The sequence below is a fragment of the Variovorax ginsengisoli genome, assembly GCF_030811835.1.
Classification (GTDB): Bacteria; Pseudomonadota; Gammaproteobacteria; order Burkholderiales; family Burkholderiaceae_C; genus Variovorax; species Variovorax ginsengisoli_C.
The window spans coordinates 223,768-333,979 of the sequence record NZ_JAUSRO010000006.1; the positions used below are offsets into that span (position 1 = coordinate 223,768).

Consider the following 110,212-nt stretch of genomic DNA (forward strand, 5'->3'; position numbering starts at 1 on the left):
CGGCATGGTGCTGGGTGGCTTTCTGGCGGCCGACCCGTCGCGCTGCGAACGCATCGTGGGCGTGGGTTTCGGCATCGGTGCCGCACTCGCATTGACGCTGGCCTTCGCCGACTTCGCGCCGGTGCTGGTGCCGGTGATGTTCGGTGCGATGGGTTTTGCGTCGGGTATTGCGGGGCCGTCGCGCGACCTGCTTGTGAAGCGGTCGACGCCTGCCAACGCTACGGGCCGCGTCTACGGCGTGGTGTATGCGGGTCTCGACATCGGCCAGGCCACGGCACCGCTGGTGTTCGGCGGGCTGATGGACAGCGGTCAGTACCGCAGCGTGATCATCGGCCTGGCGATCGTGCAGAGCGTGCTGATCATCAGTGCGTTCAATGTGCGGCGCGTGCGCCGCGAGTCGCTGATGCCGGCGGCTTCCGTGTCGGCTTGAAGCGCCTGGAGCCGCCCCGCCGAAGGAGCGGCGCTCAACGGGCCGAGAGGAAAGCGGCCATGCGCTGCAGCTCGTCGTCGCGCGCGGCATTGAAGGCAGGGCTGCTCGGTGGGACGTCGGCATAGCCGAAGTGTGGCTGCAGCTGGCCGCCGACCGAGGTCACGTTGGCCCATCCGATCACATGCTCGTGCCACAGCAGGGGCAGCGCGTAGTGCCCGAACTGGCGCTGCGGCGCGGGCGTGTAGGCTTCGAATTTGTAGGTCCACCCCCAGAGCAGCGCAAAGCGTCGGCGGTCCCATACCAGGGGGTCGAAGGGCGCGAGCAGCCGCACCGAGTCGTCGGCCACATGCCGGCGCGACCGCGGGTTCTCGTCGGCGGGCCAGTACCAGGTGGTGCCGTCGATGCGGCAGCTGGCCAGCGCTTGGCCGCGCGCCTGGCGCAAGGCCGCCTGCAGTTGCAACTGCAGGTGCGGCGCGCCGTAGCTCAGCAGCCGCACGAGGTACGTGAGGCTGGCCGCCGGCAGCGGCGCGTACTTGCGTACGACCAGATCGATCAACGCGGCCGCGCGGCGTGCGCGGTCGGCATCGCTGTCTTGCGCGGGCGGATGCGTCACGGCCTCGTAGACGCGCGTGCCGCTGTCGCGCCGCACCACGCGCAGCAGGCCGCGGTAGTGCAGGCCGTCGAGCAGATGGGTGCTGGCGTTGCTGGAGCCACCCCAATAGTTCGTCGTCGTGCCATGCGCGAAATGCAGTTCGACCTGGCGCGGATGCACCGGTCCGCGCGCCTTCACGAAGTCGAGCACGTCCTGTGCCTTGCGCTGCAGCGCGGCGTCCCAGGGCCGGCGTTCGCCACGCGGATGCATGAGTGCCAGGTGCGCACGCGGAAGGAAGCCGTAGTTGACGAGGCAGTCCTCCTCGATGTCCAGCCTGGCATAGCGGCGTTCGAGATCGCCCGCACGGTAGTCCTTGACGCGATGGCGCAGCGTCAGGTCCTGCGCGCGTGCGGGCGCACGGATCGGATCGGCCTGCACGAAGCCCAGGCGCTCGATGGCGCGCTGCAGCGTTGTCGGTTTGAAGAGCGTGCGCGCGATCGCATAGCGTCGCAACTGATCGAGGGTCGGATCGGCCATGCGCCGCATTGCAGCACAGATCGCTGGCCGGGGCTCGTCCTCAGACGCACTGGCGATGTCGTGCGATGCAGGTGTCGAGCACCTCGCCGCCATCGCGCTGCCACCAGTCGAGCACCGAGAAGATCTCGACCTCGCTGAAACCATCGAAGCCTGCCGCCTCGACCCAGCCTCGGATCTTCTTGAGCTCAACGACGCCGTCGCCCATCATCCCGCGGTCTGACAGCAGGTCTCGCGTCGGCGTGAGCCAGTCGCACACGTGGTAGGCCAGCAGGCGCTCCTTCCCGGCGCGTGCGATCTGCTGCTGCAGCTTCGGGTCCCACCACACGTGGTAGATGTCGAGCGCGACGCCGAGCATGCCGGTGTTGCCAGGATCAAGCTCGTCGCAGACGTCGAGTGCATGCTCGAGCGTGTTGATACAGGCGCGGTCGGCCGCCTGCATCGGGTGCAGCGGCTCGATGGCCAGCGGCATGCCGACCTCGCGTGCATAGTCCAGCGACGCCGCGATGCCATCGCGCACCTCGCTGCGAGCGCGGGCGATGTCGGTGTAGACGGCCTTGCCGTCGAGGGCGCCGGGGAGGGCGCCGACCACGAGCACCAGGCAGGGCGCATTCAGGGTCTTGGCCTCGTCGATGGCGCGGCGGTTGTCGTCGAGTGCGGCCTTCAGCCCGACCGCGTCGGGCGCGGGGAAGAAGCCGCCGCGGCAGTAGCCCGACAGGCCGATGCCATGCGCCTTCAGCTGCCTGGCCACCTTGTCGAGCCCGACCGCCGCGACTTGGTCGCGCCAGGGGCTGATCGCGCGGATGCCACGTTCGGCGCACTGATCGATGATGCGGTCGAGCGGCACCTCGGTGCCATGCTGCTTGCGCACGGTCGCGGTGTTGATGGACAGCCAGTCGTGGTTCTGGGAGAAGTCGCGCATCGGAGTCTCAGTGTGTGTCGGTGGGGGTGGGTGGGGTCCGCTCGCGGCGCAGCTGGCGCAGGATGGCGGCGTTGTCGAGTTCGCCATCGCCCGCGGCCACGGCGGCGCGCATCAGCGCGGCATGGGTTTCGGACAGTGGCAGCCGCTGCCCCGTGCGTTGGCCATGGCCGAGCATCAGGTCGACGTCCTTCAGGTGCTGGCGGATGCGCGATTGCGGCGTGAAGTCTTCGTTCACCATCATTGCGCCCTTGGCCAGCGCAGCGTCGGAACGCGCTGGCGTCGCCAACACGAGTTCGAGAAAACGCGCCGGCGCGATGCCCATCGATTCGGCGAACACCATGCCCTCGGCCAGCGCCGCGCGGTTGAGGCCGAGCACCAGGTTGGTCGCAAGCTTCGCGCGCGCACCGGCACCGGCGCCGCCGACGTGGACGCGCTTCGACGAGAGCACCGACAGCCAAGGCGCGAGGGCCTCGATCGCGTCGCCGTTGCCGCCGAGCAGCAGCGTGGCGTCACCTGCTGCGATCTGGCGGCTTGAACCCGACAGCGGCGCTTCGACGAGGTCGATGTGGCGCGCGCCCAGCCGCTGCGCCAGGGCTTCGAGCGCCTCGGGAATGCCGGTCGAGCAATCAATGACCGCGCGTAGCGCGCCGCCCGAGGCCAGGCCGTCCGGACCTTCGATGGCTTCGATGGCGCCCGCTGTGTCGAACACTGCGAGCACGACCACCGGGCAGACCGCGCCGACTTCGCGTGGCGATGCGGCGACGCGCAGGCCTTGCGCGTGCAACGCGTCCCGTGCGTCCGCGCGCATGTCGAAGCCGACGACCTCGAAGCCGGCCTGCGTCAGGCGCTGTGCGAGCGCGGTGCCGACCAGGCCGAGACCGATCAGGCCGACCGGCAGCGAGCGATCGAACGCACGTCGAGAGGGAGAAGACGATGTCACAGCGAGGCTCCGCCGCAGATTTGAATCTCCTGTCCGGTGATCGCCGCCGCGTCGGCCGACAACAGATAGGCCACCAGCGCGGCGATCTCCTGCGGCTGGATCAGGCGTCCCATCGGCGGGACGCGCGGCGCGGCCGTCTTGCGCGCCGGATCATCGAGCATCGCAGTTGCCGTGGCGGCCGGCGAAACGACGTTCACGGTCACGCCATCGGCGACGACCTCGGCCGCCCAACTGCGCGCCAGTGCCACGAGCGCGGCCTTTGTTGCCGCGTACTGGCTGCGCCCGGCCATGCCGCGCGCGACGCGGCTGCCGACCACGACGACACGGCCATGGCTGGCTTTCTGCATGCACGGCATGAGCACATCGGCAATGCGCGTCAGCGCATCGACGTGCAACTGCCACATCCGCTGGCCGGCACCGGCGTCGAGCGCGCCGAGCGTGCCCACGCGCAGCACGCCGGCAGCATGCACCAGCGCGTCGACGGCGCCTCCATCGATGGCGGCGAGGCTGGCTTCGGCCGTGGCCGCGCCGTCGCAAAGATCGACAGCGACGGCCGTGAAGGCGGCGTGCGCGAGCGTCGCCGGCGCCAGGTCGAAGCCTGTGACGTGCCAGCCGTCGTCGAGCAGCCGTCTGGCGATGGCAAGGCCGATGCCCGAGCTGCTTCCGGTGACGACGGCGCGCCGCCGGTCATTCGACACGGATGTTGCCCTCCGTGATGATCTTCTGCGATGCTGCCATGTCGCCATGTTGGAACTTGGCGAAGTCCTCGACCGAACCGGGTGTCAGCAGCAGGCCCTGCGGCGTCAACTTCTCGCGCATGTCCGCGCTGGCCAACGCCTTGTTCACCTCGGCGTTGAGCCGCTGCGTGATGTCCGCCGGTAGCTTGGCCGGGCCCCACAGGCCGTACCAGCTGTAGAACTCGTAGCCCTCAATGGTCTCGCCCACCGTGGGCACGTCGGGTAGGCTGGTCGCACGCGCCTTCGAGGTCACGGCGATCACGCGCAGCATCCCGCTCTTGTGGTACTGAAGCGAGCCGAGGATGGGGTCGATGAAGCCGTCGATCTGCCCGCCGATCAGGTCCTGGAACGCAGGCGCGGTGCCCTTGTACGGAACGATCAGGTAATCGAGATTGCCTGCGCGTTTGAGCAGTTCGGTCGACAGGTGGCCGGCCGAGCCGATCGAGCCGACCGCGAAGGTCATCTTGCCGGGGTTGGAGTTGGCATAGGCGACCAGCGACTTCACATCGGTGATCGGCAGGTTCTTGTTGATCGCCACCGACAGCGGCGCCTTGGCGACCAGCGCCACCGGCGTGAAGTTGGCGACTACGCTGTAGGGCACCGACTTCATCGTCATCGGTGCCGTCACGAAGGTCGATGCGTTGAACAGCAGCGTGTACCCATCGGCCGGTGCCTTGGCCACGTTGTCCGCGCCGATGGTGCCGTTGCCGCCGGGCCGGTTGTCAACGACAAAGGTCTGGCCCGTCTGTTCGCCGAGCTTCTGCGCGAGCAGGCGGCCCACGGTGTCGAGCGTGCCGCCGGGCGGGAAGGGAATGACCACGCGCACCGGCTTGTTGGGCCACGCTTGCGCGCAGGCGCCCGCCGTGGCGAGGCCGAACAGGATCGGCGCGAGCGCCTTCAGAAGGATTCGCTTGTTCATGTGTTGTCTCCGTTGTATTTCTTGAACTCGCTTGATCCGTCAGCTGTCCACGCCGTGCAGGGCCAGCAGCGTCTTCATGCGCTGCACCGCCAGCTCCGGCTTCTCCAGCACGCTGGCCGCATCCGCCAGGCGGAACAGCTCGGCGAAATGCTGCAAAGAGCGCGTGCTCTGCTGGCCGCCGACCATCGTGAAGTGCCGCTGGTGGCCGTTGAGCCATGCCATGAACACGACGCCGGTCTTGTAGAAGCGCGTGGGCGCCGCGAAGATGTGGCGCGACAGCGGCACGGTCGGGCCGAGGATGGCGTGGAACTTGTCGACGTTGCCCTGCGCAAGCTCGCCGAGCGCCGAGCTCGCGGCCGGCGCGATGGCGTCGAAGATGCCGAGCAGCGCATCGCTCTGGCCATGCATCGGCTCGGTGCCGAAGCCGTCGCCCGCGATCAGCTCCGCGTAGTTGAAGTCGTCGCCCGTGTACATCCGCACGCCCGAGGGCAGGCGGCGGCGCATGGCGATCTCCTTGTCCTTGTCGAGGAGGGAGATCTTGATGCCGTCGACCTTGTCCGGATGGGCCGCGATGATGCCGACCGCCGTGTCCATGGACGCGTCGACATCCGACGTTCCCCAATATCCCGCGAGCGCCGGGTCGAACATCTCGCCCAGCCAGTGCAGCACGACCGGCTGCCTGGCCTGCGACAGGATGCGGTCGTATACGCGCTCGTAGTCGGCCGGGCTCTTCGCGACGCGGGCCAGCGCGCGGCTGGCCATCACGATCAGCTTGCCGCCGAGCTTTTCGATGGCGGCCATCTGTTCCTCGTAGCCGCGGATCACATCATCGACGCTCTTCACGTCGTCGAGGTTCAGATGGTCGGTGCCGCAGCCCGAGGCGACCAGCGCGCTCGGTACATCCTTCGCGGCGTCGAGCGATCGGCGGATCAGTTCCAGCGAGGTCGGCCAGTCCAGGCCCATGCCGCGCTGCGCGGTGTCCATCGCCTCCGCGACGCCCAGGCCGAGCGACCAGAGGTGCTGGCGGTAGGCGATGGTGGTGTCCCAGTCGACGGCGGCCTGCAGCCACGGATCGGCCACGGCGACCGGGTCGGCCACGACGTGCGCGGCGGAGTAGGCGATGCGGTTGAACGTGACGCCAGGCGCCGGCTTCGCGGGCACGCTGCCCTTCAACGTGTACGGTGCGAGGGATCGGTTCGCGGTCGGCAGGGTGAGGGTCAGTGCCATGGTGCTTTTCCTCAGACCTTCAGCGCGGGCACGTCGACCCAGCGACGGTCCTTCCACGACGCGAGCGCAGCCTCGACCAGCTGCACGCCCTTGGCGCCTTCGGGCAACGTCCACTTGTACGGCGCGTTTTCGACCACGTGGCGGATGAAGTGCTCCCACTGGATCTTGAAGCCGTTGTCGTAGACCTGCGAGTCGGGGATCTCCTGCCACTGGTCGAAGAAGTTCATCGTCTGCTTCTCGTCAGGGTTCCACACCGGGCGCGGCGTGGCCACGCGCGACTGCGCACGGCAGCTCGACAGGCCCGCCACGGCCGAGCCATCGGTGCCGTCGACATGGAAGGTGACGAGGTCGTCCCGGCGCACGCGCGTGACCCAGCTCATGTTGATCTGCGCGATCACCGGCTCGCCGTTGTGGCCCGTGAGTTCGCAGGTCGCATAGGCGGCGTCGTCGGCGGTCGCTTCGTACGGTTGGTCGTTCTCGTCCCAGCGCTTGGGGATGTGCGTTGCGCCGAGGCAGCTCACCGACTTCACTTCGCCGAACAGGTTGTCCAGCACGTAGCGCCAGTGGCACATCATGTCCAGGATCATCCCGCCCCCGTCTTCCTTGCGGTAGTTCCAGCTCGGGCGCTGGATCGGTTGCAGGTCGCCCTCGAACACCCAGTAGCCGAACTCCAGGCGCACGCTCAGCATGCGGCCGAAGAAGCCGGCGCGGCGCAGCATGTCGAGCTTGCGCAGGCCCGGCAGGAAGAGCTTGTCCTGCACGGCGCCGTGCTTGAGGCCCGAGCCTTCTGCGAGGCGTGCGATCTCGACTGCTTCGTTGAGGTTGGTCGCGATCGGCTTCTCGCAGTACACGTGCTTGCCCGCGCGGATCGCCTTGGCGAGCAGGGTGGGGCGCATCTGGGTGGTGCCGGCGTCGAAGAAGATCGTGTCGTCGGGGTTCTCGAGTGCGGCGTCGAGGTCGGTGCCCCAACGCGCGATGCCGTGCTTCTTGGCCAGCGCTTCCATCTTCTCGGCGTTGCGGCCGATGAGGATCGGGTCGGGCATGACCTTGTCGCCGTTCGACAGCGTCACCCCGCCTTGCGCGCGGATGGCGCAGATGGAGCGGATCAAATGCTGGTTCATGCCCATGCGTCCGGTGACGCCGTGCATGATGAGTCCGAGTCGTTGTGTAGCCATGGTTGTTCGGTGGTGCGGTGGGGTTACTGGGGTTGCAGGCCTGCGGCCTTCACGAGTGCGGCGTTGCTCTTGATCTCGTCCTTGATGTACGTGTCGAACTGCTCGGGCTTGAGCGTCCAGGCATCGGCGCCCAGCTTCAGGAAGCGTTCTTTCACCTCGGGCGAGGCGAGCGCCTTCTCGACTTCGTCGTGCAGCTTGTTGACGATGTCGCGTGGTGTCTTGGCCGGCACCATCATCCCGATCCAGAAGTTGAATTCCGATCCCGGCACACCGGCTTCTGCGGTGGTCGGCACGTTGGGCAAGGCGGCGGCGCGTTTGGGTGAGCCGACGGCCAGCGCCAGCAGCGTGCCTTCCTTGATCTGGCCGATCACCGGGGCGATGGGCGAGAAGTAGTAGTCGACGCGGCCCGACAGCACTTCGGTCACCGCCTCGCCCGATCCTTTGAAGGGAATGTTGGTCGCATCGATCTTCGCGGCCATCTTGAATTTCTCGGCATTCAGGTGCGTGGCGCTACCTTGGCCGGCCGACGCAAAGTTGATGGTGCCCGGCTTGGCACGGGCCAGGTCCACCAGTTCCTGCAGCGTCTTGATGTTCTTCGACGGCGAGATCACCAGCGCGTTCGGCAGCGATGAGATCGGTGTCACGCCCGCGAAGTCGTGGACCGTGTCGAACGGCAACTTCGCGAAGGTCGACGGGCTCACGGTGTGCGACGACGAGTGGATCATGACCGTGTAGCCGTCGGGCGCCGCCGTCGCCACCGCCTGCTGGCCGATGGTGCCGCTGGCGCCGCCGCGGTTGTCGATCACCAACGTCTGTCCCATGCTCTGGCTCATCTTGTCGGCGATGGCGCGCGCAATGATGTCGGTCGTGCTTCCGGCAGCGAAAGGCACCACCACGCGGATCGGCTTGTTGGGATAAGTGCCTTGCGCCATGGCACTAGGGGTGGCCAGGCTGGCGAGCCCGGCGAGGGACGCCGTGAGGGCAAGACGGATGAAGGAAGTCATGAGCGTTGTCTCCTGCGAGTCGGTCATGCCGACGATGTTGTTGCAGATCAATTCACTAATTGGTGAATTAGATGCAATTCTGCGCAACGCCGCGACCGCGGTCAATCGCTCGACCGGTTGGCATGCTTGGTAGTTACCCGAAGAGAGACGCGGCGCGGACGGGGGAGTGCACGCGCAGGGGTGTCAGCGCAGGACGTAGCCCAGCACCAGTTCCGTGATGTGCGAAAGGCGTTGCGCGAGCGCCTTGGGCGCGCGCAGGTCACGGCCGAAGATCACTGACAGCGTCGGGTTGTTCGACAGGTAGAAGTAGCAGATCGATGCAATCGAAATGTAGAGCTGGATCGGATCGATGCCGTCGCGAAACAGTCCCTCGCGGCGACCGCGCTCGAGCACGTCGGCAAGCAACTGCACCAGGGGGGAATTCATCTCCTGGATGCGTGCCGACTGCTTGAGATGCACCGCCTGGTGCAGGTTCTCGCTGTTGAGCAGCGTGATGAATTCCGGGTGGTCGAGGTAGTAATGCCAGGTGAACGACACCAATTGCCGCACGGCTTCGACCGGGTCCATGGCATCGAGATGCAGGGCTTGTTCGGCCGCGCGAATGTCGGCGTAAGTGCGCTCCAGCACGGCCAGGAACAGGTCGTCCTTGTTGCCAAAGTAATAGTAGATCAGGCGCTTGTTGACGCCCGCCTGCTCGGCGATCCGGTCGATGCGCGCACCGGCGTGGCCATGCTGCGCAAACTCCTCCATGGCGGCCTGCAGGATGGCCTGCTGCGACTTGTCGGCGTCGCGGGTGCGCGGGAGGGGGGCGGTCGAAGCAGCCATGGATGTGATTTTGGTAACCAGTTGGAGAATTATGGTGGCGATGTGACGCCACGCGGGCGCGCGCTGCTCATAATCGGCTTTCCATTCTCAGCCCATCATTTTCATGAGCGCACAGCATGCAGGCCGACTGATCGTCGAATGCCTGGTCGAACAAGGCGTCGAATTCGCATTCGGCGTTCCCGGCGAAAGTTTTCTCGCGGTGCTCGACGGCTTTCATGCCTTCAGCGAGCGCATCCGGTTCATTGTCAATCGGCAGGAGGGCGGTGCCGCCTTCATGGCCGAGGCTCATGGCAAGCTCACCGGCCGCCCGGGCATCTGCTTTGTCACGCGGGGGCCGGGCGCCACCAACGCGTCGATCGGTGTGCACAACGCCTTCCAGGATTCGACGCCGATGGTGCTCTTCGTCGGTGACGTGGGCAGCGACTTCCGCGACCGGGAGGCGTTCCAGGAGGTCGACTACGGTGCCTTCTTCGGCCCGAGCACCAAGGGTTTCGCCAAGCGCGTCGAGCGCATCGACGATGCCGACCGCATTCCGGAATACATCTCGCGCGCCTTCGCCACGGCCATGAACGGTCGGCCTGGCCCGGTGGTGCTGGTGTTGCCCGAGGACATGCTGCGCACGATGACGTCGGTGCGCCCCCTGCCGCGCGTGGAAGCCGTGCAACCGTGGAGCGACCCGGGTGCGTTGCGCACGCTGCGGCAATTGCTGATGAAGGCGCAGCGGCCCTTCGTCATCGCGGGTGGCGGTGGCTGGACGCCGCAGGCGGCGCAGGCGTTGCATCGCTTTGCGGAAAACTGGCGCCTTCCGGTGGGCAACGCGTTCCGCTTCCAGGACACCTTCGACAACCACCATCCGCTGTATGCGGGCGACGTAGGCATTGCGATCAATCCCAAGCTGGCAGCACGCGTGAAGGAGGCCGACCTGGTGATCGCCATCGGGCCGCGGCTCGGCGAGATGACCACTGGGGGCTACACGCTGCTGGAGGCACCCAAGGCGCGGCAGACGCTGGTGCACATTCACGCAAGCGCCGAGGAACTCCATCGTGTCTACCAGGCCGACCTCGCCATCAACGCGGGCGCCAGTGCGGCTGCACGCAGCCTGGAGGTGTTGAGCGCCCCACCCGAACTGCCCTGGGAAGCGTGGACGGCGGCCGCCCATGCCGACTACCTCTCGAATCTTGAGCCTCAGGCGCTGACGGGTCTGAGTGATGACGCGCCGCGTGGCGCAGTAGACATGGCAGCGGTCGTGGCGTTGCTGCAGCAGCACTTGCCCGCAGACGCGGCCATCACCAACGGCGCAGGCAACTTTGCGAGCTGGGTGCATCGTTTCTTTCGCTATCACGGCCTGGCCAAAGGCCACAAGACGCAACTCGCCCCCACCAGTGGTGCCATGGGCTACGGCGTGCCTGCGGGCATCGCCGCCAATCTCACGACCGGGCGCGTGGCCTTCACGATCGCGGGCGATGGCGATTTCCTGATGAACGGCCAGGAGCTTGCCACTGCTGTCCAGCATGGTGGCAAAAGCATCATCGTGCTGCTCAACAACGGCATGTTCGGCACCATCCGCATGCATCAGGAGCGCGAGTATCCGCAGAACGTCAGTGGTACCGCGCTGCGCAACCCGGACTTCTGTGCGCTGGCACGCGCCTACGGTTATGCGGCCGAGCAGGTGACGGCCACCGATCAATTCGAAGCAGCGCTGCTTCGCGCGCTGGCGGCCGATACCGGCACGCTCATCGAGATTCCACTCGACCCCGAGGTGATCACCACGCGCACGACGCTGTCGGCGATATCGAAGGCAGCACAGCAAACGCACTGAGCGCAGCGCTTGGGCACAGGCCATCGGCTTGCGCGAAGCAGACGAAAGAAAGCCGGCGTGAGCCGGCTTTCTTTGTGCTTGAAGGCGCACGAGGCGCCGACGGCTTACTTGACGTGCTTGCCGATCAGGGCAGCGAGTTCGAACATCGAGACTTGCGGCTTGCCAAAGATCGCCTTGAGCTTCGCATCGGCATTGATGTTGCGCTTGTTGGCCTTGTCCTGCAGGTCGTTCTTCTTGATGTAGTCCCACAGCTTGCTGACGACGGCGGTGCGCGGCAGGGGCGTGGAACCGACCACGGCAGCCAGCTCGGCGCTCGGTGTCAGGGCCTTCATGAATGCAGCGTTGGGCGTGCGCTTCTTGGCCGGAGCTTCCTTTGCCGCGGGTGCCGCGGCCTTTGCTGGTGCAGCCTTCTTCGCAGGCGCTGCTGCCTTCTTCGCTGGGGCAGCGGCTTTCTTTGCCGGCGCTTTCTTTGCAGTTGCCATGGTTGGATTTCCTTTTTTGGTTGGACATTCACCAATGAAAAGCGATGTCTCCACTGGCTGCCAGCATGCTAAATGAGAAAAAACGCGTTTCCAAGGGGAAAAGAGACTTTTTCCCCTGGGGCTGTTGTTTTTTCAGAGGGAAACGCAAGCTCGCACACGGTCGTGTGTGCAAACCTTTCACACGTTGCCGTGTCGCAGCGCTTTTCGTCGCGAAGGCCATGTCGCGAGCACGACACCCAGCAGGGCCACGGCGAAGGCAATCAACTGCAACGACGACAGGCTTTCGCCCAGGACCGCCACGCCCACGACCGCCGCGCTGACCGGCAGCATGACACTGAAAACACCCGCCTGCGCGGCAGGCACGCGCTTGAGGCCTGTCATCCACAACCACACGGTCCAGATGCTCGCGGCCAAGGCGTACACGCACAGCAACGCCCACATGCCGACCTCCACGCTCGCAAAGTCGAAGCGCAAGGCCCACCAGATCCCGAAGGGCGTCGACAGCACGAAGCCCCACAGGTTGATCAGCGATGAAATGCGCTTGGGGCTGAGCTTACCGGTGAGCGACTTGCCGATGACCGCGTAAGCCGATTCGCAGAGCACCGCGCAGAACACCAGCAGGTTGCCCAGCCAGGGCATGGCCGCGGGCGAGTGGTTGCCCGGCGCACCGCCCTGCGCGGCACCGTGCGTGCCGGCTGTCGGCGCAAGTGCCAGCAGGCCGATGCCCAATGCAGCGCATCCGATGGCCAGCCCGATGCGCAGCGTGATGCGCTCGCGCAGGAACAGCCAGCTCGCAATGGCGACCATGGCGGGGATCGACGCCATGATCACGCCCGCCGACACTGCGCTCGTCATGCTCACGCCAAAGAGCATGCAGATCGAGAACATGAAGTTGCCGAGGAAGGATTCCAGAAAGACCAGGCCGCGCGTGCGACGCGTCATCGGTGCTTCGCCGTCCGGACGGCGCAGCCAGTGCGGCATCGCCAGCGCCGCCACGCCAAAGCGCAGCCACGCCAGCAGCAGCACGGGAAAGATGGCGACGAGCGGCTTGGAAAGCGCGACATAGCTGCCGACCAGGGTCATGCTGAGCGCCAGGCTGCCGTAGGCCAGCAGGCGCCCGGAAGCGCCGTCGGGCGGTAGGAGATCGTTGTTCAATAGACTCACGCAGAACAGGTGTGACAGATGGATTCAATGATGCCCCATTCCAGTTCGGCGCCCGTGGCGCGCCACGTTTTCGTCTACGGCACGCTGCGGCATGGTGGCCGCAACGACATTGCGCGTTACGAGCCCGCGCCGGTCTTCGTTGCACGGGCGACCCTCGCGGGCACGCTGTACGACCTGGGCACCCATCCAGGCGCGGTCCTGGGGGGCGATGGATGCATTCAGGGCGAGGTCTATCGCATCACCGCCGAAGTCGAGCGCGAACTCGACGTGCTGGAAGAGGTGAACGACGACGACACCGGCGAGTATCTGAAGCGCGAACGAACCGTGCGCGGCGAAACCGCAAGCTGGGATTGCCTGGTCTACGAAATCCAGCCCGATCGCGTCGTGGGCATGCCGGTGATTGCGGGAGGCGATTGGCTGCTCAAGGGCGGCAATGAGCCATGAAAAACAACCAGGGCTTCGGCACGCGTGGTGCGCACGGGCATCAGGCGAGGATGCATTTCACACGCGAACATGCGTTATCGCATGATGAAATCCGCAGATGCTGCAGCGCAATAATTTTTCTCAATATAAGAAAATTGATTTCGTATTGAGAAATATATTCGTAAGTTGTTGATTTTGTTGATTGAAAAATATGTCTTCTATAAGACATAAGAGTGAGACTGGTCCCTTAAAGTAGATGCCAAGGCCCCAGCGGCCGAACGCTTCAACCCACCTCCGGAGAGACCATGCCCCAGACCCTGACCGAACAACTCAGCCGTGAACAACAGATTGCTGCCCTGGAAAAAGACTGGGCAACCAACCCGCGCTGGAAGGGCGTGAAGCGCGGCTACAGCGCGGCCGACGTCGTCCGTCTGCGCGGGTCCTTCCCCATCGAGCACACGCTGGCCAAGCGCGGCGCGGAAAAGCTGTGGGACAAGATCAATGGCGGCGCCAAGAAGGGCTACGTCAATGCCTTCGGCGCGATCAGCGCTGGCCAGGCCATGCAACAGGCCAAGGCGGGCCTCGAAGCGGTGTACCTGTCGGGCTGGCAAGTTGCCGCCGACGGCAACACCTCGGAAAACATGTACCCCGACCAGTCGTTGTATGCCTACGACTCGGTGCCCACGATGGTCCGCCGCATCAACAACACCTTCAAGCGCGCCGATGAAATCCAGTGGGGCCGCGGCATCAATCCGGGCGACAAGGAATTCATCGACTACTTCCTGCCGATCGTGGCCGATGCCGAAGCGGGCTTCGGCGGTGTGCTCAATGCCTTCGAACTGATGAAGAACATGATCGCCTCCGGCGCGGCCGGCGTGCATTTCGAAGATCAGTTGGCCGCAGTGAAGAAGTGCGGCCACATGGGCGGCAAGGTGCTCGTGCCGACGCATGAAGCGTGCGAAAAGCTGATCTCGGCACGTTTCGCTGCCGACGTCATGGGTGTGTCGACCATCGTGCTGGCGCGCACCGATGCCGAAGCCGCCAACCTGATCACGTCGGACCACGACGCGAACGACAAGCCCTTCCTCACCGGAGAGCGTACGCAGGAAGGCTTCTACCGCGTGAAGAACGGCCTGGAGCAGGCCATCAGCCGCGGCGTTGCCTATGCGCCCTACGCCGATCTGGTGTGGTGCGAAACCGGTGTGCCGGACATCGGCTTCGCCCGCGAATTCGCGCAGGCGGTGCACGCGGCCTGCCCGGGCAAGATGCTGTCGTACAACTGCTCGCCCTCGTTCAACTGGAAGAAGAACCTCGACGACAAGCAGATCGCCTCGTTCCAGGAAGACCTCAGCGCGCTCGGCTACAAGTACCAGTTCATCACGCTGGCCGGCATCCACATCAACTGGTTCAACACCTTCCAGTTCGCCCACGCATACGCCAACGGCGAAGGCATGAAGCACTACGTGAACATGGTGCAGGAACCCGAGTTCGCCGCACGCGACAAGGGCTACACCTTCGTGTCGCACCAGCAGGAAGTCGGCGCGGGCTACTTCGACGACGTGACCACTGTGATCCAGGGCGGTACGTCCAGCGTCAAGGCGCTGAGCGGTTCCACCGAGGAAGAACAGTTCCACTGAGCTGTCTTGCTGTCACGTTGAGCCCGGCCGCGTGCCGGGCTTTTTTTGGGTATGCACGCAAGGTGAGGGACGAATCCCTGTCTGCTCGGCCTGTCGATTGGAGCGGACCGGCTAGAATCACTGGCATTCCGTCTATCCACAAGAGCGAGAAAGGCACCCTGGTTATGACACCGCGAACTACGACCACCGCTTTGAGCGGCGCTTCCTTCCAAGGATCGCGCCGGTAGTCCGCGCACGCTGGTCTTCCAGCCGTTCAACCAGCAAAGCGCGGTCATCCACCGCGCTTTTTTGTTTTTCCAGCCCAAGGTTTCCATGATCCAGATCACGCTCCCCGACAACTCGCAGCGCGAGTACCCCGGCCCGGTTTCGGTCGCTGATGTCGCCAGGTCCATCGGTCCCGGCCTCGCCAAGATGACGGTCGCCGGCAAGGTCGACGGCAAGCTCGTCGACGCCAGCGACATCATCGACCACGATGCGAAGTTGCAGATCATCACGCCCAAGGACGATGAAGGCCTGGAAATCATCCGCCACTCCACGGCCCACCTGGTCGGCCATGCGGTCAAGCAGCTGTACCCGACGGCCAAGATGGTCATCGGGCCGGTGATCGACGAAGGCTTCTACTACGACATCTCGTACGAGCGCCCCTTCACGCCCGAGGACATGGCGGCGATCGAGGAGCGCATGAAGGCCCTGATCGCGCAGGACTATGACGTCGTCAAGAAAGTGACGCCCCGCGCCGAGGTGATCGAGGTCTTCAAGTCGCGTGGTGAGGACTACAAGTTGCGCCTGGTCGAGGACATGCCCGATGAAACGGCCATGGGCCTGTACTACCACCAGGAATACGTCGACATGTGCCGCGGTCCGCACGTGCCGAACACGCGTTTCCTGAAGGTCTTCAAGCTCACGAAGCTTGCCGGTGCCTACTGGCGCGGCGACGCGAAGAACGAGCAACTGCAGCGCATCTACGGCACGGCCTGGGCCGACAAGAAGCAGCTCGAGCAGTACATCCAGCGCATCGAGGAAGCCGAAAAGCGCGACCACCGCAAGCTGGGTAAGGAACTCGACCTGTTCCACATCGACGAAGTCGCGCCCGGCGTGGTGTTCTGGCATCCAAAGGGCTGGGCCATGTGGCAGCAGGTCGAGCAGTACATGCGCAAGGTGTACCGCGACACCGACTACCAGGAAGTCAAGGGACCGCAGATCCTGGACAAAAGCCTGTGGGAGAAAACGGGCCACTGGCAGAACTACCGTGACAACATGTTCACGACGGAGTCGGAAAAGCGCGAGTACGCCCTCAAGCCGATGAACTGCCCGGGCCACGTGCTCATCTTCAAGAGCGACCTGCGCAGCTATCGCGACCTGCCGATCCGTTATGGCGAGTTCGGCCAGTGCCACCGCAACGAGCCCTCGGGCGCGCTGCACGGCATCATGCGCGTGCGCGGCTTTACGCAGGACGACGGCCATGTGTTCTGCACGGAAGACCACATCCTGGACGAATGCGTGGCCTACACGGCCAAGCTGCAGAAGGTGTACGCCGACTTCGGCTTCACGGACATCCTCTACAAGGTTGCCACGCGGCCGGACAACCGCGTGGGTTCCGATGAGCTCTGGGACAAGGCGGAGTTCGCCTGCATGGAGGCTTTGCGCCGCTCGGGCGTCGAATTCATCGTCTCGCCGGGCGACGGCGCTTTCTACGGTCCGAAAATCGAATACACGTTGCGCGACGCGATCGGGCGCCACTGGCAGTGCGGCACGATGCAGGTCGACTTCAACACGGCCGAGCGCCTGGGCGCCGAGTACGTGACGGAAAGCAGCGGTCGCGCGCACCCCGTGATGCTGCACCGCGCGATCGTCGGCAGCCTGGAGCGTTTCATCGGCATGCTGATCGAACATCACGCCGGCGCGATGCCTGCTTGGCTCGCACCAGTCCAAGTTTCGGTGCTCAATATCAGCGAGGGACAGTCCGACTATGCGGCCTCAGTTGCTAAAACGCTGCAGGATCAAGGGCTTAGGGTTCAGCTCGATCTGCACAACGAGAAGATAACGTATAAAATACGCAAGCATTCGTTGCAAAAGCTTCCTTACATCCTTGTCGTGGGCGACAAGGAAAAGGAAGCAGGTGCCGTCGCAGTGCGCGCCCGGGGCAATGTTGACCTCGGTGCCATGTCTCTTGAAGCGTTCTCCCAAAAGATCGCCGAAGACATCCAACACAAGCGCTGATTGTTTATCCAGAAGCTGCTTGTGGGCGCACGCTCTACGGTGTTAGCTACAATTTTTGTAGCAAATTGATTGAAGGACCCTGACCATCGCTACTGCATTTCGCGACCGCCGCCACCGCGAGGAACGCCAACACCGCCTGAACCGGGAAATCATGGCCCCGGAAGTTCGCCTGATCGGGCCCGAGAACGAGCCATTGGGTGTTGTGAGCATCACCGAGGCTTTGCGCCTGGCCGGTGAGCAGGACGTCGATCTGGTGGAAGTCGTTGCGGCTGCCAATCCACCCGTCTGCCGACTGATCGAGTACGGAAAGTTCAAGTACCACGAGCAGAAGAAGGCCGCCGAGGCGAAGTCCAAGCAGAAGGTCATCGAGGTCAAGGAAATCAAGTTCCGGCCCGGTACCGACGACGGCGACTACAACATCAAGATGCGCAATATCAAGCGTTTTCTTGAAGACGGCGATAAGTGCAAGATCACGCTGCGGTTCCGCGGTCGGGAAATCACGCACCAGGAGTTGGGTTTGGCCTTGCTGCAACGCATTCGCGATGAGCTGGGCGACCTGATCATGGTCGAGCAGTTTCCGAAACTGGAAGGCCGTCAGATGATCATGATGATCGCGCCGGGCCGCAAGAAGGCCGGCGGTGCTGCAAAGCCCGCTGCAGAAGCCGCTTCGGCGCCTGCAACGGCCTGATCCAGCTGGGTTTGTCGAAGGGATTTCGGTGCTGCCGGGGCCGCAAGGCCAGGGCAGCGCTGCGATGAAGAAGTGTCTCGGGGCCAACAAGTCCGTGGAGTATCCGCGGCGCCTCACGAGCACAAATTAAAGGAGCATGAACATGCCCAAAATGAAGACCAAGAGCAGCGCGAAAAAACGTTTCCGCGTTCGTCCAGGTGGCACCGTCAAGCGCGGTCAAGCCTTCAAGCGTCACATCTTGACGAAGAAGACCACCAAGAACAAGCGCCATCTGCGCGGTGCAGTCGCGGTCCACGAAACCAACATGGTTTCGATGGCTGCCATGCTGCCCGGTCGTGGCATTTAATCAAGACGAACAAGGAGTACTCACATGCCTCGCGTCAAACGTGGTGTAACGGCTCGCGCCCGCCACAAGAAAGTTCTCGCCCTTGCAAAGGGTTTCCGCGGTCGTCGCGGCAATGTCTTCCGCGTCGCCAAACAGGCGGTGATGAAGGCGGGCCAATACGCCTACCGTGACCGCCGCACGAAGAAGCGTGTTTTCCGTCAATTGTGGATCGCGCGTATCAACGCCGCCTCGCGTGAACTGGGCATGACCTATAGCCAGTTCGCCAACGGCATCCGCAAGGCCGGTATCGAGATCGACCGCAAGGTCCTGGCCGATATCGCCGTGCACGACAAGGCCGCTTTTGCCGGCATCGTGGAGCAGGTCCGGGCCAAGCTGGCCGCTTGATCCTGCACAGCAGGCCGCTGTCCTCGTGATGGCGGCTTGCGCCCACGGTATGAGGGCTGGCGCTTGAAAGAGCCCAGCCCTTTTTTCATGGCCCGCGCCATTCCCCTTTTTCTCCGAAGCATTTCATGAACGAGTTGGACACCCTGGTCGACAACGCACGCGCCGCATTCGCGCAAGCCAAGGCCCCGGCCGATCTCGAGAACGCGAAGGCGCAGTTCCTCGGGAAATCCGGGCGCATCACCGAACTCATGAAGGGCATGGCGCAGCTCGCGGTCGAGGAAAAGAAATCCCGCGGCGCCGCCATCAACGTGGCCAAGCAGGCCATTGAAGCCGCCTTGACCGACCGCCGCCAGCAGCTCGCCGACGAGGAACTCGCCGTTCAGCTGCGCGCCGAGTCGCTCGACGTCACGCTGCCGGGTCGCAAGCATGTCGGCGGCGGTCTGCACCCGGTCAGCCGAACGCTCGAACGCATCGAAGCGATCTTCTCCAGCATGGGTTTCGATGTGGCCGACGGCCCCGAAATCGAAAGCGACTGGCACAGCTTCACCTCGCTGAACAACCCGCCGAACCATCCGGCGCGTTCGATGCAGGACACCTTCTACGTCGACATCGATGGCGATGACGGCGTGCCCTACAACCTGCGTCCGCACACCAGCCCGATGCAGGTTCGCTATGCGCATCAACACATCAAGAAGCATGCGGCCGCCTTCGAAGCTGCTGCGGCCGACACGACCGGCACGGTCAAGGCGCCCGAGATCCGCGTGATCGCGCCCGGCCGTACCTACCGCGTCGACAGCGATGCCACGCACTCGCCGATGTTCCATCAGTGCGAAGGCCTGTGGCTGGGCGAGAACGTGAGCTTCAAGGACCTGAAGGTCGTGTTCACCGACTTCTGCCGCACCTTCTTCGAGAGCGACGATCTGGTGCTGCGCTTTCGCCCCAGCTTCTTTCCCTTCACCGAACCGAGCGCCGAGATCGACATCCAGTTCCAGAGCGGCCCCTTGGCCGGCCGCTGGCTCGAGGTCGCGGGTTCGGGCCAGGTGCATCCGAACGTGGTGCGCAACATGGGCCTGGACCCCGAGCGCTACATCGGCTTTGCCTTCGGCATGGGCCCCGACCGGCTCACGATGCTGCGCTACGGCGTGAACGACCTGCGCCTGTTCTTCGACGGCGACCTGCGCTTCCTGTCGCAGTTCCAGTGACCCTTCCACAGATCTAACGAGAACAGAAGATGCAATTCCCCGAGTCCTGGTTGCGCGAGTTCTGCAACCCGCCGCTGTCCAGCGCCGAACTGGCCGAAACGCTCACGATGGGTGGTTTTGAAGTCGAAGAGCGCCGTCCGGTGGCTCCGCCCTTCAGCAAGATCGTCGTCGGCGAAATCAAGCAAGCCGAGCAGCACCCGAATGCCGATCGCCTGCGCGTGTGCCAGGTTGACGTGGGGCAGGGCGCACTGCTCAACATCGTGTGCGGCGCACCCAATGCGCGGGTGGGCATCAAGGTGCCCTGTGCGCTGGTCGGCGCCGAACTGCCACCGGGCGATGACGGCAAGCCGTTCCTGATCAAGATCGGCAAACTGCGCGGCGTCGAGAGCCAGGGCATGCTCTGCTCGGCGCGCGAGCTCAAGCTCAACGAAGACCACGCGGGCCTGCTGGAACTCGGCGCCGATGCGCCAGTGGGCGCGAATGTGCGCGACGTGCTCAAGCTCGACGACGCGCTGCTGACGCTCAAGCTGACGCCCAACCTGGCCCACGGCCTGAGCGTCTACGGCATCGCCCGCGAACTGGCTGCACTGACGGGTGCGTCGCTGAAGTCGCCTGCCATCGCCGCGGTGCCAGCGGCGCACACGGACACGCTGGAGGTGAAGGTCGAAGCGCCCGAACTCTGTGGCCGTTTCTCCGGCCGGATCGTCCGCAACGTCGACACGAAGGCGGTCACGCCGGCCTGGATGGTGGAGCGCCTGGCGCGCTGCGGCCAACGCAGCGTGTCGCCGCTGGTGGACATCTCGAATTACGTGATGTTCGAGTACGGCCAGCCGAGCCATATCTTCGACCTGGACAAGATCCACGGCGGTCTCGTCGTGCGCTGGGGGCGTCCGGGCGAGCAGCTCAAGCTGCTCAACGGCAACACGGTGACGGTCGATGAAAAGGTCGGCGTGATCGCGGACGCGCGCGAGGTCGAATCGCTGGCCGGCATCATGGGCGGCGACGCCACGGCCGTGTCCGACGACACGACCCACATCTATGTGGAGGCTGCGTTCTGGTGGCCCGAAGCCATCCAGGGGCGTTCGCGCCGCTTCAACTTCTCGACCGATGCGGGCCATCGGTTCGAACGTGGGGTGGACCCCAGCCGCACGGTGGAGATCATCGAGCGCATCACGCAGCTCGTCATCGACATCTGCGGTGGCGAAGCCGGCCCGATCGATGACAAGACCTTGAGCCTGCCAGAGGCCAAACCGGTGACGCTGCGTGTCGCGCGTGCGGCCCGCGTGATCGGCATGCCGGTCACGCAGGCGCAATGCGTCGACGCGCTGCGACGCCTCGGCCTGCCGATCGAGGAGGGCGAAGGCACCATCGTCGTGACGCCTGCGCCGCATCGCTTCGACCTGTTGATCGAGGAAGACCTGATCGAAGAAGTCGCGCGCCTGATCGGCTACAACAACCTGCCGACCACGCCGCCGCTCGCTCCGATCACAGCGCGCGTGCGTCCGGAGGCGCAGCGCAGCCGCTTCGCAGTGCGTCACCGCGTGGCGTCACTGGGCTATCAGGAAACCATCAACTTCAGCTTCGTCGAGGCGCACTGGGAACAGGACCTCGCGGGCAATGCCAATCCGGTGAAGCTGCTGAACCCGATCGCCAGCCAGATGAGCGTGATGCGCTCGTCGCTGATCGGCTCGCTGCTGCAGGTCCTGAAGTTCAACCTCGACCGCAAGGCGCCGCGCGTGCGCGTGTTCGAACTGGGCCGCGTGTTCCTGCGGGATGACCGCGTCGTCACGACCGACAGCACCGTCAAGGGCATCCACCAGCCGATGCGTGTGGCCGGCCTGGCCTGGGGTGATGCCCAGGATGCACGCTGGGACGGCAAGGCGCAGCGCGTCGATTTCTTCGACGTGAAGGGCGATGTGCAGGCATTGCTCGCACCGCTGGTCGCCACGTTCGAGCCCATCGAGCATCCCGCGCTGCATCCCGGGCGGGCGGCGCGTGTGCGCGTCGATGGCCTCGATGTCGGCGTGATCGGCGAGTTGCATCCGCGCTGGCGCCAGAAGTGGGACTTCGCGCACGCGCCGGTGCTGTTCGAACTTGATCTTGACGCAGTGACAGCCCGCGCAGTGCCAGTGGCACGGCCGGTGCCTCGGCTGCAGGCGGTGGAGCGCGACATTGCGGTGGTCGTGCCCGAAGCCGTGACGCACGCTGCATTGATGCAGGCAATCCAGGGCGCAGCCACGCAGGACCTGTTGCGAGAAGCGGCGCTGTTCGACATCTATCGTCCGCAGGCCGCGCGCGACGGCAGCGCGGCGCCTGCGGGGGGGCTGGCAGCCGGTGAGAAGAGCATGGCCGTGCGCCTGAGCTTCCAGAGTGACAGCGGGCCGCTGACCGACGAACAGATCGACCCGGTCGTGCAGGCCATCATCGACCAACTCGGCGCCCGGCTCGGTGCGCGTCTCCGAGGATGAAAGTCATGGATTTCACGCTCGAAGCCCTGGAAACGCCAGCACTCACCAAGGCGCACCTGGCCGAACTGCTGTTCGAGCAGATCGGCCTGAACAAGCGCGAATCGAAGGACATGGTCGAAGCCTTCTTCGATCTGGTTTCCAGCAGCCTGATCGAAGGCAACGACGTCAAGATCTCCGGCTTCGGGAATTTCCAGATCCGGGTCAAGGCGCCGCGGCCTGGCCGCAATCCGCGCACGGGCGAAGCCATTCCGATCGGCGCGCGTCGGGTTGCAACCTTCCATGCGAGTGCCAAGCTCAAGGACCAGATTCAGGGAAATGTCACGGAAGATGGTGCTGGTGCGGTTGAGTGGACGGTCGGCGCACAGTAACATTTTGTCGAGGGCGCAGGTGTGGGGTAACCTATGAGGTTTCGCTCGCACTGGCCTGATTTCAATGGAGAAAACACTCCCCCCGATTCCCGTTAAACGCTACTTCACCATCGGTGAGGTGGGCGAACTCTGTGGAGTCAAGCCGCACGTGCTTCGCTACTGGGAGCAGGAATTCACGCAGCTGCGCCCGATGAAGCGACGCGGCAATCGCCGCTATTACCAGCACCACGAGGTGCTGATGATCCGCCGAATTCGTGACCTGCTTTACGACCAGGGTTTCACCATCAGCGGTGCACGCAACAAGCTGCAGGAACTGGCTCAAAGCGAGCGCGAGCGACGCAGGCTCGGTGAGCCGGTGTCAGAGGATTCTGCGGTCGAGAACGTCGAATCAGCGGAACTGGCGCCCGAAGACTTCGAGGCCGCAGTCGAGGAAGAGCTCAAGGCCCAGCCCGACGCGCCTCCACCTTTCGAAGCCTCGAACGTCATCCAGATTCGTCGCGAACTGTTAGAAATACGTGAGCTGCTGGAGTCGGGTTACTGAAAGAGTCAGGGTATAATTTGAGGCTTCGGTGTGTGGCGCAGCCTGGTAGCGCACTTGCATGGGGTGCAAGGGGTCGAAGGTTCGAATCCTTTCACACCGACCAATAAAACGTCCAAGGGCGTCCGGAATCATCCACCGGACGCCCTTTTTCATTGGAGCGGCAGGTAGTCAACTACCAAGGTTGTCCAGGGCGGTCCGTTGACTGCCAGCCCCACACCCGGGAATATTCCGGGGAACCAACCTTGGGCAGCTATCCTGAGGTGACGCTCAAGGCCGTCCGGCTGGCCCGCGAGATCGCGCTGACGGTATCCATCTGGCGCAGGCGCGCAAGCTTGCCAAGTTCAAGCGGGCGGTGGCAGAGGGCGATACCTTCAAGGCGACGGCGCTGGAGTGGTACAGCCGTAACGAAGCGCGCTGGAGTAGCCACATAAAAAAGGCCAGCCAGTACGCGAAAGCCGCCTCATCGCGCGCTTGCAACCAGTGGTCGCAACCGTCGCTCCAGCCCACCGAAGATCGAAGCCACAGCAGCCTCCAGCACCGGCAGCATCGGATTCGCATCCACCTTGCGCCGCAGCAGCGCGAGCACTTCGTTCGGCGCAGGACGTTGCAGACCCTTGAGCACGACACCCTCGATCGCGAGCAGTGACGTGGAGGCCGGCACCAGTGCAACGCCCAGCCCGGCACCGACCAGTTCCAGCACACCGTGCACGGTGCTCGCCTCGTAGCGGATGCGCGGGCTGAAGCCGGCCTGGCTGCAGAGATGGATCGACTGGTCGAAGTAGGCCGGACCCCGATGCCGCGTGAAGGCCACGAAGCTGCTCTCGGCGAAGCGCTGGAGATCGACGGCACGCGCAGCGGGCGCGCCTTCCAACGGGAGCGCTAGGCAGAACGGGTCGGGCATCTGGTGCGCCACGACCAGGCGTGGATGCCGCGCTGGAACGCGCGCGATGCCGGCATCGATGTGGCCGGCCACCAGCGCATCGGCCTGTTCGGAACTGATCATCTCCCGGAGTTCGAGCTGCAAGCGAGGGCGCTTCTGGCGCAGCAGCCGCACCAGCGCCGGCAGCACCGTGCTGCTGGCCGAAGGCACGAAGCCGAGGCTGATCCCCCCACCGTCGCCTTCGCCAGCATCGCGCGCCACGTCGCCGAGCCGCGCGAACCGGTCGAGCAGAAAGCGCGCCTCGGGCAACAGCGCCTGGCCGGCGGCAGTGAGCTGCATGCCCTTGGGATGCCGCACGAACAGCGGCACGCCAAGTTCCTCCTCGAGCTGGCGGATCTGCGTCGACAGGGGCGGCTGGGCGATGAAGAGCTTCTCCGCGGCGCGGCTCAGGTTGCCGGTCTCGGCGACCACGCGAAAGTACCTCAGGTGACGCAGCTCCATCGAATCTCCATATCTCGTGAGTATGGGAAATATACAAAATCGATCTTTGAAGTATCCGGGGATCTTTCCAACAATGCGTTCTCCAAATACAAGGAGACAACGATGAAGATCAAGACAGGGGCTGCGCTGCTGGCGGCCTGCGCCATCGGCACGCCCGCACTGGCCGCGACGGACACCTGGCCCGTCAAGCCGGTACGGATCATCGTGCCGGCTCCAGCCGGCAGCTCGCTCGACGTGATCGCACGTGCGCTCAGCGACAAGCTGCGCATCGGCTGGAAGCAGCCTGTCGTCATCGAGAACAAGCCCGGCGCTGGCGGCCTGATCGGCATGGACACGGTCGCCAAAGCCACGCCAGACGGCCACACGCTGGGCATCGGATTCAACGGGCCGATTGCCTTCGGCCCGTTCATGTACAAGAAGATGCCCTATGTGCCATCACGCGATCTGTTGCCGATCGTGATGACGACCTCGCAGCCGAACGTGCTCGCGGTGCCTGCCGCCAACCCGGCGCGCACGCTGCCCGAGTTCGTGGCCTGGGCAAAGAAGCAGGGCGACGGTGTGAACTATGCGTCGGTGGGGGCGGGCAGTTCTTCGCATCTCACGATGGAGCTGTTTCGCAGCACGGCCGGCATCCAGGCCGTGCACGTGCCCTTTGCCGGATCACCGCCGGCCGGTCTCAGCGTGGCCGCCGGCGAGACGCAGGCGCTCTTCACCGTTGCGCCGGCCTTGCTGCCGCTGATCCAGGGCAAGCGCATCCGCCTGCTGGCGGTGACGAGCGCTCAGCGCTCACCGCTCATGCCGGAGCTCCCGACGGTCGCCGAGTCCGGCTATCCGGGCTTCGAGTCGCTCGCGTGGAATGGCCTGTTCACTGCAGCAGGCACGCCCGTCGACCTGATCGGCCGCATCAACACCGACGTCAACGCAGCACTGAAGGACCCGGGCGTGAAGGACCAGCTCGCAGCCCAGGGGCTGGTGGCCATGGGCGGCACGCCCGCGGAATTCAAGCGTTTCATCGAGGCCGAGCGCTCGAAATGGGGCGCCATCATCCAACAGGTCGGCATCAAGCTCGACCAATGAAAGTACCCGCCATGCAAGCCCTGCGCAAGACCACCGCTGCGGCGGGCCTCGAACTCGTCGATGTGCCGCTGCCCGCCGCTTCCCATGCGGACGAAACCTTGGTGCGCGTGCGTGCCACCGGCATCTGCGGCAGCGACCTGCACGTGGACGACTGGACACCCAGCTACGCCTTCATCACACAGAGTCTGCCCGTGACCATCGGCCACGAATTCGTGGGTGTGGCGCAGAGCGGCCCGCTGGCCGGTCGGCGCGTGGTGGTACGACCGTCCGTGACCTGTGGCACCTGCGCCGCCTGCACCGTCGGCAATCACGATGCCTGCGAGCGCCGCACCGGCATCGGCATGACGCGCGACGGGGCCTTCGCACCCTGGGTGCGCGTGCCGCTGCGCAACTGCGTGCCGGTGCCCGACGGCCTGAGCGACGAACTGGCGGCGCTCACCGAGCCGCTGTCGATCTCGATGCAGGCGCTTCGCGTCGCTGGCGACGTGCGTGGCCAGCGCGTGCTGGTGATGGGCCCGGGCACCATCGGCCAGGGCATTGCGGTGCTGGCGCGTCGCGCCGGCGCGGCGCAGGTCGTCGTCAGCGGCTTCGACGATGCACCGCGCCTGGACGCGCTGCGCCGGATGGGCTTCGATGCACTGTGCGACGTCGCCCAGACCTCGCTGGCCGAAGCCACGACATCATTCACCGACGGTCAACCATTCGATATCGTGTTCGAGGCCACCGGCGTCCCCGAAACGATCCAAGACGCGCTGGCGCTGCTGCGCCGCAACGGCATCGTGGTCGTCACCGGCATCCACGCACGGCCGCTCTCGCTCGACCTGACCGCGCTGGTGCGCAAGCAGCAGCAGTTGCGCGGCTCCTTCCGTCCGCCTGAATCCGACTGGCCGGAGGCGCTCGCGCTGATGGCCGAGATCGGCGACCTGATGGCGCCGATGGTGAGCCACGTGCTGCCGCTGTCGCAGGCGCACGAGGGCTTCGCATTGGCGCATGGCAAGGCCGCGAGCAAGGTGCTGCTGTGCCCGGGTGACGGCGATGGCGATGGCGATGACTGAGCGCGCCGGTGCGCTGCTCGCGCTCTGGAACGACGTAACACCTGCGCTCGACGCGACGTACAACGCGTGGCATGCGCAGGAGCACGTGCCCGAGCGCTGCACCGTGCCGGGCATCCTCTGGGGCCGACGCTTCGGCCAGACACAATCGGGCGCGATGCCGCGCTACCTCACGCTCTACGGCCTGCGCGATGCAGCGGTGCTCGACAGCGCGGCCTACCAGCGCCTGCTCAGCGAACCGACGCCGGCCAGCCGCGCGATGCGGCCGGAACTGTGCAACCTGTCGCGCTGGGTCTGCCGCCTGGACGCGGAAGGTGACACCGCGCACGGCAGCCATCTCCTGGTCGCCACCTTCGTCTCGCAGACGGATGCCGACGCTGCCTTGGGCAAGCTTCCGGTCTCGGCGATCAGCTCGGCGTTGCGCGGCTTGCGCCTGCACGATGCGAGCCCACTGCCCTGGCTGCGCAGTGGTCAGGACAAGGCGGTCGAGGGCGAGGTGCTACTCTGCCTGCCGGTCAGCGCGCAGGACTCGGAGGAGGCCGCGCGGCGGCTTGGCGACGTCGTCGTTTACGCGCGCTTGCCCGTCGGTGGCGGCTGATAGCCACCTGAACCGGAGCGGTCGAACGCTCGATGCCAACGGGTCTCAGGGTTCATGCCGGCCTGAGAACCCGCTTCGCGCCGCATCTCCGTTTTGCCCGCCGTGCGGCCATATCGCCGCTCAGGTCGAGGGGGTCCGCTGCCCACCACGGCACCACAAGCGGGCGGACCTCCTGCTTGTCGGCACCCGATCCGGGCAAACCCCGGCTCGCTTTGCACCGAAATTAAGTAACTTCTCCATTTTAATGGAGTGAATACTCCATTTTTCAGTGGCACGAGTCGTGCTGATGCCGGAATGACAAGGAGCAACCACGATGAACCAATATGCACGTGAGGCCTGGTATCCGCTGGCCTGGTCGCGGGATGTGGGCCGAAACCTCATCACTCGCCGCGTCCTGGAAGACGACCTGGTGGTCTACCGTACCGAAGGCGGCGCCGTGGCCGCTCTCGAGGACGCGTGTCCGCACCGCTTGGCACCGCTGTCGATCGGTCGCCTCCTCGGCGACACGGTCGAATGCGGTTACCACGGCCTCACCTTCGACTGCGACGGCCGCTGCACCCATGCCCCGGGCATGCCCCGGCCGCCGGCCTCGGCACGGGTGCGAAGTTTCCCCACGGCGGAAAGCATGGGCATGGTGTGGGTCTGGATGGGTGACCCGCTTGCAGCCGACCGCGCCGCGGTGTTCCATCTACCGGCGTACGACGATCCGGCCTACAGCGTGATCGAGGGCGATGCCCTGCCGGTGCAGGCCAGCTACCTGAGCCTGGCCGACAACCTGTGCGACCCGACCCATGTCGCGTTCGTTCACCCGACGACACTCGCGAGCACAGGCCGCGAGGAAACCCGCGTTCAGCACGAGCGCCAGGGCAACAAGGTGGTCACCTGGCGCTGGGTGATCGACGGACCGCTGATCCCCGTGTTCCAGGGCCTCAAGGACTTCGGCGGCAACGTCGACCGCTGGCACTACTACCACTACCACGCGCCCAGCATCGCGGTCATTGATTTCGGCTCGGCCCGAACGGGCACCGGCGCGCCCGAGGGCAACCGCGAGGACTGCATCCAGATGTATGCCTGCCACTTCATCACGCCGGTGGACGAGCGTACCTGCGTGCAGCACTGGCTGGTGCTGAAGAACTCGCCGGCGGACCCGGCCGTGGACGATCGGTTGCGCGCCGGCTTTCGCCATGCCTTCGACGAGGATAAGCGCGTGCTCGAAGCCATCCAGCGCAACGAGGACAAGCCGCGCGAATGGCAACGCGTGCGCCTCGCGCTCGATGCCTCGTCCATGAAGATGCGCGGCATCGTCGAAGAGATGGCCGCGGGCAGCACGCCGGCGTCCACGCGCTGACCGTTGCGGCCGCCGCCAACCGCCTTTCCTTCCAGAACCTTCCCCGGAGCACCACGATGACACCAGCACGCCGCCTCGGCTTCCACCTGTTCGCCGCCGGCCTGGCCTTCGGCACCGGCGCCGCCATGGCCCAGGGCACCATCAAGATCGGCGAGATCAACAGCTACAAGGCATTGCCGCAGAACCTCGTGCCGTACCGGCAGGGATGGCTCCTCGCCCAGGAAGAGATCAATGCAGCGGGCGGCGTGCTCGGCAAGAAGCTGGAAACGGTCTTCCGCGACGACAACGGCAACCCCGGCGACGCGGTGCGCATGGCCGAGGAATTGGTCGCGCGCGAGAACGTCGACCTGCTTTCCGGCGTGACCTTCTCCCACGTCGGCCTCGCGCTGGCCGACTTCGCAAAGCAGCGGAAGATCTTCTTCCTTGCCTCGGGCCCGCTGAGCGACAAGATCGTGTGGGAGAACGGCAATCGCTACACCTACCGTCTGCGCTCGGGCACCTATGCGCTGTCGGCCTCGGTCGTGAGCGAGGCGGCCAAGCTGGGGAAGAAGCGCTGGGCGCTGATCTACCCTAACTACGAATACGGCCAGGCCGCGGTCGCCGCCTTCAAGGAGAACATGAAGAAGGCGCAACCCGACATCGAGTTCGTGGCGGAGCAGTCGCCCCCGCTCGGCAAGATCGACGCGGGTGCTGTGTCGCAGGCCATCGCCGACGCGAAGCCCGACGCCATCTTCAACGTGATGTTCGGCAGCGACCTCACCAAGCTCGCGCGCGAAGGCAAGACGCGCGGCCTGTTCGCCGGCCGCGAGGTCGTGAGCCTGCTGACCGGCGAGCCGGAATACCTCGACCCCTTGAAGGACGACGCACCCTCGGGCTGGATCGTGACCGGCTATCCCTACACCAACATCGACACGCCCGAACACAAGGCCTTCCTCGCGGCCTACCAGAAGAAATACAGCGACTATCCACGCCTGAACTCGGTCGTGGGCTATGCCACGGTCAAGGCCATCGCGGCGGGCCTGCAGAAGGCCGGCGCCACCGACACCGAGAAACTGATCGTGGCCTTCAAGGGCCTGGAGTTCGGCACGCCTTTCGGCAAGGCCATGTTCAGGCCGGAAGACAACCAGTCGACGCTCGGCATCTTTGTCGGGCGCACGGAAGTGAAAGACGGCCGTGGCGTGATGCCTGCCGGCACCTACATCGACGGCGCCAAGCTGCAGCCGAGCGAAGCTGTCGTGCGCAAGCTGCGCAGCGGGTCGTGAAGGCGCTGCCATCGATCGGCTGCCATGGCCAGAGCGCCGCCATCGCGACCTCCTTGAGCGAAACCTGGGACGGGATCTGCTCCGAACCCGTGGCGGCATCCGCCTGAGCGGTTCAGGCCTTGCGCCGGACCGGTGCGGGGGCTGCCCTGCGTGCACCCGTCGACAGGTGGTCGAGCACGACGTTGCAGATGTGTTCGCGCCACGCACTGCGACGCGGCTTCTTCATCAGGTCGCCGCCGAGCCATGCCGAGCAGGTGTACTGGTTGGAGAGATAGAAGAATCCGAGCGACATGATGGTCATGAGCACATGCTCGGACGTGGCATCGTCGCGGAAGACGCCTTGCGCCTGTCCGGCGCCAAGGATGCTGGAAACCGTCTCGATGAGCGGAAAGGACGTCGGCCCGACCTGCTCGGACTCGCGGATGTGCCGGCCGCGCAGCAGGTTCTCGTTCATCAGCAGGCGCACCAGCTTCGGGTTGGCCACGTAATGGTCCCACGCGTGCTCGATCAGCTGGCGCATGCCGGCCACCGGATCCGCCGACTGCACGAAGTTGCGCTGCGCGCCGATCATGTCGGCGTAGATCTGCTCGAGCACCGCCTGATACAGCCGCTCCTTGTTGCCGTAGTAGTAGTAAAGCATCCGATCGACGGTGCCCGCCTGCCGGCCGATGCGCTCGATCCGCGCTCCGGCGAAGCCGTGCTCGGCGAACTCCTCGATCGCTGCCTGCAGGATCCGATTCTCGAGCTGATCGCTTGGGTCGCGCCGCATCTTGCGCCGCGTCGGACCTCCGGTTGGGGGCGGTGTCTCTGGTTGAGGCGCATCGCGGCGTGCGGTCGAACGCGGTTTCACAGGCACAGAAGATCAGCCGAGGAGTTGGGGAAAGCCCATTGTCCACGAGGGCTGACTTCACCTGCATCTGAATAGATGAAGGATGGCTGTAAGCGGCGACGGTGTCAGACCTCTACGCGTGTCGCATCGCCGGCTGGCCGAGCTTCCTGCATCCAACCCCTATGTCCTAAGACGCAGTTCACCCGTCTGAGTGAAGTTACGGTGTGCGTCCTACAACGGCGCCTTGGCAGATGGCAATAGTGGCAGCAACAGGTCGCCTGATCTGTGTTCACAAGAGCCTGTCCAATGCCTCAATCCAGTCCAACTGTCGTTCGTGGGAGTGCTTCATGATTGGTATCGTGATTCCAGCGCACAACGAAGAAGAGTCCATCGGTGCGTGTGTGTTGGCCGCCATGCGGGCCGGAACGCATACAGCGTTGGCAGGGGAGCATGTCGTTGTTTGCGTGGTGCTCGACCACTGCCGCGATCGGACGGCGTCGATTGCCCAGGCCGCCGGTGCGCTCACGCTGTCGGTGGAACTCTCCAATGTCGGCGCTGCGCGCGCTGCAGGGGCCACGGCGCTTCTGGCCATGAACGCGCGCTGGCTTGCCTTCACCGATGCAGACACCCTGGTGTCGCCGAGCTGGCTGGTCGACCAGCTTTCGCTGCAGGCCGATGCGGTTTGTGGTTCGATCGGCGTGGATGACTGGACGCCGCATGGCATTCACGCGGCTTCGCTGGCCGCACATTTTCGGGACACCTACAGCGACTGCGAAGGTCACCGCCACATCCATGGCGCCAATCTGGGTGTCGCCGCCGACGCCTATCTGCGGGCGGGTGGCTTTGCGCCGTTGGCATGCAGCGAAGACGTGGCGCTGGTGCAGGCACTGGAGCGTAGCGGCGCACGCATCGCTTGGAGCGCGTTGCCCAGAGTCGTGACAAGTGCGCGTGCCGACGCACGTGCGCGTGGCGGTTTTGGCGACACGTTGTTGGCCGTCACCGCGGCGCGGCTTGCTGCGCTGGCCATTCCCATGCCACCGACCGTGCCGGCGTGACCGGCAGAGGCCAGTTGGGCGTGGGTTCGTTCATGTGATGTTTTCGGGCCAAGGGATGGCCGCAACTGCAGGGCAAAAGGGCGTTTGATCGAAGCAATGCGCTGGCGCAGACATCGGAAAGTAGAGCCCTCCACATCCCTACGAGGTCTCATCATGTTTGCAGACAGCGAAATCAGCCCGGTGCTGGCCATCATCATCCGATCATTGCTTGGCGACCCACCCAAACCGTTGCCGTTGCCGTCCAAAGTGGTATCGCGCCACTTCATGTTCGAAGGCCCTGCGGCCGACAAGCAGCAGTAGGAGCCGTCATGCTCTCCTGGCGTTTCAAACCTGCTCGTCTGCCCAGCTACTGGGTGGGCACACCCAATGTGCCTGGGGGCGTGGCGCGCCTGATGATCACAGACAACTTTGGTTGGGCTGTCGACCTTCCATCGGCACAGTGGTCTGTGAGTTTTGCCAATGCCGAGCACTGAGGTCCACATCGCCGTCTGACACATCGGCGGCCAACGTTTGATTCTCGTCGTCATCGCTTTTCGATGCCGCCACCAAGCACATCAAGAAGACGCCTGCGACGCTCCCGATCAAGACTCCCGTCAGAAACAACACCATAGCCAGCCTTTTGAAACTCGTCCAGTTTACGGACTGGCAATTGGTGTTGCATTAAGTTGCATATCGGGTTTGAGTAGTTTGTCACGAAGATCTGAATGATCTTTCCTCAACGATGCATCATGTCGCGGCGTGAGACCGGCGCTGCATCGTTGCCCCAGGCGCCGCGCACGTAGCTGAGCACATCGGCGATCTGGCCGTCATCGAGCACGTGGCCGAAAGGTGGCATGCCGTACGGCCGCGGGTTGCCCGCCGTGGCCGGCAGAAAGCCGCCATGGCGCACCATCTGCATGAGGTTCACCGCGCTGTCCATGGTGACCGCGCGATTGCCCGCCAGCGGCGGGTATGCGCCCACGGCGCCCTGGCCGGCGTCGCCGTGGCAGTAGGCGCAGCGCTGTGCATAGATGCCTTCACCGCGTGCCATGGTGCCCGCGTCGCGGCGCAACGACGGCGTGCGCACCGGGTCGGGCCTGGCAGGTGCGGGGTCTTCGGGCAACTGCTGCAGGTAGGTCGCCATGGCGCCCAGGTCGGCATCGCTCAGGTACTGGGTGCTGCGAAACACCACTGCGGCCATCGGGCCGATGACCGAAGCCTGCGCCGTGCTACCGGTCTTGAGCAACTGGATCACCTGCTGCCGGTCCCAATGCGCGACGCCGGCTTCGCGTGGAGAACCCAGCGAGGGGGCATACCAGTTTTCCACCGGAATCAGCCCTCCGGACAAGCCACGCCGGTCTTCGGTGGCCCCCAGGGCATTGCGGCTGCCGTGGCAGGCGATGCAATGACCCAAGCCGCCGACCAGGTAGGCGCCACGGTTCCATTCCGCGCTTTGGGTGCGGTCGGCAATGAAAGGCGCAGGGGTGAAGAACAGTGCGCGCCACACGGCGAGCGCAGCCTGTGTGTCGTAGGGGAACCGCAGCTTGCTGGCCTTGTTCGGGGTCGCATCGGCCGGCACGGTTCGCAGGTACGCATAGATCGCGTCCGAGTCTGCTCTCGTCACGGCGGTGAAGCTCGTGTAAGGAAAAGCCGGGTACAGCAGCCGCCCGTCCTTGGACCGGCCGTTGTGCAGTGCGCGCCAGAAGTGCGCAGCGTTCCAGTTGCCGATGCCGTGCGTCGGGTCGGGCGTGAGGTTGCTGGTGTAGAGGGTGCCAAAGGGGGTGGCAATGCCCAGGCCCCCCGCATAGGCGGCACCGCCACGGATGCTGTGGCAGCCTGCACAGTTGCCCGCCAGCGCCAGGTAGCGTCCCCGCTCGACCTGTGCGGGCGAGCTGTCGAAAGCAACAGGGCCGTCGGGTAGTGGGTCTTCACCGCGCAGGTTCAACCAGACGACCGTGGCGATGGCCAGGGCCAGCAACACGGCCACCGGCACCAGTCCGTAGAGCGCGACGCGCTTCATGGCGTGCCTCTCCGCGTCGGCAGGGCGCTGCAAGGCAGGGGCAAAGGGTTGGGCAGGGCCGGGATGGCACTGGCGTCGGCCGGCACCGGCTGCAGCGCAAGCCAGCTCGCGACAGCGTTGATGTCAGCGCTGGTGAGCTTGCGGCCCACCGCCGTCATGCAGTCCGGGGCGAGCGCATGCCGCTCATCGCTGACCCATGCCCCCAGCTGCGAGGACAGATAGAGCCGTGGCAGGCCGACCAGCCCTGGAATGCCGGGCTGAACGCCGGTGAGCGCAGCCCCGTGGCACTGTACGCAGGCAGGAATGCCCCGCGCAGCGTCGCCTGCCAGTACCAGCGTCCTGCCGTGCGCGAGCGCTTCAGCGGATGCATCGCTGCGCCCGGCGGGTGGCGGATAGGGCAGTGTCAGCGCCGCGAAGTAGTCGGCAATCTCGCGCAGGTAGTCGTCCGACAGGTATTGCACCATGTGGTTCATGTCTGCATGGAAGCGGCGGCCGTCGCGAAAACTCAGCAACTGGTTGAACAGGTAGCCTGCCGGCTTGCCTGCCAGGCGCGGAAAGTAGTCCGCATTGACGGCCGCGCTTTCACGCCCGTGGCAGGCAATGCAGGCGGCCGCCCGTTGCGCGATGGTGTCGGGCACGCGCGCGGGCGTCGTCGCATGGCCTTCGGGCGCCATGACGCCCATGAACAGGCACACGACGATGCAGGAAAGTTTCATACCGCCATTGTCGTCCCGCGACCACGCTACATTGCCGGGATGCAAAAACACATCTCGGAAGTCGCCGGCCTGCAACGGCTGGGCTACGGTGCACTGGTCGGGCTCATCACAGGCTTCATCCCCTGGCCGCTCGACGGCCTCGCGCGCGGCCTGATCGGCTGGTGCGCGGGCATCGGCGTGTACCTGGCGCTTGCCTGGTGGCTGGCTGAGTCTTTCGACGCAAAACGCACGCGGGCGCGCTCCCAGGCGCAGGACCAGCCCAACGTGCTGATCCTGGGCGTCATGCTCATGGCCGTGGGTGTGAGCGTTGCGGTCATCGCCATGCTGCTGCGCCAGGTCAAGCAGATGGACGGCATCGAGCGCGCGGCGCACATCGCGCTAGGCATGGCGGCGCTGGGGGCGTCGTGGCTGATGATCCATACCATCTACGCCTTTCACTACGCGCATCGCTACTACCAGGAAGAGCGCGACAACCGCGTGGCCGGCGCCGGTCTCGATTTTCCGGGCAAGCTCGATCCGGACTACTTCGACTTTCTCTACTTTTCTTTCGTCGTGGGCATGACCTCGCAGGTGTCGGACGTGCAGGTCACCTCGCGGGAGATGCGCCGTATCACGCTGGTGCACAGCGTGCTGGCCTTCGCTTTCAACATGCTGGTGCTCGCGCTGTCGATCAACGTGGTCGCGGGGGCGCTGTAACTGCGCGGGCGCCAGGTTTGACCAGGCCCGTCGACAGCGCCACGCCGCACACGATGACCGCCGCACAGCCCAGCATCCAGGGGGTGATCTGCTCTCCGAGCAGCACCACGCCGTAGAACACGGCGAAGACGGGCACGAGGAAGGTGACCGTCAGCGCACGCGCCGGGCCGGCTGTCGCGATCAGGCGAAAGAACAGGATGTAGGCCAGGCCGGTGCAGGCCGTACCGAGTGCGATGAGCGCCAGCCAGGCATGCAGGCTCGGCATGCGCGCCGGCCAGAGCCAGAGCGCAGGCAGCGCCAGGAACAGCGTGGCACCGATCTGGCTGCCAGTGGCCGTGGCCAGCGGTGCCACGCCGCCGAGGTGGCGTCGCGTGGCGCTGGCGGCAATGCCGTAGCACAGGCAGGCACCCAGACAGGCCACGATGGCCCAGAGCGCGGCATGCGAGCCGTCGGTGGAGGTCGCGTGGAAGCCGGCGTTGCGGCTGGCCAGCAGGCCGACCCCCGCAAAGCCGATGGCCAGGCCGAGCAACCGCCAGCCGCCGGGCCGTTCGCCGAACCATGCCCATGCGACCAGGGCGCCGAACATGGGCGCTGTCGCATTCAGCACGGCTGCCAGGCTGCTGTTGATGCTCAGCAGGGCGAAGCAGAAGAGCGCAAAGGGCACGCCCGAATTGAAGACCCCGATGGCCAGCGTTGCCTTCCAGTGCTGGCGCAGCGCCGCGCCATGACCGTTCCACAGCAGCAGCGGTATCAGGAAAACCGTGGCGATGGCCACGCGCACCGCCGCCGTCGGCAGGGCGCCGAATTCGGCCGCGCCCACGCGCATGAAAAGAAAGGAGGCGCCCCAGAGCGCGCCCAGCAGCACCAGATCGATCCACCAGCGATTCACCGCCCGCGGTGCTGACAGTGGCGCCGATGGTCTTGGCGTGACGCTCATCGCGCGCCCTCCAGCGCGAGGAGCGCCGTCTTGCGGTCGAGGCCGCCCGCGTAGCCCGTGAGCGAACCGTCGGCACCCAGCACGCGATGGCAGGGCACGATCAGGCTGATCGGATTGCGTCCGACGGCCGCGCCGACAGCGCGCACCGCAGCTGGCTTGCCGATGTCTGCGCTGAGGACGCCGTAGCTGGTGGTGGCGCCGCAAGGGATGGCGCGCAGCGCCGCCCAGACCGACTGCTGGAACGGCGTGCCGTGCGACAGGTCCAGCGGCAGGTCGAAGTCGCGCCGCTGGCCTGCGAAGTACGCCAGGACCTGCGTCGCGGCCTGGGTCAGCAGGTCGTCGGCGGCATCGGTCTGCCAGGGCGTCATGTCGGGTGCGTGGCGTTGGTCATCGAACCAGAGCCCGACAAGGCCGAGGTCCGAGGCCGCCAGCGTGATGCCGCCGAGCGGACTCTGGAGGTGCCGCATGCGGATGCGGTCGTGCTTGAATTTCATGGCAGATCGGGCGCCGGGGCCCGTGTGAGGAGTGTGTCGGATGGGGTGTGCGTCTCAGGGGCGGGCAGGGTCGGGGTCGGCGCATGCCAGGCGCGCAACACGGCATAGCCGCGCCATGGCCGCCAGGCCAGCGAGGCTTCGACCGCAGCGCGCGCCGTTCGCACGCCGAGCGCCTTCTGAAGGGCGATATCGCCCGACGGAAATGCGTCGGGCCAGCGCAGCGCGCGCATCGCAATGTACTGCGCCGTCCAGTCGCCGATGCCAGGCAGGGCCTGCAGCGCCGCCAGTGTCGCAGGCACATCGGCGCCGGCATGCAGCATCAGGCGGCCATCGGCGACCTCGCGCGCCAGCGCCTGCAGCGCGGCCTGCCGCTGCCGCACGATGCCGAGCTGGCCCAGCGCCTCGCCGCTGGCCGCCGCGAGGGCAGTAGGCGTGGGAAACAGGCGGTCGAGGCCGGCAAGGGGTGTGTCGATCGCCTCGCCGAATGCGGCGACCAGCCGCGAACCGAAGGTGCGTGCCGCGGCCACGGTGACCTGCTGGCCCAGCACCGCGCGCACGGCGAGCTCGAAGCCATCGACCGTGCCCGGCACGCGCATGCCGTCGCCATGGGGAAAGGCGTCGTGCAGCACCGCATTGATGGCCATCGGTTCGGCATCGAGGTCGAGCAGCGCGCGCGCACGGCTGATCACGGTCGGTAGCACGCCGGCCAGCGAGTCGCTCACGGTCAGCCTGACCTGTTCACGCATGCTGTCGAACCGCAGGCGCAGCCAGCCTGCGTGGCTGCGGCCGCCGTGCATCACGTGCAAGGTGCGGGTGTAGTCGTGCAGCCCGTGCGTGTGCCCCGTTGCTACTTCCGCCACTTTCGCCACTTCCACGCCCTGCAGCGTGCGCCGCGCGAAAAAGGCATGCATGGCCTGTACGTCGTAGGGCGGCCGGTAGCCCAGCCGGACTTCGATCGAGCGACCCGCATGCGCCTCGCCTGCGCCGGCCTCGGCCACCCCTGCGCGGCGCAGCGCACCGGGGTTGAGCCCGTAGTGCGCGGCAAAGGCGGCATTGAAGCGGCGCACGCTGGCAAAGCCACTGGCCAGCGCCACCTCGGCCATCGGCAGGCGGGTGTCTGCAATGAGCTGTTTGGCGGTCAGCAGCCGGCGTGTCTGCAGGTACTGCAGCGGCGATACGCCGAACTGGGCCTCGAAAATTCGCCTCAGATGCCGGTCGCTCACGCCCAGGCGCTCTGCGATGCGCGCGGCGCCCGGCACCTCGTCGCGCCAGGCGTCGGGCTCGTCGATCAACCGGGCTGCCTGCAGCGCCAGAATGCGCGACGCGTCTTCGGTCGACCAACTGGCGGCGCGGGGCGCGAGTTCGGGGCGGCACCGCAGGCAGGGGCGATAGCCCTCGGCCTCGGCCTGCGCCGCGTGGCGGAAGAACACGCAGTTCTCGCGCCGCGGCAGCCGCACGCGGCAGACGGGGCGGCAATAGATACCGGTGGAGGTGACCGCCGTGAAAAAGGAGCCGTCGAAACGCGCGTCGTGCGCCTTCATCGCCAGATAGCAGGCGTCGCTCTCGGGGCCGGCAATGGGATCGGTCGCATCAGGCATGGCGCGATGATACGAACCGGGAGGCCTGGAAACCGGCCGTTTCCGGACATCTGGCTGCACGGGCGGGTTGCCTGCGCCAAGGGCGGGTTGCCTACAATGGCCCAAGACATTTTTTGTACTCTCCAAGGTAAGCACCCATGCAGCTCAGCGCGTCGATCTTCAAGGCCTACGATATTCGCGGCGTCGTGCCGACCACGCTGGACGTGGAAGTCGCGGAAGGACTCGGCAGAGCCTTCGGCAGTGCCGCTCGCGCCCTGGGCGAGAAAACCGTCGCCGTGGGACGCGATGGCCGGCTGTCGGGCCCTGCGCTGGTGGAGGCGCTGATCAGCGGCCTGGTGGCCACGGGCATCGAGGTGATCGACGTGGGTGCGGTGACCACGCCCATGCTGTACTTTGCGGCACACACGCTGTCGACCAGTGGCATCCAGGTGACGGGCAGCCACAACCCGAAAGACTACAACGGCTTCAAGATGATCATGGCCGGCCGCGCCATCTACGGCGATGAGATCCAGAGCCTGCGCCGCGTCATGGAAGCCGACAGCGCCACGCTGGCACCCGGTGGCAGCGTGCGCAGGGTCGACGTGACCGAGGCCTACACCCAGCGCATCGTGGGCGACATCAAGCTGGCACGTCCGCTGAAGATCGTGGTCGATTCGGGCAACGGCATCGCCGGCGCCTCGGCCCCGGCCATCCTGCGCGCCATTGGCTGCGAGGTGACAGAGCTGTTCAGCGAGGTCGACGGCGATTTCCCGAACCACCATCCAGACCCGAGCAAGCCTGAGAATCTCAAGGACCTGATCGCCGCGCTGGCAGCAGGTGATGCCGAACTCGGCCTGGCCTTCGATGGCGACGGCGACCGCCTGGGCATCGTCACCAAGGACGGTCAGAACATTTACCCCGACCGCCAGATGATGCTGTTTTCGCAGGACGTGCTCTCGCGCGTGCCGGGCGGCACCATCGTGTTCGACGTCAAGTGCTCTCAACGCCTGGCGCCCGCCATCGAGGCGGCCGGTGGCGTGCCGATGATCTTCAAGACCGGCCATTCGCTCATCAAGGCGAAGATGAAGGAAATCGATTCGCCGCTGGGGGGCGAAATGAGCGGCCACATCTTCTTCAAGGAGCGCTGGTTCGGTTTCGATGACGGTACCTACGCAGGCTGCCGCCTGCTGGAGATCCTCAGCAAGAGCCCCGATGCAGGCGCCGTGCTCAACGCGCTGCCCACCAGCTTTTCCACGCCCGAACTCAACGTGCTGTGCGACGAGGGCGAGCCGCACCGGCTGGTCGAGGCGCTGATGAAGTCGGTCGACTTTCCGGCGCCGGCCCAGTTGTCGACCATCGACGGCGTGCGTGTCGACTGGCCCGACGGCTTTGGCCTGATCCGGGCCTCCAACACCACGCCGGTGCTGGTGATGCGTTTCGAAGGCCAGACCGACGCCGCACTCGCGCGCATCCAGGCCGACATGATGGCGCTGCTGCGCACCGTCAAGCCCAACGCGCAGGTGGCCGAAGCCGCCCACTGAACCGACGAAGACGAGACCTTTTCCACGTGCGTTCCCTGTCGCTGCGCCTCTACGGCGTTCTCACCTCCCTCGCCCAGCCGCTCGTACGGCGCAAGCTGCGCAAGCGCGCGGTCGCCGAGCCTGGCTATGCCGTGGCCGTCGAAGAGCGTTTCGGCCAGTACGACGCGGCCGCAGTCGGCACCGGCTGGTGCTGGGTGCACGCGGTGTCGCTCGGCGAGACGCGTGCGGCCGGCATCCTGATCACCGAACTCCGGCGTCAGCATCCCGGGGTGCCCATCCTGCTGACCCACGGCACCGCGACGGGCCGGGAAGAGGGCGCCAAACTGCTGGAGCCGGGCGATCTGCAGGTCTGGCAGCCTTGGGACACGCCCAAGGCCGTGGCCCGCTTCCTCGACCGTTTTTCGCCGCGCATCGGCGTGCTGATGGAAACCGAGGTCTGGCCCGAGATGGTGGCAGCATGCGCGCAGCGACGGATTCCGCTGGTGCTGGCCAATGCCCGCCTGAATGAACGGTCGCTGGCATCGGCCGAGCGCCTGGGCTGGCTCGCGCGTCCGGCCTATGCCTCGCTGACGGCGGTGTGGGCGCAGACCGAAGCCGACTCGCACCGCCTCGTGTCGCTGGGCGCCAAGGTCGAGGGCGTCTACGGCAATCTCAAATTCGATGCCGCGCCGGACCCGCGCCAGCTGGCGGCCGCCAGCCAGTTCCGAGCGCACCTGCCACGGCCCCTGGTGGTGCTGGCGAGTTCGCGTGACGGCGAAGAGCAGCTCTTTCTCGACGCGCTCAAGCACTTCGGCGCCGGCGCACCGCTGCCGCCCGAGCAGCCGGGCGTGCATTCGATTGCGCGCCAGGTCGCGAGCGTCCAGTGGATGATGGTGCCGCGCCATCCGCAGCGCTTCGACGAGGTGGCTGCGTTGATCGAAGCCAATGGCTTTCCCGTCGCGCGCCGCAGCACGGCCGGTGCACCCACGCAAGAAGAAATCTGGCTCGGTGATTCCGTTGGCGAGATGACGCTCTACTATGGCCTGGCCGACGTGGCGCTGCTTGGCGGCAGCTTCGAGGCATTCGGTGGCCAGAACCTGATCGAGGGCGCCGCCTGCGGCTGCCCGATGATCCTCGGCCCTTCGACCTTCAATTTCGCCGAGGTGGCGGAACTCTCGCTCGCCGCCGGCGCGGCGGTGCGCGTGCAAGGCATGACCCAGGCCATCACTGCCGCACTGGCGCTGGTGTCTGATGCGACGCGCCGCGGTGCGATGGTCGAGGCCGCCAAAGCGTTTGCGTCCACCAACCGTGGCGCCGCACAGCGCACGGCTGCTGCGGTGTTGGCGTTGGCCGAATCGGCGGAGCCGGTGGCATCCGCTGCCGAACCTGGCGCGCTCGAAGAGCGGGCGGAACCCAGTCTCGACTGAAGCACAGCGCACACGGCGGTGTTCCCGGCCGGTGGCGGTGGGTCGGGTTCAGGGATTCAACGGCCGACGCCCACAGGCGTGTTCCCCGGTGTGCCTGCGGCGGCCAGCGTCGCGTTCACCGGAAGCAGGTCGGCCTGCGTCAGCGTGCCGCTGGCCTGCCGCAATTTCAGCGTGCCCAGCAGCACGTTGTAGCGGGCCACCGCCAGGTCGCGCTTGGTCTGGAACAGCTGGCTTTGTGCATTCAGCACGTCGATATTGATGCGCACACCCACCTGGTAGCCGAGTCGGTTGGCGTCGAGCGCGCTCTGGCTCGACGCCTCGGCCGCTTCGAGTGCCTTGACCTGGCTGGTGCCCGAGACCAGGCCCAGGTAGGCGGTGCGAGTGGCCTGCGTCACGTTGCGACGCGTGGCGTCGAGCGTGGCACGTGCCTGGTCTTCGAGCGCCAACGTCTCGCGCACCCTGTTTTCCGTGGCGAAGCCTGCGAACAGCGGCAGGTTGAAGTTGACGCCGATGCTGGCTTCCCTGACGCGGGTCCCTGTGGTGCTGGTGCTCGTGCCGTTGGGGTTATGGGCGAAGTTGTAGCCCATCGTTGCGTCCAGCGTGGGCTTGTGGCCGGCCTCGGCCTTCTTGATTTCAAGGCCTGCCACATCGACGGCGATGAGCGCCTGCCGGATGGCCGGATGCACCGCCTCCGCCTGGGTCACCCAGCGGTTGACGTCGGCTGGGTCGGGCTGTGGCAGCACCACGGGCGTGGACAGCGGCAACGGCACGCTGCCGGGCCGGCCGACCAGTTGGTCGAGCACGATGCGCCGCACCTGCAGGTCGTTTTCCGCAGAGATTTCCTGCGCCAGCACGAGGTCGTAACGCGCCTGTGCCTCGCGTGAATCGGTGATGGTCGAGGTACCGACCTCGAAGTTGCGTTTGGCAAAAGCCAGCTGCTCGGCCACAGCCGCCTTCTGCGCGCGCACCAGCGCCAGGCTGTCCTGGCTGGAGAGCACGTCGAAGTAGGCCTGGCCGACGCGCACGATCAGGTCCTGGTCGGCACTTGCGAGCGCCGCTTCGGCGATTTCGGCCTGGCGCTTGCCCTGCTGGTAGGTGGCCCAGGCGGCCGGCCGGTACAGCGGCTGCGAGGCGTTGATGCCTACCGTCTGGTTGCTGAAGTCGCGCACGCTGGAAGAGCGTGGCGCATTGGCGATCACGTCGAGGTCCTGATTGGTGTGGGATGCGCCTGCCGAAGCCGCCACATAAGGCAGGATGCCTGCCCGGGACTGAGCGGCGCGCGCCACGTTGGCCTCGAACTGCGCACGCGCACCCTGGTACGTGGCGTCGTAACTCCGCGCCGACTCGTAGAGGTCGATCAGGCTCTGTCCATGGGCGGGCAGGGCGAGCACGGCGGCCAGTGCTGCGGAAAGTGGAAGGAACCGGCGCACGGGCATGGAAAGTCCTGGGGAAAGGTCAGTAGCGCGCAACGGCGGTGTCGTGCGTGGCCGACCAGGCGTCGATACCGCCCGCCACGTTGGCCACCTGCTCGAAGCCGTTCTGCGTCAGAAAGGCGGCTACGCGCTGGCTGCGCGCGCCGTGATGGCACAGGCAGGCGATGCGCTGGCCGGGGTCGAGCTCGGCCAGGCGGTCAGGAATTTCGTTCATCGGGATGGCGACGAGTGCGAAGCCCTGCGGCACCACGCTGGCGGTCTGCAGTTCCCACGGCTCGCGCACGTCGAGCAGCACCGGCTGTGCGTCGCCGTCTTGTGCAAACCAGGCGGCAACGTCGGCCGGGCGGACTTGGTCGATCATGGGCGTGCCTGCTTCAGAAGTTGAAGCGCGGCGTCTCGGGGAAACCCAGCAGGCGCGGGGCGACCGTGTCCCAGGGCTGCAGGGTGTCCCACTTGCTTTCGCTCACGCGGGTCACGAAGGTGGCGCGCATCATGGGCTCGTCACCGACGATGGCTGCCAGTCGGCCGCCGATCTTCAGCGAACCGAGCAGATTCTGGGGAATGCGAGCGACCGAGCCGCTGAGGACGATCACGTCGAAGCTCGGACCGCTGGGCAGCGGCGTGGCGCCGTCGGCATTGCGTACCTCGACATTGGTCACGCCATTGCGCGCCAGTGTCTGGGCAGCGCGGGCGGCCAGCGTGGGGTCGATTTCCAACGACAGCACGCTGGCGGCGCGGTAGGCCAGCAGCGCAGCCATGAAGCCGGAGCCGGTGCCGATTTCGAGCACGGACTCGTGCTTTTGCACGTGAAGGTCTTGCAGCGTGCGTGCTTCCACGCGGGGCGACAGCATGGTCTGGCCTGGGAGCGAGCCGACGCCGCTGCCGTCCAACGGGATTTCCATGTCGAAGAACGCCAGCGCGCGGTGTGCCTCTGGCACGTAGTCCTCACGGCGCATCACTGCGAGCTGGTCGAGGATATCGAGGTCGAGCACATCCCAGGGACGGATCTGTTGCTCGATCATGTTGAAGCGCAGGCGTTCGAGGGAGGCAGGGGCGTGGGTGGTCATGGGGCTTTTTCCGTGATGGGCGCAGGACAAACCTTCAATTTTAGGCGCTCGGCCGCGCACTGAGGCCCCGCAGCACGATCTCGGTCTGCACCGCGATGAAGGTTTCGGGGTCGAGCACCGCCTGACCGTCGATGCACATGGGCGTCGAGTGCTGCCACAGCATCAGGAACATCATGGGCGCGATGACGGCATAGATGGCGTGATCGACATCGACCGGCGCGAACTCTCCGCTGTCGATCCCACGGTGCAGGATGCGACGCACCAGGGCATGGCCAGGGCGAACGACCTCCTGGCGGTAGAACTCGGCGAGCGTCGGGAAATTGCTCCCTTCGCTCATGAGCAGCTTGGTCAGTCCCGAGGCCTTGGTCGAACCCACCCGTTCCCACCACACGCGCATGCAGTAGCGCAGCATGTCGCTGGTGCTGCCCTCGAACACCTCGAACTCCTTGTTCCACTCGGTGAAACGACCCGAGAGGTTCTCGGTGACCACCGCCTTGAAGAGCTCTTCCTTGTTCTTGAAGTAAAGGAACAGCGTGCCTTTGGACACGCCCGCGCGCGCGGCCACTTCTTCCGCGCGGGTCGCCGCAAAGCCTTTCTCCACGAACAGGTCGAGTGCCGCAGCGATCAGCTCTCCCGGACGCGCCTCCTTGCGCCGTTCGCGCTTGGCGCGCACGGGACAGAGCTTGTCGCTGAGAAAACGGCGAGGAGTGACCACGGGAAGTTTTAATGACTGACGGGTTAGTAATGTAGTCAGCTGCTTCCTGCCCGTCAAGCCGCGACAATACGCACTGTTCCCTTTGCTACTTGCTGGAGCCTCCCATGTCCACACCCGCCTCGTCATCGTCGATCGAAACCATCGTTCTGGGTGGTGGCTGCTTCTGGTGCACCGAGGCCGTGTTCGACCGGGTGCAAGGCGTGATCGACGTGGAGTCCGGCTACAGCAATGGCCAGGTCAGGAACCCTACGTACGAGCAGGTCTGCACGGGCCGCACGGGTGTGGTCGAAGTGGTCAAGGTGCAGTTCGATCCGGCCGTGATCTCCTTGCGCGAGGTGCTGGAGATTTTCTTCGTCATCCATGACCCGACCACGCTCAACCGCCAGGGCAACGACGTGGGCACGCAGTACCGCAGCGGCATTTACTACGGCAACGAGGCGCAGCGCGAAGTGGCCGACGCGGTGATCCGCGAGATCGGCGAAAGCGGCACCTACGGCGCACCGATCGTGACCGAGGTGGTGCCGCTGGCCGATTATTCGACGGCCGAGGACTATCACCAGGACTACTTTCTCAACCACCCGAATCAGGGTTACTGCGCTTTCGTGGTCGGCCCGAAGGTTGAGAAGTTCCAGAAGACCTTCAAGGCACGCGTGAAGGCCTGAGCGCCTGCCCACGTCCCGCCTTTTCGCATTTTTTCCTTCGTGCATCTGACGACTGTTCCCGCCCGCCGCCGCTCGCCCGCGCTCTTTGTGGTGCTGGCGCTTGCGGTATGGCTCGCCGCCACGCTGGGCCTGATGCACCAGACGATGCATGTGCCCGGTCTCAAGGCCGCAGCGGCGGCCGCGCGTGGAGGCGCGCCGGTCACCGCGTCGCCGTCGGGCGATGCCTCGCATCCGGCACCTGCCGCCCACGGCGTGCTTGCCTTGTTCGGCGGACACCACAGCGAAGCCGACTGTCGTTTGTACGACCAGCTCGCGCACGGCAGCGCCATGCCATCCGTGCCGTTCGTTGCCTTGCCGGTGTTCCTGCCGGCCGCCACCTTCGCCTGGTTCGAAGGTGAAGTGCTGGCCCGCTGGGTCGCGCTGTTCGACGCGCGCGGCCCGCCCTTTTCTCGCTGAAGTCCCCAGTCCGATTCGCCGCACCCCGTGCAGGGGTGGCGGTGTGTCGCCTATCGATTCAACGAGTTTTCATCATGTCTTCCATTTTTCGTCGCAACGCGCTGGCCGTTGCCGCCTTGTCCTTTCTCTCCCTGGCTGTGCACGCGCAGGCCGACAACCCGCCCACCGGCAACCTCAAGGAGATCACCGTCACCGGCAATCCGCTTGGTGCCGCCGATGTCATCGCGCCAGTCGACACGCTCCAGGGCGACGCACTGCTGCTGCGCAGCACGTCGACGCTCGGTGAGACGCTCAATACGCTGCCGGGCGTCAGCAGCAGCTACTTCGGCCCCAATGCCAGCCGTCCGATCATCCGAGGCCAGGACGGTGACCGCATCCGCATCCTGCAGAACGGTGGCGCTGCGCCCGACGCCTCGGCGCTGAGCTACGACCACGCCGTGCCAGTCGACGCGCTGGTGACCGAGCGCCTTGAAGTGCTGCGGGGGCCGTCGGCGCTGCAGTACGGAGGCAGCGCTGTGGGCGGCGTGGTCAACGTCATCGACAACCGCATTCCGACCGAGCCGATCAACGGCTTCGGCGGCCGGGCCGACCTGGGCTATGCGACGGGCAACAAGGAAAAGTCCGGCGGTGTCGTGCTCGAAGGTGGCAATGACCGCTATGCGCTGCACGTCGATGCCTTCGACCGCAAGTCCGACGACGTGTCGGTGCCCATCGATCTCGAATGCGCCAAGCCCGGCTCACCCGGGCTGGCGCGCAAGATCTGCAATTCCGCCAACAGTGCCCACGGCGGCGCCATCGGTGGCACGCTGTTCTTCGACCAGGGCTGGATCGGCGCATCGGCGAGCAGCTACCGCAGCACCTATGGCACCGTGGCCGAGGACGACGTGACCATCGGCATGAAATCCGATCGCTATGCGCTCGAGGGCGAGTGGCGGCCGGGCGGCTTCTTCACCAGTGTGCATGCCAAGCTCAACCGCACCGACTACCAACATACCGAGTACGAAGGGGGCGAGCCGGGCACGGTGTTCGCCAACAAAAGCGACGACCTTCGCATCGAGGCGCGGCATCGCAAGATCGGCAACGTCGAGGGTCTGATCGGCTTGAGCAGTGAGCGCGGTAACTTCTCCGCCGATGGCGAGGAGGCGTTCGCACCGCACAGCCGCACCGTGTCGAACGCGCTGTTCCTGCATGAAGAACTGAGCACCTCCTGGGGGCGCCTGAGTTTCGGCGCGCGCACCGAGCAGACGAAGGTCACGTCCTTCGGCTATCCGGACGACCTGTCGATCACGCGCTTTGCCACGGGCGAACGCAGCTTCAACCCCCACAGTGCCGCCCTCGGTGCGCTGGTGAATCTGGCGCCGCAATGGCAGCTCACCTCCAACATCGCCTACACCGAGCGCGCGCCCAAGGACTACGAGCTCTTTGCCAACGGCCCGCACGTGGCCACGGCCGCATGGGAAGTGGGTGACGCAGAACTCAAGAAGGAGAAGTCACTGGGACTGGACCTTGGCGCGGAATGGAAGTCTGGTCCCAACAACGCCCGTGTGAACGCCTATGTGACGCGCTTCGACAACTACATCGGACTGACGGCGACGGGCCGTACGCTCGACGAGGAAGGCGCACCGGTGGCCGCTGGCGCCGATGGCGGCCTGGCCGAATACGCGTACAGCGGCGTGCGTGCACGCTTTGTCGGCATCGAGGCCACTGGCAAGCAGCGCCTGATGGGCAGCAACGGCTTCACGCGCTCGGCCGACGGCAGCACGCTCGACCTCGAATGGCGCGGGGACGTGGTGCGCGCGACCAACACCGACACCGGCGAACCACTGCCTCGCATTGCGCCACTGCGCGTGGGCGCGACGCTGGCCTATGGTGATGGCCCGTGGACCGGCCGGTTCGGCTTCGACAGCTATGCCGCGCAACACCGCGTACCGTCGATCGGTGACAGGGAAACCGCGGGCTACACGCTGTGGAACGCGGCGCTGACCTATCGCATGAAGGTCGAGCGCGCCACGCTCACCTGGTATGCGCGCCTGGACAATCTCACGAACAAGCTGGCCTACAGCGCGACGTCGATCCTGACAACGACCGTTTATCCGGCCGCGCCGCAGCCGGGCCGCTCACTCAAGGTGGGTCTGCGCGCGACCTTCTGAGGCTCCGTTCAGCACGGGTGCTGTAGGAGGCTGCCGACATTCGCTCGCGTGTCTGACCGGAGTTGGTGCGCACCACTTTCGTGAAATAGTTGCACACCAAAAACGGAGACACACCATGACACGCGAAGCGATATTCTGTTTTGATACGGCGACCGTGCGGTTTGCCATCTACCCCGACGGCGACGATGGTGCGCGGGTGATCGCGCAAATCAGCGAGGACCCGCTTCGTGATCTGTTTGGCGCCAGCGGCGATGGCGCAACGCTGCTGGCAGCCTACGACAGGCATGCCGACCGTATCAACGAGATGGCCATCGCCCGCTATCGCGCCAATTCGCAACAACCGATCGTGCTCCAGACGATGGATTTCGATGCCGTAGGCATCCGGGGTGGCGTCATGGGCGTGGTAATTCCACAGGTGATTGCCGCAGCGCCTCGCGCGCGGGCTTCCGTCGGCATGGGGTGGCGCACGGCGCTGGCTGCGTAGGTCGCTATAGCCACCACGATACGGGCCCACTCAGCCGTTGTACGTGGGCCGTTGTTGGACCGAACGAACCCAACAGTACCTGCAACCCCGAAATTGTTTGCGCACGGTCGATCCATTGCAGGGCCGATGCAATGCGTTGTCTTTCGTAGCGCGGCGTGACCCGCTGGAGCAGGGCGGTGAGCGCCTGTTGATGCGCCAGGTCAGGCGCAGGCTGCCATGGCAGGGTGGTCAGCGAAGTTTCCACATCGGCCGTTTCATAGCTTTCGCACCAGTGCAAACCGGCTGCCGTATCGATCGCATCCAGATGGCTCACCAGCAGCCCGTCGAGCGGTCCCACCGACTTCAATGCGTAGCGCAGCAGCACGGCGTCGGGGTGGCCGCGGCGAAAGCGGCCCTGCCAGCCGGCGTCCGCGTTGTGCGGCTCTGCGAGCGCATCCAGTGCGAGGTCGGCGGTCGGAAGCGGCCCGGCACCGTGCCGCGTCAGGTAACTGCGCAGCACCCCCAGGTGCTGCACGCGCGCGTCGATGCCCAGGTCCGATAGCACGGCGTCGACGGCGTGGGTCGAGATCGAACTCCAGGTGGTGTGCGGGTGAAAGCCATGCCACTCGTCGAGCAGTACTCCTTGTGCGCCCTCGAACACGACGCGTCCGGGCAGGGTCAGCCGCTGTGCGATGGCCGCTCCCTCAGCCGGGGGCGATTGCGCGATGCAGGGCTGCAGCGCGTCCAACCAGCGCGCGGCCAAGTCGGCATCGCCGAGGAGCGCACGCTCCGCGAACCCCGCTTTATCCCCGGGTGTCACTTCCGCGAATTCCTGTTGCAACGCAGTGCGGATGGCGTCGAGTTTTCCGAGTGCGTGTGCGCGATGAGGCAGATCGCCGTAGCGCAGGGCCGCCTCGGGGTGCGCCAGCGCATGCCGGACCGTTTCGCCCACGCCCACGCCGCAACTCCCATGGGCCTGCGGGCCGCGCGCCCATTCGCGCAGGCGGCCCGCGGCCTGATGAAAGGGCGTGGTGACCTTGCAGCGTGCATCGATCCACAGGCGGGACATGGCATCCACCATACCGGCGCGGCGGAGGTATTCGTTCTCCGCCAACAGGCCCGTCGGATGCACCACCACCGGGCTCGCCAGCACGGTGGCCACGCCGTGGTGGAAGCTGCCGGCGCCGAACTGTGAAAACGTATGGTGCCGCCCATCCGGTCGCACCACGTTGTGGCCAGCCTGCGCGCCGCCGTTGAATCGCACCACCGTGTGGGTGGCGCCGTCGTCGCAGAGATGGTCGGTAAAGAGTCCCTTGCCGCAATCGCCGAAGCCGAGCCCCAGCAGCGAGAGGTAGCGGGTCAGGCCGCTTGCCACGTCGTCGTCAACCGAACAGTTTTTTCCACCAACTGCTGGGGCCGGTGGCGCCGCTCGTGCTGCGATGAACACGCTGGGGTGCGTTCGGGTCGAGCAGTTCGGCATAGGCTTCCAGCGCATGCGCCACCGTCGCGATCCGTGCGGGCGGCGTGCCGTGCGCGGCCATGACCTTCGTGAGCGCATCGAGGCTCGGCGCGGCACGTTCGGTCAGCGCGACGATGCCCGCGGCCACGGCGCAGGCATCGTCGGGAGTGTCGAGGCAGATCACATGGTCGCCCAGCAGTTCGCGCCAGCGCGCTTCGCAGCGACGCCGACGCTGCGCGTCGGGGATCAGGAAGAACAGGTGGTAGCTTTCGGCGGCGGCTGCGATCACTTCTTCGATCGGGATGTCCTCGTCGAGCTTCTCGCCGATGAGGGACTCGATCTGGTGGCGCGAGACGGCCGGGTAGGGCAGCTCGTCGCCCGTCATGAACAGGTAGCCGCGCTTCTTGCGCTTGGCCCAGCAGTCGGTGTCGGTGTGTTGTGCCAGCACGTAGAACGCAAGTTCGTAGCTCTCTTCGCCGCTGCCGCCACCGCCACCCTCCAGGTAGCTCCAGGTCAGCCACTGGTCCATCAGCTCGGCCGTCGATTCGAACTGGCCGACCTGCAGCGAGGCGCTGTCCGACGTGGCGTCGCCGATGGCCATGAACAGCAGTTGCGGGTCGGCGACGCCGCATTCGGTCAGCAGCTTCATGAAGGTCGGCAGCTCGCGTGTTGCGAGGATCCGTGGGATGTCGCCCATCGACCCGGTGACGTCCAGTGCGAAGACAACGGCCAGCGAGTTCGGATGGTCTGCGTTGTCGCGCGATTCGCGCACCTTCAGGCCGCGTGGATTCATCAGCGGATGCGTGCCGCGCTGCGTGAAGACTTCGTCGCCCGACTGTGTCGCGCGATCGGCGACCAGTGCAGCGTGTGCGGCATGTGAGTAATTTCCGTAGCCCATGGACTTGTTCCTCTGAGGTTCAGGCGCCGGGCGGCGCGGGATCGAAACGGACGAATTGCGGCGCGCCGAAAGCAGCGCGTGCGGCGCCGGAAAGTGCAGCCTCGATGCCCGTGGCACCCAGCCGCATGCAGGCCTGCACATCGTCGCTGCATGCGTGCAGCAGGTCGGCGAGTGGTGCGGGCGCGCGGGTGTCCTGCAGCAGCAGCCGCACAGTCCAGGCGCTCTGGCGCAGGTCACGGGCCACGGCTTCGGCATGCGCCGCTGCATGGCCCTGGCGCGCCTGGCGCCAACCGATCAACAGAATGCCGTGATCGTGCGGGTGCACCAGTGCATGCGCCGGTGCGATGTCGCCGTGCGACCAGCCGTTGGCATGCAGGAAGCCCAGGACTTCGAGCATGCGGCGCCAGATCCACACCGCATGGCGCGGATCGATGCCGCGGGGTTGGGTCTGCATCACGTCGGCCAGGCTCCCCCAATAGCCAGCTGGATGGCGCAGCACCAGCGCATCTCGCAGGTCGCCTGCACCGCCATCGGCACGGCCGGCCCCCACCGGCTGCGGCAGGCGGCGCGTGTAGTACGCGGCACCGGGCGCCTGAATGGCCTGGAGCGCCGACAGCACCTGCAACTCTTGGGCGAGCGCGTCGCGATGCCCGGCATCGCGGGCGATCTTCATCGTTACGCGTTCGTGCACCGCGCCCAGCCGTTCGGCCAACAGCACATCGCAGTGTGGACCCTTGCCAACCAGCGCCTTCACCAGGTAGTTGGCCTGCCGCCAGCGATAGGCCTGGCCCGAGGCCGCTTCGGCCTCGGCACGCAGCCAGGCATTCCGGAAATCCTTTCGCTCGACGCGCTCCTCGCCGCGCATGACGGTGGCACCGCAGTAGGCACATTGCACCGTGCGCCAGCGCGCCGCGCGCGGCAACGGTGCCGCGCATTGAGGGCAGAGGACAGCGGTGAGGGTGAGCATCGGGGCAGTGCAAAGGCGGTCGGGCAATGACACGGTCAAGGATACCGGTTTGACGCGGCCCCCCACGAACGCCGAGGTACCTGTGCCGCCGTGGGCACGTTGAGCCCGCATCAGGTCTCATTGATGAGGTGGCGGACCTGGATCTGACAGGACGTGAGGGGCGGCGGGCACCCGGGCACCGATGTAGCGCCGAAGTGTGCGAGGGTGAATTTCGTAGCGTTTGGCCACTTCGTTGATCGAAAGGCCGTCGATCTCGACTGCGTTGTGGGCGGCTTGTTGCTGCTGCAGGGAGAGCGCGGCTCGGCGACCGAGGGGGCGTCCTTGCGCCCGTGCCTCCGCCATGCCCGCACGCGTGCGCTCGCTGATCAGCGACCTTTCAAACTCAGCCAGCGCGGCCATCATGTGGAAAAAGAGCTTCCCACCCGGAGAGGTCGTGTCGATGTGTTCGGAGAGCGAAACGAACTGGACATCGCGTTGGCCGAGTGCGTCGACAAGCTGGACGAGCCCCTGCAAAGAGCGCCCCAGTCGATCCAGTTTCCAGACCACCAGCATGCCTCCCGGCTGGATGCGCTGAAGGGTGCGATCCAAGCCAGGCCTGGAGAAAACTGCGCCAGAAACACCTTGATCTGTAAATATCTTGTTACATCCAGCGCGTTCAAGGGCAGCGATTTGGAGGTCGAGATGCTGCTCTTCGGTGGACACGCGCGCGTAACCAATCTTCATTTGCGAGGAATTCTGAGAAAGAGGAGTGGGGTCGGAAAGCACGAGAACTTTATTCCTCATTTGTAGGAAATAGTTGACAAAAGGGGTCCTTTTTGCCTTCACAGTTCTTCATCTGCCTTGCCGCTGTGGTGTAGAGGAGCGGGGATCAATTCTCCGCTGTGATTCTGAGCATGGCGCAAGGGACCCTTTGTGCCTCGAACTTGTCAGGCTTCGTGACAACTTGGATACGGTTGACGCCGCGACTGGCACGATGGGCGCACAGGCCTCGGCAGTGGTGCTCTGTGCGGCGGGGTGCTTCACCGTCAGCCTGATCTCCCTGGGCCTTTCAAGTCTGCTGCTGACGTCCGCGACGGTGGATGGGGTGGTACCTCCCGCACTGCATCTCCTCTTCGTGGTGCTGGGTGTCATCTGCACCCAAACGCTCCCTTCAGGGGAGCGCGCGACCGTTGCTTTTGAGATTTTTTGTTGCAACTGTTGGGCGGTCGCGGGGGGGGCTTTTGTCGCCATCTGCCTCAGGGCGAACTTGCAGTCGATGGCGTGGGCAACGCTGTGCTTTGCGACGGGCCTTTTCGTTGCGCTCCCGTTCCATCTGGCGAATCCCGGCAGCAAGGCTTGTGCGTTTGCCCTGAGACGCATGCCCCTGCCCAACCCGACCTTGTCGTTTCAGCAGCGGATGTGCCTGTGCATCACAGATGCTGAAAAGTTGATAAGCATGAAATTGAAGGGCACGCTGCCTTCAGATCCCGCATTGGACATCTATATCCAAGGGCTCATGGCCGGCATCCAGACGGTGGGTGGAATGCAAGGTGAGCCTGATATTTCTGATAACGAAGAATGGTCTTACTGGCCTAGATCTTCACTTATTGAGATTTATGGGATTGGTTTGAAGCATGGTGCTTATTTGCGATCCACGAGAGATTTTCGAGAATATGAGGCAAAAAATAATTGAATTACTCCTTCAAGTGTTAAAGATAATATCTAGGTAAAAATGATTTTTCGATGCAATTGTGCAACTCATTATTTGGAACGCATACCTCGATCCTGGTGGATGCGATTGATTTTTCGCAGAAAAGCCCTCTATATCTGCCGATCCTGCGGCCAGGTACAATTAGCAAATATGAAGAAGATTGCAAAAGAAATCCGGGATTTTCATGCGTGATGCATGAGTGAGATGCTGTGATGCGTGCTTGCATCATCCTGTGTCAGTAGCCCTTGCTGATGGTGCAGGACGCATGCGAGCATGCCCAGTTTTTGAATTCCCGTGGCTGCACGCGCGGGCTTGGTTATATTCCTGGCGGATAAAAAATAAGCCACCGCGCGGTCAAGCTGATCACGGTGGCAAATTCATGCGGAATTCAATCTTCAAATCGATTGGATTGGTTTACGTGTAGTCGTAAGGACGCTTCGCGGCTCTGCATCCTGCCGCACTTGGCAAGCCCATCGTGCGCATCCAATGAAGACGAATATGGGTCGTACCAGAAATAGGTCATGAGCCGTACCAGCCGCCCGATGAAGACTGACTGGGAAATGCTCCCTCTGCCTTGACGAGTTGAAGGATGAAGTCCCAGTGAATACAGGCGGCATGTCGCCACATAGGGCGAATTGTTCTAGGACGAGGCGAAATATTCCGAAAGCCCTTGGTTTGAAGCCCGGGGCTGGATGCGCTCAAATCCAGTCGTGACGTACTCGGTGTTCGGAACCACTGAGGAAGATCAGTGGCTCGTGCCTGATGCGCTAGGGAGGAGGGCATGGCTGAAGTGCGGCCCCGGCACGAAACAAAAAAGCCATCCCGAGGGATGGCTTAAGTGCTTGATATGGCTATCAAAAATGGTGCCGGAGAGATGAATCGAACACCCGACCTTCTCATTACGAATGAGCTGCTCTACCGACTGAGCTACACCGGCTAAGCCTTCAATTATAGCGGATTATGGTAGCTGGTTACGCGCTCGACCTCGTTTTTTGATCCCAAAATCACGCTCACCCGTTCATGCAGCTTGGTCGGCTGCAGGTCGAGGATGCGGTCACGGCCGTTGGTGGCCGCACCACCCGCCTGTTCGACCAGCCAGCTCATCGGGTTGGCTTCGTACATGAGCCGCAGCTTGCCTGGCTTGCCGGGTTCGCGTTTGTCCCACGGGTACATGAAGATGCCGCCACGCATGAGGATGCGATGCACGTCGGTCACCATGCTGGCGATCCAGCGCATGTTGAAGTCCTTGGCGCGCGGGCCTTCGCTGCCGGCCAGGCATTCGTCGATGTAGCGCTTCACGGGCTCATCCCAGTGGCGCATGTTGCTCATGTTGATCGAGAATTCCTTGGTGTCTGCCGGAATCTGGATGTCTTCCTTGGTCAGCACGAAGCTGCCTTGCTCGCGGTCGAGCGTGAACATGGCCACGCCGTGTCCCACCGTCAGCACCAGCGTGGTTTGCGGCCCATAGATGCAGTAGCCGGCCGCCACCTGCTTGGCGCCGGCCTGCAAGAAATCGGCCTCCTGCACGCCGGGGTGTTCGTCGGGCTTCTTGAGCACGCTGAAGATGGTGCCGATGCTCACGTTGACGTCGATGTTGCTCGATCCATCGAGCGGGTCGAACAGCAGCAGGTATTCGCCCTGCGGGTAACGGTTGGGCACCACGTAGATGCTGTCCATCTCCTCGCTGGCCATGGCGGCGAGATGACCGCCCCATTCGTTGGCTTCGATCAGCACTTCGTTGGCGATGATGTCCAGCTTCTTCTGGACTTCGCCCTGCACGTTCTCGCTGTCGGCCGAGCCGAGCACGCCGCCCAGGTCGCCCTTGTTGACGGCCATGCTGATGCTCTTGCAGGCGCGCGCGACCACTTCGAGCAGCAGGCGCAATTGGCCGGGAATCAACCCGTCGGCGCGCTGCTGCTCGACGAGGTAGCGGGTAAGTGAAATCTTCTGTTGAGCCATGGGTTCCTTTCTGAAAAGAGGTCAGCCGGCGAGCGCGCGGGTCACGACTTCGCGCGTGTCCTTGCTCAGGTCGGGCTTGGCGGCGATGCGCATGATGGCTTCGCGCGCGGCGCTGCGGTAGGGTTCGGCCAGCTTGTTCCAGCGGTCGAGGCCACGTGCCAGACGCGCCGCGACTTGCGGGTTGAGCGCGTCCAGCTCGATCACGCGGTCGCTCCAGAACACGTAGCCCGCCGCATCGGTGCGATGGAAGGCGCCTGGGTTGGCACTGCAGTAGCTGAAGATCACGCTGCGGGCGCGGTTGGGGTTCTTCAGGGAGAAGTCCGGGTGCTTCATGAGCTGCTTGACCAGCGGCAGCACATTGCCTCCACGGTCGGGCGCACCGGCCTGCAGCGAGAACCACTTGTCGATGACCAGCGCCTCGTCCTTGAAAATCGCGTGAAAGCGTGCGAGCGCCGGGGCGGCCAATGCATGGCCCGAAGACACCAGCGCGTTGAGCGCGTTGAAGCGGTCCGTCATGTTGCCCGCATCCTTGAAGCGCTGCAGCGTGCGGCCCGGCCACACCGCATCGCCCGAGGCGCAGGCGGCCAGGCACAGGTGGACCAACGCCATGCCGGCCAGGGCGCGGCGCCCCGCCGACAGCGGATCGGGCGTGTACGCGCCCGTGTCCTGGTTGGCGTCATAGGCCTGCTCCCACTCGGCGAACAGCGCGGTGGCCAGCTGCAGGCGCATCGCTTCACGCACCGTATGCACGCGTTGCGGGTCGACCACGTCGAGTTGCTCGGCGATGTATGTTTCCGACGGCAGCGTGAGCACCAGCTCCTTGAACGCGGCGTCGAGCTTGGTATCACCCAGCACGCTGCGCATGGCGGCGATGTAGGCGTCGTCGAGTACGGCGTTTCCGACAGGTGCTGAATCCGTGATCGCCTGGATCGCGCTGCGCAGTGCCAGGCGCTGGCCGGCTTCCCAGCGGTTGAACGGGTCGATGTCGTTGGCCAGCAGCGTCAGCAACTGCGCATCGGTGTACGCGAAGTCGAGCACCACCGGCGCACTGAAGCCACGCAGGATCGAAGGCACCGGCGCGGCATCGAGGCCGGTGAAGACGAAGCGCTGGCTGGCCTCGGTGAGCACCAGCGTGCGCGTGCCCGCCGTGGCCTGGCCTTCGCCTTCGAGCTGCAGCGGGAGTTCGCGGCCGTCTTCCGACAGCAGCCCGACATTCACCGGAATGACGAAGGGCTCCTTGTGCGACTGGCCCGGCGTGGGCGGGCAGCTTTGCTCGAACGCCAGCGTGTAGCTGCGCGCCTCGGCGTCGTAGCTGCCATGCGCCAGCAGGCGCGGCGAGCCCGACTGCGCATACCAGCGCTTGAACTGCGGCAGCAGGCGCGCGAGCTCGGAGTCGGGGTTGGCGTCGGCGATGGCTTGCGCGAAATCGTCGCAGGTCACGGCCTGGCCGTCGTGGCGCTCGAAGTACAGCGTGATGCCGCGCTCGAAGCCCTTGCGGCCCACCAGGGTCTGCATCATGCGAACGACCTCCGCACCCTTCTCGTAGATGGTGACGGTGTAGAAGTTGCTGATCTCGAAGTAGCTGTCGGGGCGCACCGGATGTGCCATCGGACCCGCGTCTTCGGGGAACTGGGCGGTGCGCAGCACCCGCACGTCCTCGATGCGCTTGACTGCGCGCGCCGATGCATCGGCGCACAGGTCCATGCTGAACTCCTGGTCGCGAAAGACGGTCAGGCCTTCCTTGAGCGAGAGCTGGAACCAGTCCCTGCAGGTCACGCGGTCGCCCGACCAGTTGTGGAAGTACTCGTGGCCGACCACGCTCTCGATGTTGCTGTAGTCGGCGTCGGTGGCGGTCGCCTGGTTGGCCAGAACGTACTTCGTGTTGAAGATGTTCAGGCCCTTGTTTTCCATCGCGCCCATGTTGAAGTCGCTGGTCGCGACGATCATGAAGCGGTCGAGGTCCAGCGGCAGGCCGAAGCGCGCCTCGTCCCACAGCACCGAGTGGATCAGCGAGGTCATCGCATGCTCGGTCTTGTCGAGGTCGCCCGCGCGCACAAACACCTGCAGCAGGTGTTCCTTGCCGTTGCGCGCGCGAATGCGTTGCTCGCGTGCGACCAGCTTGCCGGCAACCAGCGCGAACAGGTAGCTCGGCTTGCGAAACGGGTCGACCCATTGGGCAAAGTGGCGCCCGTCGGGCAGGTCGCCGCTGTCGACGAGGTTGCCGTTCGACAGCAGCACCGGATAGGCGGTCTTGTCGGCGCGCAGTGTCACCGTGTAGTTCGCCATCACGTCGGGACGGTCGAGGAAGTACGTGATGCGGCGAAAGCCTTCGGCCTCGCACTGGGTGAAGAAGGTGTCCTGGCTCACGAAAAGGCCCATGAGCTTGGTGTTCTTCACCGGGCAGCAGGTCGTGAAGATCTCCAGCTCGAAGGCTTCAGGCAGGTTGTCGATGACCAGCTGACCAGCCTCCATGCGAAACGAGGCGCCCTGGCCGTCGACCAGCACGCGCGCCAGGTTGAGTTCCTCGCCATCCAGGCGCAGTGCGCCGGTGGGCTGGTCGGGGTTGCGGCGCAGGCGCATGCGGTTGAGCACGCGCGTCTTGCTCGGGTCCAGGTCGAAGGTCAGCTCGACGGTGTCGATCCACCAGGCCGGTGCGGTGTAGTCCTCACGGCGGATCGCCACGGGCTGGCCTTGTCCATCACGCTGTTGCAACATCGAGAGTCTCCAGAAAGTTCGAAATGGCCAGTTCTTCGTAGTCGCGCACGGCCGCCATCACGTGCGGCCCCGCGAGTTCGGCCGGGGTGTGGGTGGTGCAGACGGCGACGGCACGCATGCCGGCGCGCCGTGCCGCTTCGATGCCGAAGGGTGCATCTTCGAACACGATGCAATTTTCGGGCGCGACGCCGATGCGCCGGGCCGCTTCGAGAAAGATCGCAGGCTCGGGCTTGCCGGGCAGCTTTTCGTCGCCGCCCACCATGGCCAGCGGCAGCGGGCTCATCTGCAGGCGCGACATCACGAACGCGATGTTGTGGCGGTCGCCCGCCGTACCCACCGCGATCTTCAGGCCACGCGCGGCGGCCTTGGCGGCAAACGCGCGAAAGCCCGTGACTTCGGCGAAGGCCGCACCGAAGAGCTCACGGTAGATCGTTTCCTTCTCGTCGGTGATCTGCGCGCTTTCGGCTTCGCTCACCTCGCGGCCCATCAGTTCGCATGCGCATTCGAACGCCGTTCGCCCGGTGGTACGGCGCATCAGGTCGGGCACGTCGAGCACCATGGCGCGACGGCGCGCAAATTCGGTCCAGGCCCTGGCGTGCCAGGGCATCGAATCGACCATGGTGCCGTCCATGTCGAAGATCAGCGCTTCCACGCGGGCGGCACGCATGCTCACACCCCCTGCTTGAGCGAGGCTTCGATGAACACGTCCAGGTCGCCGTCGAGCACCTTCTGCGTCGCCGACACTTCAACGTTGGTGCGCAGGTCCTTGATGCGGCTGTTGTCCAGCACGTAGCTGCGAATCTGGTGTCCCCAGCCGACGTCGGTCTTGGTGTCTTCCAGCTTCTGCTGCGCTTCCTGCTGCTTGCGCAGCTCGAAGTCGTACAGGCGCGAACGCAGGCGCTTCCACGCCACGTCGCGGTTGCTGTGCTGGCTGCGGCCGTCCTGGCACTGCACCACGATCCCGGTCGGGATGTGCGTCAGGCGCACGGCCGAGTCGGTCTTGTTGATGTGCTGGCCGCCCGCGCCGCTGGCACGGAAGGTGTCGGTGCGCACGTCCGCCGGGTTGATGTTGATCTCGATCGAGTCGTCGATTTCCGGGTACACGAAGATGCTGGCGAAGCTGGTGTGGCGGCCGCCCGACGAGTCGAAAGGTGACTTGCGTACCAGGCGGTGCACGCCGGTTTCGGTGCGCAGCAGGCCGAAGGCGTAGTCGCCCTCGACCTTGATGGTCGCGCCCTTGATGCCCGCGGTGTCGCCCGCCGTCTCGTCTTCGATCTGCGTCTTGAAGCCCTTGCGCTCGGCGTACTTCAGGTACTGGCGCAGCAGCATGCTGGCCCAGTCGCAGGCCTCGGTGCCACCGGCGCCGGCCTGGATGTCGACGAAGGCGTTCAGCGGATCGGCCGGGTTGTTGAACATTCGGCGGAATTCGAGCTGCTTGATGTCGGCTTCGAGCAGGGCCGCGTCGTCGGCGATGGCCTGCAGGCCGTCCATGTCGCCGTCTTCCTTGGACATCTCGTAGAGCTCGGTGTTGTCCGACAGACCGCTGGTGAGCCGGTCCAGCGTGACCACGACGTCGTCGAGCGACTTCTTCTCGCGGCCGAGTTCCTGGGCCTTCTTCGGGTCGTTCCAGACGCTCGGATCTTCGAGCGATGCGTTGACTGTCCTCAGTCGTTCAGCTTTGGCATCGTAGTCAAAGATACCCCCGTAACTCGAGGGTGCGTGCGCTCAGGTCTGCCAGCAATGCGCCAATTTGGTTGATTTGTTCTGCGTCCATGGGGGTGTCCTGACTGTGTTCGGGGAAAAACGCCAATTTTCTCATGCCCGCCAAGGCATGGCCGCTCATGAGGACGCGTCGTGTCCGTTCTGGGCCGCATCAGGCGCCTGCAGCGGCAATTCGACGGTGAAGACGGCACCTTGGCCGGGCGCACTTTCGAGTTGGATCTCGCCGCCGTGCAGCCGCACGATCTGGCGCGTGATGTACAGGCCCAGGCCCAGGCCGGCCGCGTGCTTGCGGCTGTCGGCCGTGCGCTCGAACTGCTCGAAGATGCGGGCCTGGTCTTCGGGCGCGACGCCAATGCCCTGGTCGCGCACGGACAGCCAGGCGCCATGCTCGTCGCCGCGCACCGTCACGTCGATCGGGTGAGCGCCGCCATAGCGCAGGGCGTTCGTCAGCAGGTTGGTGATCACCTGCTCGATGCGGAACTCGTCCCAGATGCCGTGCACCGGCGCAGGCGCGTCCAGGCGGAATTCGGCGCCCGCGGCCTCGGCCTGCTGGGCGAGGCTTTCGACCACGCGCTGCGCGAGCAGGGACAGGTCGAACAGCTTGGGCTGGATCGACAGCGCCCCACTGCGCATGCGGGTGACGTCGAGCATGTCGTCGATCAGGCGCACCATGTTCTGGATCTGGCGCTGGTCGCGCTCGATCATCGCGGGCAGCTTGTCGGGCGCGAAGGGGGCCAGGTTGGCCTTGGAGAGATGCAGCTTGCGCACCTGCGTCTCGAGATAGAGCGTGTTGAGCGGCGTGCGCAGCTCGTGCGAGACCATCGACATGAAATCGTCGCGCATGCGCACGGCGCGCTCGAGTTCGCGCTGCGTGGCCTTCAGCTGTTCGACCAGCGTTTCCTGCTGGCGGTGCAGCTCGGCCAGCGCATCCATTTCGTGGCGCAGTGCCTTGCGGTGGCGATGCAGGTCGACGAACACGTTGACCTTGCTGATCACCGCATGCGCGTCCAGCGGCTTGTGCAGGAAGTCGACCGCGCCGCTCTCGTAGCCCTTGAAGGCGTAGTTCAGCTCACGGCCGGCGGCACTCACGAAGATGATCGGAATATGGCGCGTGCGTTCGGTGCTGCGCATCATCTCGGCGAGTTCGAAGCCGTTCATCCCCGGCATCTGCACGTCGAGGATCGCCAGCGCGAATTCATTTTCCAGCAGCAGGTCGAGCGCCTGTTCAGCGGAGGTGGCCTGGAATACCGGCTGCGCGGGCGCACGAATGAGCGCTTCCAGCGCCAGGAGATTTTCCGGCAGGTCGTCGACGATCAGCAGCTTGCTTTCGACTTCAATGGGCATGGAGGTTATCCAATTGCAGCAGCAGGGTGTGGAGCGCACGCAGCGGCAGCACATGGGTGGGAATGTGGCGCGTCATGGCGGCTCGCGGCATGGTGTCGACCTGGGCTTCTTCGGGCGACTGCACGGCCGTCAGGCCACCTGCGCGATGGATCTGCATCAGTCCTTCGGCGCCGTCGTCGTTGGCTCCTGTGAGGATCATGCCGGCCAGCCGCGCACCGTAGGCGTCGGCGGCCGACGTCATCAGTACATCGATCGAAGGGCGGGACCAGCGCACGGGTGGCTCGCAACTCAGCGAGAACACACCGCCACGCTCGATGGACAGATGGTACCCCGGCGGCGCGAAGTGCAAGGTACCGGCCGCAACCTGGGCCTTGTCCTGCGCTTCGCAGACCGGTACGCGCATGCGCTGGCGGAACACCTCGGCAAGACGGCTCTCGTGCGCCTCGGGCAGATGGATGACCACCACCAGCGGCAGCCGCCAGCGCGCCGGCAGGTCATCGAGCAGCACCAGCAGCGCGTCGATGCCGCCCGCCGACGCACCGATGACGACCGCATCGACCCCACGCAGCAAGGAGAGGGCGCTGGCCGTCGTCATACCTTGCGATAGATGCGCTCGGCGCGCGCCAGGGTGTCGAAGCGCTGGGCATAAGCGGAGAAGTCGATGCTCTCTTTGGAGCCCAGGCCCAGAAAGCCGCGATGGCACAGGGATTCGTGGAACAGGCCCAGCGCGCGGTCCTGCAGCGAGCGGTTGAAGTAGATCAGCACGTTGCGACATGACACCAGATGGGTTTCCGCAAACACGCTGTCGGTGGCCAGGCTGTGGTCGGCAAAGATCACGTCGGCGCACAGCGAGGGGTCGAAGCGCGCGGCGTCGTAGGCGGCGGTGTAGTAGTCGGAAAATGCGCGCCGGCCGCCCGAGCGCTGGTAGTTGGTGGTGTAGCTGCGGATCGCTTCCAGTGGGAAGATGCCCTGGCGCGCCTTCTCCAGCGAGGTCGGGTTGATGTCGGTCGCGTAGATCTGGGTGCGCGACAGCAGTCCTTCCTCGCGCAGCAGGATGGCCATCGAGTAGGCCTCTTCGCCCGTGCTGCAACCCGCGATCCAGATCTTGAGCGACGGGTAGGTCTGCAGCACCGGCACCACCTGTTCGCGCAGTGCGAGAAAGTAGGGGGGGTCGCGGAACATCTCGCTCACAGGAATGGTCAGGTATTGCAGCAATTCCCCGAAGAGTGCGGCGTCGCGCAGTACGCGCTCCTGCAGCGCGGAGATGTGGGGCAGATTCAGCTGCTGCAGCGCATAAAGCACGCGCCGCTTTTGCGACGCGCCTGTGTAGTCGCGAAAATCGTAGCTGTAGCGCAGGTAGATCGCCTCCATCAACAGCCGCAGCTCGATGTCGGTGGCACTCGGTGGCGTACCCGGGTCGACAGGCTTCACAGGCGCTCCATCTTGGGCATCCACACCCGCAGCAGCGAGAACAGCCGGTCGAGATCGACCGGCTTGGCCAGGTAGTCGCTCGCGCCTGCGGCCAGGCACTGCTCCTGGTCGTCCTTCATGGCCTTGGCTGTGACGGCAATCACCGGCAGCGTGGCAAAGCGCGGATCCTGGCGCAGGCGCCGGGTGGCTTCCAGGCCGTCCATCTCCGGCATCATCACGTCCATCAGCACGAGGTCGATGTCGCGCACCTGGTCGAGCTTTTCAAGCGCTTCGCGGCCATTGCGGCCAATCTCCACGGTCGCGCCGCGCTGCTCCAGCGCACTGGTGAGCGCGAAGATGTTGCGCACGTCGTCATCGACCAGCAGGATGCGCCGTCCTTCGAGCGCGCGGTCGCGCCCGCGTGCCGTCTTCAGCATGGTCTGGCGTTCTGTGGAGAGGTCGGCTTCGACCTTGTGCAGGAACAGCGTGACCTCGTCGAGCAGCCGCTCTGGCGAGCGCGCGCCCTTGATGATGATGGAGCGCGAGTAACGAAGCAGTTCGGCCTCTTCATCGCGTGTGAGGTTGCGCCCGGTATAGACGATGACAGGCGGGAAGGAGCAGATTTCTTCGGTCGCCATGCGCTTGAGCAGATCGCTGCCCTGCATGTCGGGCAGGCGCAGGTCGGTGATCATGCAGTCGAACACGCGGTTGCGCAGAAGCTCGAGTGCTTCCTCGCCAGACTCCACCGCGGTGATCGCCACGTCGTCGTCGCCGATGAGTCGCTCCACGGCATCGCGCTGGACCGCATCGTCTTCCACGAGCAGCACGGTCTTGACTTTCTGTGTGAGTTTCTCCTCGAACTTCTTGAAGACGTCCTTGAGCTGCTCGCGCGACGTCGGCTTGAGCGCGTAGCCGATGGCACCCATGTGCAAGGCGGCCTCGGCGTGGTCTTGCGCGGACACGACATGCACCGGGATGTGGCGTGTGCGCGGCTCGTCCTTGAGCCGTTGCAGCACGTCCAGGCCGGGGCTGTCGGGCAGCCGCATGTCCAGCAGGATCGCGTCGGGGATGAACTCCAGCGCCAGGCTGAAGCCATCGGCCGCACCGTGCGCGACCAGGCAGCGGTAGCCGAGTTCATGTGCCAGGTCGTAGAGGATGTGTGCGAATTGCGGTTCGTCCTCGATCACCAGGACGCGGCGCGCCTGGTCGCGCGGAAGTGCGCGGTCGTCGGCGAACTGGGGCGCTTGCGGCGCAGGCGTGTGTGACGGCGTGCCGGCGGCCGGGGGCACGACGGCGGGTGCCCGTGGCGCACTGCGTGGCACGGCCGGTGCGCGGTAGGCCGTGCCGGCAGGCACGGCTGCGACTTGGCTCGGGACCTCGGCAGGCAGATGCAGGGTGAAGGTGCTGCCTTGTCCGGGCGTGCTGCGCACGCTCAGCGTTCCACCCAGCAGATGGGTGAGGTCCCGCGAGATCGACAGGCCCAGGCCGGTGCCGCCATAGCGGCGGCTGGTGGTGCCGTCGGCCTGGCGGAAGGCCTCGAAGATGACCTCCTGTTGCGCCTCGGGAATGCCGATGCCGGAATCGGTGACCGCAAAGTCCGCGCCACCGTCGGCTGCCGCCGTGACCACCAGCGAAACCTCGCCGCGGTCGGTGAACTTGAGTGCGTTCGACAGCAGGTTCTTGAGGACCTGCTCAACGCGCTGGCGGTCGGTGAAGAGCGTGGCGGGGGCATCGGCCGCCACGTCGACGCGCAAGCCAAGCTGCTTTTGCCGGGCCAGCGGCGTGAAGGTCATCGCCAGGCTGTCGGTCAGCACCCGCAGGGGGACACGCTCGGTCACGAGTTCGAGTTTGCCGGCCTCGACCTTGGCGATGTCCAGGATGTCATTGATCAGCACCAGCAGATCGTTGCCCGAGGAGTGGATCGACTCGGCAAATTTCACCTGTTCGGTGTTGAGGTTGCCGTGGGGGTTGTCGCTCAGCAGCTTGGAGAGGATGAGCGCGCTGTTGAGCGGTGTGCGCAGCTCGTGCGACATGTTGGCCAGGAATTCCGACTTGTAGCGGCTGGCGCGTTGCAGCTCGTCGGCGCGCTCCTCGAGTTCGATCTGTGCACGGCGCAGGGCCGCATTGCGCAGGTCGAGCGCTTCGGTGCGTTCGGTGAGCTGGTTGTTGGTCTGCTCCAGTTCGGCCTGCTGGTTCTCTAGGGTGGCCTGCGACACGCGCAGTGCGCGCGACTGCTCCTCGAGCTCTTCGTTGGCGGTGCGCAGCTCTTCCTGCTGAACCTGCAATTCTTCGTTGAGTTGCTGCGTTTCGGCCAGCACGTCCTGCAGTTGCTCGCGGTAGCGCACTGCGGCCACCGAGTTGCCGATGCTGGGCGCCAGCAGTTCGAGCAGCGCGCGTGCGCGCTCGTCCGGGGCTTGAAGCAGGCCAAGCTCGACCACTGCATTGATGCGGCCATCGTTGCCGACCGGCATCAGCACCGCGGCGCGTGGAGCCATGTCACCGAGACCGGAATTGACCTTGAGGTAATCGGCCGTCACCGGTTCGACCACCATCAACCTGCGCTCGGTCGCCGCCTGCCCGACCAGGCCCTCGTTCGGGCCAAACGAGGAAGGCACGGCCTGCGCTTTCGGTGTGAAGCCGTAGCTGGCGGTGCGTCGCAACGAGCCGTCGCGTTCGCGAACGTAGATCGCACCCACGGCGCTGCCCAGATAGCGGCTGAAGAACGCCAGTATTTTCTGGCCGAGCTCTTCCGCACTGAACTCCCCCACGAGGTCGCCGACGAGCTCGGTCTGCGCGCTGCGCAGCCAGGCTTGGTGTTGCAGCACTTCGGCATGGGCGTTCTGCCGTTGCAGCACGCCGTTGTAGCTCTCCGACAGACGCACGAGCTGGCGCCGGCCAAAGTAGGCGAGCAGGCCGGTCAGCGTGAGGGTGAAGAACAGGAACAGGCCGATCACCATCATGCTGGTGCGGTTGGCCTCCGCATTGCGCTGGAAACGCAGTGCTTGCTCGGTGTCCATGAAGTTGGCGTACTCGCCGCGCATTTCGTCGGTCAGGCGCTTGCCGCGTCCGCTGCCCAGCGCCTGCTGGTAGTCGCCGCTGCTGCGACGCATGGCGATCACCTCGCGGGAATAGGCCAGCCATGCAGTCTGCAGCGCGATGATCCGTTCGACGCGCTCGACCTGCGCGCTGTTGTCGGACACCAGCTTGCGCAGCGACTCGAGGTCGGGGAGGATGCGCGTCTCCGCGCTTTCATAGGGCGCGAGAAAGCTGTCGGTGCCCGTGATCAGGAAGCCGCGCATGCCGGTTTCCATGTCGATGCTGCGGCGTTGCACCTCGGCGGCCATGCGGGTGACGCGGTCGGTGTGCTCGACCCAGCCAATCACCGACAGCAGGTAGAAGATGAGTGCGACGAAGGTGACGGCGCCCAGCAGGCCGCCGAACAGCGGCAGCTTGACGTTGCGGCTCAGCAGTTTCTGAAAGTCGCGAGGGTCGATGGCTGGCGCAGAGTTCATGGCAGGGGACGGGTTGAGCAAAACCTTCCCAGTCTGCACGATGCAACCGAACGTTTCTGTCGGATAACGCCGCGCGCTGCTCCGGCAACTACGGTGCCCCTTTTTGGCGCTGCTTCTGGTGGAGCTCTCCGTTCAGCTTGCCAGGAAGTCCTCGATCAGTTCGGCCACGCGCGCTGGCCGGTCGTGGTGCAGCATGTGCCCGGCGTCCTGTACGACCTCGATCCGGACGTCGGCCACCGAGGCCAGGCGCTCGTGGTACTCGTTGAGCGAGTAGCGGTTTTTCCACCAGCCCGCCAGGCTGTCGTCGGAGGCCTCGACCGCCAGCAGTGGGGCCGTGATGCGGGCATACAGCGCCAGTGTTTCGTCGACGCGAAAGATGTTGGCGTTGATGATCTTGTGGGCCGCGTCGCCCAGGATCTCCCAGCGCTGCTGGCCGTCGGCGTCGGCATGCGTCTGCGACCAGTGGGTGGCCAGCCATTGGGCCTTGTCGGCGTCCAGCCGTGGGTTGGTCTTGCGCAGCCTGCGTGCCACGCCGTCTACTGTGTCGTAGCTGGCGAGCGCCATGCCGCCGCTGTGCAGCCGCTTGAGCTCGTCGATCCACTTGCCGTAGCGGGCCGGTGCTTCGTCTGGCTCGAGCCTCGGCATGCCGAAGCCCTCGAGGTTGACCAGCCTGCGCACGCGTTGGGGCCGCACGCCGCTGTAGTGCATCGCAATGTTGCCGCCCATGCTGTGGCCGACCAGGTCGACGGGGCGGTCGCCCGCGTAGTGGTCGAGCAGCCACTCGAGGTCGGCCAGGTAATCGGGCATCCAGTAGTTGTCGACCGGGCCGCCGTGCGTGAGGCCGAAGCCACGCCAGTCGGGCGCGACGATGAAACGCCCGCGCTGGAGCGCATCGACCACGAATTGCCACGATGCGCCGACGTCCATCCAGCCATGCAGGAGCACCAGTGGCGGCTCGGCCGCCGAGGGCTCACCCCACAGCCGGACGTGGTAGCTGAGCTGGCGCACAGGGACGAATTCTTGGCGGGAGGGCAGGCGGGGCGCGTACATCGGCTCATCATACGAAGACCGGCGCGTGGCGGGCGCCACCCACGGGACAGGGCGTTGCGCGCGCGTCGGCAGTGCGGCCTGCAAGCTGCGCAAGAGGACGGTAGCATTCCGGCATGAACAAAATTCAACTCGGTCACAGCGATCTGCACGTCACCCCCATCTGTCTGGGCACCATGACCTTCGGCGAGCAGGTCGACGAACCCACCGCGCACGCCATCCTCGACCGTTCGCTCGAACGCGGCGTCGATTTCATCGACACGGCCGAGATGTATGCCGTGCCCGCACGCAAGGAAACCTTCGGCGCAACCGAAACCATCATCGGCAACTGGTTCGCGAAGAATCCGGGCGCTCGTGACAAGCTCACGCTGGCGACCAAGGTGGCCGGGCCGTCGCGCGGCATGCCCTGGGTGCGCGAGGGCAGCGGCATGACGGCCAGCGACATCGTTGCGTCCTGCAACGCCAGCCTCAAGCGCCTGCAGACCGACGTGATCGACCTCTACCAGATTCATTGGCCCGAGCGCCATGTGCCTGCGTTCGGCAACATGTACTACGACCCGGCCAAGGAGACCTCGACGACCCCGATCCACGAGCAACTCGAAGCGCTCGGCGGCCTGGTGAAGGCGGGCAAGGTGCGCTACATCGGACTGTCGAACGAATCGCCTTATGGTGTGCACGAATTCGTGCGCCTGGCCGAGCAGCACGGCCTGCCGCGGGTGGCGACGGTGCAGAACGTGTACTGCCTGATCAGCCGTGCGGTGGAAAACGGCCTGGACGAGACCATGCACCGCCTGGGCGTGTCGCTGCTGGCCTACTCGCCGCTGGCTTTCGGCCTGCTCACCGGCAAGTACGACCAGAGCGGCACCACGGGGCCGGACGCGCCCAAGGGCGCGCGCATCTCGACCTATGAGTCGGTGCGCAAGCAGCGCTGGGGCCGTCCGGAGGCCCTTGAGGCCGCGCGCCGCTACAACGCGCTGGCCAAGGAACACGGCCTCACGCCCGCGCAGATGGCGCTGGCTTTCTGCTACACGAAATGGCAGGTCGCCAGCACCATCATCGGAGTGACGTCGGTGGCACAGCTGGACCAGGACCTGGACGCGTGGGGCACCACACTGTCGCCGGAACTGCTCGCCGAGATCGACAAGATCCGCTGGGAAATCCGCGACCCCGCAGTGTGAGCAAGAAGCAGCATGTGTCGCTGACGCCCGCGACGCAGTTGCTGCGCGCGAACGGCATCGCCTTCACCGAGCATCCGTACGAGTATCTCGAGCATGGCGGCGCGCAACACAGCGCTGCCGTGCTGGGACTGGACCCTTTCACCGTCGTGAAGACGCTGGTGATGCAGGACCAGGACGCCAAGCCGCTGCTGGTGCTGATGCATGGCAACCGCACGGTGTCGACCAAGAACCTTGCGCGCCAGATCGGCGCCAAGTCGGTCGAACCTTGCAAGCCCGAAGTGGCGAACCGGCACAGCGGCTACCTGGTCGGGGGCACTTCACCCTTCGGTACCCGTCGCGCGATGCCGGTGTATATCGAGTCGACGATCCTCGCGCTGCCCAGGATCGTCATCAACGGCGGGCGGCGCGGCTATCTCGTAGGCATTGATCCGAGGGTTTGCGTGAGCCTGCTGGGCGCGCAGCCCGTGCAGTGCGCGCTGGCAGAATAGGCGACTATTTTTCCGGGCGGAGTTTGCGTTGAGTTTTCATCTTCCATCGCTGGTGGCGATCGTGCTGTCGTACCTCATCGGTTCGTTGTCCTTTGCCGTCATCGTGAGCCGGTCGCTCGGCATGGCCGACCCGCGCAGCTACGGCAGCGGCAATCCGGGCGCGACCAACGTGCTGCGCTCGGGCAAGAAGGGCGCCGCACTCGCCACGCTGCTGCTGGACGCGTTCAAGGGCTGGTTGCCGGTGTTCCTTATCCGCCACCATGGGGCGGCCTTCGGTATGGGCTACGACGTGGCTGCGCTCGCCGGGCTGGCTGCTTTCCTGGGCCACCTGTATCCGGTGTTTTTCGGCTTCAAGGGCGGCAAGGGTGTGGCCACCGCGGCCGGCGTGCTGCTGGGCATCGACGCCTTTCTGGGGTTGGCCACCGGCGGCACGTGGCTGATCATCGCGGTGTTCTTCCGCTATTCGTCGCTGGCGTCGATCATTGCCGCCTTCTTCGCGCCGGCCTACTACCTGATGGGCGGCGGCATCGCCTGGCCGCTCAGTCGTACCGTGCTGGTCACGCTCATCGCGATCAGCCTGCTGCTGATCTGGCGCCACCGTGAAAACATCCGCCGACTTGCGGCGGGAACCGAGTCCCGACTGGGCTCCAAGAAAAAGGACTGAACGACATGGCTGAATTCCAACGCTTTCACGTGGGGCCGCGCCTGAGCGAGACCGCCGTGCACAACGGCACCGTGTACCTTGCGGGCCAGGTGGCCGACGACACATCGCAGGACATTCGCGGCCAGACCGCGCAAGTGCTGGCCATGGTCGACCGCCTGCTGCGCGAGGCGGGCAGCGACAAGTCACGCATCCTCATGACGCAGATCTTCCTGACCGACATCCAGGACATCGGCGCCATGAACGAGGTGTGGGACGCGTGGGTGGCCGAAGGCCACACGCCCCCGCGCGCGACGGTAGAGGCCAAGCTGGCCAATCCGGCCTACAAGATCGAGATCGTCGTGACGGCCGCGCAGGCCTGATCAGTCCCTGAAGTTGTCGAAGCTCAGCGGCATTTCGGGCAGGTCCTTCTTGATCAGCGCCATCGCGGCCTGAAGGTCATCGCGCTTGGCGCCGGTGACGCGCACGGCGTCGCCCTGGATGGCGGCCTGCACCTTCATCTTGCTGTCCTTGAGGAGACGCGTGATCTTCTTGGCCTGTTCGGTTTCGATGCCGCTCTTGATCTTGATGACCTGCTTGACCTTGTCGCCACCGATCTTCTGGACGTCGCCCTTGTCGAGAAAGCGCACGTCGACGCTGCGCTTGGTCAGCTTGGCGCGCAGGATGTCCTCGACCTGAACGAGCTGGAACTCGGCATCACCGATCATGGTGATTTCCTTGTCCTTGAGTTCGACGGCGGCGGCCGTGCCCTTGAAATCGAAGCGCGTGGCGATTTCCTTGGCCGTGTTCTCGACGGCATTCTTGACTTCGGGCAGGTTGGGTTCGCAAACGGTATCGAAAGACGGCATGAGGGCTCCTGGCTGGCACTACGTGAATGCGACAATTCTCCCATGATCATGGAGCACAACGTCCCGCTGCAGCCGTACAACAGCTTCGGCATCGTCGCGCGCGCGCTGACCCTGATACGCGTGGCGAGCGAGGCCGATCTCGCTGCCTTGCGCACCGACGCGCAGTGGGCAGGCGCACCCCGGTTCGTGTTGGGCGGAGGCAGCAACATCGTGTTGACCGGTGACGTCAAGCCACTGGTGCTGAAGGTCGAGATCAAGGGCCGGCGTCTGGTCGAAGAGACCGAGCGTGCCTGGATCGTGGAGGCCGGTGCCGGCGAGAACTGGCATGAAACCGTGCAGTGGACGGTCGAGCAGGGGTTCCCTGGGCTGGAGAACCTCGCGCTGATTCCGGGCACGGTCGGCGGCGCACCGGTACAGAACATCGGCGCCTACGGCATCGAGCTGCAGGACCGTTTCGATTCGCTCGATGCCATCGATCTCGACACCGGCAGCGCGTTCACCCTGGACGCGGCGCAATGCGCCTTCGGTTACCGTGATTCGGTGTTCAAGCACACGGCGTCGGGCCCGAACGGTTTCGGCCTGGCCGGGCGCGCGCTCATCACGCGCGTGCGGTTTCGCTTGCCCAAGCCGTGGAAGGCTGTCGTGGGTTATTTCGATCTGGAACGCAGGATGGAAGAGTCGGGCAACTTCACGCCGACTTCTCGCGACATCTTCGACTGGATCTGTGCCATTCGTCGCGCCAAGCTGCCCGACTGGCGCGTGCTCGGCAATGCGGGCAGCTTCTTCAAGAACCCCACCGTCTCTCCCGAGCAGTGCGCCGACATCATCGCGCGTGATCCGAAGATCGTGCACTACCCGATGCCCGACGGCAGCATCAAGCTGGCCGCTGGCTGGCTGATCGACGCCTGCGGCTGGAAGGGCAAGACGGTCGGCAACGCCGGCGTCTACGAGAAGCAGGCGCTGGTGCTGGTCAATCGCGGCGGCCGCGACAACCCGGTCACCGGCGGCGAGGTGATGACCCTGGCCAAGGCCATCCAGACCAGCGTGTACGAGCGCTTCGGCATCCGCCTCGAACCCGAGCCGGTGGTGGTCTGAGAATGGAAAAAGCCACCTTGCGGTGGCTTTTTCTGCGTAATCGGCTCGGCCGGCTTTACTTCTGCTCGTCGCCGTCGTTCGTCAGCTGGGGCAGCGAGGCGCCCGCGTTCTGCGACAGCAGGCCGACCTTGCTGTAGATCGCCAGCTTGTCGCGGGTGTCGATGATGTCCAGGTTGCGCATCGTGAGCTGGCCGATGCGGTCGAGTGGCGTGAACGCGCCTTCGACCTTTTCCATGCTCAGGCGCTCGGGCTTGTAGGTCAGGTTGGCCGACTCGGTGTTCAGCAGCGAGTAGTCGTTGCCGCGGCGCAGCTCGACCGTGACTTCACCGGTGATGGCACGCGCCACCCAGCGCTGGGCCGTCTCGCGCAGCATGATGGCCTGCGGGTCGAACCAGCGGCCCTGGTAGAGCAGGCGGCCGAGCTTGCGGCCGTTGTCGCGGTACTGCTCGATCGTGTCTTCGTTGTGGATGCCGGTGACCAGGCGCTCGTAGGCGATGAACAGCAGCGCCAGGCCGGGGGCCTCGTAGATGCCGCGGCTCTTGGCTTCGATGATGCGGTTCTCGATCTGGTCGCTCATGCCCAGGCCGTGGCGGCCACCGATGCGGTTGGCTTCCAGAATCAGGTCGACCAGGTTGTCGAAGCGCACACCATTGAGCGCGACCGGGCGGCCTTCTTCGAAACGCACGGAAACTTCTTCACGCTTGACTTCGACTTCGTCCTTCCAGAACGCGACGCCCATGATCGGGTTGACGATCTTGATGCCGCTGTTCAGGTGTTCCAGGTCCTTCGCCTCGTGCGTGGCGCCGAGCATGTTGGAGTCGGTCGAGTAGGCTTTCTCGGCCGACATCTTGTAGCCGAAGCCTGCGGCCGTCATGAAGGCCGACATCTCGGCGCGGCCGCCCAGCTCGTCGATGAAGAGCTGGTCGAGCCAGGGCTTGTAGATCTTCAGCGCCGGGTTGGTGAGCAGGCCGTAGCGGTAGAAGCGCTCGATGTCGTTGCCCTTGTAGGTGCTGCCGTCGCCCCAGATGTGGACGTCGTCTTCCTTCATCGCGCTCACCAGCATGGTGCCGGTCACGGCGCGGCCCAGCGGCGTGGTGTTGAAGTAGGTCACGCCGGCGGTGGTCACATGGAAGGCACCGGCCTGCAGCGCGGCAATGCCCTCGGAGGCGAGCTGGCTGCGGCAGTCGATCAGGCGGGCCTTCTCGGCGCCGTACTGCATCGCCTTGCGCGGGATCTCTTCGTAGTCGGGCTCGTCGGGCTGGCCGAGGTTGGCGGTGTAGGCGTAGGGGATCGCACCCTTCTGCTTCATCCAGTGAAGCGCGGCGCTGGTGTCGAGGCCGCCGGAAAAGGCGATGCCGACCTTCTGGCCGGCGGGAACGTGTTGCAGGATCGTCGACATGGTGGGTTTCCGGTTCAGCCGAAGTGGCAGATGTAGCTGTAGGGCTCGCCTTCAACGCGAATCTGGAAGCTCGAATTGCCCGGTACGCTGAACTGTTCGCCAGCACCCGAGGCCACCCATTGCGTGCTGCCTGCCAGCAGGTATTCGCAGCGGCCCGCCGTGCCTTCCATGATCTCCGGCGCGCCGGTGTTGAAGGTGAGGGTGGCCGGCAGGATCACGCCCACCGACTTTTTCGTGCCGTCTGCCAAGGTGAGGCCGTGGCTCACGCACTTGCCGTCGAAGTACACGTTGGCCTTGGTCGAGACTGCGGCGCAGCTGAGGGATTCGTTGATCGTCATTGGAAAAAGCCGCGCGTCGGCAGGACTGGCGCGCGAGGCACGCCGGTCACGCAACGCGTCCGCGCAAAGTGTGGAGGTTGGAAAGCCCGTGATTTTAGGGCTTTGCCGGCGGGCGATGGCGGCCCGCTCGAGACGCCGAACTCAGCGCCAGCCGCGGTGACCGCCCCAACCCCGCGAATAGCCCAGGTTCAGCGACAGGCCGATCGGCGGAAAGAAGGCGGGTGCGTAGGCGTAAGGGGCCGGGTAGGCGTACGCGGGTTGCACATAGACGGGTGCGGGCGGTGGCGCGTAGTAGTAGACCGGTGCGGGCGCATAGGTGACCGCCGGCGCGGCACCGGGCGACACGACCACGCCGGGTTCGGGAACGACGTTCTGCCAGGCGGCGCGGTCATCACGCGGATCCTGGCGGGCGTCGTAGCGCTCCGGCGCCACGTCGCCCTGCGGCGCGACCGGCAGGGTGGCCACGCCGTAGGCATTGACGTCGATCGGCAGCGTCGCGCCGGGCGGGCTGTCGGTGCGCGTCGTGTACTGGCGACCCGCGTATTCGTAGGTGACGTTGTAGCTGGTTCGGCCGCTGGCGTCGGTCATGGGCGTCGTGGCAATGACGCGTGCCTGGACGGGCTGAGCCGGCTGGCTTTGCGCGAGTACCCCGCCAGCGAACAGGGGGACGAGTGCTGCGAAGCCGACTGCAGCAGCACGGCGAATGGCATTGGTGGACATGTCGAACTCCTCGATCTGGGAGCAAAAGCTCCATTTGACAGGTTGGATGCAGCCGGCGATACCAGGTTCCGGCATTTACACAGCGCGCAGTGCCCAGGCCTCGGCATCGAAACCGGTTGTAACTTCCTTGGTGCCGTCCCAGGCGACCACCGGCCGCTTGATCAGGCTGGGCTGGGCGATGAGGACCGCACGGGCCGATGCCGTGTCGGTCACGCTGGCGCGAGTCACCTCATCCAGCCGACGCCAGGTGGTGCCGCGGCGGTTGACGAGGGCTTCCCAGCCCAGGGCCTGGAGCCAGCCATCGAGCGCATCGGGCGGGACGCCTTCTTTCTTGAAGTCGTGGAAGCGGTAGGCGACGCCGTGGGTGTCGAGCCATTGACGGGCGCGCTTGACCGTGTCGCAATTCGGAATGCCGTAAAGGGTGGTTGCCATGTGCCGATCATGCCGGCCGTCCGCGTCGGCGACAATCCCGGCCTCCATGAAAACCCTCGCCGACTGGCTCGCACACGCCGAGCACCTCCACGCCAAGAACATCGAACTCGGCCTGGACCGCGTACGCACCGTCGCCGCGCGCCTCGGTTTGCGCTTCGACTGCCCTGTGATCACGGTGGCAGGCACCAATGGCAAGGGGTCGACCTGCGCCATGCTCGAATCGATCCTGACGCATGCGGGCTACCGCACCGCGGTCTTCACCTCGCCGCACCTCGTCCGCTTCGAAGAACGGCTGCGATTGCGGGGCGAGGCGGTCGACGCCGAACTGCTCGTGCCGCATTTCGAGGCCGTCGAGGCCGCGCGGGCCGAAATTTCACTGACCTATTTCGAGCTCACCACGCTGGCGATTCTGCGCTGCATGGTGGCGTCCCAGCCGGACGTCGCGATTCTGGAGGTGGGGCTCGGCGGTCGGCTGGATGCCGTGAACATCATCGATGCCGACTGCGCCATCATCACCAGCATCGATCTCGACCACATGGAGTTTCTCGGCCCGGACCGCGAAAGCATCGGCTTCGAGAAAGCGGGCATCCTGCGGGCCGGCCGGCCGGCGATCGTGAGCGACCCGGTGCCGCCGGAAAGCGTGCTGGCGCATGCAAGAGCCATCGGTGCCGACCTCTGGCGTTTCGGCCACGACTTCAACGTGTCGGGCGACAAGCAGCAGTGGGGCTGGAGCGGCCGCGGCCGCCGGTACAGCGGGCTTGCCTACCCGGCGCTGCGTGGCGCCAACCAGCTTTTGAATGCGGCCGGCGTGCTGGCGGCGTTGGAAGCGCTGCGTCCGGTCCTGCCGATCACGGCGCAGGCAGTGCGCTCCGGCCTGGCGATGGTCGAACTCCCCGGCCGGTTCCAGATTGTCCCGGGCGAGCCGGCGCTGGTGCTGGACGTGGCGCACAACGCCCATGCCGTGGCCGCGCTGGCCGAGAACCTGGACGCGATGGGCTTTTACCCGACCACGCATGCCGTGTTCGGCGTGATGGCGGACAAGGACGTGGCGCCGATCTTCGCGCGCATCGGCGCACTGATCGACCGCTGGTATTTCACCGATCTGCCGACGCCGCGCGCGGCAAAGGCCGAGGACCTCCTGGCGGGCTGGCAGGCGCAGAACCAGCGCACCGACGTGGCTGGCAGCGTGCATGCCGGGCCGATGGCGGCGCTCCAGGCGGCCATCGACCATGCGAGCCCCGCTGATAGAATCGTGGTCTTCGGATCGTTCTTTACAGTGGGGGGCGTGCTGGCGCACGGAACGCCCCGCCTGCAGGCCAAACACCTGTTGCCAGGCGCCTGACCGGCACCGTCTTCCTGCGTCCCGCATTCTGGCGCTCCTCGCTCTCCAAGCTGCTCTCATCAGGGATCGTATTCATGGCGTTTTTCAAGTTCCGCGCGCGCGGCCAGCAAGCCAACGAAGGGCGCAACGCCAGCGTCGCCGCAGCGCCTGCCGAGAGCGTGGAAGTCCTGCGCCGACGCGCACGCCACCGCCTGCTGGGCGCCGGCGTGCTGGTGCTGGTGGGCGTGATCGGCTTTCCGCTGCTCTTCGACACCCAGCCGCGGCCGATTGCCGTGGACATCCCGATCGAAATTCCCGACCGCAACAAGACCAAGCCGCTGACGGTGCCGGCGACGCCGGCAGCACCCGCCGTGGCGGCGACGGGGACCGACAACAAGCCCAAGCCGGCGGACACCCGCGTGGCCGACGCATCGTCGCGCGGCATGATCACCGAGACGGCAGACGGGACCGAAATTCCGTCGGACCGTCCGCTGGCCGATGCGGCGCCGCGGTCATCGGTCGCACCCGCCCCAGCGCCGGCACCGGCGGCTGCGCCGACCGTCCGGCCGCCGGAGGCCAAGCCTGCGGTGGAGCCAAAGCCGGCGCCCAAGCCGGAAGTCAAATCAGAACCCAAGCCGGCGCCCAAGCCTGAGGTCAAGGTTGAGACCCCCAAGCCTGCCGCGACCAAGCCCGCTGCGACCGACGATGGGGCCCGTGCCCGGGCGCTGCTCGAAGGCAAGCCCGTCGTGGCCGCCCCCGCTGCAGCGGCGGCCAAGCCTGCCGCCGGCGACGATGCCGGCCGCTTTGTGATCCAGGTGGGCGCCTTTGCCGATCCCGAGAAGGCTCGCGAAGTTCGCCAGAAGCTGGAGAAGGCAGGGCTGAAGACATACACGAACGTGGCGAAGACGGCCGATGGCGAGCGCACGCGTGTGCGTGTCGGCCCCTTCAGTTCGCGCGCCGAGGCGGACCGCGCTGCCGGACGGGTCAAGGGCTTGTCGTTGCCTGCGTCCGTCCTCAGCTTGTAGCAGTCAGCGCGGCGGCACGTGACCCTGTTCGACTGGATTGCCGTCGGCCTGTTGGTGATGTCGATGCTGTTCGGCCTGGTGCGCGGGTTGGTCTTCGAGGTGATATCGCTGGCTGGCTGGATCGCCGCCTTCGTCTGCGCGCAATGGCTCGCGGCCGATGTGGCGCGTTGGCTGCCCTTTGGCGATCCGCAGGCCACGTGGCGCTATGCGGTGGGTTTTGTGCTGGTGTTCGTGGGCGTTGCGTTCGGCGTGGGCCTGATGGCTTCGTTGATGCGCAGGCTGATCACCGTGGTCGGCTTGCGGCCGGTGGATCGCCTGCTGGGCGGCGCCTTCGGCGTGGCACGGGGCGCAATGGCCCTGTTGACGCTGGCCGTCGTCGTGCATTTGCTGGCGTTGAGCGACTCGCCCTGGTGGCAGACGTCGCACAGCGCTGTGGTTCTGGATGCGGCATTGCAGAATTTGAAGCCTGCACTGCCTGAGAAGTTGGCAAGCTACCTGCCCTGAGAGGATTTCTTCATGTGTGGAATCGTTGGTGTCGTCAGTAACGCACCGGTCAATCAACTGCTCTACGACGCTTTGCTGCTGCTGCAGCATCGTGGCCAGGACGCGGCGGGCATCGTCACGCTGCTCGAACGCAAGTTCTTCATGCACAAGGCCAAGGGCATGGTGCGTGACGTGTTCCGCACGCGCAACATGCGCGCGCTGCCGGGCGACGTTGGCCTGGGCCAGGTGCGTTACCCGACGGCCGGCAATGCGTACAGCGAGGAGGAGGCGCAGCCCTTCTACGTGAACGCGCCCTTCGGCATCGTGCTGGTGCACAACGGCAACCTGACCAACGCGCACGCGCTGCGCGCCGAGCTGTTCTCCACGGATCACCGCCACACCAACACCGAGAGCGACTCCGAAGTGCTGCTCAACGTGCTGGCGCACGAAATCGATCGCGCCACGCGCGACGGCATGCTGAATTCCGCCACGCTGTTCGCTGCAGTGCGCGCCGTGCACCGCCGCCTGCGCGGCTCCTACGCGGTGGTCGCGTTGATCGCGGGCCATGGCCTGCTGGCTTTCCGCGACCCGTACGGTATTCGCCCACTGGCCATGGGCCGCGCCGCCGACGGCGCCGTGATGGTGGCCAGCGAGTCGGTGGCGTTGGAAGGTTCCGGCCACGTGTTCGAACGCAACATCGCACCCGGCGAGGCCGTGTTCATCGATCTGGCCGGCCAGGTGCATGCCGAGCAGTGCGCGGAAAACGCGACGCTGAATCCGTGCATGTTCGAATTCGTCTACCTGGCGCGCCCGGACTCGGTGCTTGACGGCATCTCGGTCTACCAGGCCCGCCTGAACCTGGGAGAAACGCTGGCCAAGCGCGTGGTCTCTACCGTGCCGCCCAGCGAGATCGACGTGATCATCCCGATCCCCGAATCGAGCCGTCCGAGCGCAACGCAGCTCGCGCACCTGTTGGGCGTGCCGTACCGCGAAGGCTTCGTGAAGAATCGTTACGTGGGCCGCACTTTCATCATGCCGGGGCAGGGCGTTCGCAAGAAGTCGGTTCGCCAGAAGCTCAACGTGATCGCCAGCGAGTTCAAGGGCCGCAATGTGCTGCTGGTCGACGACTCGATCGTGCGTGGCACCACCAGCAAAGAGATCGTGCAGATGGCGCGTGACGCCGGTGCCCGCAAGGTCTACCTGGCCAGCGCCGCGCCACCGGTGCGCTACCCGAACGTCTATGGCATCGACATGCCGACCAAGGACGAACTGGTCGCGCACGACCGCACGGTCGAGGAAATCCGCCAACTGATCGGCTGCGACGCCCTGATCTACCAGGACGTCGAAGGCATGAAGCGCGCGGTGATGAAGGCTTCGCCGACGACACCCGGCGCACCCAAGCTCGACGGCTTCGATTCCTCCTGCTTCGACGGCATCTACGTGACTGGCGACATCGACACCGATGCCATCCAGCGCATGAATGGCAGCCGTCCGCGCATTGAGGAGACCGAGGAAGATTCGTCGCGCCTTGCGCTGCCCAACCACAACGACTGAGAGCTGACGTGACCGACCGCACCCTGCCTCCCGGCCTGCATCGCGACACGCTCGCGCTGCGCACGGCCATCGACCGCAGCCAATATGGCGAGAACTCGGAGGCGCTCTACCTGACGAGCGGCTTCGTGCAGGCCGACGCCGAAACCTCCGCGCGCCGGTTCGCCGGCACGGAAGAGGGCTTTACCTATTCGCGCACTTCCAACCCGACGGTCGCGAGCTTCGAGCAACGCCTCGCAGCGCTCGAAGGCACCGAAGCGGCCATTGCCGCATCGAGCGGCATGGGTGCGATCTTGATGATGTGCATGGGTCTGTTGCGTGCGGGCGACCATGTGATCTGCTCGCGCTCGGTGTTCGGCTCCACGCTGAACCTGTTCGCCAAGGAGTTCGCCAAGTTCGGCGTCGAGACCACCTTCGTTTCGCAGACCGATGTCGCGCAGTGGCGTGCCGCCTTGCGTCCGACCACCAAGCTTCTCTTCGCCGAAACGCCGACCAATCCGCTCACCGAGGTCTGCGACATCCGCGCGCTGGCCGATCTGGCGCATGGCGCGGGCGCCTTGCTGGCGGTCGACAACTGCTTTTGCTCGCCGGCGCTGCAGCGCCCGGTGGAATTCGGCGCCGACCTGATCATCCATTCGGGCACCAAGTACCTGGACGGTCAGGGCCGCGTGATGGCCGGCGCCATCTGCGGGCCCAGGAAGCTCATCGTCGACGTGTTCGGCCCGGTGGTGCGCACGGCGGGCATGGTGCTGTCGCCCTTCAATGCGTGGGTGGTGCTCAAAGGCATGGAAACGCTCGGTATCCGCATGGAGGCACAGTCGGCCCGTGCACTGGCCGTGGCGCAATGGCTCGAAGGCCATCCGATGGTCGCGCGTGTCCACTACCCGGGCCTCCCCTCGCATCCGCAGCACGCGCTGGCCATGCGCCAGCAGTCGGGGCAGGGCGGCGCGGTGGTGTCCTTCGACGTGCGCGGCAACGACCCCGTCACTGCGCGAAAGAACGCGTTCCATGTGATCGACAGCACGCGCGTCGTCAGCATCGCGACCAACCTGGGCGACACCAAGACCATCATCACGCATCCAGGCACCACGTCGCATGGGCGCCTGAGCGAAGAACAACGGCAGGCGGCTGGCATCGGCCAGGGCCTGATCCGGCTGGCCGTCGGCCTTGACCACATTGAAGACATCAAGGCCGACCTGCTGCGCGGCCTGGACACCCTCGCATGACGCAACCCAAAACCCGCACCCGCTTCGCACCGTCGCCGACCGGCTTCATCCATCTGGGCAACATCCGCTCGGCGCTGTACCCATGGGCATTCGCCCGCTCGACCGGTGGTGATTTCGTGCTGCGCATCGAGGACACCGACGTCGAGCGCTCGTCGCAGGCGGCGGTCGACGTGATTCTCGAAGGCATGGCCTGGCTTGGCCTGGACCATGACGAAGGTCCGTTCTATCAAATGCAGCGCATGGACCGCTACAAGGCTGTTCTCGCCGAAATGCAGGCCGCGGGATTGGTGTATCCCTGCTACATGAGCATCGAAGAACTCGATGCCTTGCGCGAGCGGCAAACAGCCGCCAAGGAAAAGCCGCGCTATGACGGCACCTGGCGTCCGGAGCCGGGCAAGACCCTGCCATCCGTGCCCGAAGGCGTGCAGCCGGTGTTGCGCTTTCGCAATCCGCAGGGTGGCGTGGTGGCCTGGGACGACAAGGTCAAGGGCCGCATCGAGATCGGCAACGACGAACTCGACGACCTGGTGATCGCGCGGCCGGACGGCACGCCGACGTACAACTTCTGCGTGGTGGTCGACGACCTCGACATGGCAATCACCCATGTGATCCGCGGGGACGACCACGTCAACAACACGCCGCGCCAGATCAACATCTTCCGCGCGCTCGGCAAGGAGCCGCCGGTGTACGCCCACCTTCCGACCGTGCTCAACGAGCAGGGCGAGAAGATGAGCAAACGCAACGGCGCCAAGCCCGTCACGCAGTTCCGCGACGAGGGCTTCCTGCCCGACGCCATGGTCAACTACCTGGCGCGACTGGGCTGGAGCCATGGAGACGACGAAATCTTCAGCCGTGCGCAGTTCCTCGAGTGGTTCAACCTGGACCATCTGGGCCGCAGCGCCGCGCAGTTCGACGAGGCCAAGTTGCGCTGGGTCAATGCACAGCATCTGAAGGTGATGGCCGACGATGCGCTCGCCTCGCTGGTGGCCGAGCGCCTGGCCCGCCAGGGCATCACGGCCGACGAGCGATTGCCTGCCATCTGTGGCCTCTTCAAGGACCGGTGCGACACGACCGTCGCACTGGCGGGCTGGGCTGCGGCCTTCTATGACGAAGTCACGCCCAGCGCGCAGGACCTGGCGCAGCACGTGACCGATGCCGTGCGTCCGGCACTTCGGACATTGGCCGAGAAGCTGGCCGATGTCGCCTGGGAGAAGGCTGCCATTGCGGGCGCCATCAAGGAAACGCTTGCGCAGCATGGCATCAAGATGCCTGTGCTGGCCATGCCGGTGCGCGTGCTGGTCCTGGGAACACCCCAGACGCCGTCGCTCGACGCCGTGCTCGCTTTATTCCCCAAAGAAAAAATCATCGCCCGTTTGCAAGTTGCTTGAATTTCTGTATATAATTTGAGGCTCGACACCCAGGGGGTATAGCTCAGCTGGGAGAGCGCTTGCATGGCATGCAAGAGGTCATCGGTTCGATCCCGTTTACCTCCACCATCCGGTGTCGAGTGAGAAGAGAGCAAAGAGAAACAAGCGTTGATCGCAACGCGGTTCCAAGGTTTTGACCCTATCGTCTAGAGGCCTAGGACACCACCCTTTCACGGTGGCTACCGGGGTTCGAATCCCCGTAGGGTCGCCAGTCTTGCGCAAGCAAGGCAGGCACGAGTTGTCGACACTCGGCTCCGCAAGGAGTGAACGTTGTCTACCAGGAGTGGTAGTTCAGTTGGTTAGAATACCGGCCTGTCACGCCGGGGGTCGCGGGTTCGAGTCCCGTCCGCTCCGCCAGTATCGATAAGGGTTAGCAGGTGAATATCTGCTAACCCTTTTTTCGTTTCAGGCTCTCGGTAGAAGGGTCATCGCCTACGATCGGTCGCGCCCGTGATTCGAATGGTGGGCACCGCGCCCGGCTATGCTTTTTGCATGTCCGAAAAACTGATCTACCTGCTGCAGCGCATGTTGCGCAAAACTTGGTGGCGTTGCGCGTTGCTCTCACTGGTCGCCGTGCTGGCCGTGGTGCTCTCCACTGTACTGGGCCCGTACATCCCGCGCGAACTGGCGCTGCGACTGGGGTCTGACTCGATCGATGGCCTGCTCAATATCCTGGCGTCGAGCATGTTGACGGTGGCCATCTTCTCCGCCAGCACGATGGTTGCTTCCTTCGGCGCGGTCGCCAACAGCGCCACGCCTCGGGCCGCCCAACTGCTGATCGAGGACTCGACGATCCAGAACACCCTGGCTGCGTTCATCGGGGCCTTTCTCTACAGCGTGATCGCACTGGTCGGCCTGCATGCCCATGTCTACGGTGACGGCGGGCGGCTGATCCTCTTCGGCTTCACCTTGGCGATTCTGTTGCTGGTCGTGATTGTGCTGCTGCGCTGGATCGACTACCTCTCGGTGCTCGGCAGGCTCGGCGAGACTATCCGGCGCGTCGAAGATGCCACCGTGCGTGCCATGGACCAGCGTCTGGCCAAGCCTTTCCTGGGCGGGCGGCGCCAGACAAGGGGCGAACGCGGATCGCATGAGGTCATGGCGCCCACGACTGGCTTCGTGCAGCATGTCTCGATGGACCTACTACAGGCGCGTGCCGAGCGGCTTGGAACGACGCTGCACCTGCATGTATTGCCGGGCGCCTTCGTGGAGCCAAGCCTGCCGCTGGTGTCGAGCGACAGCCCGCTCGACGAGGTTGCGTGCAAGGCGATCGCCGATGCGTTGCTTATTGGCTCCGGTCGGACCTTCGACCATGATCCGCGCTTTGGTCTCATCGTGATGGGCGAGATCGCTGCGCGCTCGCTGTCGGCGGCCATCAACGATCCGGGAACGACGTTTGACGTGATGGCCACCGCAGTCAAGGTGCTCGGGCACTGGTCGAGGGCCCGCAGCGAGCGCGATGCGAAGGGTGATGTGCTGGTGGAGTTCGATCGGGTCACCGCACCCCCGATTCGCGAGGCCGGCATGGTGGAGGACGTCTTTGCGCCAATTGCTCGTTATGGCGCGACGGCAGTGGAGATTGGTATCACCCTCCAACAGGCGCTTCGCTCGCTGCAGCGCCTGGAAGGCGACATCCCGGCCGCTGCGTCCGAGCTGTCGCGCTATGCGTTGCGGCGCGCGGCACATGCGGGCTTGGCAGAGGTCGATTTGGCGCAACTGACGGGCGTTGCGCAACGTTGATCACTTGGACCGTGCGTGATCCGTGGAGGGCTGTCGCCGGATGGCTGGTTCGATGTCTCTGCTGCAACGGGAGCGCGCTGTCATTCCGCTTCAGTGACGGGCGCGGCCGAGCCCGAGCCCGAGCCGCTCAAGGGCGCCCAAAGCCAGGACCAGGGCCGGGGCCGGGACCGCCATGACCAAACATCGCCGCAAGGAAGGTCGCGGCGATGATTCCCGTAGTGACGGCTGCCAGCACATATTGCCCATCCACGTAGCTCCAGCGATAGCCCGCAGGCGGTTCATAGAGGCCCCGCGACTGCCAGTCGGTGACGACATAGGCCTCACCCTGATAGCCAGGAGGCAGCGGTTGCCCGGGCGCCAATGTGACAGTGGCTGCAGGTGGCGGGACGACGCACCCCATCAGGGACGTGGCTGCAAAGACAGCCAAGAGCGATGCGGCGGTAAGTCTTCTGGCGATGAATCGCATGTTGATAGGTCCTCGTGCTTGGAAGAGGTGCGAAGGGTAGATGTGAACCTTGAGGGAATCTGGGAGTGGTGGATTCCGTCCTTCGATGGGACAAGTCAGCGCGAAAATGCCGCCCGTGAGCAGGCCGCCTCGCGCCCGGCTCGCCGCGGCGGGTGGCTGTTGCGGCGAAATCGCTTGCTTATCCGCTTCTTCGTTGCAGAAATTTGACTCGACAGGGCCTCATGCGGGCCAAGCGCCGAAATCTCTTGCTATAATTTGAGGCTCGACACCCAGGGGGTATAGCTCAGCTGGGAGAGCGCTTGCATGGCATGCAAGAGGTCATCGGTTCGATCCCGTTTACCTCCACCATCCGGTGTCGAGTGAGAAGAGAGCAAAGAGAAACAAGCGTTGATCGCAACGCGGTTCCAAGGTTTTGACCCTATCGTCTAGAGGCCTAGGACACCACCCTTTCACGGTGGCTACCGGGGTTCGAATCCCCGTAGGGTCGCCAGTCTTGCGCAAGCAAGGCAGGCACGAGTTGTCGACACTCGGCTCCGCAAGGAGTGAACGTTGTCTACCAGGAGTGGTAGTTCAGTTGGTTAGAATACCGGCCTGTCACGCCGGGGGTCGCGGGTTCGAGTCCCGTCCGCTCCGCCAAATCGAAGCCCTCGTGAGTCGCAAGATTCACGAGGGCTTTTTGCTTGAGGGCGCTGCTATTTTTGTCCACCTGCGCGAAACGCCCTGGAACTGGCGTCGCGGTCCACGATCACATTCCCATGACAACGCACGTCTATCTGGTTGAAGACAACCTCGTCATTCGACACGGGCTGCTCGCCGCCATGGAGGACATCGCCAACATGGCGGTCGTCGGCATGGCGCAGACCCAGTTCGAAGCCCTCGAATGGCTGCACAAACATCCGACGCAGTGGGATCTGCTGGTGGTCGATCTCTTTCTCGTCGAGGGCTCCGGCATGGAGGTCGTGAAGGCCTGCGCATTGCGTCGGCCTACGCAGCGCGTGGTTGTTCTTACCAACTATGCGGAGGTCGCATCGAGCCGCGCCATGCTCGGTGGCGCTGATGCCGTGTTCGATAAAACCACGCAGCTCGACGAGTTCCTGGCGTACGTCGAGCGCTGTGTGGTCGATGGTGAAGCACGCAGCGCCGACGCTGCCTGAATGCGGACTGTTCGTTGCTGCGGCAAGGCTGCGCTAAACTGCGCGCCTTGTGCAGCCGATAGCCCTGCTGCGCCGCCATCGGCATGATGGCGAATTCAATCCCAAAAAGGAAACTCAATTGAACCGTATCGAACTGGTCGAAAAGATCGCTGCCGCCCACACCCTGAGCAAGGCAGAAGCCGCCCGCATCGTTGAAACCGTGACGAGCTCCATCGTTGCTGCCGTCAAGAAGGGCGACCCGGTCCAGATCGTTGGCTTCGGCACCTTCAAGCAGGCCGCACGTGCCGCACGCACGGGCCAGAACCCCAAGACCGGCGAGAAGATCAAGATCGCCGCGCAGAAGATCCCCAAGTTCGTCGCCGGTGCTGCTTTCAAGGCCGCCGTCGATCCGAAGGCAGCCAAGCGCAAGGCAGACAAGGCCGCTGCGAAGCCGGTTGCAAAGAAGGTTGCACCGGCCAAGAAGGTCGTCGCTGCCAAGAAGAAGTGAAGCAATGCGGCCGTGGGCCGCTTGCTAGCGAACAAAAAAGGTCCGAAAGGGCCTTTTTTGCGTTCTGCCGGCTCAGCGGGCCTGGCCGTTGAGGTAGGGCTCGGGATTCACCGCTGTGCCCTGCTTGCGGATTTCGAAGTGCAGTTTGACGCGGTCGGTGCCCGTGCTTCCCATCTCTGCGATCGTTTGGCCCTGGCGTACGACGTCCTTTTCCTTGACCAGGATCTTCTGGGCATGCGCGTAGGCGCTCAGGAAGGTTTCGTTGTGCTTGACGATGACCATGTTGCCGTAGCCACGCAGTTCGCTGCCGACGTAAACGACCCGCCCGTCTGCGGTGGCAACGATCGGATCGCCTGCGCTGCCCGCGATGTCGATGCCCTTGTTGCGATTGCCGTCAAAGCGTGCAATCGTGGTGCCGCTGGCGGGGCGGACAAAGGTCGAGGCGGCTTTTCCGGGCGTGGCGCCGCCGACGCTCGGTGTTGCGGTGCCCGAGCCCGGCGGCGTGCTGCAGGCCACCAGTGCCAGGGCGGTCAGGGCCACGAGAGAAGAGCGGATCGGAAAATTGGATGCATGCATGGAGGGTTTGGAATCCGGTGAGCTGGAAGGGTTCCTCAGCCGGCATCGCCGGCCGTGTCGGGCGACGCCATTTTCTGAAACAGCGGCTGGCGTGCCAGCACTGCCTGGCGTGGGCCTGCATCGACCACACGGCCTGCCTCCATGACCACCACGGTGTCGAAGCGATGGAGCAGGCTCAGGCGGTGAATCGATGCGACCACGCAGGCCTGCGGAAAGGTCTCGAAGAGGCGTGCCATCACACGCGCCTCGGTGGCCGCATCGAGCGCGCTGGTGGGTTCATCGAGCAGCAGCAGCGTACTCCCTTGCGCGGCCAGCACGCCACGCGCCAGGCACAGGCGCTGCCGCTGGCCACCCGACAGGTTGAAGCCGCGCTCCGACAGTGGCGTGTCGAGGTTGCCCTGCGTGGCCTGCAGCACGTCGTCGAAGGTGCTGGCACGCAGGGCCGCATGCAGCGCGGCGTCGTCGACGGGCTGACCAAAGCTGAGGTTCTCGCGCACGCTCGCCTCGAACACCTCGGTCTCCTGCGGGATGAGGGTGGCGATGCGACGCAGGCGGGTCCAGGGCGCAGGTGTGCCGTCGATGGCCAGCGTACCGCCTTGCGGCGCGTACAGCCCGGCCAGCACACGCAGCAACGTGCTCTTGCCGCCCCCGCTGGGGCCCATCAGGGCGATGCGCTGGCCGCGTCGCAGCTGCAGCGTGATCGCATGCAGGCCGTTGCGCACGGCTTCTCCGGTGCTTGCTCCGATGGTGATGGCGTCGCGCGCGGCGTAATTCCAATCGAGCGCCTGCACGTCGAGCAGCGCCCAGTCGCGGCTGTGGTCGATGCGCTCGGCATCGAGGCCCTCGTGCGCATCGACGCGTGCCGGTGCCTGCCAGATCGGCGCTGCGCTGCCGTAGTCGGTGTGCATGCGCGCAAAGAACTGGAAGTTGGCGGCCATGGAACCGACCACGCCCGCCGCCTGCTGGGCATACTGGTAGATCATGAACACCGCGCCCAGCATCACCGCCTGGCCCGGTGTACGGGACTGCCAGACGTAGATCACCACCAGGCCCCAGGTCAGTGCCAGGCCCAGCAGGTCGACCGCGCACCACTTGCCTTCGTTGAGCACCACGGTGCGTTTGAGCGGCACCGAGATGGCGGCCATGCGCGCGCGCAGCAGGCCCCGCGAGGCGGCCGACAAGCGCAGGCCGATCACGGTGGAGGCGTTGCCCAGAAAGTCGAGCAGCGCCGCGACATAGCGCCTGTCAGCGTCGTTTTCGGTGCGCGCCAGGCGCATCAGCGCGCGGTCGAAGCGCAGGATGATCAGCGCGATGAGCAGGTAGCCACCGATGGCCAAGGCGCCGCTCGTGCGCGACAGCAGCGTGAGCGCCACCAGCGGCCCGATGAAGTTGACGACGTTGGTGAGGTAGATGAACTGGTTCTGCGCAAAGTCCGACAGCGCGCGGCTGGCCTGGTGCACGCGGTGCTGCAGTTCGCCAGAGTGGTGACCGTCGTGCCACGCCAGAGGTGCGGCCGCAATGCGGGCATAGAGATCGTCGGCCAGCGCTTCGCGTACACGCATGCCGACATTGCGCTCCAGGATGCGACCCGGGCCGTGGACCGCCCACGACAGCACGTAGATGCCTGAAAGCATCGCGATCCAGCGGCCGGCAACCGCCAGCTGGCCGGCCTGCAGCGCGTTGATCGCCTGCGCGGCAAGCCAGGGCATGGCGAGCCGCAGCAGCTGCGAACTCGTGAGCAGCGCGGTCGCGCCCAGGAATTGGTGATGCGCGCCAGCCGCGTAGTGCCAGAGCGCCCCGTACAGCACCCGGATCGGATGGTCCGGCGCACTGCCAGAAGCGTTGTTTCCCGTCACTTGACCGGGATGGGCGTCGCGCGGTCGATGGGCACGGCCGACACGCTGTTCTGGGGCGAGCCTTCGATCAGGCGGTCCGAGTAGCTCAGGTAGATCAGCGTGTTGCGCTTGGCGTCGACCATGCGCACCACGCGCAGGCGTTTGAAGAGGATGGACTGGCGTTCACTGAATACCTCGTCGCGCGCGCGCAGCGGCTCGGTGAAGCTCACGGGCCCGACCTGCCGGCAGGCGATGGAAGCCTCGGCCTTGTCTTCGGCCAGACCGACGGCGCCCTTGATGCCGCCGGTCTTCGCGCGCGAGACGTAGCAGCTCACGCCGTTGACCTTTGGGTCGTCGTAGGCATCGACCACGATCTTGTGGTCGGGGCCGATCAACTTGAAGACGGTGTCGACCTCGCCGACCTGCTCGGCCTGGGCCGTCTGCAGGCCAGCCGCGAACGCCGCGCAGCCGATAAGAAGGAATGCAATGCGTGGGTTCATGAGGAAGTCATTCGATGTCGATCACATGCACGCGGTCGAAGCTGCCACGGCGGCGGTCTTCGAAGTAGTGCTCGAGCGTTTCCTTGACGGTGCGAAACGCGATGTCGTCCCAGGGGATTTCGTCTTCGGCGAACAGGCGGGCCTCGATGGTTTCGTGGCCCGGATCGAAGCGGTCGTTCAGCAGGCGCGCCCGATAGAAAAAATGCACCTGGCCCACGCGCACCACGCTGATGACCGTGTACAGGCCTTCCATCTCGTACGTCGCACCGGCTTCCTCGTCGGTCTCGCGGGCGGCGCCCTGTGCCGTGGTCTCGTTGAGCTCCATGAAGCCGGCCGGCAAGGTCCATTTGCCCCATCGTGGTTCGATGTTGCGCTTGCACAGCAGCACGCGGTCGCCGAGGACCGGAATCGTGCCCACCACGTTCAACGGGTTTTCGTAATGGATCGTGTGGCAGGCCGGGCAGACGGCGCGCTGCTTGGTGTCGCCGTCGTCAGGCACGCGATAGACCACCGCCGTGCCGCAATTCTTGCAGTGCTTGATCGGTGGGTGCATGGTCGTCAGCCGACCCGGACGGTGAGCGTCGGCAAGCCTGCGATCTCGCCGATCATCGTGTCGCCCTTGACGACCGCGGCCACACCTTCGGGCGTTCCGGTGAAGATGAGGTCACCGGGTTGCAGTTCCCAGGCAGCCGACAGGTGCTCGATGGTTTCGGCCAGGTTCCAGATCAGCTTGGCGACCGTGCTGCGCTGGCGGTCGGTGCCGTTGACCTGCAGCGAGATGGCGGCGTTTTCCACATCGCCCGCGTCGGCCACCGGCACGATCGGACCGATGGGGGCGCTCTGCTCGTAGGCCTTGCCGATCTCCCAGGGACGGCCCTGTTTCTTCATTTCGTTCTGCAGGTCGCGGCGCGTCATGTCCAGGCCGACGGCATAGCCGTAGATGTGCTTGTGCGCGTCGGCCGCAGCGATTTTCTTGCCACCGACACCGATCGCCGCCACGAGTTCGATCTCGTGGTGCAGGTTGGCCGTGAGCGATGGGTACTCGATGGTGCCGGTCTGCCCGGCGTCGATGACCACCAGCGCATCGGCCGGCTTCATGAAGAAGAAGGGCGGCTCACGCCCGGTGAAGCCCATTTCCTTGGCATGCTCTTCATAGTTGCGGCCCACACAGTAGATGCGGTGCACGGGAAAGCGGCTGCCATGGCCGACCACGGGCACGGAGACCACTGCGGGCGGAGCGAAGACGTACTCGGAAGACATCGCGTTTTGTCCTTTGATCAAGCGAGAACGGCAGTGTGCCAGAGGGCGAGGGTCGTCGCTGCCGTGGTCGCTGTCGTCCTCGCGCCGGGCTATGCTCGGCGCATGAAAAAGCAAGAGACCCTGCCGGGATGGCGACCCGACTGGCCCGTGCCCCAAGGCGTGCACGCGCTGTGCACCACGCGGGCGGGCGGCGTGTCGCTGGGTGCGTGGCAGGGCTTGAACCTGGGCACGCACGTGGGCGACCGGCCTGATCATGTGGCCGAAAACCGAGCGCGTCTGCATCGGGCCTTGGGCGTGCGTCCGGTGTTTTTGACGCAGGTCCATGGCACGCAGGTGCTGTCGCTGGATCCGGCCACAGTGGATGACACGGTCGCCGATGCCTGCATCACGGCGCATGCGGGTGTGGCCTGCACGATCATGGTGGCTGACTGCCTCCCAGTGCTTTTCGCCGACCTGTCGGGACAGCGCGTAGCCGCCGCGCATGCAGGATGGCGCGGCCTGGCGGCCGGCGTGCTGGAGCGCACCGCGCAGGCTTTCGAGTCGCCCGAGCGTACGATCGCCTGGCTGGGCCCGTGCATTGGCCCGGACGCGTTCGAGGTCGGTGAAGAGGTTCGGGCGGTGTTCGTCGCGGCGGCGCCCAATGCCGAACGGCACTTTCGCCCTGCCGATGCACCGGGCAAGTGGTGGGCGGACCTGCCCGGACTTGCACGCGACCGGCTGCAGGCCGCAGGTGTCGGGCAGGTCTACGGCAACGACGGCAGTGCGCCGTGGTGCACGGCAGGCAATCCGTCAGTGTTTTTCTCGCACCGGCGCGATGGCGTCAGTGGACGCCTGGCTGCCTGCATCTGGCGCGACTGAGGCCGCCTGGCGCCGTGCGCTTTCCTGCGCTGCGGCCTCGCGGGCGCGGATCGCCTGTCGACGCTGGGGCGTGCGCATCAGGTAAACCACCAGTGCGACCGGTGCCACGCCATAGAGTACAAAGGTGATGACGGCGCCCAGGACGGTTCCGGTGGTGCTCGTGGCCTCGGCCACGGCCATCATCACCGTGACGTAGAGCCAGCCGATCACGACGATGTACATGGTGTGTTTGACCTTCAAAATTCGAGACGCAGCGTTGTTGCTGCCATGTGAATGCAGGATACTCAAAATCAGTTCGGACCCGGAGAGGAACCAGGAGACACCATGAAATCACAGGCCACCACCGCGAATGCCTTCGCGCCATTCCAGGAGGCCCTGACCCAGGGTTGGGGCAAGGCGCTGGAGTCCTTCCAGTCCCTGGGCAGCGCGGGTCCGGCCGGCGCTGCCGCCGAACTGCCGCAGCTGTCCTTCTCGCCGGAAAAGCTCGCTGCGCTGCGTGACACCTATATCGCCGAAGCCGGTGATTTATGGCGGCAAGGCATGGCGGCAAAGCCGCAGACCGACCGGCGCTTTGCCGGAGAGGCGTGGGGCAGCAACCCGTTGTCGTCATTCGCGGCAGCCGTGTACTTGCTCAACGCACGCACCCTGCTGGGTTTCGCCGATGCGGCGGACACCGACGAGAAAACGCGTGCGCGCCTGCGCTTCGCGGTCGAGCAATGGATGGCGGCCACGTCCCCGAGCAACTACCTGGCGTTCAATGCCGAGGCACAGAAACGCGCACTCGAAACCCAGGGCGAGAGCATTGCGCGTGGCATCCAGAACCTGTTGCACGACGTGAAGCAGGGTCACATGAGCATGACCGACGAGAGCGCCTTCGAGGTCGGCCGCAACGTAGCGACCACCGAAGGAGCGGTCGTTTTCGAAAACGAGCTGTTTCAACTGCTCGAATACAAGCCGCTGACTGCCAAGGTGCACGAGCGTCCGTTCCTGCTGGTGCCGCCGTGCATCAACAAGTTCTACATCCTGGACCTGCAGCCCGAGAATTCGCTGATCCGCTATGCAGTCGAGCAGGGCCATCGCGTCTTCGTGGTGAGTTGGCGCAACCCTGACGATTCCCTGCGCGACTGTACGTGGGACCGCTACATCGAAGAAGCCGCCATCAAGGCCATCCATACGGTGCAGGACATCGGCGGCAGCGACAAGATCAACGTGCTGGGCTTCTGCGTGGGTGGCACCATCCTGAGCACCGCGCTGGCCGTGCTCGCCGCGCGGGGCGAGCAACCGGCGGCCTCCGTCACGCTGCTGACCACGCTGCTGGACTTCAGCGATACCGGCATTCTGGACATCTTCATCGACGAGCCCATGGTCGCGTTTCGCGAGATGCAGATGGGGCAGGGCGGCATGCTGCCCGGCATGGACCTCGCGTCGACCTTCAGCTTCCTGCGGCCGAACGACCTGGTCTGGAACTATGTCGTGGGCAATTATCTCAAGGGCGAGACACCACCGCCTTTCGACCTGCTTTACTGGAACAGCGACGCCACCAACCTGCCGGGGCCGTTCTATGCCTGGTACCTGCGCAACACCTACCTTGAGAACAAGCTGGCCGAACCCAATGCGCTGACTGTGTGCGGCGAGAAGATCGATCTGGGCCGTATCAACGTGCCGGCCTACATCTACGGTTCGCGCGAAGACCATATCGTGCCGATCGGTGGCGCCTATGCATCCACACAGCTGCTGAGCGGGAAAAAACGCTTCGTGATGGGCGCTTCCGGCCACATTGCCGGTGTGATCAACCCGCCTGCCAAGAAAAAGCGCAGCCACTGGATCCGCGACGATGGCCAACTGCCGGCCGCGCATGCCGAATGGCTTGCGGGTGCCGTCGAACATCCGGGCAGTTGGTGGACCGACTGGTCGCAGTGGCTCAAGGGCCATGCTGGCAAGCAGATACCGGCTCCCAAGACCTATGGCAAGGGCCGCACCTACAAGGCGGGCGAAGCCGCACCGGGCAGCTACGTCAAGGTGCGTGCCTGACCCGGCCATCCACCCTCATCACCTTATTCACAAAGCAGAGCAAACGGAGCATTCCATGGAAGATATCGTCATCGTTTCGGCCGCACGTACGGCCGTGGGCAAGTTCGGCGGCTCGCTCGCCGGCATTCCCGCCACCGACCTCGGTGCCACCGTGATCAAGGCCCTGCTGGAGCGTTCAGGCGTGGGCGCCGACCAGATCGGCGAAGTGATCCTGGGGCAGGTGCTGACTGCAGGTGTGGGCCAGAACCCGGCACGTCAGGCATTGCTCAAGGGCGGCATCGCCAAGGAGACGCCGGGCCTCACCATCAATGCCGTCTGCGGCTCCGGTCTGAAGGCCGTGATGCTGGCTGCCCAGGCGATTGCCACCGGCGACAGCGACATCGTGATCGCTGGCGGACAGGAGAGCATGAGCCTGGCGCCCCATGTGCTGCCGAACTCGCGCAACGGCCAGCGCATGGGCGACTGGAAGCTGGTTGACACCATGATCGTGGACGGCCTGTGGGATGTCTATAACCAGTACCACATGGGCATCACGGCCGAGAACGTGGCCACGAAGTACGACATCAGCCGCGATGCGCAGGACGAGCTCGCGCTTGCCAGCCAGACCAAGGCGGCGGCTGCGCAGGACGCCGGCAAGTTCAAGGACGAGATCGTCGACGTGAAGATCCCTCAGAAAAAGGGCGACCCGCTGCTGTTCAACACCGACGAGTTCATCAACCGCAAGAGCACGGCCGAGGTGCTGGCCGGGCTGCGTCCGGCCTTCGACAAGGCCGGTGGCGTGACCGCCGGCAATGCGTCGGGTCTCAACGACGGTGCCGCTGCAGTGATGGTCATGACCGCCAAGAAGGCCGCTGCATTGGGCCTCAAGCCCTTGGGCCGCATCGCCAGCTACGCCACCGCGGGCCTGGACCCGTCGATCATGGGCATGGGCCCGGTGCCCGCGTCGACCAAGGCGCTGCAGCGCGCTGGCTGGAAGGCCGCCGACCTCGATCTGCTGGAAATCAACGAGGCCTTTGCGGCACAGGCCTGTGCGGTGAACCGCGAAATGGGCTGGGATACCAGCAAGGTGAATGTGAACGGCGGCGCCATTGCGATCGGTCACCCGATCGGCGCATCGGGCTGCCGCATTTTGGTGACGTTGCTCCATGAGATGCAGCGTCGCGATGCGAAGAAGGGCATTGCCTCGCTGTGCATTGGCGGCGGCATGGGCGTGGCGCTGACCATCGAGCGTTGAGCGGGAGCCTCGGCCGGGACTCAGTGTTTACGCGGGCCGGTGGCGGTTGGAAACTTCGCTACAGTGAACCCGGCTGTTCAAGCAATGTCAATTTGAAGGAAAATTCATGAGCAAAAAAGTGGCTTACGTGACGGGCGGCATGGGTGGCATCGGAACCGCCATCTGCCAACGTCTGCACAAGGACGGCTTCACCGTGATCGCCGGCTGCGGCCCGACCCGCGACTTCAGCAAGTGGTTGGGTGAGCAAAAGGAACAGGGTTTCGAGTTCCATGCGTCGGTGGGCAATGTCGGTGACTGGAACTCCACCGTCGAAGCTTTCGGCAAGGCCAAGAGCGAGCATGGAACCATCGACGTGCTGGTGAACAACGCGGGCATCACGCGCGATCGCATGTTCCTCAAGATGACGCCCGAGGACTGGAGCGCGGTCATCGAGACCAACCTGAACAGCATGTTCAACGTCACCAAGCAGGTGGTGGGCGATATGGTGGAAAAGGGGTGGGGCCGCATCATCAACATCAGCTCGGTCAATGGCGCCAAGGGCCAGGCCGGCCAGACCAACTACTCGGCGGCCAAGGCCGGCATGCACGGCTTTACGATGGCGTTGGCCCAGGAACTCGCCAACAAGGGCGTGACTGTGAACACGGTGAGCCCTGGCTACATTGGCACCGACATGGTCAACGCAATTCGTCAGGAAGTGCTCGACAAGATCATCGCGACGATCCCGGTCAAGCGTCTGGGCAAGCCCAGTGAGATCGCCTCCATCATCTCGTGGCTGGCCACGGACGAAGGCGGGTATTCGACGGGCGCCGATTTTTCGGTCAACGGTGGCTTGCACATGCACTGAGCGGCAGCTCCGCGGCCTGGAATCGACCCGCTTCGGCGGGTTTTTTCATGCCTGTCGTATTCCGGGAGGTTCTGGGCGCTAAAGTGGTCTTCTCCCTCCCATCTTTTTGCAAGCCCCCGGATGCCGCACAGCGTTTCTCTGATCAACACCATCGCCGCGGGCCTCGGGCTGGCGCTCGTGCTCGGTTTTTTTGCCGTGCGCGTACGCTTGCCTGCGTTGGTGGGCTACCTGCTGGCGGGCGTGATCATCGGGCCGTTCACGCCGGGCTTCGTTGCCGACGCGGAGATTGCTTCCCAACTCGCCGAAATCGGCGTGATGCTGCTGATGTTCGGGGTCGGTCTGCATTTTTCGCTCGACGATCTGTTGGCCGTGCGCAAGATGGCGGTGCCGGGTGCGCTGGTGCAAATCGGCGTTGCCACGGCGCTCGGCGGTGCGTTGGCGCATTGGTGGGGCTGGAGTCCGGGCGCGAGCCTGGTGTTCGGGCTGGCGCTCTCGGTGGCCAGCACGGTGGTGCTGTTGCGTGCGCTGGAAAGCCTTGGCTTGGTGGATACCTACATCGGGCGCATCGCCATCGGCTGGCTCGTGGTCGAAGATCTGGCAATGGTGCTGGTGCTCGTGTTGCTGCCGCCATTGGCCGGCGTGCTCGGTGGTCAGGCCGACGGTGCCGACGTGTGGAGCCTCTGGCAGACACTGGGGCTCACGATGCTGCAGGTCGGCGGGTTCATTGCGTTGATGCTGGTGGTCGGGCGGCGTTTTTTCCCCTGGATCCTGTGGCAGGTCACCCGCACGGGTTCGCGCGAACTCTTCACCCTTTGCGTGGTCGCGGCGGCGGTGAGCATTGCATTCGCTTCTGCTGCGCTGTTCGGGGTGTCCTTTGCGCTCGGTGCCTTCTTCGCCGGGATGGTCATGCGGGAGTCGGAATTCAGCCATCGGGCTGCGGAAGAATCGCTGCCGTTGCGCGACGCCTTCGCCGTGCTGTTCTTCGTGTCGGTCGGCATGCTGTTCGATCCTTCCGTGCTGATCGAGCGTCCGCTCCAGGTGCTGGCGGTGGTGCTGGTCATCGTCGTGGGCAAGTCGATCGCGGCCTGCGCGCTGGTGCTGGCCTTCCGGTACCCGCTGGGGACCGCGCTGACGGTCAGCGCCAGCCTGGCGCAGATTGGCGAGTTCTCTTTCATCCTGATCGGCCTGGGGGTGTCGCTCAAACTGTTGCCACCCGAGGCCCAGAGTCTGGTGCTGGCGGGCGCGCTGATCTCGATTGCCACCAATCCGCTTTGGTTCAGCTTGATTTCGCCGCTGCAGAAGTGGCTTCATGCGCATTCGAGATTCGCCCGTTCGCTCGCTGCGCGCGATGACCCGCTGGCGGAGCTGCCCATGGGAACCGAGGCGAAGTATCTGTCGCGCCAGGTTGTTCTGGTCGGCTACGGCAGGGTCGGCCGGCGCATTGCAAGCGAGCTCGCAGCCCAGGACATTCCGTATGTGGTCGCCGAGCAAAACCGGGAACTGGTGGAAAAGCTGCGTGCAGAAGGAATCGCCGCCGTCTGGGGTGATGCAGCCGATCCGGTCGTACTCATCCAGGCGCACATCGCACGTGCCAGGGTACTGGTGATCGCAACGCCCGATACCCTCAACGTGCGCCAGATGATCGACGCCGCGCGGACATTGAATCCTGCGATCCAGACGGTGATTCGCTGCCACAACGAAGCAGAAGCGCGCTTGCTCACGCAAGAAGTCGACGCCACCGTCTTTGTCGGCGAGCATGAGCTCGCACACGCCATGGTGCGCGACGTACTCAAGCGCGCCACCCTCGCCTGAACGCGCCGGGCAGTCGCCGTCAGAGGTCTTCGATCACCAGCATGCGGTAACGTTGCGCGATGGAAAACGGCACGGCCCTGACGATGTCCATCATGCGATTGGCATCTTTCTCGTCGTCGGTTTTCACCAGAAGACCTGTGTGGCCGTCCCGCGCGAGCTTGGTGTAGGCGCGAACGGTCGCGCCCTCGGTGCCCGCAGAGGGCAACGGGTCGTCGGCATCGACCACCGTCGGGCTGATCTGTGCCAGAACCGTTTCAGGAGAAAGCAGATAGATCTCATCCTCACCCACACTTTGCTCGGAGAGGGCTTGAGCGATCTTCCGCGCGTCATTGGCGTCGGCGAACATGACGAATGAATAGCCCGTGGGGTAGAACGCACCGCCGAGAGTGGCGGTCATGCGGGGCTCGAGGACGAAGTGTTTCATGGAGTTTCCAGGGCGCTGGCTTGTTGCCAAGGCTTTCAGGCTAAAACCTGCATGACTCGCTTTTTGTAGGAAGAAGATGTGAGAGGAGGGGAGGAATCGCCTGTCGCAAAACTCAAACATTTGAAACGCAATGTTTTGCCAGCCGTGTTGCGTCCAGCCATGTCTGGCAACTTGTGAAATTTTCGTGACACCCTGACAGGGTCAATCCCCTAGGATCGGGGTTCCCCAACCAAGAGCGTTCTCGCGAAGCTGCCACCATCCATGCCTGCATTGCGCACCCTCGCCCTCACTGTGCACGAACTGGAGCAGGGTGAGTTTCATTGGCTGCTGATGGAAACCCAGTCGCCGCCGGACCTCCAGGCGACACAGCCCTATCTGCCGCTGGCTGCGGGAGAACGGCCGCATGCGAACTACCGCACCGCGCTGCTCGAAGGCATGGGGACCTTGCGCCGCATGGCTGGCACGAACGGTCCCCGAGGCTGCTGAACCCGCCGACGCGCAGCCGTCGCCTCCACCCTGCACGCACAATCGGCTCCCGCCTGAGGGAAAATGACCGTCCATGACATCGATTCCCTACGCAGCCGACCGCGTTTCCGTCGCCCCCATGATGGATTGGACGGACAGGCATTGCCGCTTCTTCCACCGCCTGCTCACGCAACGCGCGCTGCTCTACACCGAGATGGTCACCACCGGCGCGCTCATTCATGGCGACGTCCCGCGGCACCTGCGTTTCAATGGCGAAGAGCATCCCATTGCGCTTCAGCTGGGCGGCAGCGAGCCGGCCGATCTTGCGCATTGCGCCAAGCTCGGCCAAGCGTGGGGCTACGACGAAATCAACATCAACTGCGGCTGCCCGAGCGAGCGGGTCCAGCGTGGCGCTTTCGGTGCCTGCCTGATGGCCGAACCGCAACTGGTGGCTGACTGCGTGAAAGCGATGGTCGATGCGGTCGATGTGCCAGTCACGGTCAAGCACCGCATCGGCATCGACAAGACCGAGAGCTATGACTTCGTGCGCGACTTCGTCGGCACGGTGAGCGAGGCGGGGTGCCAAACCTTCATCGTCCATGCGCGCAATGCCTGGCTCAAGGGCCTGTCGCCCAAGCAGAACCGTGAGGTGCCCCCGCTGCGCTACGAGCTGGTGCACCGGCTCAAGCATGACTTTCCGGCGCTGCGCTTCTCGATCAACGGCGGCATCGCGCAGACGGCGCAGGTGCATGACCAGTTGCGGCTGCTCGACGGTGTGATGGTGGGGCGCGAGGCTTACCATAACCCCTGGTGGCTGGCCGAATGGGATGCTTCCTTTTTCGGCGAGCCGCAGCGCGAACTCACGCGCGAAGGCATCGAGGCGCAGATGTGCGACTACATGGTCCGCGAAGCCGCTGCGCATGGCACGCCGTGGTCCAACGTGGCGCGTCACATGCTGGGCCTGCGCAACGGACTTGCAGGGGCGCGGCGCTGGCGGCAGGTGTGGAGCGATCACCGGCTCAAGGGCAAGGATCCGCACGCCGTGATGGCGCTCGCGCACGAACCTGCTGAAATGGCTGCCTGAACGCAGCGCAGGGCCAACCTGTCAGTTGGCCGCTTCCAGTCCGCTCGCAAAATGGGCGCGCATGCGTGCCATTGCCATGTCTGCGTCACGCGCCTGCAGCGCAGCCATGATGGCGCGGTGCTCCTTGAGCGATTCCCCGATCCGCCCTGATTTCAGCAGCGAGTTGTGGCGGTTGAGCTTCATCACCTTGCGCAGGTCGGCCACCATCTGGTCGCGCCATCGATTGTTGGCAATCGCGAGCAGTTGCATGTGGAAGCGCTCGTTGATCGCGAAGAAGTGTTCGCGGTCGACCTGGCCCGGAATGGCGGCGGCTTCCAGCTCGGCGTGCAGCATCTGCAGCGTGTGCAACTGCGCCTCGGTCGCGCGCTCGGCCACCACGCCGGCCGCGTCGGACTCCAGCAGCGCGAGCAGGTGGTAGACGTCGGAGAGGTCCTGCTGCGACACCTCCGTCACATAGGCGCCGCGGCGCACCTTCATTGTCACCAAGCCTTCGGCTGCGAGCACCTTGAGGGCTTCGCGCAAGGGGGTGCGGCTGATGCCGTACTGCTCGGCGATCTTCATCTCGTCGATCCAGCTGCCGGGCTCGAGCTCGCGGCTGAAGATACGCTGGCGCAGCAGTTCGGCAACCTCTTCGTAGAGGGCGCGAGGCGTGAGGGTGGCGGCGGACATGGCGCGAATGTACCGCATAAATTTCGTTTGAATTAATAATTATGGATGGTTAGACTCGCTGAAACCAACACCGAGACGAGCGCGGACCGCCGCGTCCGCGAAGCCATGAGCATTCCCGAACCCACCTTCAAGCCCGCTGACCTGGCGGCATGGACGAAGGCCGCGGCCAAGTCCGCGCCCGGCGGCAACCTCGAGGCGCTGAACTGGCGCACGCCCGACGGCATCACCGTCAAGCCGCTCTACACTGCGGCCGACCTCGAAGGCCTGAAGTACACGGACACGCTGCCGGGCTTCGAGCCCTACCTGCGCGGCCCGCAGGCCACGATGTACGCGGTGCGGCCGTGGACCATCCGCCAGTACGCCGGCTTCTCGACGGCAGAGGAGTCCAACGCCTTCTATCGCAAGGCGCTCGCCGCCGGCGGACAGGGTGTGTCGGTCGCGTTCGACTTGGCCACCCACCGCGGCTACGACAGCGACCACCCGCGCGTGACCGGCGACGTCGGCAAGGCCGGTGTGGCGATTGACTCGGTCGAGGACATGAAGATCCTGTTCGACCAGATCCCGCTCGACAAGGTCTCCGTGTCGATGACGATGAACGGCGCCGTGCTGCCGGTGCTGGCCGGCTATGTCGTCGCGGCCGAAGAGCAGGGCGTGGCGCAGGACCAGCTGAGCGGGACCATCCAGAACGACATCCTCAAGGAGTTCATGGTCCGCAACACCTACATCTTCCCGCCCGCGCCGAGCATGCGGATCATCGGCGACATCATCGAGTACACGGCGCAGAAGATGCCGAAGTTCAACTCGATCAGCATCAGCGGCTACCACATGCAGGAAGCCGGCGCCAACCAGGCGCTGGAGCTGGCCTTCACGCTGGCCGACGGCAAGGAATACGTGAAGACCGCGCTGGCCAAGGGCCTCGACGTGGACGTGTTCGCAGGCCGGCTGAGCTTCTTCTGGGCCATCGGCATGAACTTCTACCTGGAAGTCGCCAAGATGCGCGCCGCGCGCCTGCTGTGGTGCCGGATCATGAAGGCGTTCGAGCCGAAGAACCCCAAGAGCCTGATGCTGCGCACCCACTGCCAGACCTCGGGCTGGTCGCTGACCGAGCAGGACCCGTACAACAACGTGGTGCGCACGACCATCGAGGCGATGGCCGCGGTGTTCGGCGGCACGCAGTCGTTGCACACCAACGCGCTCGACGAGGCCATCGCGCTGCCGACCGAGTTCAGCTCGCGCATCGCGCGCAACACGCAACTCATCATCCAGGAAGAGACCCACATCACCAGCGTGATCGACCCCTGGGCCGGCAGCTACATGATGGAGAAGCTCACGCAGGACATGGCCGATGCGGCGTGGACCATCATCGAAGAGGTCGAGGCGATGGGCGGTATGACCAAGGCTGTGGACAGCGGCTGGGCCAAGCTCAAGATCGAGGCGGCTGCGGCCGACAAGCAGGCGCGCATCGACTCGGGCCGCGACGTGATCGTGGGCGTCAACAAGTACAAGCTCAAGACCGAGGACGCGATCGAGAGCCTGTCGATCGACAACATGAAAGTGCGCGACGGGCAGATCGCCAAGCTCAAGGCCATTCGCGAAACGCGCGACACTGTGGCCACGCAAGCGGCACTCGATGCGCTGACCGCCGCCGCCGAAAGCGGCGAAGGCAACCTGCTCGCGCTGAGCATCGACGCGGTGCGCCTGCGCGCCACCGTCGGCGAGATCAGCGACGCGCTCGAGAAGGTCTATGGCCGTCACCGCGCCGACACGCAGAAGGTCACCGGCGTCTACGCCGCGGCCTACGACTCGGCCGAAGGCTGGGAGGCGCTGCAGCACGAAATCACCGCTTTTGCCGAAGAACAAGGCCGCCGTCCGCGCGTGATGATCTCCAAGCTGGGGCAGGACGGGCACGACCGCGGCGCCAAGGTGGTCGCCACCGCTTTTGCCGACCTCGGCTTCGACGTCGACATGGGGCCGTTGTTCCAGACGCCGGAGGAGTGCGCGCGCCAAGCCATCGAGAACGACGTGCATGCGGTCGGCGTGAGCACGCTCGCGGCCGGCCACAAGACGCTCGTGCCCGCGATCATCGAGGAGCTGAAGAAGCAGGGCGCCGACGACATCATCGTCTTCGTCGGCGGGGTGATCCCGCGCGGCGACTACGAGATGCTGTACGAGGCGGGCGTGAAGGGTATCTACGGCCCGGGCACGCCGATCCCCGCGAGTGCCAAGGACGTGCTGGAACAGATCCGCGCGTCGGTCGCAGCCAAAGACGCAGCGTGAGCGATCTCCTGTCGCGGCTGTCGCTGCAGCCGGTGGATTCCGGCGACTTCGAGGACCTGCTGGCGTTGCGTGTGGACGCGATGCGTCCCAGTCTGGAGCGCGTCGGGCGCTTCGACCCGGCACGTTCGCGCGAGCGGCTGAGTGCCGGCTTCGTGGTGCCGTTCATGCACCACATCGTCATCGACGGGGAACAGCGTGTCGGCTTCGTCACGCTCAAGCCCGAAAGTCCGGACGCCTTGCGTCTCGATCATCTCTACCTGCGCACCGGCTTCCAGGGCCGTGGCATCGGCGAATGGGTCATGCGCTGGGCGAAGGCCCAGGCGCGCAACCAGAAGCGCGACATCACGCTCACAGCCCTGGTGCAGAGCGAAGCCAACCGCTTCTACCTGCGGCACGGCTTCGTGCTCGAAGGCGGGGAGGGTGTGGACCTGCACTACCGATGGCAGGTCGCCGCGGAGGCGACGTGCTGAATTCGGCCACTGCGCTCGAAGCGGCGATCGTCGGTTCGAGCGACATGGCGCAGCGCCGTGCGATCGCCAAGGCGATCACCTTGCTCGAATCGACGCGCGCCGATCACCGCACGCAAGCGGACGCGCTGCTGACCGCGTTGCTGCCGCACACCGGGCGGTCGTTCCGACTCGGCATCTCGGGCGTGCCGGGTGTGGGCAAGTCGACCTTCATCGAAACGCTCGGTCTGTACCTCATCGAGCAAGGCCACCGCGTCGCGGTGCTCACCATCGACCCGTCGTCAACCGTCTCCGGTGGCTCCATCCTCGGCGACAAGACGCGCATGGAACGGCTGTCGGTGCACGAGAACGCGTACATCCGTCCCAGCCCGTCGAGCGGCACGCTGGGCGGCGTGGCCGAGAAGACGCGCGAGGCGATGCTGGTGTGCGAGGCGGCGGGCTACGACGTCGTCATCGTCGAGACGGTGGGCGTCGGCCAGAGCGAAACGGCGGTGGCCGGCATGACCGACATGTTCGTGCTGATGCAGCTGCCGAACGCCGGCGACGACCTGCAGGCCATCAAGAAGGGCGTGATGGAGATCGCCGACCTGGTGGTCATCAACAAGGCCGACCTCGACCGCGACGCCGCCACGCGCGCGCAGGCGCAGATCACGTCGGCGCTGCGGCTCTTCGGTCACCACGGCAACCCGGCGCATGCCGAGATGCTGAAGGCTGCGCATGCCGAGCCCGGCTCGCCAGAAGCCGAAGTCCGTTTCTGGCAACCGCAGGTGATGCAGCTGAGCGCGCTGCTGGGCACGGGCGTCGATGCCTTCTGGGTATCCGTCATGCGCTTCAAGCAGCTGCAGGACGCCAACGGCAGGCGCGCCACGCGCCGCGAGAAGCAGGCGCTGTCGTGGATGTGGGAACGCATCGACGCCGGCCTGAAGCAGGCCTTCCGCCAGCACCCCGCCGTGCGCGCGCTGCTGCCCGACACCATCGCCCAGGTGGCGGCGGGCCGCCTGCCGGCATCGACCGCCGCACGCCATCTGCTCGCCGCGCAAGCGGCGCAAGCCATTCATTCCGAGACCCCTTCCGATTCATCTTCCTGATCGAATGCCATGAAAGAAATCCTCGAACAACTCGAACAACGACGCGCCCAGGCGCGCCTCGGCGGTGGACAGAAGCGCATCGACGCGCAGCACAAGAAGGGCAAGCTGACGGCGCGTGAGCGCATCGAGCTGCTGCTCGACGACGGCACCTTCGAGGAGTGGGACATGTTCGTCGAGCACCGCTCGGTCGACTTCGGCATGGCCGACACCAAGATCCCGGGCGACGGCGTGGTCACCGGCTACGGGATGATCAACGGCCGCCTGGTCTTCATCTTCATCCAGGACTTCACCGTGTTCGGCGGGGCGCTCAGCGAAGCGCATGCCGAGAAGATCTGCAAGGTGATGGACCAGGCCATGAAGGTCGGCGCACCGGTCATCGGCCTCAACGATTCGGGCGGTGCCCGCATCCAGGAAGGCGTGGCCTCGCTCGGCGGCTATGCCGACGTGTTCCAGCGCAACGTGATGGCCAGCGGCGTCGTGCCACAGATCAGCATGATCATGGGCCCGTGCGCGGGCGGTGCGGTGTACTCGCCTGCGATGACCGACTTCATCTTCATGGTGCGCGACAGCTCGTACATGTTCGTCACCGGCCCTGAGGTGGTGAAGACCGTGACGCACGAGGACGTGACGGCCGAGGAGCTGGGCGGCGCGATCACGCACACCACCAAGAGCGGCGTGGCCGACATGGCCTTCGAGAACGATGTCGAGGCGCTGATGATGCTGCGCCGCCTCTACAACTACCTGCCGCTCAACAACCGCGAGAAGCCACCCGTGCGTCCGAGCGGCGACCCGGCCGACCGCGCCGACCTGTCGCTCGACACGCTGGTGCCCGAGAACCCCAACAAGCCCTACGACATGAAGGAGCTGATCACCAAGGTGGTCGACGACGGCGACTTCTTCGAGCTGCAGCCCGACTACGCGAAGAACATCGTGATCGGCTTTGCGCGCATGGAAGGCCAGAGCGTGGGCATCGTGGCCAACCAGCCGCTGGTGCTGGCCGGCTGCCTGGACATCAAGAGCTCGATCAAGGCGGCGCGCTTCGTGCGCTTCTGCGACGCGTTCAACATCCCCGTCATCACCTTCGTCGACGTGCCCGGCTTCATGCCCGGTACGTCGCAGGAGTACGGCGGCATCATCAAGCACGGCGCCAAGCTGCTCTATGCCTACGCCGAATGCACCGTGCCGAAGATCACCGTCATCACGCGCAAGGCCTATGGCGGTGCGTACGACGTGATGGCGTCCAAGCACCTGCGTGGCGACGTCAACCTGGCGTGGCCGCGCGCCGAGATCGCTGTGATGGGCGCCAAGGGCGCGGTCGAGATCATCTTCCGCGAAGACAAGAACGACCCTGAGAAGCTGGCTGCGCGAGAGGCCGAGTACAAGGCCCGCTTCGCGAACCCGTACGTGGCGAGCACGCGCGGCTACATCGACGACGTGATCCTGCCGAGCGAGACACGCAAGCGCATCTGCCGTTCGCTCGTCATGCTGCGCGAGAAGAAGCTCGAGAACCCGTGGCGCAAGCACGGGAACATCCCACTTTGAGCCCGGAGAACAAGAACATGTTCAAGAAGATCCTGATTGCCAACCGCGGCGAAATCGCCTGCCGCGTCATCAAGACCGCTAAGAAGATGGGCATCCTCACGGTCGCCGTCTATTCCGATGCCGACAAGGACGCGCGCCATGTGGAGCTCGCCGACGAGGCCGTGCACATTGGCGGATCGGCCAGCCGCGACAGCTACCTGCAGGCCGAACGCATCATCGCCGCGTGCAAGAAGACCGGTGCCGAGGCCGTGCACCCGGGCTACGGCTTCCTGTCGGAGAACGAGGCCTTCGCGCGCAAGGTGGAAGAAGAGGGCATCGTCTTCATCGGACCCAAGCACTACTCGATCGCGGCGATGGGCGACAAGATCGCGTCCAAGAAGCTCGCGAACGACGCCAAGGTCAACACGATCCCGGGCTGGAACGAAGCCATCGAATCGGCCGAGCGGGCGGTGCAGATCGCCAAGGACATCGGTTACCCGGTGATGATCAAGGCCTCGGCCGGCGGTGGCGGCAAGGGCCTGCGCGTGGCCTTCAACGACAAGGAGGCGCTCGAGGGCTTCACGGCCTGCCAGAACGAGGCGCGCAACTCCTTCGGCGACGACCGCATCTTCATCGAGAAGTTCGTGCAGGAGCCGCGCCACATCGAGATCCAGGTGCTCGGCGATTCGCAGGGCAACGTCATCTACCTGAATGAGCGCGAATGCTCGATCCAGCGGCGCCACCAGAAGGTGATCGAGGAGGCTCCGTCCCCCTTCATCAGCGACGCGACGCGCAAGGCGATGGGCGAGCAGGCCGTGGCGCTGGCCAAGGCCGTGCAATACCAGTCGGCCGGCACCGTCGAGTTCGTCGTGGGCAAGGACCAGGACTTCTACTTCCTGGAGATGAACACGCGGCTGCAGGTGGAACACCCGGTCACCGAGTGCATCACCGGCCTCGATCTCGTCGAGCTGATGATCCGCGTGGCGGCCGGTGAGCCGTTGCCGTTCAAGCAGGCGGATGTGAAGCGCGAAGGCTGGGCCATCGAGTGCCGCATCAACGCCGAGGACCCGTTCCGCAACTTCCTGCCGTCGACCGGGCGCCTGGTGAAGTTCCAGCCGCCGAAGGAGACCATGTTCTCGGCCGACACCGAGCACCTGTACGGCGTGCGCGTGGATACCGGCGTGTACGACGGCGGCGAGATCCCGATGTTCTACGACTCGATGATCGCCAAGCTGATCGTGCATGGGAAGGACCGGGCGCATGCGATCGCGTTGATGCGAGAGGCGCTCAACGGCTTCGTGATCCGCGGCGTCAGCAGCAACATCCCGTTCCAGGCGGCGCTGCTCGCGCACCCGAAGTTCGTCGCCGGTGACTTCAACACCGGCTTCATCGCCGAGCACTACGGTCAGGGCTTCCATGCGGAGAACGTGCCGCACGACGACCCCAGCTTTCTGGTCGCGCTCGCTGCCTTCATGAACCGCCGCTACCGCGCTCGCGCATCGGGCATCAGCGGGCAGCTCGAAGGGCACGGCGTGAAGATCGCCGAGCAGTTCGTGGTGGTCACGCTCGATGCGAAGGGCGAGCACCAGCACACGCCGGTGTCGGTGACCGACTTCAAGGGCGCGACGGGTGCGAGCACCGTGCAGGTGGGCGACAAGAGCTACCAGATCGCCAGCAGCGCGTCGCTGGGTGCTGTTCGCATCGAGGGGCTGGTGAACAACAGGCCGTTCGTTGCCCAGGTCGAACGCGGCTCCGGCAAGAACCCGCTGGCCCTGCGCGTGTCGCACAACGGCACGCAGATAGACGCGATGGTGTTGTCGCCGCTGGGTGCGCGGCTGCAGAAGCTGATGCCCTACAAGGCGCCGCCGGACCTGAGCAAGTTCCTCATGTCGCCGATGCCGGGCCTGCTGGTCGAGGTGTCGGTGCAGCCAGGGCAGCAGGTGCAGGCTGGCGAGAAGCTGGCCGTGATCGAAGCGATGAAAATGGAGAATGTGTTGTTCGCCACGCAGGACGGCGTGGTCGGCAAGGTTTCCGCTGCCAAGGGCGAGTCGCTCGCGGTCGACCAAATCATTCTGGAGTTCAATTGATGGGTGCCAATGACATGCAGGCCGTGACGATTCACCGGCCGACCAAGGTGGTTGTGCCGCAGGGCGACTGGACGATCGAGGCGATCCAGGCGCTGCTCGACAAGCCGCTGATGGATCTGCTTTTCGAGGCGCAGACGGTGCATCGCCAGCATTGGCCGGAAGGGACGATCGAACTGGCCACGTTGCTGTCGGTCAAGACCGGCGGTTGCCCCGAGAACTGCGGCTACTGTCCGCAGGCGGCAGAGTTCGACACCGGCGTGAAGGCCGAGAAGCTGATGGCGGTCGATGAGGTCGTGCGCGCCGCCCAGGCGGCCAAGGATGCCGGTGCCACCCGCTTCTGCATGGGTGCGGCATGGCGCGCGCCAAAGGACCGTGACATCGAAAAAGTCGCAGAGCTCATCGGTGCGGTGAAGGGCCTGGGTTTGCAAACCTGCGCGACGCTGGGCATGCTCGAGTCGCACCAGGCCACGGCGCTCAAGGATGCCGGGCTCGATTACTACAACCACAACCTCGACACCGCACCCGAGTACTACACCGACGTGGTGAGCACGCGCGCCTACCAGGACCGGCTCGACACCCTGCAGCATGTGCGCAGCGCCGGTATCAGCGTGTGCTGCGGTGGCATCGTCGGCATGGGCGAGGCGCCGGTGCATCGCGCGGGCCTCATCGCGCAGCTGGCCAACTTGCAGCCGTACCCCGAATCGGTGCCGATCAACAGCCTGGTACGGGTGCCCGGCACGCCGCTGGCGGACAGCGCACCGATCGACCCTTTCGACTTCGTGCGCGTGATCGCCGTGGCGCGCATCACGATGCCCAAGGCACGGGTGCGGCTCTCTGCGGGCCGCCAGCAGATGGGCGATGCGGTGCAGGCACTGTGCTTCATGGCGGGCGCCAACTCGATCTTTTATGGCGACAAGCTGCTGGTCACCGGTAACCCCGACGTGGAGGCCGACGTGCAACTGCTGGCCAAGCTGGGACTCAACGGCCATCGCACGACCAGCACCGAGCCGCACGACCTGCACGGTCACGCGGCTGCGGGAGCCTGAAGATGACCGCAATGTCGATGGCGCGTCCGTTCAAGGTCCTTGGCATCCAGCAGATCGCCATCGGTGGCCCTGACAAGCTGCGCCTGCAAAAACTGTGGGTCGACATGCTCGGACTCGAGGTCACGGGCACGTTCAGGAGCGAGCGCGAGAACGTCGATGAGGACATCTGCGCCATGGGCGTCGGGCCGTTCAAGGTCGAGGTCGACCTGATGCAGCCACTCGACCCGGACAAGAAGCCTGCGGTGCATGCCACGCCGCTCAATCACGTGGGCCTGTGGATCGACGACTTGCCGAAGGCGGTTGAATGGTTGACGGCGCAAGGCGTGCGCTTCGCGCCTGGCGGCATCCGCCAGGGCGCGGCCGGCTTCGATATTTGCTTCCTGCATCCGAAGGCGAACGAGGAATTTCCAATTTCGGGCGAGGGCGTGCTGATCGAGCTGGTGCAGGCCCCACCTGAAGTGGTCACGGCGTTCGCCGCGCTGGCGGCTCGCCCGGCTTAGCTCGAAACGCTCAGGGCTTGGTCGTCCGGGCGGCTGCACTGGCCCGCGCCCGCGCGAGTGCCGCCTCGACGATGGAGCGCTTGCGGCCTTCGGCCTCGGCGGGCGCAGCAACAGCAGGCAGCTCGGGCGATGCGGCCTTGATGCGCAGACGCTCCTGGTGCAGGCCATAGCGCCGGCGCGCCGCATCGGCCTGCGGTGCCGACCAGGCCTGCCATCCGCTTCGGCCCGGTGTCACGTCTTCGAGCGCAATGCAATCGACGGGGCAAACCGGAATGCACAGCTCGCAGCCCGTGCAGTGCGCCTCGATGACCGTGTGCATGCGCTTGTTCATGCCCAGGATCGCATCCGTGGGGCAGGCGTCCAGGCACAGCGTGCAGCCGATGCACCAGGCTTCGTCGATGACCGCCATCTTGCGGGGGCCTTCGGCGCCGCAGCGGTCGTCGAGCGCGGTGACGGGTTGACCGCTCAGCTGCGCCAGGCGTGCAATGCCTTCAGCGCCTCCGGGCGGACAGCGGTTGATGGCGGCACCCTGGTCGGCAATGGCTTCGGCGTAGCTTCGGCAGTCAGGGTAGCCGCAGCGCGTGCACTGCGTTTGCGGCAAGGCGTCGTCCAGGCGTGCAGCCAGCGCCGCCCGCGCCGGCGCAAGGGCCTTAGCCTGCACTCCGTTTGGCCGCGGCGGTCGCGGTCTTGCGCACAGCTTGCTTGCGCGCCGCAGCCACCGGAACTGCGGCCACCGTTGCAGGCTTGGCTGCGCGGCCCACCGGGGTCTTGCGGGCGGCGCGCTTTGCAGCTTGGGGGGCGGCTGCTTCGGGCAGCGGCGCATCGACGACCACATCGACGACCGCATCGGTGGCTGTGGATGGGACTTCGGCTGCGCCTGCAGGCACGGCGGCAAGTGCGCGCGTTTGTGCGGCATCGTGTGCTTCAATGAATTCGCGCACCTTCGGATACACCACGTCGCGCCAGCGGCGACCGCTGAAGATGCCATAGTGCCCTGCGCCCTTGGCCTCGAGGTGTTCGTGGCTGCCGGCCGGAATGCCGACGCACAGGTCGTGCGCTGCCTGGGTCTGGCCCGAGCCGGAAATGTCGTCGAGCTCGCCTTCGACGGTGAGCAATGCGGTGGCGTGGATGTCCTCGGGCTTTACGCGTTCCAAGGTACCGTCGGCGCTCTTCACATCCCAGGTGCCATTGACCAACAGAAAGTCCTGGAAGACGGCACGGATCGTGTCGAGGTAGTAGTCGGCGTCCATGTCGAGCACGGCGTTGTACTCGTCATAGAACTTGCGGTGGGCCTCGACGCTGGCGTCGTCACCCTTGATGAGGTCCTTGAAATAATCGTAGTGGCTCGTCGCGTGCCGGTCGGGGTTCATGGCGACGAAGCCGGTGTGCTGCAGAAAGCCCGGGTAGACGCGACGGCCCGCGCCAGGGAAATTCGCTGGTACCGGGTAGATCACGTTGTTCTCGAACCACTCATAGCCCTTGGTCGTGGCCAGGTTGTTCACTGCGGTCGGCGACTTGCGTGCATCGATCGGGCCGCCCATCATGGTCATCGACAGGGGCGTCTGTTCGCCGCGGCTGGCCATCAGCGAGACGGCCGCCAGCACCGGTACGGTGGGCTGGCATACGCTCACGACGTGGCAGTTGCCGTACTCGTTTTGCAGGTGACGGATGAAATCCTCGACGTAGTGGATGTAGTCGTCGAGGTGGAATTTGCCATCGGACACCGGCACGATACGCGCGTTCTTCCAGTCGGTGATGTAGACCTTGTGGTCGCGCAGCATGGTACGGACGGTATCGCGCAGCAGGGTGGCGTAGTGGCCCGACAGGGGGGCCACGATCAGCACCACGGGTTGTTTCTTGAGCAGTTCGAGCGTTGCCGGCTCGTCTGTGAAGCGCTTGAAGCGGCGCAGCTGGCAGAAGGGCTTGTCGATGGCAATGGCCTCGTGGATCACCACTTCGGTGTCGCCGACCTGCACGGTCTTGATCCCGAATTCCGGCTTTTCGTAATCTTTGCCCAGACGGTAGAGCAGGTCGTAACCTGCGGCCATGCGCTGGGCCAGCGGCGTCTGCGCCAGAGGCGAAATGCTGTTGTTGTAGAGCTTGGAAGCCGCCTGAGCGAAGTCGGTGAACGGCTCCATGAGAGACCGCTGGGTTTCGTAGAGCTGGTAGAGCATCGGATTTTCCGTTCGCGCGTTGGTTTGAATTGCTGCGCTGCAATATATCGGCAGATTGCGTCACGGATGTAGGGGCACACCCCTACATCCGTGCAGACTTACATCACCTTGGCGACACTTTGGCAGACGTAATCGATGTTCTTGCTGTTGAGCGCTGCCACGCACATGCGGCCGGTGTCGGTGCCGTACACGCCAAATTCGTTGCGCAGGCGCACCATCTGGTCCTTGGTGAGACCCGAGTAGCTGAACATGCCGATCTGCGTGGTGATGAAGCTCATGTCTTCCTTCACCCCTGCTGCCTTCAGTCCATCGACGAACTTCTGGCGCATGGCCTTGATGCGCGCGCGCATCTCGCCCAGTTCCTTTTCCCAGACCGCACGGCGGGCGGGGTCGTTGAGCACGGCGGCCACCACGGCGCCACCGTGGATCGGCGGGTTGCTGTAGTTGGTGCGGATCGCGATCTTCAGCTGCGAGAGGACCCGGCCCGCTTCTTCCTTGCTCGCGCACAGCACCGACAGAGCGCCTACGCGTTCGCCGTACAGGCTGAAACTCTTGGAAAACGAGGTCGAGACGAAAAACGTCAGGCCTGCGTCCACGAACTTGCCGATCACCGCGCCGTCTTCGGCAATCCCGTGGCCAAAGCCTTGGTAGGCCATGTCGAGGAAGGCGGTGAGCTGCTTGGCCTTGACCACGTCGACCACCTGGTCCCACTGGGCGGCGGTGATGTCGTAGCCGGT

Annotated in this window: 110 protein-coding genes and 8 tRNA genes (2 of these 118 running past the window's edge); 64 read left to right on the plus strand and 54 right to left on the minus strand. The window is 65.2% G+C overall.

The features are described 5' to 3' along the window. Window positions 1-430: the end of an MFS transporter gene (locus J2W36_RS11245; RefSeq protein ID WP_307689812.1), read on the plus strand. The gene continues 830 nt to the left of window position 1, outside the view; only the last 430 of its 1,260 coding nucleotides appear in the window; its start codon lies off the left edge, out of view; its stop codon occupies window positions 428-430. Between the two features lie 34 nt (window positions 431-464). Here J2W36_RS11245 and J2W36_RS11250 read toward each other — a convergent pair whose 3' ends face one another. Genes J2W36_RS11250 through J2W36_RS11285 form a run of 8 tightly spaced genes read right to left on the minus strand, consistent with a single transcriptional unit; the run spans window position 465 to window position 8,408 of the window. Further along, window positions 465-1,559 (minus strand): DNA glycosylase AlkZ-like family protein, encoded by a 1,095-nt coding sequence (locus tag J2W36_RS11250; RefSeq protein ID WP_307689813.1) that lies wholly within the window; start codon window positions 1,557-1,559, stop codon window positions 465-467. A gap of 40 nt (window positions 1,560-1,599) precedes the next feature. After that, entirely contained in the window at window positions 1,600-2,478 is an 879-nt protein-coding gene (locus J2W36_RS11255) for a sugar phosphate isomerase/epimerase family protein (protein WP_307689814.1), read from the minus strand. A gap of 7 nt (window positions 2,479-2,485) precedes the next feature. Next, entirely contained in the window at window positions 2,486-3,418 is a 933-nt protein-coding gene (locus tag J2W36_RS11260; protein ID WP_307689815.1) for an NAD(P)-dependent oxidoreductase, read from the minus strand. Then, window positions 3,415-4,116, minus strand: coding sequence for an SDR family NAD(P)-dependent oxidoreductase (locus tag J2W36_RS11265; RefSeq protein ID WP_307689816.1), 702 nt, complete (start codon window positions 4,114-4,116; stop codon window positions 3,415-3,417). The genes J2W36_RS11260 and J2W36_RS11265 overlap by 4 nt, the downstream gene beginning before the upstream one ends. Then, the gene (locus J2W36_RS11270) at window positions 4,106-5,074 is read right to left on the minus strand and encodes a Bug family tripartite tricarboxylate transporter substrate binding protein (protein ID WP_307689817.1); all 969 of its coding nucleotides are present in this window, start codon (window positions 5,072-5,074) and stop codon (window positions 4,106-4,108) included. The genes J2W36_RS11265 and J2W36_RS11270 overlap by 11 nt, the downstream gene beginning before the upstream one ends. A 39-nt stretch (window positions 5,075-5,113) precedes the next feature. After that, complete coding sequence (locus J2W36_RS11275) at window positions 5,114-6,301, minus strand: dihydrodipicolinate synthase family protein (protein ID WP_307689818.1); 1,188 nt, start codon at window positions 6,299-6,301, stop codon at window positions 5,114-5,116. 11 nt (window positions 6,302-6,312) lie between these two features. Next, window positions 6,313-7,476 (minus strand): Gfo/Idh/MocA family protein, encoded by a 1,164-nt coding sequence (locus J2W36_RS11280; protein ID WP_307689819.1) that lies wholly within the window; start codon window positions 7,474-7,476, stop codon window positions 6,313-6,315. A gap of 23 nt (window positions 7,477-7,499) precedes the next feature. Then, window positions 7,500-8,408, minus strand: coding sequence for a tripartite tricarboxylate transporter substrate binding protein (locus J2W36_RS11285; RefSeq protein ID WP_307689952.1), 909 nt, complete (start codon window positions 8,406-8,408; stop codon window positions 7,500-7,502). Between the two features lie 70 nt (window positions 8,409-8,478). Between J2W36_RS11285 and J2W36_RS11290 the strand changes: the two genes are divergently transcribed. Then, window positions 8,479-8,613, plus strand: a complete 135-nt coding sequence (locus tag J2W36_RS11290) for a hypothetical protein (protein WP_307689820.1) — start codon at window positions 8,479-8,481, stop codon at window positions 8,611-8,613. Between the two features lie 50 nt (window positions 8,614-8,663). Here J2W36_RS11290 and J2W36_RS11295 read toward each other — a convergent pair whose 3' ends face one another. Next, window positions 8,664-9,305 carry a TetR/AcrR family transcriptional regulator gene (locus J2W36_RS11295; protein WP_307689821.1) on the minus strand — a complete coding sequence of 214 codons (642 nt, stop codon included), beginning with the start codon at window positions 9,303-9,305 and terminating at the stop codon, window positions 8,664-8,666. 103 nt (window positions 9,306-9,408) lie between these two features. On the opposite strand from J2W36_RS11295, the gene J2W36_RS11300 reads away from it, so the two are divergent. After that, window positions 9,409-11,124 carry a thiamine pyrophosphate-binding protein gene (locus J2W36_RS11300; RefSeq protein WP_307689822.1) on the plus strand — a complete coding sequence of 572 codons (1,716 nt, stop codon included), beginning with the start codon at window positions 9,409-9,411 and terminating at the stop codon, window positions 11,122-11,124. Window positions 11,125-11,228: 104 nt separating this feature from the next. On the opposite strand, the gene J2W36_RS11305 is transcribed toward J2W36_RS11300, so the two are convergent. Continuing rightward, window positions 11,229-11,606, minus strand: coding sequence for an SWIB/MDM2 domain-containing protein (locus J2W36_RS11305; protein WP_307689823.1), 378 nt, complete (start codon window positions 11,604-11,606; stop codon window positions 11,229-11,231). Window positions 11,607-11,783: 177 nt separating this feature from the next. Beyond that, window positions 11,784-12,689, minus strand: coding sequence for a DMT family transporter (locus tag J2W36_RS11310; RefSeq protein WP_370869306.1), 906 nt, complete (start codon window positions 12,687-12,689; stop codon window positions 11,784-11,786). Window positions 12,690-12,800: 111 nt separating this feature from the next. Between J2W36_RS11310 and J2W36_RS11315 the strand changes: the two genes are divergently transcribed. The 11 genes from J2W36_RS11315 to J2W36_RS11365 all read left to right on the plus strand — a co-directional run bounded on the left by J2W36_RS11315 (window position 12,801) and on the right by J2W36_RS11365 (window position 23,150). Further along, window positions 12,801-13,214, plus strand: coding sequence for a gamma-glutamylcyclotransferase family protein (locus J2W36_RS11315; protein WP_307689825.1), 414 nt, complete (start codon window positions 12,801-12,803; stop codon window positions 13,212-13,214). A 284-nt stretch (window positions 13,215-13,498) separates the two neighbouring features. Further along, window positions 13,499-14,830 carry an isocitrate lyase gene (aceA, locus tag J2W36_RS11320; protein WP_307689826.1) on the plus strand — a complete coding sequence of 444 codons (1,332 nt, stop codon included), beginning with the start codon at window positions 13,499-13,501 and terminating at the stop codon, window positions 14,828-14,830. Between the two features lie 312 nt (window positions 14,831-15,142). Beyond that, window positions 15,143-17,050 carry a threonine--tRNA ligase gene (thrS, locus tag J2W36_RS11325; RefSeq protein ID WP_307689827.1) on the plus strand — a complete coding sequence of 636 codons (1,908 nt, stop codon included), beginning with the start codon at window positions 15,143-15,145 and terminating at the stop codon, window positions 17,048-17,050. A gap of 79 nt (window positions 17,051-17,129) precedes the next feature. Then, complete coding sequence (gene infC, locus J2W36_RS11330; protein WP_307689953.1) at window positions 17,130-17,738, plus strand: translation initiation factor IF-3; 609 nt, start codon at window positions 17,130-17,132, stop codon at window positions 17,736-17,738. A gap of 142 nt (window positions 17,739-17,880) precedes the next feature. Continuing rightward, entirely contained in the window at window positions 17,881-18,084 is a 204-nt protein-coding gene (rpmI, locus tag J2W36_RS11335; RefSeq protein WP_298926708.1) for a 50S ribosomal protein L35, read from the plus strand. A gap of 24 nt (window positions 18,085-18,108) precedes the next feature. After that, a complete protein-coding gene (gene rplT, locus J2W36_RS11340) occupies window positions 18,109-18,468 on the plus strand; it encodes a 50S ribosomal protein L20 (RefSeq protein WP_307689828.1) in 360 nt (119 codons plus the stop codon). A gap of 125 nt (window positions 18,469-18,593) precedes the next feature. After that, window positions 18,594-19,670 carry a phenylalanine--tRNA ligase subunit alpha gene (gene pheS, locus J2W36_RS11345; protein WP_307689829.1) on the plus strand — a complete coding sequence of 359 codons (1,077 nt, stop codon included), beginning with the start codon at window positions 18,594-18,596 and terminating at the stop codon, window positions 19,668-19,670. 29 nt (window positions 19,671-19,699) lie between these two features. Then, window positions 19,700-22,138, plus strand: coding sequence for a phenylalanine--tRNA ligase subunit beta (pheT, locus tag J2W36_RS11350; RefSeq protein ID WP_307689830.1), 2,439 nt, complete (start codon window positions 19,700-19,702; stop codon window positions 22,136-22,138). Window positions 22,139-22,143: 5 nt separating this feature from the next. After that, window positions 22,144-22,506, plus strand: coding sequence for an integration host factor subunit alpha (locus J2W36_RS11355; protein ID WP_307689831.1), 363 nt, complete (start codon window positions 22,144-22,146; stop codon window positions 22,504-22,506). A 64-nt stretch (window positions 22,507-22,570) separates the two neighbouring features. Beyond that, on the plus strand, window positions 22,571-23,047 hold the full coding sequence (locus J2W36_RS11360; RefSeq protein ID WP_307689832.1) for a MerR family transcriptional regulator: 477 nt from the start codon (window positions 22,571-22,573) through the stop codon (window positions 23,045-23,047). Window positions 23,048-23,073: 26 nt separating this feature from the next. Beyond that, window positions 23,074-23,150 (plus strand) — tRNA-Pro (locus J2W36_RS11365). 357 nt (window positions 23,151-23,507) lie between these two features. On the opposite strand, the gene J2W36_RS11370 is transcribed toward J2W36_RS11365, so the two are convergent. After that, a complete protein-coding gene (locus tag J2W36_RS11370) occupies window positions 23,508-24,428 on the minus strand; it encodes a LysR family transcriptional regulator (protein WP_307689833.1) in 921 nt (306 codons plus the stop codon). Window positions 24,429-24,530: 102 nt separating this feature from the next. Between J2W36_RS11370 and J2W36_RS11375 the strand changes: the two genes are divergently transcribed. From J2W36_RS11375 to J2W36_RS11395, 5 genes are all read left to right on the plus strand, one after another. Beyond that, window positions 24,531-25,505, plus strand: coding sequence for a Bug family tripartite tricarboxylate transporter substrate binding protein (locus J2W36_RS11375; protein WP_370869298.1), 975 nt, complete (start codon window positions 24,531-24,533; stop codon window positions 25,503-25,505). Further along, window positions 25,502-26,560, plus strand: coding sequence for a zinc-dependent alcohol dehydrogenase (locus tag J2W36_RS11380; RefSeq protein ID WP_307689834.1), 1,059 nt, complete (start codon window positions 25,502-25,504; stop codon window positions 26,558-26,560). The genes J2W36_RS11375 and J2W36_RS11380 overlap by 4 nt, the downstream gene beginning before the upstream one ends. Further along, complete coding sequence (locus J2W36_RS11385; protein WP_307689835.1) at window positions 26,553-27,155, plus strand: hypothetical protein; 603 nt, start codon at window positions 26,553-26,555, stop codon at window positions 27,153-27,155. Before J2W36_RS11380 ends, J2W36_RS11385 begins: the two co-directional genes overlap by 8 nt. Before the next feature lie 313 nt (window positions 27,156-27,468). Further along, the gene (locus tag J2W36_RS11390) at window positions 27,469-28,503 is read left to right on the plus strand and encodes an aromatic ring-hydroxylating dioxygenase subunit alpha (RefSeq protein WP_307689836.1); all 1,035 of its coding nucleotides are present in this window, start codon (window positions 27,469-27,471) and stop codon (window positions 28,501-28,503) included. Window positions 28,504-28,559: 56 nt separating this feature from the next. Continuing rightward, entirely contained in the window at window positions 28,560-29,765 is a 1,206-nt protein-coding gene (locus tag J2W36_RS11395) for an ABC transporter substrate-binding protein (protein ID WP_370869299.1), read from the plus strand. A gap of 112 nt (window positions 29,766-29,877) precedes the next feature. Here the strand turns inward: J2W36_RS11395 and J2W36_RS11400 are convergent, their stop codons facing one another. Next, on the minus strand, window positions 29,878-30,534 hold the full coding sequence (locus tag J2W36_RS11400) for a TetR/AcrR family transcriptional regulator (protein ID WP_307689837.1): 657 nt from the start codon (window positions 30,532-30,534) through the stop codon (window positions 29,878-29,880). A 407-nt stretch (window positions 30,535-30,941) separates the two neighbouring features. Here J2W36_RS11400 and J2W36_RS11405 point away from each other — a divergent pair, with 407 nt between their 5' ends. The 3 genes from J2W36_RS11405 (at window position 30,942) to J2W36_RS11415 (ending at window position 32,122) form a co-directional block, all read left to right on the plus strand. Continuing rightward, window positions 30,942-31,649: a glycosyltransferase family 2 protein gene (locus tag J2W36_RS11405; protein WP_307689838.1), complete on the plus strand. Its 708-nt coding sequence runs from the start codon at window positions 30,942-30,944 to the stop codon at window positions 31,647-31,649. Window positions 31,650-31,802: 153 nt separating this feature from the next. Continuing rightward, window positions 31,803-31,949 carry a hypothetical protein gene (locus tag J2W36_RS11410; protein ID WP_307689839.1) on the plus strand — a complete coding sequence of 49 codons (147 nt, stop codon included), beginning with the start codon at window positions 31,803-31,805 and terminating at the stop codon, window positions 31,947-31,949. 8 nt (window positions 31,950-31,957) lie between these two features. Next, window positions 31,958-32,122: a hypothetical protein gene (locus tag J2W36_RS11415; protein ID WP_307689840.1), complete on the plus strand. Its 165-nt coding sequence runs from the start codon at window positions 31,958-31,960 to the stop codon at window positions 32,120-32,122. Here J2W36_RS11415 and J2W36_RS26550 read toward each other — a convergent pair. The 3 genes from J2W36_RS26550 to J2W36_RS11425 form a co-directional block, all read right to left on the minus strand. Next, on the minus strand, window positions 32,046-32,258 hold the full coding sequence (locus tag J2W36_RS26550) for a DUF3789 domain-containing protein (protein ID WP_370869300.1): 213 nt from the start codon (window positions 32,256-32,258) through the stop codon (window positions 32,046-32,048). The two genes, J2W36_RS11415 and J2W36_RS26550, sit on opposite strands and share 77 nt — an antisense overlap. Before the next feature lie 106 nt (window positions 32,259-32,364). After that, window positions 32,365-33,648, minus strand: coding sequence for a cytochrome c (locus J2W36_RS11420; protein ID WP_307689841.1), 1,284 nt, complete (start codon window positions 33,646-33,648; stop codon window positions 32,365-32,367). After that, window positions 33,645-34,364, minus strand: a complete 720-nt coding sequence (locus J2W36_RS11425; protein WP_370869301.1) for a c-type cytochrome — start codon at window positions 34,362-34,364, stop codon at window positions 33,645-33,647. Before J2W36_RS11425 ends, J2W36_RS11420 begins: the two co-directional genes overlap by 4 nt. Window positions 34,365-34,403: 39 nt before the next feature. On the opposite strand from J2W36_RS11425, the gene J2W36_RS11430 reads away from it, so the two are divergent. Continuing rightward, window positions 34,404-35,060, plus strand: coding sequence for a DUF1345 domain-containing protein (locus tag J2W36_RS11430; RefSeq protein WP_307689842.1), 657 nt, complete (start codon window positions 34,404-34,406; stop codon window positions 35,058-35,060). Here J2W36_RS11430 and J2W36_RS11435 read toward each other — a convergent pair. The 3 genes from J2W36_RS11435 to J2W36_RS11445 are packed head-to-tail and all read right to left on the minus strand — an operon-like array spanning window position 35,035 to window position 38,089. Next, window positions 35,035-35,997 carry a DMT family transporter gene (locus J2W36_RS11435; protein ID WP_307689843.1) on the minus strand — a complete coding sequence of 321 codons (963 nt, stop codon included), beginning with the start codon at window positions 35,995-35,997 and terminating at the stop codon, window positions 35,035-35,037. The two genes, J2W36_RS11430 and J2W36_RS11435, sit on opposite strands and share 26 nt — an antisense overlap. Beyond that, a complete protein-coding gene (locus J2W36_RS11440) occupies window positions 35,994-36,491 on the minus strand; it encodes a methylated-DNA--[protein]-cysteine S-methyltransferase (protein WP_307689844.1) in 498 nt (165 codons plus the stop codon). The genes J2W36_RS11435 and J2W36_RS11440 overlap by 4 nt, the downstream gene beginning before the upstream one ends. Continuing rightward, on the minus strand, window positions 36,488-38,089 hold the full coding sequence (locus J2W36_RS11445; RefSeq protein ID WP_307689845.1) for a DNA-3-methyladenine glycosylase 2 family protein: 1,602 nt from the start codon (window positions 38,087-38,089) through the stop codon (window positions 36,488-36,490). The genes J2W36_RS11440 and J2W36_RS11445 overlap by 4 nt, the downstream gene beginning before the upstream one ends. Window positions 38,090-38,226: 137 nt before the next feature. Here J2W36_RS11445 and J2W36_RS11450 point away from each other — a divergent pair, with 137 nt between their 5' ends. Further along, entirely contained in the window at window positions 38,227-39,609 is a 1,383-nt protein-coding gene (locus J2W36_RS11450) for a phosphomannomutase/phosphoglucomutase (protein ID WP_307689846.1), read from the plus strand. Between the two features lie 26 nt (window positions 39,610-39,635). Further along, window positions 39,636-41,015: a 3-deoxy-D-manno-octulosonic acid transferase gene (locus tag J2W36_RS11455; protein WP_307689847.1), complete on the plus strand. Its 1,380-nt coding sequence runs from the start codon at window positions 39,636-39,638 to the stop codon at window positions 41,013-41,015. A 56-nt stretch (window positions 41,016-41,071) separates the two neighbouring features. Here J2W36_RS11455 and J2W36_RS11460 read toward each other — a convergent pair whose 3' ends face one another. The 4 genes from J2W36_RS11460 to J2W36_RS11475 are packed head-to-tail and all read right to left on the minus strand — an operon-like array spanning window position 41,072 to window position 44,230. Continuing rightward, the gene (locus J2W36_RS11460; protein WP_307689848.1) at window positions 41,072-42,451 is read right to left on the minus strand and encodes a TolC family outer membrane protein; all 1,380 of its coding nucleotides are present in this window, start codon (window positions 42,449-42,451) and stop codon (window positions 41,072-41,074) included. A gap of 19 nt (window positions 42,452-42,470) precedes the next feature. Further along, entirely contained in the window at window positions 42,471-42,809 is a 339-nt protein-coding gene (locus tag J2W36_RS11465; protein ID WP_307689849.1) for a rhodanese-like domain-containing protein, read from the minus strand. Between the two features lie 13 nt (window positions 42,810-42,822). Next, complete coding sequence (locus J2W36_RS11470; protein ID WP_307689850.1) at window positions 42,823-43,515, minus strand: protein-L-isoaspartate O-methyltransferase family protein; 693 nt, start codon at window positions 43,513-43,515, stop codon at window positions 42,823-42,825. Between the two features lie 40 nt (window positions 43,516-43,555). Then, window positions 43,556-44,230: a TetR/AcrR family transcriptional regulator gene (locus tag J2W36_RS11475; protein WP_307689851.1), complete on the minus strand. Its 675-nt coding sequence runs from the start codon at window positions 44,228-44,230 to the stop codon at window positions 43,556-43,558. 104 nt (window positions 44,231-44,334) lie between these two features. Here J2W36_RS11475 and msrA point away from each other — a divergent pair, with 104 nt between their 5' ends. The 4 genes from msrA (at window position 44,335) to J2W36_RS11495 (ending at window position 47,982) form a co-directional block, all read left to right on the plus strand. Beyond that, a complete protein-coding gene (gene msrA / locus J2W36_RS11480) occupies window positions 44,335-44,892 on the plus strand; it encodes a peptide-methionine (S)-S-oxide reductase MsrA (RefSeq protein ID WP_307689852.1) in 558 nt (185 codons plus the stop codon). Window positions 44,893-44,931: 39 nt separating this feature from the next. Next, the gene (locus tag J2W36_RS11485; RefSeq protein WP_307689853.1) at window positions 44,932-45,348 is read left to right on the plus strand and encodes a hypothetical protein; all 417 of its coding nucleotides are present in this window, start codon (window positions 44,932-44,934) and stop codon (window positions 45,346-45,348) included. A 74-nt stretch (window positions 45,349-45,422) separates the two neighbouring features. Beyond that, the gene (locus J2W36_RS11490; RefSeq protein WP_307689854.1) at window positions 45,423-47,498 is read left to right on the plus strand and encodes a TonB-dependent receptor; all 2,076 of its coding nucleotides are present in this window, start codon (window positions 45,423-45,425) and stop codon (window positions 47,496-47,498) included. A gap of 115 nt (window positions 47,499-47,613) precedes the next feature. Further along, window positions 47,614-47,982, plus strand: coding sequence for a DUF1488 family protein (locus tag J2W36_RS11495; RefSeq protein WP_307689855.1), 369 nt, complete (start codon window positions 47,614-47,616; stop codon window positions 47,980-47,982). Window positions 47,983-47,986: 4 nt separating this feature from the next. On the opposite strand, the gene J2W36_RS11500 is transcribed toward J2W36_RS11495, so the two are convergent. From J2W36_RS11500 to J2W36_RS11515, 4 genes are all read right to left on the minus strand, one after another. Continuing rightward, complete coding sequence (locus J2W36_RS11500; RefSeq protein WP_307689856.1) at window positions 47,987-49,336, minus strand: adenylosuccinate synthetase; 1,350 nt, start codon at window positions 49,334-49,336, stop codon at window positions 47,987-47,989. Between the two features lie 7 nt (window positions 49,337-49,343). Beyond that, the gene (locus tag J2W36_RS11505) at window positions 49,344-50,318 is read right to left on the minus strand and encodes a VWA domain-containing protein (RefSeq protein WP_307689857.1); all 975 of its coding nucleotides are present in this window, start codon (window positions 50,316-50,318) and stop codon (window positions 49,344-49,346) included. A gap of 19 nt (window positions 50,319-50,337) precedes the next feature. Further along, window positions 50,338-51,285 (minus strand): lipopolysaccharide kinase InaA family protein, encoded by a 948-nt coding sequence (locus J2W36_RS11510; protein ID WP_307689858.1) that lies wholly within the window; start codon window positions 51,283-51,285, stop codon window positions 50,338-50,340. A 117-nt stretch (window positions 51,286-51,402) separates the two neighbouring features. Beyond that, the gene (locus J2W36_RS11515) at window positions 51,403-52,050 is read right to left on the minus strand and encodes a recombinase family protein (protein ID WP_307689859.1); all 648 of its coding nucleotides are present in this window, start codon (window positions 52,048-52,050) and stop codon (window positions 51,403-51,405) included. 208 nt (window positions 52,051-52,258) lie between these two features. On the opposite strand from J2W36_RS11515, the gene J2W36_RS11520 reads away from it, so the two are divergent. Then, window positions 52,259-52,957: a hypothetical protein gene (locus J2W36_RS11520; RefSeq protein ID WP_307689860.1), complete on the plus strand. Its 699-nt coding sequence runs from the start codon at window positions 52,259-52,261 to the stop codon at window positions 52,955-52,957. A gap of 879 nt (window positions 52,958-53,836) precedes the next feature. Here the strand turns inward: J2W36_RS11520 and J2W36_RS11525 are convergent. From J2W36_RS11525 to J2W36_RS11570, 10 genes are all read right to left on the minus strand, one after another. After that, window positions 53,837-53,912, minus strand: a tRNA-Thr gene (locus J2W36_RS11525). An 11-nt stretch (window positions 53,913-53,923) separates the two neighbouring features. Further along, window positions 53,924-54,934: a class 1 fructose-bisphosphatase gene (locus tag J2W36_RS11530; protein ID WP_307689861.1), complete on the minus strand. Its 1,011-nt coding sequence runs from the start codon at window positions 54,932-54,934 to the stop codon at window positions 53,924-53,926. A gap of 21 nt (window positions 54,935-54,955) precedes the next feature. Continuing rightward, window positions 54,956-57,649 (minus strand): aminopeptidase N, encoded by a 2,694-nt coding sequence (gene pepN, locus J2W36_RS11535; RefSeq protein WP_307689862.1) that lies wholly within the window; start codon window positions 57,647-57,649, stop codon window positions 54,956-54,958. Continuing rightward, window positions 57,633-58,316, minus strand: a complete 684-nt coding sequence (locus J2W36_RS11540) for an HAD family hydrolase (protein WP_307689863.1) — start codon at window positions 58,314-58,316, stop codon at window positions 57,633-57,635. Before J2W36_RS11540 ends, pepN begins: the two co-directional genes overlap by 17 nt. 2 nt (window positions 58,317-58,318) lie before the next feature. Then, a protein-coding gene (gene prfB, locus J2W36_RS11545; RefSeq protein ID WP_307689864.1) for a peptide chain release factor 2 occupies window positions 58,319-59,423 on the minus strand; the annotation gives its coding sequence in 2 pieces (ribosomal slippage) (window positions 58,319-59,341 and window positions 59,343-59,423; 1,104 coding nt in all). Window positions 59,424-59,488: 65 nt separating this feature from the next. Next, window positions 59,489-60,715: a hybrid sensor histidine kinase/response regulator gene (locus J2W36_RS11550; protein ID WP_307689865.1), complete on the minus strand. Its 1,227-nt coding sequence runs from the start codon at window positions 60,713-60,715 to the stop codon at window positions 59,489-59,491. Continuing rightward, the gene (locus tag J2W36_RS11555; protein ID WP_307689866.1) at window positions 60,705-61,310 is read right to left on the minus strand and encodes a chemotaxis protein CheB; all 606 of its coding nucleotides are present in this window, start codon (window positions 61,308-61,310) and stop codon (window positions 60,705-60,707) included. Before J2W36_RS11555 ends, J2W36_RS11550 begins: the two co-directional genes overlap by 11 nt. Continuing rightward, on the minus strand, window positions 61,307-62,146 hold the full coding sequence (locus J2W36_RS11560; RefSeq protein ID WP_503169903.1) for a CheR family methyltransferase: 840 nt from the start codon (window positions 62,144-62,146) through the stop codon (window positions 61,307-61,309). The genes J2W36_RS11555 and J2W36_RS11560 overlap by 4 nt, the downstream gene beginning before the upstream one ends. Then, window positions 62,143-65,637, minus strand: a complete 3,495-nt coding sequence (locus J2W36_RS11565; protein ID WP_307689867.1) for a response regulator — start codon at window positions 65,635-65,637, stop codon at window positions 62,143-62,145. Before J2W36_RS11565 ends, J2W36_RS11560 begins: the two co-directional genes overlap by 4 nt. Before the next feature lie 132 nt (window positions 65,638-65,769). Beyond that, complete coding sequence (locus J2W36_RS11570) at window positions 65,770-66,687, minus strand: alpha/beta fold hydrolase (protein ID WP_307689868.1); 918 nt, start codon at window positions 66,685-66,687, stop codon at window positions 65,770-65,772. 113 nt (window positions 66,688-66,800) lie between these two features. On the opposite strand from J2W36_RS11570, the gene J2W36_RS11575 reads away from it, so the two are divergent. Genes J2W36_RS11575 through J2W36_RS11590 form a run of 4 tightly spaced genes read left to right on the plus strand, consistent with a single transcriptional unit; the run spans window position 66,801 to window position 69,373 of the window. Then, window positions 66,801-67,862, plus strand: coding sequence for an aldo/keto reductase (locus J2W36_RS11575; protein ID WP_307689869.1), 1,062 nt, complete (start codon window positions 66,801-66,803; stop codon window positions 67,860-67,862). Continuing rightward, window positions 67,859-68,350 (plus strand): aminoacyl-tRNA deacylase, encoded by a 492-nt coding sequence (locus tag J2W36_RS11580; RefSeq protein ID WP_307689870.1) that lies wholly within the window; start codon window positions 67,859-67,861, stop codon window positions 68,348-68,350. Before J2W36_RS11575 ends, J2W36_RS11580 begins: the two co-directional genes overlap by 4 nt. A 28-nt stretch (window positions 68,351-68,378) precedes the next feature. Next, the gene (plsY, locus tag J2W36_RS11585) at window positions 68,379-69,014 is read left to right on the plus strand and encodes a glycerol-3-phosphate 1-O-acyltransferase PlsY (protein WP_307689871.1); all 636 of its coding nucleotides are present in this window, start codon (window positions 68,379-68,381) and stop codon (window positions 69,012-69,014) included. Window positions 69,015-69,019: 5 nt separating this feature from the next. After that, on the plus strand, window positions 69,020-69,373 hold the full coding sequence (locus tag J2W36_RS11590) for a RidA family protein (RefSeq protein WP_307689872.1): 354 nt from the start codon (window positions 69,020-69,022) through the stop codon (window positions 69,371-69,373). Here the strand turns inward: J2W36_RS11590 and J2W36_RS11595 are convergent, their stop codons facing one another. Beyond that, window positions 69,374-69,859: a YajQ family cyclic di-GMP-binding protein gene (locus J2W36_RS11595; protein ID WP_307689873.1), complete on the minus strand. Its 486-nt coding sequence runs from the start codon at window positions 69,857-69,859 to the stop codon at window positions 69,374-69,376. It lies immediately after the preceding gene. 42 nt (window positions 69,860-69,901) lie between these two features. Between J2W36_RS11595 and murB the strand changes: the two genes are divergently transcribed. Continuing rightward, a complete protein-coding gene (murB, locus tag J2W36_RS11600; RefSeq protein WP_307689874.1) occupies window positions 69,902-70,954 on the plus strand; it encodes a UDP-N-acetylmuramate dehydrogenase in 1,053 nt (350 codons plus the stop codon). Between the two features lie 55 nt (window positions 70,955-71,009). On the opposite strand, the gene argG is transcribed toward murB, so the two are convergent. The 4 genes from argG to J2W36_RS11620 form a co-directional block, all read right to left on the minus strand. Then, entirely contained in the window at window positions 71,010-72,353 is a 1,344-nt protein-coding gene (gene argG, locus J2W36_RS11605) for an argininosuccinate synthase (RefSeq protein WP_307689875.1), read from the minus strand. Between the two features lie 14 nt (window positions 72,354-72,367). After that, window positions 72,368-72,691, minus strand: a complete 324-nt coding sequence (gene ppnP / locus J2W36_RS11610; RefSeq protein ID WP_307689876.1) for a pyrimidine/purine nucleoside phosphorylase — start codon at window positions 72,689-72,691, stop codon at window positions 72,368-72,370. 141 nt (window positions 72,692-72,832) lie between these two features. After that, on the minus strand, window positions 72,833-73,411 hold the full coding sequence (locus J2W36_RS11615; protein ID WP_307689877.1) for a glycine zipper 2TM domain-containing protein: 579 nt from the start codon (window positions 73,409-73,411) through the stop codon (window positions 72,833-72,835). A 75-nt stretch (window positions 73,412-73,486) separates the two neighbouring features. Beyond that, window positions 73,487-73,843 (minus strand): ArsC family reductase, encoded by a 357-nt coding sequence (locus J2W36_RS11620; RefSeq protein ID WP_307689878.1) that lies wholly within the window; start codon window positions 73,841-73,843, stop codon window positions 73,487-73,489. Between the two features lie 46 nt (window positions 73,844-73,889). Between J2W36_RS11620 and folC the strand changes: the two genes are divergently transcribed. The 10 genes from folC to J2W36_RS11670 all read left to right on the plus strand — a co-directional run bounded on the left by folC (window position 73,890) and on the right by J2W36_RS11670 (window position 82,616). Then, window positions 73,890-75,185 (plus strand): bifunctional tetrahydrofolate synthase/dihydrofolate synthase, encoded by a 1,296-nt coding sequence (gene folC / locus J2W36_RS11625; RefSeq protein ID WP_307689879.1) that lies wholly within the window; start codon window positions 73,890-73,892, stop codon window positions 75,183-75,185. Between the two features lie 74 nt (window positions 75,186-75,259). Further along, the gene (locus J2W36_RS11630; RefSeq protein ID WP_307689880.1) at window positions 75,260-76,189 is read left to right on the plus strand and encodes an SPOR domain-containing protein; all 930 of its coding nucleotides are present in this window, start codon (window positions 75,260-75,262) and stop codon (window positions 76,187-76,189) included. A gap of 18 nt (window positions 76,190-76,207) precedes the next feature. After that, complete coding sequence (locus J2W36_RS11635) at window positions 76,208-76,693, plus strand: CvpA family protein (RefSeq protein WP_307689881.1); 486 nt, start codon at window positions 76,208-76,210, stop codon at window positions 76,691-76,693. Window positions 76,694-76,705: 12 nt separating this feature from the next. Next, the gene (purF, locus tag J2W36_RS11640; protein ID WP_307689882.1) at window positions 76,706-78,226 is read left to right on the plus strand and encodes an amidophosphoribosyltransferase; all 1,521 of its coding nucleotides are present in this window, start codon (window positions 76,706-76,708) and stop codon (window positions 78,224-78,226) included. A gap of 8 nt (window positions 78,227-78,234) precedes the next feature. Then, on the plus strand, window positions 78,235-79,449 hold the full coding sequence (locus J2W36_RS11645; protein WP_307689883.1) for an O-succinylhomoserine sulfhydrylase: 1,215 nt from the start codon (window positions 78,235-78,237) through the stop codon (window positions 79,447-79,449). Beyond that, a complete protein-coding gene (gene gltX / locus J2W36_RS11650) occupies window positions 79,446-80,837 on the plus strand; it encodes a glutamate--tRNA ligase (RefSeq protein ID WP_307689885.1) in 1,392 nt (463 codons plus the stop codon). The genes J2W36_RS11645 and gltX overlap by 4 nt, the downstream gene beginning before the upstream one ends. Before the next feature lie 32 nt (window positions 80,838-80,869). Beyond that, window positions 80,870-80,945, plus strand: a tRNA-Ala gene (locus J2W36_RS11655). 66 nt (window positions 80,946-81,011) lie between these two features. Further along, window positions 81,012-81,087 (plus strand) — tRNA-Glu (locus tag J2W36_RS11660). 69 nt (window positions 81,088-81,156) lie between these two features. Further along, window positions 81,157-81,233 (plus strand) — tRNA-Asp (locus tag J2W36_RS11665). Window positions 81,234-81,368: 135 nt separating this feature from the next. Next, window positions 81,369-82,616, plus strand: coding sequence for a DUF2254 domain-containing protein (locus tag J2W36_RS11670; protein ID WP_307689886.1), 1,248 nt, complete (start codon window positions 81,369-81,371; stop codon window positions 82,614-82,616). A 127-nt stretch (window positions 82,617-82,743) separates the two neighbouring features. Here the strand turns inward: J2W36_RS11670 and J2W36_RS26555 are convergent, their stop codons facing one another. Beyond that, complete coding sequence (locus J2W36_RS26555; protein ID WP_370869302.1) at window positions 82,744-83,082, minus strand: RcnB family protein; 339 nt, start codon at window positions 83,080-83,082, stop codon at window positions 82,744-82,746. Between the two features lie 272 nt (window positions 83,083-83,354). Here J2W36_RS26555 and J2W36_RS11675 point away from each other — a divergent pair. The 5 genes from J2W36_RS11675 (at window position 83,355) to J2W36_RS11695 (ending at window position 84,723) form a co-directional block, all read left to right on the plus strand. Further along, a tRNA-Ala gene (locus J2W36_RS11675) sits at window positions 83,355-83,430 on the plus strand. A 66-nt stretch (window positions 83,431-83,496) separates the two neighbouring features. After that, window positions 83,497-83,572, plus strand: a tRNA-Glu gene (locus J2W36_RS11680). A 69-nt stretch (window positions 83,573-83,641) separates the two neighbouring features. Further along, window positions 83,642-83,718: transfer RNA gene (locus J2W36_RS11685), tRNA-Asp, on the plus strand. A 119-nt stretch (window positions 83,719-83,837) separates the two neighbouring features. Continuing rightward, window positions 83,838-84,236 carry a response regulator gene (locus tag J2W36_RS11690; protein ID WP_307689887.1) on the plus strand — a complete coding sequence of 133 codons (399 nt, stop codon included), beginning with the start codon at window positions 83,838-83,840 and terminating at the stop codon, window positions 84,234-84,236. A 118-nt stretch (window positions 84,237-84,354) separates the two neighbouring features. Next, the gene (locus tag J2W36_RS11695) at window positions 84,355-84,723 is read left to right on the plus strand and encodes an HU family DNA-binding protein (protein WP_307689888.1); all 369 of its coding nucleotides are present in this window, start codon (window positions 84,355-84,357) and stop codon (window positions 84,721-84,723) included. Between the two features lie 72 nt (window positions 84,724-84,795). Here J2W36_RS11695 and J2W36_RS11700 read toward each other — a convergent pair whose 3' ends face one another. The 5 genes from J2W36_RS11700 to J2W36_RS11720 are packed head-to-tail and all read right to left on the minus strand — an operon-like array spanning window position 84,796 to window position 88,894. Beyond that, complete coding sequence (locus tag J2W36_RS11700; protein ID WP_307689889.1) at window positions 84,796-85,299, minus strand: peptidoglycan DD-metalloendopeptidase family protein; 504 nt, start codon at window positions 85,297-85,299, stop codon at window positions 84,796-84,798. Window positions 85,300-85,334: 35 nt separating this feature from the next. Next, window positions 85,335-87,155: an ABC transporter ATP-binding protein gene (locus tag J2W36_RS11705; protein ID WP_307689890.1), complete on the minus strand. Its 1,821-nt coding sequence runs from the start codon at window positions 87,153-87,155 to the stop codon at window positions 85,335-85,337. Continuing rightward, window positions 87,152-87,634, minus strand: coding sequence for a CreA family protein (locus tag J2W36_RS11710; RefSeq protein ID WP_307689891.1), 483 nt, complete (start codon window positions 87,632-87,634; stop codon window positions 87,152-87,154). Before J2W36_RS11710 ends, J2W36_RS11705 begins: the two co-directional genes overlap by 4 nt. A 7-nt stretch (window positions 87,635-87,641) precedes the next feature. After that, a complete protein-coding gene (locus J2W36_RS11715) occupies window positions 87,642-88,187 on the minus strand; it encodes an NUDIX hydrolase (protein WP_307689892.1) in 546 nt (181 codons plus the stop codon). A gap of 5 nt (window positions 88,188-88,192) precedes the next feature. After that, on the minus strand, window positions 88,193-88,894 hold the full coding sequence (locus J2W36_RS11720; protein WP_307689893.1) for a fumarylacetoacetate hydrolase family protein: 702 nt from the start codon (window positions 88,892-88,894) through the stop codon (window positions 88,193-88,195). 102 nt (window positions 88,895-88,996) lie between these two features. Between J2W36_RS11720 and pgeF the strand changes: the two genes are divergently transcribed. After that, window positions 88,997-89,752: a peptidoglycan editing factor PgeF gene (gene pgeF, locus J2W36_RS11725; RefSeq protein WP_307689894.1), complete on the plus strand. Its 756-nt coding sequence runs from the start codon at window positions 88,997-88,999 to the stop codon at window positions 89,750-89,752. Here pgeF and J2W36_RS11730 read toward each other — a convergent pair. Next, window positions 89,684-89,974, minus strand: a complete 291-nt coding sequence (locus tag J2W36_RS11730) for a hypothetical protein (RefSeq protein WP_307689895.1) — start codon at window positions 89,972-89,974, stop codon at window positions 89,684-89,686. The two genes, pgeF and J2W36_RS11730, sit on opposite strands and share 69 nt — an antisense overlap. Window positions 89,975-90,076: 102 nt before the next feature. Between J2W36_RS11730 and phaC the strand changes: the two genes are divergently transcribed. The 4 genes from phaC to J2W36_RS11750 all read left to right on the plus strand — a co-directional run bounded on the left by phaC (window position 90,077) and on the right by J2W36_RS11750 (window position 95,673). Further along, a complete protein-coding gene (gene phaC / locus J2W36_RS11735) occupies window positions 90,077-91,783 on the plus strand; it encodes a class I poly(R)-hydroxyalkanoic acid synthase (RefSeq protein ID WP_307689896.1) in 1,707 nt (568 codons plus the stop codon). 55 nt (window positions 91,784-91,838) lie between these two features. Further along, window positions 91,839-93,017 (plus strand): acetyl-CoA C-acetyltransferase, encoded by a 1,179-nt coding sequence (locus J2W36_RS11740; RefSeq protein WP_307689897.1) that lies wholly within the window; start codon window positions 91,839-91,841, stop codon window positions 93,015-93,017. Window positions 93,018-93,123: 106 nt separating this feature from the next. Continuing rightward, window positions 93,124-93,861: an acetoacetyl-CoA reductase gene (gene phbB, locus J2W36_RS11745; protein WP_307689898.1), complete on the plus strand. Its 738-nt coding sequence runs from the start codon at window positions 93,124-93,126 to the stop codon at window positions 93,859-93,861. Window positions 93,862-93,981: 120 nt separating this feature from the next. Next, on the plus strand, window positions 93,982-95,673 hold the full coding sequence (locus J2W36_RS11750) for a cation:proton antiporter domain-containing protein (RefSeq protein WP_307689899.1): 1,692 nt from the start codon (window positions 93,982-93,984) through the stop codon (window positions 95,671-95,673). A 19-nt stretch (window positions 95,674-95,692) separates the two neighbouring features. Here J2W36_RS11750 and J2W36_RS11755 read toward each other — a convergent pair whose 3' ends face one another. Then, the gene (locus J2W36_RS11755) at window positions 95,693-96,097 is read right to left on the minus strand and encodes a hypothetical protein (RefSeq protein ID WP_307689900.1); all 405 of its coding nucleotides are present in this window, start codon (window positions 96,095-96,097) and stop codon (window positions 95,693-95,695) included. 261 nt (window positions 96,098-96,358) lie between these two features. Between J2W36_RS11755 and J2W36_RS11760 the strand changes: the two genes are divergently transcribed. After that, window positions 96,359-96,583 (plus strand): hypothetical protein, encoded by a 225-nt coding sequence (locus J2W36_RS11760; protein ID WP_307689901.1) that lies wholly within the window; start codon window positions 96,359-96,361, stop codon window positions 96,581-96,583. Between the two features lie 73 nt (window positions 96,584-96,656). Beyond that, window positions 96,657-97,646, plus strand: coding sequence for a tRNA dihydrouridine(20/20a) synthase DusA (dusA, locus tag J2W36_RS11765; protein ID WP_307689902.1), 990 nt, complete (start codon window positions 96,657-96,659; stop codon window positions 97,644-97,646). A gap of 21 nt (window positions 97,647-97,667) precedes the next feature. On the opposite strand, the gene J2W36_RS11770 is transcribed toward dusA, so the two are convergent. Next, a complete protein-coding gene (locus J2W36_RS11770; RefSeq protein ID WP_307689903.1) occupies window positions 97,668-98,315 on the minus strand; it encodes a GntR family transcriptional regulator in 648 nt (215 codons plus the stop codon). Window positions 98,316-98,420: 105 nt separating this feature from the next. Between J2W36_RS11770 and scpA the strand changes: the two genes are divergently transcribed. From scpA to J2W36_RS11805, 7 genes are read left to right on the plus strand one after another with little or no spacing between them, the layout of a single operon-like run. Beyond that, complete coding sequence (scpA, locus tag J2W36_RS11775) at window positions 98,421-100,592, plus strand: methylmalonyl-CoA mutase (protein WP_307689904.1); 2,172 nt, start codon at window positions 98,421-98,423, stop codon at window positions 100,590-100,592. Further along, window positions 100,589-101,062 (plus strand): GNAT family N-acetyltransferase, encoded by a 474-nt coding sequence (locus tag J2W36_RS11780; RefSeq protein WP_307689905.1) that lies wholly within the window; start codon window positions 100,589-100,591, stop codon window positions 101,060-101,062. The genes scpA and J2W36_RS11780 overlap by 4 nt, the downstream gene beginning before the upstream one ends. Beyond that, entirely contained in the window at window positions 101,032-102,147 is a 1,116-nt protein-coding gene (gene meaB / locus J2W36_RS11785; RefSeq protein WP_370869303.1) for a methylmalonyl Co-A mutase-associated GTPase MeaB, read from the plus strand. Before J2W36_RS11780 ends, meaB begins: the two co-directional genes overlap by 31 nt. Before the next feature lie 9 nt (window positions 102,148-102,156). Beyond that, window positions 102,157-103,689, plus strand: a complete 1,533-nt coding sequence (locus J2W36_RS11790; RefSeq protein ID WP_307689906.1) for an acyl-CoA carboxylase subunit beta — start codon at window positions 102,157-102,159, stop codon at window positions 103,687-103,689. Window positions 103,690-103,706: 17 nt separating this feature from the next. Beyond that, on the plus strand, window positions 103,707-105,755 hold the full coding sequence (locus J2W36_RS11795; RefSeq protein WP_307689907.1) for an acetyl-CoA carboxylase biotin carboxylase subunit: 2,049 nt from the start codon (window positions 103,707-103,709) through the stop codon (window positions 105,753-105,755). After that, on the plus strand, window positions 105,755-106,801 hold the full coding sequence (bioB, locus tag J2W36_RS11800; protein ID WP_307689908.1) for a biotin synthase BioB: 1,047 nt from the start codon (window positions 105,755-105,757) through the stop codon (window positions 106,799-106,801). Before J2W36_RS11795 ends, bioB begins: the two co-directional genes overlap by 1 nt. A 17-nt stretch (window positions 106,802-106,818) precedes the next feature. After that, window positions 106,819-107,301: a VOC family protein gene (locus tag J2W36_RS11805; protein ID WP_307689959.1), complete on the plus strand. Its 483-nt coding sequence runs from the start codon at window positions 106,819-106,821 to the stop codon at window positions 107,299-107,301. 10 nt (window positions 107,302-107,311) lie between these two features. Here J2W36_RS11805 and J2W36_RS11810 read toward each other — a convergent pair whose 3' ends face one another. From J2W36_RS11810 to J2W36_RS11820, 3 genes are all read right to left on the minus strand, one after another. Further along, entirely contained in the window at window positions 107,312-107,962 is a 651-nt protein-coding gene (locus J2W36_RS11810) for an RnfABCDGE type electron transport complex subunit B (protein WP_307689909.1), read from the minus strand. After that, complete coding sequence (locus tag J2W36_RS11815; protein WP_307689910.1) at window positions 107,952-109,475, minus strand: polyhydroxyalkanoate depolymerase; 1,524 nt, start codon at window positions 109,473-109,475, stop codon at window positions 107,952-107,954. Before J2W36_RS11815 ends, J2W36_RS11810 begins: the two co-directional genes overlap by 11 nt. Before the next feature lie 98 nt (window positions 109,476-109,573). Next, window positions 109,574-110,212, minus strand: partial view of an amino acid aminotransferase gene (locus J2W36_RS11820; RefSeq protein ID WP_307689911.1) — the 3' portion only. Its footprint extends 558 nt past the window's final position; 639 of the gene's 1,197 nt are visible here — the last part of the coding sequence; its start codon lies beyond the right edge, outside the window; its stop codon occupies window positions 109,574-109,576.

What these genes read in the sequence shown, in the direction of transcription:
- J2W36_RS11790 (WP_307689906.1), top strand. Translation starts at nt 102,157, where the DNA reads ATGAAAGAAATCCTCGAACAACTCGAACAACGACGCGCCCAGGCGCGC.
- J2W36_RS11570 (WP_307689868.1), bottom strand. Translation starts at nt 66,687, where the DNA reads ATGTACGCGCCCCGCCTGCCCTCCCGCCAAGAATTCGTCCCTGTGCGC.
- J2W36_RS11520 (WP_307689860.1), top strand. Translation starts at nt 52,259, where the DNA reads ATGGGCGCACAGGCCTCGGCAGTGGTGCTCTGTGCGGCGGGGTGCTTC.
- gltX (WP_307689885.1), top strand. Translation starts at nt 79,446, where the DNA reads ATGACGCAACCCAAAACCCGCACCCGCTTCGCACCGTCGCCGACCGGC.
- J2W36_RS11305 (WP_307689823.1), bottom strand. Translation starts at nt 11,606, where the DNA reads ATGGCAACTGCAAAGAAAGCGCCGGCAAAGAAAGCCGCTGCCCCAGCG.
- J2W36_RS11595 (WP_307689873.1), bottom strand. Translation starts at nt 69,859, where the DNA reads ATGCCGTCTTTCGATACCGTTTGCGAACCCAACCTGCCCGAAGTCAAG.
- J2W36_RS11360 (WP_307689832.1), top strand. Translation starts at nt 22,571, where the DNA reads ATGGAGAAAACACTCCCCCCGATTCCCGTTAAACGCTACTTCACCATC.
- pgeF (WP_307689894.1), top strand. Translation starts at nt 88,997, where the DNA reads ATGAAAAAGCAAGAGACCCTGCCGGGATGGCGACCCGACTGGCCCGTG.
- J2W36_RS11255 (WP_307689814.1), bottom strand. Translation starts at nt 2,478, where the DNA reads ATGCGCGACTTCTCCCAGAACCACGACTGGCTGTCCATCAACACCGCG.
- J2W36_RS11715 (WP_307689892.1), bottom strand. Translation starts at nt 88,187, where the DNA reads ATGCACCCACCGATCAAGCACTGCAAGAATTGCGGCACGGCGGTGGTC.
- J2W36_RS11505 (WP_307689857.1), bottom strand. Translation starts at nt 50,318, where the DNA reads ATGGGCTACGGAAATTACTCACATGCCGCACACGCTGCACTGGTCGCC.
- J2W36_RS11730 (WP_307689895.1), bottom strand. Translation starts at nt 89,974, where the DNA reads ATGTACATCGTCGTGATCGGCTGGCTCTACGTCACGGTGATGATGGCC.
- J2W36_RS11405 (WP_307689838.1), top strand. Translation starts at nt 30,942, where the DNA reads ATGATTGGTATCGTGATTCCAGCGCACAACGAAGAAGAGTCCATCGGT.
- J2W36_RS11670 (WP_307689886.1), top strand. Translation starts at nt 81,369, where the DNA reads ATGTCCGAAAAACTGATCTACCTGCTGCAGCGCATGTTGCGCAAAACT.
- J2W36_RS11460 (WP_307689848.1), bottom strand. Translation starts at nt 42,451, where the DNA reads ATGCCCGTGCGCCGGTTCCTTCCACTTTCCGCAGCACTGGCCGCCGTG.
- J2W36_RS11450 (WP_307689846.1), top strand. Translation starts at nt 38,227, where the DNA reads ATGCAGCTCAGCGCGTCGATCTTCAAGGCCTACGATATTCGCGGCGTC.
- J2W36_RS11445 (WP_307689845.1), bottom strand. Translation starts at nt 38,089, where the DNA reads ATGCCTGATGCGACCGATCCCATTGCCGGCCCCGAGAGCGACGCCTGC.
- J2W36_RS11770 (WP_307689903.1), bottom strand. Translation starts at nt 98,315, where the DNA reads ATGTCCGCCGCCACCCTCACGCCTCGCGCCCTCTACGAAGAGGTTGCC.
- meaB (WP_370869303.1), top strand. Translation starts at nt 101,032, where the DNA reads ATGGCAGGTCGCCGCGGAGGCGACGTGCTGAATTCGGCCACTGCGCTC.
- J2W36_RS11750 (WP_307689899.1), top strand. Translation starts at nt 93,982, where the DNA reads ATGCCGCACAGCGTTTCTCTGATCAACACCATCGCCGCGGGCCTCGGG.
- aceA (WP_307689826.1), top strand. Translation starts at nt 13,499, where the DNA reads ATGCCCCAGACCCTGACCGAACAACTCAGCCGTGAACAACAGATTGCT.
- J2W36_RS11435 (WP_307689843.1), bottom strand. Translation starts at nt 35,997, where the DNA reads ATGAGCGTCACGCCAAGACCATCGGCGCCACTGTCAGCACCGCGGGCG.
- folC (WP_307689879.1), top strand. Translation starts at nt 73,890, where the DNA reads ATGAAAACCCTCGCCGACTGGCTCGCACACGCCGAGCACCTCCACGCC.
- J2W36_RS11550 (WP_307689865.1), bottom strand. Translation starts at nt 60,715, where the DNA reads ATGCCCATTGAAGTCGAAAGCAAGCTGCTGATCGTCGACGACCTGCCG.
- J2W36_RS11755 (WP_307689900.1), bottom strand. Translation starts at nt 96,097, where the DNA reads ATGAAACACTTCGTCCTCGAGCCCCGCATGACCGCCACTCTCGGCGGT.
- J2W36_RS11430 (WP_307689842.1), top strand. Translation starts at nt 34,404, where the DNA reads ATGCAAAAACACATCTCGGAAGTCGCCGGCCTGCAACGGCTGGGCTAC.
- scpA (WP_307689904.1), top strand. Translation starts at nt 98,421, where the DNA reads ATGAGCATTCCCGAACCCACCTTCAAGCCCGCTGACCTGGCGGCATGG.
- J2W36_RS11590 (WP_307689872.1), top strand. Translation starts at nt 69,020, where the DNA reads ATGGCTGAATTCCAACGCTTTCACGTGGGGCCGCGCCTGAGCGAGACC.
- rplT (WP_307689828.1), top strand. Translation starts at nt 18,109, where the DNA reads ATGCCTCGCGTCAAACGTGGTGTAACGGCTCGCGCCCGCCACAAGAAA.
- J2W36_RS11280 (WP_307689819.1), bottom strand. Translation starts at nt 7,476, where the DNA reads ATGGCTACACAACGACTCGGACTCATCATGCACGGCGTCACCGGACGC.
- J2W36_RS11760 (WP_307689901.1), top strand. Translation starts at nt 96,359, where the DNA reads ATGCCTGCATTGCGCACCCTCGCCCTCACTGTGCACGAACTGGAGCAG.
- J2W36_RS11315 (WP_307689825.1), top strand. Translation starts at nt 12,801, where the DNA reads ATGCCCCATTCCAGTTCGGCGCCCGTGGCGCGCCACGTTTTCGTCTAC.
- J2W36_RS11620 (WP_307689878.1), bottom strand. Translation starts at nt 73,843, where the DNA reads ATGGCAACCACCCTTTACGGCATTCCGAATTGCGACACGGTCAAGCGC.
- J2W36_RS11385 (WP_307689835.1), top strand. Translation starts at nt 26,553, where the DNA reads ATGACTGAGCGCGCCGGTGCGCTGCTCGCGCTCTGGAACGACGTAACA.
- J2W36_RS11510 (WP_307689858.1), bottom strand. Translation starts at nt 51,285, where the DNA reads ATGCTCACCCTCACCGCTGTCCTCTGCCCTCAATGCGCGGCACCGTTG.
- bioB (WP_307689908.1), top strand. Translation starts at nt 105,755, where the DNA reads ATGGGTGCCAATGACATGCAGGCCGTGACGATTCACCGGCCGACCAAG.
- J2W36_RS11440 (WP_307689844.1), bottom strand. Translation starts at nt 36,491, where the DNA reads ATGAAATTCAAGCACGACCGCATCCGCATGCGGCACCTCCAGAGTCCG.
- J2W36_RS11415 (WP_307689840.1), top strand. Translation starts at nt 31,958, where the DNA reads ATGCTCTCCTGGCGTTTCAAACCTGCTCGTCTGCCCAGCTACTGGGTG.
- pepN (WP_307689862.1), bottom strand. Translation starts at nt 57,649, where the DNA reads ATGTTGCAACAGCGTGATGGACAAGGCCAGCCCGTGGCGATCCGCCGT.
- argG (WP_307689875.1), bottom strand. Translation starts at nt 72,353, where the DNA reads ATGTCGACGATCCTGCAACACGTTCCCGCCGGCCAGAAGGTCGGCATC.
- J2W36_RS11700 (WP_307689889.1), bottom strand. Translation starts at nt 85,299, where the DNA reads ATGCATGCATCCAATTTTCCGATCCGCTCTTCTCTCGTGGCCCTGACC.
- J2W36_RS11395 (WP_370869299.1), top strand. Translation starts at nt 28,560, where the DNA reads ATGACACCAGCACGCCGCCTCGGCTTCCACCTGTTCGCCGCCGGCCTG.
- J2W36_RS11390 (WP_307689836.1), top strand. Translation starts at nt 27,469, where the DNA reads ATGAACCAATATGCACGTGAGGCCTGGTATCCGCTGGCCTGGTCGCGG.
- J2W36_RS11575 (WP_307689869.1), top strand. Translation starts at nt 66,801, where the DNA reads ATGAACAAAATTCAACTCGGTCACAGCGATCTGCACGTCACCCCCATC.
- J2W36_RS11290 (WP_307689820.1), top strand. Translation starts at nt 8,479, where the DNA reads ATGAGCGTTGTCTCCTGCGAGTCGGTCATGCCGACGATGTTGTTGCAG.
- J2W36_RS26555 (WP_370869302.1), bottom strand. Translation starts at nt 83,082, where the DNA reads ATGCGATTCATCGCCAGAAGACTTACCGCCGCATCGCTCTTGGCTGTC.
- J2W36_RS11630 (WP_307689880.1), top strand. Translation starts at nt 75,260, where the DNA reads ATGGCGTTTTTCAAGTTCCGCGCGCGCGGCCAGCAAGCCAACGAAGGG.
- msrA (WP_307689852.1), top strand. Translation starts at nt 44,335, where the DNA reads ATGTCCACACCCGCCTCGTCATCGTCGATCGAAACCATCGTTCTGGGT.
- J2W36_RS11740 (WP_307689897.1), top strand. Translation starts at nt 91,839, where the DNA reads ATGGAAGATATCGTCATCGTTTCGGCCGCACGTACGGCCGTGGGCAAG.
- J2W36_RS11425 (WP_370869301.1), bottom strand. Translation starts at nt 34,364, where the DNA reads ATGAAACTTTCCTGCATCGTCGTGTGCCTGTTCATGGGCGTCATGGCG.
- J2W36_RS11275 (WP_307689818.1), bottom strand. Translation starts at nt 6,301, where the DNA reads ATGGCACTGACCCTCACCCTGCCGACCGCGAACCGATCCCTCGCACCG.
- J2W36_RS11355 (WP_307689831.1), top strand. Translation starts at nt 22,144, where the DNA reads ATGGATTTCACGCTCGAAGCCCTGGAAACGCCAGCACTCACCAAGGCG.
- thrS (WP_307689827.1), top strand. Translation starts at nt 15,143, where the DNA reads ATGATCCAGATCACGCTCCCCGACAACTCGCAGCGCGAGTACCCCGGC.
- pheS (WP_307689829.1), top strand. Translation starts at nt 18,594, where the DNA reads ATGAACGAGTTGGACACCCTGGTCGACAACGCACGCGCCGCATTCGCG.
- J2W36_RS11285 (WP_307689952.1), bottom strand. Translation starts at nt 8,408, where the DNA reads ATGGCGCAAGGCACTTATCCCAACAAGCCGATCCGCGTGGTGGTGCCT.
- J2W36_RS11470 (WP_307689850.1), bottom strand. Translation starts at nt 43,515, where the DNA reads ATGACCACCCACGCCCCTGCCTCCCTCGAACGCCTGCGCTTCAACATG.
- J2W36_RS11375 (WP_370869298.1), top strand. Translation starts at nt 24,531, where the DNA reads ATGAAGATCAAGACAGGGGCTGCGCTGCTGGCGGCCTGCGCCATCGGC.
- J2W36_RS26550 (WP_370869300.1), bottom strand. Translation starts at nt 32,258, where the DNA reads ATGGTGTTGTTTCTGACGGGAGTCTTGATCGGGAGCGTCGCAGGCGTC.
- J2W36_RS11690 (WP_307689887.1), top strand. Translation starts at nt 83,838, where the DNA reads ATGACAACGCACGTCTATCTGGTTGAAGACAACCTCGTCATTCGACAC.
- pheT (WP_307689830.1), top strand. Translation starts at nt 19,700, where the DNA reads ATGCAATTCCCCGAGTCCTGGTTGCGCGAGTTCTGCAACCCGCCGCTG.
- J2W36_RS11720 (WP_307689893.1), bottom strand. Translation starts at nt 88,894, where the DNA reads ATGTCTTCCGAGTACGTCTTCGCTCCGCCCGCAGTGGTCTCCGTGCCC.
- J2W36_RS11400 (WP_307689837.1), bottom strand. Translation starts at nt 30,534, where the DNA reads ATGCGGCGCGACCCAAGCGATCAGCTCGAGAATCGGATCCTGCAGGCA.
- J2W36_RS11710 (WP_307689891.1), bottom strand. Translation starts at nt 87,634, where the DNA reads ATGAACCCACGCATTGCATTCCTTCTTATCGGCTGCGCGGCGTTCGCG.
- J2W36_RS11300 (WP_307689822.1), top strand. Translation starts at nt 9,409, where the DNA reads ATGAGCGCACAGCATGCAGGCCGACTGATCGTCGAATGCCTGGTCGAA.
- ppnP (WP_307689876.1), bottom strand. Translation starts at nt 72,691, where the DNA reads ATGACGATCAACGAATCCCTCAGCTGCGCCGCAGTCTCGACCAAGGCC.
- J2W36_RS11495 (WP_307689855.1), top strand. Translation starts at nt 47,614, where the DNA reads ATGACACGCGAAGCGATATTCTGTTTTGATACGGCGACCGTGCGGTTT.
- phaC (WP_307689896.1), top strand. Translation starts at nt 90,077, where the DNA reads ATGAAATCACAGGCCACCACCGCGAATGCCTTCGCGCCATTCCAGGAG.
- dusA (WP_307689902.1), top strand. Translation starts at nt 96,657, where the DNA reads ATGACATCGATTCCCTACGCAGCCGACCGCGTTTCCGTCGCCCCCATG.
- murB (WP_307689874.1), top strand. Translation starts at nt 69,902, where the DNA reads ATGATCATGGAGCACAACGTCCCGCTGCAGCCGTACAACAGCTTCGGC.
- J2W36_RS11565 (WP_307689867.1), bottom strand. Translation starts at nt 65,637, where the DNA reads ATGAACTCTGCGCCAGCCATCGACCCTCGCGACTTTCAGAAACTGCTG.
- J2W36_RS11270 (WP_307689817.1), bottom strand. Translation starts at nt 5,074, where the DNA reads ATGAACAAGCGAATCCTTCTGAAGGCGCTCGCGCCGATCCTGTTCGGC.
- J2W36_RS11555 (WP_307689866.1), bottom strand. Translation starts at nt 61,310, where the DNA reads ATGACGACGGCCAGCGCCCTCTCCTTGCTGCGTGGGGTCGATGCGGTC.
- J2W36_RS11370 (WP_307689833.1), bottom strand. Translation starts at nt 24,428, where the DNA reads ATGGAGCTGCGTCACCTGAGGTACTTTCGCGTGGTCGCCGAGACCGGC.
- J2W36_RS11540 (WP_307689863.1), bottom strand. Translation starts at nt 58,316, where the DNA reads ATGCGTGCCGCCCGCGTGGAAGCGCTGATCTTCGACATGGACGGCACC.
- J2W36_RS11795 (WP_307689907.1), top strand. Translation starts at nt 103,707, where the DNA reads ATGTTCAAGAAGATCCTGATTGCCAACCGCGGCGAAATCGCCTGCCGC.
- J2W36_RS11420 (WP_307689841.1), bottom strand. Translation starts at nt 33,648, where the DNA reads ATGAAGCGCGTCGCGCTCTACGGACTGGTGCCGGTGGCCGTGTTGCTG.
- J2W36_RS11490 (WP_307689854.1), top strand. Translation starts at nt 45,423, where the DNA reads ATGTCTTCCATTTTTCGTCGCAACGCGCTGGCCGTTGCCGCCTTGTCC.
- purF (WP_307689882.1), top strand. Translation starts at nt 76,706, where the DNA reads ATGTGTGGAATCGTTGGTGTCGTCAGTAACGCACCGGTCAATCAACTG.
- J2W36_RS11310 (WP_370869306.1), bottom strand. Translation starts at nt 12,689, where the DNA reads ATGACCCTGGTCGGCAGCTATGTCGCGCTTTCCAAGCCGCTCGTCGCC.
- J2W36_RS11815 (WP_307689910.1), bottom strand. Translation starts at nt 109,475, where the DNA reads ATGCTCTACCAGCTCTACGAAACCCAGCGGTCTCTCATGGAGCCGTTC.
- J2W36_RS11615 (WP_307689877.1), bottom strand. Translation starts at nt 73,411, where the DNA reads ATGTCCACCAATGCCATTCGCCGTGCTGCTGCAGTCGGCTTCGCAGCA.
- J2W36_RS11380 (WP_307689834.1), top strand. Translation starts at nt 25,502, where the DNA reads ATGAAAGTACCCGCCATGCAAGCCCTGCGCAAGACCACCGCTGCGGCG.
- phbB (WP_307689898.1), top strand. Translation starts at nt 93,124, where the DNA reads ATGAGCAAAAAAGTGGCTTACGTGACGGGCGGCATGGGTGGCATCGGA.
- J2W36_RS11250 (WP_307689813.1), bottom strand. Translation starts at nt 1,559, where the DNA reads ATGGCCGATCCGACCCTCGATCAGTTGCGACGCTATGCGATCGCGCGC.
- J2W36_RS11805 (WP_307689959.1), top strand. Translation starts at nt 106,819, where the DNA reads ATGGCGCGTCCGTTCAAGGTCCTTGGCATCCAGCAGATCGCCATCGGT.
- J2W36_RS11410 (WP_307689839.1), top strand. Translation starts at nt 31,803, where the DNA reads ATGTTTGCAGACAGCGAAATCAGCCCGGTGCTGGCCATCATCATCCGA.
- J2W36_RS11295 (WP_307689821.1), bottom strand. Translation starts at nt 9,305, where the DNA reads ATGGCTGCTTCGACCGCCCCCCTCCCGCGCACCCGCGACGCCGACAAG.
- J2W36_RS11465 (WP_307689849.1), bottom strand. Translation starts at nt 42,809, where the DNA reads ATGATCGACCAAGTCCGCCCGGCCGACGTTGCCGCCTGGTTTGCACAA.
- J2W36_RS11530 (WP_307689861.1), bottom strand. Translation starts at nt 54,934, where the DNA reads ATGGCTCAACAGAAGATTTCACTTACCCGCTACCTCGTCGAGCAGCAG.
- rpmI (WP_298926708.1), top strand. Translation starts at nt 17,881, where the DNA reads ATGCCCAAAATGAAGACCAAGAGCAGCGCGAAAAAACGTTTCCGCGTT.